The following is a 115343-nucleotide window of genomic DNA, read 5'->3' as shown; positions in this document are numbered from 1 at the left end:
ACCACCGAACCCGGTCGCCGGGCCCTTCTGTGGCCACCGGCCGCCGCTGCCCACCACCATCAACCGGGTGGACGCGTTCTTGCCGTCCGGGCAGCTCAGCCGGACCCGGTAGGTGTCCGCCCTGGTCGTCTCCGGCACGGTCGCCACGGCGGTCAGGAACCCGGCCTGGGGGTGCACGGTGACGCTGCCGAACGCGGACGACTCGACGGTCGCGGGCTGGGTGTTGACCCGGCAGCTGGCCTTGATCCCGACCATGAATCCGGCCTCCACGGTGCTCGGGTTCACCTGCACGAAGACGTCGGCGGCCCGGGCCGGGGCGGCGCCGAGGAGGACCCCGGCGAGGACGACCGGCCCGGCGAGCAGCAGGGCACGGCGGCGGCTGGACACGGCTTCCCCCTCCCGGACGTCGTGGGCAGGGCCGGGCTGGTCGGCCGCCGGCCCGCCGTACGGGGAAATCCTCTCACCTTGTGGCGCCGGACACTCCCAGATGGGGGTTATCCATCACGATCGACGGTTTCCCTGGGTCGTCGCGTAGGCTCACTGTCCCGTGACCCTCGCCCGCCAGCACCGCCGTTCCGGACCCGGGTCGGGGTCTCCGGCCCCGGTCTCGCCGGCCGACACGATCCCGGTCGAGGGGCACCCGGCCCGGATCCGCACCTTCCACCCGCGTCGGGGTCGCCTCGGCGCCCGGCACCTCGACGCGCTCAACCGGCTCTGGCCGCGGTACGGGCTGACCATTCCGGGGACCCCGCCCGGACCGGAGGGCACCGACGCCGACCCCGCCCCGGGGGCCGCCGGACCCGGACCGGAGGGCGCCGGGCGCGACGCGGAACCGGCGACGATCGCCGGATCCGGCGACGCGACGGCCGGGGTCACCGGGGACGCGGCAGGACTCGACGGCCCCGACGCGCCGATCGTCCCGCTCGACCTGGCCGCGCTGTTCGGCCGCCAGGCTCCGGTGGTGCTCGAGATCGGCTTCGGGATGGGCGACGCGACGGCCGCGATGGCCGCCGCCGACCCCGGACGGGACTACCTCGCCGTCGAGGTCCACACCCCGGGCATCGCCAACCTGCTCTCGCTGGTGGAACGGCTCGGGTTGACGAATGTCCGGATCGCCCGGGGCGACGCCCTCGACCTGCTCCGGCATCTGCTCCCGCCGGACCGGCTCGCCGCCGTACACGTCTTCTTCCCCGATCCGTGGCCCAAGGCCCGCCACCACAAGCGTCGGCTCATCCAGCCCGCGCACGTCGCGCTGCTCCGCTCCCGACTCGCCCCGGGCGGCGTCCTGCACTGCGCCACCGACTGGGCCGAGTACGCCGAGTCGATGCTCGCCGTCCTGAGCGCCGACCCCGGCCTGGTCAACACCTACCCGGGATACGCGCCCCGACCGGCGTACCGCCCGGTGACGAAGTTCGAGCGCCGCGCGCGCCGGGCCGGCCGCCCCGCCTTCGATCTCATCTTCCGCCGCCGCTGAGCGCCCAGGCCGCCACGCGAGCCGGCCCGCCGTGCGCACCTCCGGCCGCCGTGGCCGACCACCGTTCGGACCCGCGCCCGGTTGGCCGCCGCACAGACCCGCACCCGGCGGACCGCCACCCGCGCCCGCCGCCGGGTCGGTCGTCACACAGACCCGCGCCCGGCCACGCATCGCCGACCCGGGCTGGTCGGGCCCGGGGGGCGAATTGGCGTCGCCGCGGGCGGGCAGGCACCATGGACCACCTATGACGCTCACCGACCGGCTGCCGGGCACCGCCGACCCTGACGTCCTGTTCGACACGTTCTCGGGGTGGGCGCAGGAACGAGGGTTCAGCCTCTACCCCCACCAGGAGGAGGCGCTGATCGAGATCGTCTCGGGCGCCAACCTGATCCTGAGCACCCCGACCGGCTCCGGCAAGAGCCTGGTCGCCACCGGCGCCCACTTCGCCGCCCTGGCCGACGACCGGGTGAGCTTCTACACGGCGCCGATCAAGGCCCTCGTCTCGGAGAAGTTCTTCGCCCTCTGCGAGATCTTCGGCGCCGACAACGTCGGGATGCTGACCGGGGACGCCAGCGTCAACGAGGACGCCCCGATCATCTGCTGCACCGCCGAGATCCTCGCGAACATCGCGCTGCGGGACGGCGCGCAGGCCGACGTCGGCCTGGTGATCATGGACGAGTTCCACTTCTACTCGGAGCCGGACCGCGGGTGGGCCTGGCAGGTGCCGCTGATCGAGCTGCCGCAGGCGCAGTTCCTCCTGATGTCCGCCACGCTGGGCGACGTCACCCGGTTCGTCGACGACCTGACCCGGCGTACCGGCCGGCCCACCGCCGTGGTCAAGAACGCGGAGCGGCCGGTGCCGCTGATGTTCTCGTACGCGATGACGCCGCTGCACGAGACGCTGGAGGAACTGCTCGAGACGAAGCAGGCGCCGATCTACGTCGTGCACTTCACCCAGGCCGCCGCCCTGGAGCGCGCCCAGGCGCTGGTGAGCGTCAACGTCGCCACCCGCGCCGAGAAGGACAAGATCGCCGAGGCCGTCGGCAACTTCCGGTTCACCGCCGGCTTCGGACGTACGCTCTCCCGGCTGGTCCGCCACGGCATCGGCGTACACCACGCCGGGATGCTGCCGAAGTACCGACGTCTCGTCGAGACCCTGGCCCAGGCCGGGCTTCTCAAGGTCATCTGCGGCACCGACACCCTCGGGGTCGGCATCAACGTGCCGATCCGCACCGTCCTCTTCACCGGCCTGTCGAAGTTCGACGGCGTCCGGACCCGGCTGCTCAAGGCGCGCGAGTTCCACCAGATCGCCGGTCGGGCCGGTCGGGCCGGGTTCGACACCATCGGCCGGGTGGTGGTGCAGGCGCCGGAGCACGTGATCGAGAACGAGCGGGCGCTGGCCAAGGCGGGCGACGACCCGCGCAAGCGCCGGAAGGTGGTCAAGAAGAAGCCGCCGGAGGGTTCGATCGGCTGGGGCAAGCCGACCTTCGAGCGGCTGGTCGAGGCCGAGCCGGAGCCGTTGACCTCCAGCTTCACCGTCAGCCACGCGATGCTGCTCAACGTCATCGCCCGACCCGGCGACGCGTTCGCCGCGATGCGGCACCTGCTCACCGACAACCACGAGGATCGGGCCGCGCAGCGGCGGCACATCCGCCGTGCGATCGCGATCTACCGGGCTCTGCTGGCCGGGGGCGTCATCGAACGGCTGGACGAGCCGGACGAGACCGGCCGGCGCGTACGCCTCACCGTCGACCTCCAGCTCGACTTCGCGCTCAACCAGCCGCTGTCGCCGTTCGCGCTGGCCGCGATCGAGCTGCTGGACCCGGAGTCCCCCACCTACGCGCTCGACGTCCTGTCGGTGATCGAGTCCACCCTGGACGACCCCCGTCCGGTGCTGTCGGCGCAGCAGTTCAAGGCCCGGGGCGAGGCGGTCGCCGCGATGAAGGCCGAGGGAATCGAGTACGAGGCCCGGATGGAGCTGCTGGAGGAGGTGACCCACCCGAAGCCGCTGGCCGAGCTGCTGGACGCCGCGTACGAGATGTACCGGCGCGGCCACCCGTGGGTCGCCGACTACGAGCTACGGCCGAAGTCCGTGGTCCGGGACATGTACGAGCGGGCCATGACCTTCACCGAGTACATCAGCTTCTACGGTCTGTCCCGCTCCGAGGGGCTGGTGCTGCGCTACCTCGCGGACGCGTACCGCGCGCTGCGGCAGACCGTTCCCGAGGACGCCAAGACCGAGGAGCTGATCGACCTGATCGAGTGGCTCGGCGAGCTGGTCCGGCAGGTCGACTCCAGCCTGATCGACGAGTGGGAGCGGCTGCGCAATCCCACCGAGGTGGCCGAGACGGCGCTGGACGAGCGGCCGCCGGCGGTCACCGGGAACGTGCGGGCGTTCCGGGTGCTGGTTCGCAACGCGCTGTTCCGCCGGGTCGAGCTGGCGGCGTTGCGCCGCTGGGACGAGCTCGGGGAACTCGACGGTGCCGACGGTTGGGACGCCGACGCCTGGGCCGACGCGCTGGAGCCGTACTTCGCGACGTACGACGAGATCGGCACCGGTCCGGCCGCGCGCGGGCCCGCGATGCTGATGATCGACCAGGGCCGGGACCGGTGGACGGTCCGGCAGATCTTCGACGACCCCGAGGGCGATCACGACTGGGGGATCAGCGCCGAGGTGGATCTGGCCGCCTCCGACGCCGCCGGCACGGCGGTCCTGCGGATCACCGACGTGGGCCAGCTCTGACGGCGAGGATCCGGGCACCCGTTTCCCGACCGCCGCGGCGCGCTCGGGTGGTGGGTCGATCCCGGCGCCGGAGGCGTCGGACGCCACACTCCCCGATCTGTCGACGTTCATCAATTGCTTGCGTTGTCGCCGCCCCGGCGGGGCCAGCCCACGAACAGCCAGGTTGGACACCCGCGGGGACGGGCCAGAGGCTGGGCGAAGTCGCGTTCCTCGATTAGAATGTATGTACGAAAAACGGCTCTGACCTGGGAGGACAGCCGTGACCGAGCCCGTCTCCACCGCCTCCGCCTCCACCCCCGCGCCGCCGCCCTACGCCACCCTGCTCTCCTTCACCCGATACGTCGACCGGACCGGACCGGCCAAGGCCAGCTTCGTGGGCGGGCTCCGCAGGCAGCGGGCGAGCCGGTCCGGGTTCAACCCGCACGGCCAGCTCGTCAAGGCACTCAAGGCCGACATCGCGTTCCGCACCGGCGGCCGACACCTCGCCGAGATCGCCGGTACGGTGAAGCCGCGCTGGCGTCCGCTGTACGAGGCTCTGGTCCCCGGCGCGATCAGCTACCTACACTCGCTCGGCGACCTGTCGGCGGTCGACCTCGCCCAGACCCACGACGCGCTCGGCATGATCGGTGAGCTCCCCGTGAAGATCAATCCGCATCTCGGCCTGCGCTACGACGACGGCCGGCGTGAGGCGGTCCGGCTGCACTTCGACGAACAGCCGCCGAGCCAGGAGGCGCTGCTGGCCACGCTGCACCTGATGAACCGACAGATGGACCAGCTGCTGCCAGGCGCCGAGCCGGTGCTGGTCGACGTCCGTCGGGGGGTCGCCCACCACCGTGACCCGGCGGTGCGGAGCGAGCAGGTCGAGCGGTGGCTGGCCGGCGAGGCCGCCGCCTTCACCGCCCTCTGGTCCACCGCCGCCTGACCGCCGGCCCACCGCCGCCGCTGGGCTCCGCAGCGTGGGGGTGCCTGACCCGCGTCCTTGTCCGCCCGGAGATCGCGCCCCCACCCCGAGGCGGCACGGCCCCGGCGTCGCGGCGCCGGCTCGCGCCGCCTCCCCGCCGCGGGGCGGGCGGCAGCGACGCGCGGGGGCCGCGCGTCGGGGCCGGCGACACCCGGACCGGAGGCGCCCCGGGCTGGCAGGCTGGGAGGATGGGGGTCGACATCGTCTTTGAGACGTCCGCGGTGACCACCGACGACGAGGCGGGCGTCGCCACCGGGTGGCTGCCCGGCACCCTCTCCGAGCGCGGGCGTCGGTGCGCCCGCGAGCTGGGCGAACGCCGTGCCGACGGCCTGAACGCCATCTTCTGCTCCGACCTGGCCCGCGCGGTCGAGACCGTGCGGATCGCGTTCCCGAACCGCGAGTTTCCGGTGCACTGGGACACCCGACTGCGACAGTGCAACTACGGGGTGCTCAACGGGGCGCCGCTGACCGAGGTCGCCGACCGGCGGCTCCGACACCTCGACGAGCCCTTCCCCGGCGGGCAGAGCTACCGCGAGGTGGTCGAGCAGGTCCGGGGCTTCCTCCGGGACCTCGCCGGCGCCTGGGACGGGGCACGGGTGCTGGTCGTCGCGCACTCGGCGAACCGGTGGGCGCTGGAGCACCTGCTGAACGGCGCCGACCTGGCCGAGTTGGTCGGCGCGCCCACCGAGTGGCGGCCGGGCTGGTCATACCGGCTCCCGGCGGACTGGGGTCGGCGCCATCCCCGGCCGGCCCGGGCCCAGCCGGGGCGGCCCGCCGACCACTCGGGATAGTCCGGCGGACGCGACACCGGTCCCGCCGGCAGCGCCGCACCGCTGCCGGGGCGCCGCAGCGGGAACGCCGAGCCAACCCGACCGCCGCCGCGGGAGCCGGCCCCCGTCGACGATGACCGCGTGGTCGAGGCCGACACGAGCCCACGACCCAGTGTGATCAGCGCAAACTGCCACGAACCTTGCCCGCCGCCCGCCGCCGTGTTAGCACTCTTAGGGGACAAGTGCTAACTGGCTGGGCCGAATGTGCTCCGCCTGTGATCCCGCATGGCCGCGTGGGGCGGAGCAGGCCGACGACGTCCGGGTTCGGCCCGGCGAGTGACGACGCCGCGGGAGGGATGCGTGAACGTTGTGACTCTGGAGGCCAGGACCAGCGCCGGCGACCAGCCGGCGCCGCATCCGGTTCCGGATGCGGCGCCCGCCCCCACCGACCGTCCGCTGCGCATCGCGATGGTCGTCCCGCCGTACTTCGAGGTGCCGCCGCGCGCGTACGGCGGCGTGGAGTCGGTGGTCGCCGACCTGACCGACGCGCTGATGGCACGCGGGCACGAGGTGACGCTGATCGGCGCGGGCGAGCAGCGGACGGGCACCCGGTTCGTCCCGGTGTGGCCGCGCCCCGTCCCCGAGCGGCTGGGAGAGCCGTTCCCCGAGGTCGTCCACGCCGCGCTGGTCCGCCGGGTCATCCAGCGGCTGGCCGCACGATCCGGGTTGGACATCGTTCACGATCACACCCTCGCCGGTCCGCTCAACGCCCCCGCGTACGCGGCGTTGGGCCTGCCCACCGTGGTGACCATGCACGGACCGGTCAACCAGGACCTGCACCAGCTCTACTCGGCCCTCCGCGACGACATCCACCTCGTGGCGATCAGCGAGCGGCAGCGGCAGCTCGCCCCGGAGCTGAACTGGGCGGGCATGGTGCACAACGCCGTCCGGGTGGAGACCTTCCCGTTCCGGGCGGACAAGGGCGACCACGCGCTCTTCCTCGGCCGGTTCCACCCCGAGAAGGCACCGCACCTGGCGCTGGAGGCGGCGCACGCGGTCGGGATGCCGCTGATACTCGCCGGCAAGTGCGCCGAGCCGATCGAGAAGGAGTACTTCGAACGGGAGGTCCGGCCCCGGCTGACCGACCAGGACGTGGTCTTCGGCGTCGCGGACGCCGAGGCCAAGCGCCGGCTGTTGGCCGAGGCGCGCTGCCTGCTCTTCCCGGTTCGCTGGGAGGAACCGTTCGGCATGGTGATGATCGAGGCGATGGCCTGCGGCACGCCGGTCGTGGCGCTGCGGGGCGGCGCGGTGCCGGAGGTCGTCGTCGACGGCGTCACCGGGTACGTCTGCGACGAGCCGGACCAGCTGCCGGACGCCCTGCGCCGGCTGTCCGCCATCGACCCGGCCGCCTGCCGACAGCGGGTCGTCGAGCACTTCGACGTGGGCCGGCTCGGTGCGGGCTACGAGGCGGCGTACCGGAAGGTCCTGGCCCGGGCCGACGCGGGCACCGACTCGCTGCGGCGGCTCCGGCGCGAGTACGGCGAACTCGACGCGGCGCTGGACCGCCGGTACAGCCGGACCCGCCGCCGGCACAGCGGCGCCACTCACTCGCGCACGGCGGCCGACCGGACGAGCGGTCTCGACCGGGTCAGCGGGGCCGACCGGACCGCCGGGAAGGCGGCGAAGGCGGGCAGCGCATGACGGCCGTGGCCTCCGGCGCCGGGCTCACGGGGGACCGGCGATCCGGGCAGTCCGTCCTGGTCGGCGCCGCGGGCCCCGGGGGGCCCGCGCGCTCCGCAGACGTGGACCAGAGCGGCGTACCGCAGGTACTCAACAGCGGCGAGCCGGTCCTCACCGGCCCGGCCGGAGAGGTGGTGACCCTGGTCGATGGCTCGACCTTCTGCCTCTCCGACGGGGCCGGCGACGTCATCCCCGGGACCGCCCAGGGGCTCTTCGTCCGGGACGCCCGGGTGCTGTCGCGCTGGGAACTACGGCTCGACGGGCACCGGCCGCAGCCGCTGACCGTCCGCGCTCCGGACGCGTACGCGGCCCGGTTCGTGCTCCGGCGCCCGCCGCTGCCCGGATTGGCCGACAGCACCCTGCTGCTGGTCCGGGAGCGGCTGGTCGGCGAGGGTCTCCGGGAGACGATCATGGTACGCAACCTGGGTGCCGAGGCCACGACCTGCGTGCTGACGCTCTTCGCCGAGGCGGACTTCGCCGACCTCTTCACGGTGAAGGAGGGGCGCGGGACCGGCGGCGGCGCGGAGATCGTGGTGACCGGGCACGAGATGCAGCTCACCTCCCGGGGCGACGCCGGGCGTCGGCTGCGGATCACCGCCTCCGCCGACCCGCTGGTCACCCCGGGCTGCCTGAGCTGGCGAATCGTCATCTCCGCGAAGGGGCAGTGGTCGACCGAGGTGGTGATGGAGCCGATGGCGGCCGGCCGGTGGATCGCCCCCGGCTTCCGCCGCGGCGAGCACCTGGACAGCAGCGCGGCGGCCCGGAAGCTGCGCGCGTGGCGCCAGGCCAGCACCGGCGTCGAGGTGACGGACCCGGCCCTCGCGGCGGTGCTGGAACGGACCGAGATCGACCTCGGCGCCCTGCAGATTCCGGACCCGCACACCGGCCGCCCCTTCGTGGCCGCCGGGGCGCCGTGGTTCATGACCCTGTTCGGCCGGGACAGCCTGCTCACGGCCTGGATGGTCCTCCCCCTGGACCTCACCCTCGCGATCGGGACGCTCCAGACCCTGGCCGCCGCCCAGGGTCGGACGGTCAACCCGGTCACCGAGGAGGAGCCGGGGCGGATCCTGCACGAGCTGCGGCGCGGCCCGGACAGCGACCGGGCACTGGGCGGCAGCTACTACTACGGCAGCGTGGACGCCACCCCGCTCTTCGTCATGCTCACCGCCGAGGCGTGGCGCTGGGGTGCCGACGAGACGACCGTGCGGCAGCTGCTGCCGGCGGTCGACGCGGCGCTGGACTGGCTGGACCGGTACGGCGACCGGGACGGTGACGGCTTCGTCGAGTACCAGCGGGCCACCGACCGCGGGCTCGCCAACCAGGGCTGGAAGGACAGCTTCGACGCGATCACCTTCGCCGACGGCACCCCGGCCCGTACCCCGATGGCGCTCTGCGAGGTGCAGGGGTACGCGTACGCCGCCTGGCTGGCCCGCGCCGAGCTGGCCGAGGCGTTCCACGACCCGGAGCGGGCGGCGCGGTGCCGGGAACGGGCCCGCCGGCTGCGCGAGGCGTTCGCCGAACGCTTCTGGCTACCCGACCGGGGCTGGTACGCGCTGGCGCTGGACGGCGCGAAACGGCCGGTCGACGCGCTGGCCAGCAACAGCGCCCACGCGCTCTGGACCGGGATCGCGCTCGACGAGCACGCCGCGGTCCTGATCGAGCGGCTCGCCGACCCGAGCATGGACAGCGGTTACGGCCTGCGGACCCTGTCGGCCGGGATGGCGGCGTTCAACCCGATGAGCTACCACAATGGGTCGGTCTGGCCGCACGACACCGCGATCGCGGTGGCTGGACTGCTGCGCTACGCGCACCTGCCCGGTGCGATCGAGCTGGCGCACCGGCTCGCGGTGGGACTGATCGACGCCGCCGCCACCTTCGGTGGTCGACTGCCCGAGCTGTTCTGTGGATTCGGTCGCGACGAGTTCACCCCGCCCGTGCCGTACCCGACGTCCTGCTCGCCGCAGGCGTGGGCGGCCGCGGCGCCGCTGCTGTTGGTGCGGGCCGCACTGGGGCTCGACCCGCACGTACCGCGCCGTACGGTGCGGCTGGCTCCGCACCTGCCCGCGCAGTGGGGCCGGCTCACCCTGTCGGACCTGCGCCTGGGCCCGGCCACGGTCCGGATCACGGCGGCGGGCGACCAGGCCGAGGTGACGGGGATGCCGGTGGGCTGGACAACCGACGGGCCGGGGTCGGCACCGGAGCCGGCGACGGGCCGAACGTCCGGACCCGGGTCGACGACGCGGTGGCCGGCCGGGGCGGAGCCGGGCGGCGCGCCGCCGGTACCGACCGCCCGGGACGCGGCCGCCCCGGCCGAGCCCGGCGGCCCGGACGCCCTCGCCGACCGCGGCCGGTAGCCGGCGGAGGGCTCGGGGCGGGGCGGTCACCGGCGGTTCGCCGTGGGATCGCCCCGTCCGACGTAACTGGGGGGCGGGGCCGGAGTTGGCCTGCCTATTCTTGGCGGCGACATGCAGACGCCATCGCCCGCCCCAGCCGTGCCCGCCGCCGACCTCACCGACCTACGGGCCCGGCTGCCGGAGCTGATGTTCCGTGACCAGCGCCGCATCCAGCGCCGGATCGACGGCCTGGCCCGGCTCCGCGACCCACGGCGCCGCGAACCGATCCTCGCCGAGATCGCCGCCGAGGTCGCCCGCGCCGAGGAACGGCTGGCCCGGCGTCGCGCCGCGGTGCCGGTGATCACCTATCCGGACGACCTGCCGGTGAGCGAGCGGAAGGACGACCTGCTCGCCGCGATCCGGGACCACCAGGTGGTGATCGTGGCCGGCGAGACCGGCTCCGGGAAGACCACCCAGCTGCCCAAGATCTGCCTGGAGCTGGGCCGGGGCGTCCGAGGCCTGATCGGGCACACCCAGCCACGGCGGCTCGCGGCGCGGACGGTCGCGAACCGGATCGCCGAGGAGCTCGGCACCGAACTCGGCGGCGTGGTGGGCTACAAGGTCCGCTTCACGGACCAGGTCGGCGACTCGACGCTGGTCAAGCTGATGACCGACGGCATCCTCCTGGCCGAACTCCAGCAGGACCGGATGCTCCGCCAGTACGACACCCTGATCATCGACGAGGCCCACGAGCGGAGCCTCAACATCGACTTCATCCTCGGGTACCTGAAGCAGCTCCTCCCCCGCCGTCCCGACCTGAAGGTGATCATCACCTCGGCGACCATCGACCCCGAGCGCTTCGCGCGGCACTTCGCGACACCCCCGACTCCCGGTGCCGAGCCCCGGCCGGCGCCGGTGCTGGAGGTCTCGGGCCGGACGTACCCGGTCGAGGTCCGGTATCGGCCGCTCATCGAGGCGGCGGCCGAGGAGGACGACCCCGACGTCGTCCGGGACCAGATTCAGGCGATCGGCGACGCGGTGGAGGAACTCGCCGCCGAGGGACCGGGCGACATCCTGGTCTTCCTCAGCGGCGAGCGGGAGATCCGGGACACCGCGGACGCGCTCGGCAGGCTCGTCCGCGACCGACCCGCCCTGCGGGACACCGAGATCCTGCCGCTCTACGCCCGGCTCTCCGCCGCCGAGCAGCACCGTGTGTTCCAGCCGCACCGGGGTCGGCGGATCGTCCTGGCCACCAACGTCGCCGAGACCTCGCTCACCGTCCCCGGCATCACGTACGTCGTCGACCCCGGCACCGCCCGGATCTCCCGGTACAGCCACCGGCTGAAGGTGCAGCGGCTGCCGATCGAGCCGATCTCGCAGGCCTCGGCCAACCAGCGAAAGGGCCGGTGCGGGCGTACCTCTCCCGGCATCTGTATCCGGCTCTACGACGAACAGGACTTCCTGGCCCGTCCCGAGTTCACCGACCCGGAGATCCTGCGGACCAACCTCGCCTCGGTCATTCTCCAGATGACCGCGATCGGGCTGGGCGACATCGCCGCCTTCCCGTTCATCGATCCACCGGACCGACGCAACATCGCCGACGGGATCAACCTCCTGCACGAGCTGGGCGCTCTGGAGGTGGTCGGCGGCGACGGCGACCGCCGGCTCACCCCGCTGGGACGCCGGCTGGCCCAGCTCCCGGTCGATCCGCGGCTGGCCCGGATGGTGCTGGAGGGCGAACGCAACGGCTGCGCCGACGAGGTGGCGGTGATCGCCGCCGCGCTCTCCATCCAGGACCCGCGGGAGCGTCCGGCGGAGAGGCAGGCCCAGGCCGACCAGGCGCACGCCCGGTTCACCGACAAGGAGTCGGACTTCGTAACCCTGCTGAATCTCTGGCGCTACCTGCAGGAGCAGCAGCGAACCCTCTCCTCCAGCGCGTTCCGGCGGATGTGCAAGGCCGAGTACCTCAACTACCTGCGGGTCCGCGAGTGGCAGGACATCTACAGCCAGCTCCGGCAGGTGCTGCGGACCATGGCCGACGACGCCGGACAGCCCGGTACCGGCGCCCAACCGGGCGACGGCCCCGGTCGAAGGGACCGACGCGCCGCCGGCGGACGCGGTACCGGTCGAGCCCTCCCCCTGGACCACCCCGGGCGCAGCGCGCGCGACGCGGTCGGCCGGCGTGACGCCGACCGGGTGACGGACAGCGACGCGCCGGTGGACGACGACGCGCCGGTGGGCCAGGTCGACACCGATCGGATCCACCAGTCCCTGCTGGCCGGGCTCCTCTCCCACGTCGGGCTCAGGGACCCGCAGAAGAACGAGTACCTCGGCGCCCGGGGCGCCCGCTTCGCGCTCTTCCCCGGATCGGCGCTGTTCCGGAAACCGCCGCGCTGGGTGATGGCCGCCGAACTGGTCGAGACCTCCCGGCTCTGGGGCCGGGTCGCCGCCCGGGTGGAGCCGGAGTGGGTCGAGGCGCTCGCCCCGCACCTGGTGAAACGCAGCTACAGCGAACCGCACTGGGAGAAGAGGCAGGCCGCGGTGCTGGCGTACGAGCGGGTGACGCTGTACGGCATCCCGCTGGTCACCGGACGCAAGGTCAACTTTGGCCGCATCGACCCGGTGCTGAGCCGCGAGCTGTTCATCCGGCACGCGCTGGTGGAGGGCGACTGGCAGACCCACCACCAGTTCTTCCACGACAACCGGAAACTCCTCGACGAGGTCGAGGAGCTGGAGCACCGGGCCCGGCGCCGTGACATCCTCGTCGACGACGAGACCCTGTACGCCTTCTACGACGCCCGGATTCCGGCCGAGGTGGTCTCCGGCCGTCACTTCGACGCCTGGTGGAAGCGGGTTCGTCGTCAACAGCCCGACCTGCTCACCTTCGACCGGCAGATGCTGGTCAACGAGGGGAAGGGCGGCATCGACCCGGCCGACTACCCCGACGAGTGGCACTCCGCCGGGGTGGCGCTGCCGCTCACGTACCGCTTCGAGCCGGGAAGCGCGACCGACGGGGTGACCGTCGACATCCCGCTGCCGGTGCTGAACCAGGTCGACCCGGAGAGCTTCGACTGGCAGGTGCCAGGGCTGCGCGAGGAGCTGGTGGTCGCCCTGATCCGGTCGCTGCCGAAGGCGATCCGCCGCAACTTCGTGCCGGCACCGGACTACGCCCGGGCGGTGCTGGCCGCGATCACGCCCGGGCAGGAGCCGCTGCTCGACGCGGTGAGCCGACAGTTGCGCCGGATGACCGGGGTGAGCGTGCCCCGGGACGCCTGGGACCTGACGAAGGTGCCGGCGCACCTGCGCCCGACCTTCCGGATCGTCGACGACGAGCGGATCGTCGCCGAGGGCAAGGACCTGCCGGCACTGCAACGCCAGCTCACCACCGAGGTACGGCAGATGGTGGCGGCCGCCGCCCCGGACGTGGAACGAACCGGGCTACGGGAGTGGAGCATCGGCGCCCTGCCCCGCTCGATCGACCAGGTTCGGGGCGGGTACCGGGTGACGGCGTACCCGGCGCTGACGGACGAGGGCGACAGCGTCGCGGTCCGGGTCTACGAGACCGAGGCCGAGCAACATCGCCGGATGTGGGCCGGAACCCGCCGCCTGCTCCGCCTCACCCTCGGCTCACCGGCGAGGTTTCTCCAGGGCCGGCTGACGAACGAGGCCAAGCTGACGCTGAGTCGCAACCCGCACCGCAGCGTGCTCGACCTGCTCGACGACGTGGCCGACGCGGCGGTGGACAAGCTGATCGCCGACGCCGGCGGCCCGGCCTGGGACGCCGACGGCTTCGCCGCGCTGCGCGACCGGGTCCGGGCCGAGCTGGTCGACACCGTGGTCGAGGTGGTCGAGCGGGTCCGCCGCGTCCTGGCCGCGGCGTACGTGGTGGAGCAGCGGCTCGCCCGGACGACCAACCTCGCGCTGGTGCCGGCGCTGACCGACATCCGGAACCAGCTCTCCGGGCTCGTCTACCGGGGCTTCGTCACCGGGACCGGATACGCCCGGCTCGCCGACCTGCCCCGGTATCTCGCGGCGATCGAGCGGCGGCTGGACCGGCTGGTCAGCAACCCGCAGCGTGACCGGGAACAGCAGGCCCGGATCGAGCAGGTGCAGCGGGAGTACCAGGAGATGCTGGCCGCCCTCCCCCCGGCCCGACGCGACGACGACGACGTCCGGCAGATCCGCTGGATGATCGAGGAGCTGCGGGTGAACGTCTTCGCCCAGGCGCTCGGTACGCCGTACCCGGTATCGGAGCAGCGGATCTACCGCGCGATGGACCTGGCCGAGGGGTAGAGCCGCCGGCCGCACGCACCGTCGGTGAGGTCGTACCGCCTCGTCGCCGCCATGGCGGCGAGGCCTCCGATCTCCGGTCGTCCAGTTTCCAGTCGTCCGGGTTCCGGTCGTCCGGATTCCGGTCTTCCTGGTCGACGAACCACCTACCGGAGACCTCGCCGCCTCTCGATCACCGACACCGCCGGGCTGATCACGTCCGACCGGTCAGCTCCTGTTCACGCCTCGGGCGTGGCCCGGTAGCCGAGACACCGGTCGGCGTCACGGCGCCGGTCGACGTCACGGCCGGTCGCGCGACGACGACGGTCGAGCCGTCGCGATCGGGGGTTGCCACCCGTCGCGGTACTCGACCGGGGGTCGGCCGCCGCGCCGCAGCCGGACCTGTTCGTGCCAGCCGTCCGGAATCGGTTCGGTCTCGAGGACGGCAGGTCGGTCGACCATGACACACACCCGCTCGCCCGGCCACCACCAACCGCAGGACCGGGCGAGGGTTGCCCAGTCGTCAAGCTGGTCGTTGTCGGACGGACGGTAGCGGGCGAGCCCCAGACGGCGCAGCGCGTCGTAGTAGGCGATCCAGTGCGCCTCCTGTTGGCCGTACCAGGCGACCGGCAGCGGCCCGTGCCCGGCCAGCGCGGCGCGGACAGGCAGGTAGAACCCGTCGGCGAGGCTGGTCCGTAGGGCGTCTCTGACCCCCTGGCGGAGCACCTCCCGTAACGGAACGCCCTTGGCGAGCGCCTCCAGCGGCGGCAGTACCGGCCAGGGCTGTCCGTTCCTGCGGACGAGCCGCGGTGCGCCGGTATCGAGGTCGGAGATGCACGCGTCCAACGCACTGCGCAACCGGGAGAGTCCGGCCGCGATGTCGCTGGCCAACGGCGGCGGGCCGGGCGGGCGCCGGGCCATCACCCAGCGTTGCAGGATCTCGTGGGTGGGCAGGCCGTCCAGCAGGGGAAGCGCCTGACGCGGCGACGCCACCCAGTGGACGTGGGGTCGATGCCGGGAGTGCCGGGCGTAGATGCCGGCCACGATCTCCTCGGCGACGGTTCGGTCAGCCGGTCTGGTCGACAGTCCGTGTTCCAGCCACTCCCGTCGGATCTCGACGGCGTGTCGCCAGTACTCGGCGACCAGCTCGGACAGGCTGTGGGGAGGAAGAGATTCGCGGGCGGCCCGAGGCCGCGCGGGCGCGGTCACCGCGCCAGGGCGAACACGCCCTTCCGGTCAGTAGCAATCATGGCGACCATGATGACCGCCCCGTCCCCAGCCCGCAAGCAAGGAAGGGCCCCTTCCTATCGATTTCTGTTGTAAAAGGGGCCCTTCCTTTCACCTCCAGGGCGTGGCGAGGCACACAGCCGTTTGGGCGGTCGCCCAGGTGGTACGCCTGGTCACTGGTTGAGTAAGCTGAGCCCGGCCATCCAGAGCGACCGAGAGACCTGGCTCGTTGACGTCGCAGCAACCCCCCGCGACGGGTGCGGGTGCTACCGCCAGGATCGATGGAGGAGCTGAAGTGCGTACGTCCCGGCCCGAGCGGGCAAGTCGACTCCACGTCACCTGGCACCGGTGGCGTCGTCACGTTGACCTCTGCCGCACCAGCACCATGCTCTGTCGCGGCCGCGGCTGACCACCACCGCCGGTCGGCGCTGCTCCGGCCGTTCTCCGACCTGTTTCCCGACCACCCCTGCGCGGCCAGGCCATCGCTCCGGGCGCTCCGTGCCCTGGGCGGAGCACGCGCCTAGACCGCCGGATAAATCACGGAGTTTCCACACATGCGCATCACATCCACCGCCGTACGCCTGCTCTCCGGGATCGCCGCCGTCGCGGTGCTCGGTGCGGCCGCCGCGTGCGGCGGCTCCCCGGCGGACGACGCCGCCGACAACCCGTACCACCTGCTCCAGCCCGGGACACTGCGGGTCGGCACCCTGACCGACGCTCCGCCGAACGTCTACCTGAAGGACGGCAGGTTCACCGGCTTCGACAACGACCTGATGGCCGCCATGGCGGAGAAGCTCGGGCTGAAGGTCGAGTTCGTCGGCACCGAGTTCTCGGCGCTGCTCGCCCAGGTGAACAATCGCAAGTTCGACGCCGGCAGCTCGTCCATCACCATCACCGAGGAGCGGAAGAAGACGGTCGACTTCACGAACGGGTACGACTTCGGTTACTTCGGACTCGACGTGCCGGCCGGGTCGCCGATCAGGAGCTTCGCCGACCTGAAGGGCAAGCGGGTCGTCGTGGTGCAGGGCACCGTCCAGGATGACTACGCCACGAAGGAGGGGCTCGACCCGGTCCGGGTGCCGGACTACAACGGCGCGATCAACCAGCTCAAGGCGAAGACCGCGGACGCGTGGATCGCGCCGGCCGAGATCGGCGAGAAGTCCGCCCAGGACAGTGGCGGCAAGATCGTCCTGGTCGAGAAGCAGCTCAGCCCCGCGCCGACCGCGTTCGCGGTGGCGAAGGGGAACGACGCGCTGCGCGAGGCGCTGAACAGGGCACTCGACCAGGTGATCCAGGACGGCACCTGGACCCGGCTCCAGGAGCAGTACTACCCCGGACGGCCGATCCCGGAGACCTTCCGGCCGGGCAGCGGCACCGTGACGTTCCCGCCGGTCAGGGTGCAGCCCTCCGGCACGCCGACGGCGTGACCGGCGAGGCGGCCGGGTGACGGATCGGGTCCGAGACAGGTGAGGCGATGGAAACCCTGAGGACGCTGTGGGAGACGTTCTTCGACCTGGAGTCGATGCGGGAGGCCCTGCCCGAGATGCTCACGGTCGGCCTCCGCAACACGCTGCTACTGGCGCTCGTCTCCGCCGTCCTGGGGACGGCGCTCGGCATGCTGCTGGCCGTCGCCGGTCTGGCCCGGACCCGGTGGCTGCGCTGGCCGGCCCGGATCTACACGGACGTGCTGCGGGGCCTGCCGGCCGCCGTCACCATCCTGCTGATCGGGGTCGGGTTGGCGCCCCTCGGACTCGCCTGGTGGGGTCCCAACCCGTACCCGCTCGGCATCCTCGCGCTGTCGCTGATCGCGGCGGCGTACATCGGGGAGATCTTCCGGTCCGGCATCCAGAGTGTGGAGGCCACCCAGCTGGAGGCGACCCGGGCGCTGGGCCTGTCCCACGCCGCCGCGATGCGTTTGGTGATCATCCCGCAGGGGATACGCCGGGTCCTGCCCGCCTGGGTCAACCAGCTCATCGCGTTGATCAAGGATTCGAGCCTGGTCTACTTCCTCGGGCTCGTCGCCAGCCAGCGGGAGCTGTTCCGCATCGGCCAGGACTACGCCGCGAACACCGGCAACGAGTCGGCCCTGCTCCTCGCCGGGCTGTTCTACCTGGCGATCACGGTGCCGCTCACCCACCTGGTGAACTGGGTGGACCGCCGGCTCCGCGACGGCGGCCCCGCCTCGGAGCCCGAGGACGATCCGGCGGAGGAGGCCGACGAGGTCTCGTCGGCCTCCGACGAGCCTCCGCCGGCGGCCCTCGGCCGGGCGCCACGACCCACCCCCGACAAGACCCTGCCGGCCTCGAACGAAGCCCCGCCGGCCTCGACGGACGCCCTGCCGGCCCCGGACGAGGCGCTGTCAGCCACGACCACGGGAGGAGCAACGGATGCCGGACACTAACCGACCGGGTGGGTCGACCGCCCCGCCGGCCGCGCCGCGGTACGCGTCGGTCAGCGTGGCGACCCGCGACGTGCACCTGTCCTTCGGCAGGCACCAGGTGCTACGCGGCGTCGACCTGGACGTCGGGCGCGGCGAGACCGCGTGCGTGATCGGCCCCTCCGGGTCTGGCAAGTCCACGCTGCTCCGGACGATCAACCGGCTGGTGGAGGTCGACCGCGGCGACATCCTGCTGGACGGGCAGAGCGTCCGCGACCGGGATCCCGACCGGTTGCGGCAGGACGTCGGCATGGTGTTCCAGCAGTTCAACCTGTTTCCACACCTCAGCGTGCTGCGGAACGTGACCCTCGCCCTGCGACACCTCAAGCGACTCTCCCGGGACGAGGCGGAGGAGGTGGCGCTGCGGCACCTCGACCTGGTCGGATTACGGCACAAGGCCGACGTACGCCCCGGCCGGCTCTCGGGTGGACAGCAGCAGCGGGTGGCGATCGCCCGGGCGCTGGCGATGTCCCCCCGGGTGATGCTCTTCGACGAGGCGACCTCGGCGCTCGATCCGGAACTCGTCAAGGGGGTGCTGGGGTTGATGGCGGACCTGGCCAGCCAGGGAATGACGATGGTGGTCGTCACCCACGAGATGGGGTTCGCTCGGCAGGTCGCCGACCGGGTCGTCTTCCTGGACCGCGGCCGGGTGGTCGAGGCCGGCCCGCCCGACCAGATCTTCGAGGCGCCGCGCAGCCCTCGCCTCCAGCGGTTCCTCGCCCAGGTGGGGTGAGCCGGCGCCGACCTTCCGTTCCCGGTCGACCTCACGGCGCCGCGGACCACGCCACCCACCCGTGGACGACGTGATTCCCGAACCCGGAATCGCCCCCGGCACGGCTCGTGCCGGGGGCGATACGCCGGTCCCACGCCGACTGTTCCGGGTGGTCGACCGCCGGTGACCGGTGAATCGGGTGGCTAACCGCCGGTGATCGTGAAGGTCGATCCCGGTTGGACGACGATGTCGCCGGCCGCCGAGTTGGTGATGGTCACGTTGCTCAGGGTCGCGCTGCCCCGGGCCCCGTTCATCGCGAGTATGCCGGCGCCGTTGTTGGACCTGTCGATCCGGACGTTGGCGATCACCACCCCCGGCATGGCGCCGCCACCCGACTTGAACTGGATCCCGTCGTACGTGGAGTCGTGAATCTCGGTATCCCGGATCGTCACCCCGGTGATGTCGCGGGAGGCCGGGAACAGCGTGATCGCGCCGAACCTCTGCTGCTCGCCCCAGAACGCGCCGCCGGTACGGTAGAGCCCGTTGTTGGCGATCAGCGTCTGGCCGGAGAACGGCTGCGGGTCGTGGTCGGTCGCCAGCATGATGCCCGGGTAGGTCATCGTGTCGTAGATCAGGTTGTTCTCGATCGTGTTGCCGTAGCCGCCGTAGATCGCGATGCCGTTCGCCCGCCAGGGCAGCTGGACCGTGTTGTTGACGAAGTGGTTGTCGTGGCCGATGTCGGTTGCCTGGTCCCGGACGTACCGGCTGGCCCAGACCGCGAGCGCGTCGTCGCCGGTGTTGCGGAACGAGGAGTTGAACACCCGGGAGTTGCGGGTGCTGTTGGCGAAGTTGATCCCGTCGGCGTACGTGTTGCGGATCCGCATGCCCGTGAACTCGACCCCGTCCCCCGGGTTCCAGTAGGCGGGCGTGTCGCTGTAGTCGCGCCCGACCCAGGCACCGACGTTGACGTGCTCGATCCAGACGTTGCTGATCCTCGTGTTCCTGCCCAGCCGACCGTTGATGCCGTGCCCCCGGTTGGCCCGGTTGGTGGTCATCCCGAAGATCGCGAGGTCGGAGATCTGGGCGTTGTCGTCGATGTCGAAGCCGACGTTGCCCTCGTGCGGGTGGTTGATGTTGCCCACCACGTTCTGCGGCTCGGTGGTGGTGTAGAGCCGGGTGTGCCACATGCCGGCGCCGCGGATGACGACGTTGCGGATGCCCTTCTGGTTGTAGCCGGTGCGGGTGGGGTCCGGCGAGAGGATCTTCTGCTCCTGCCGCCACTGCCCGGCGGGAATCCAGACGCAGTTGATGACGCCGTTCTCGTCGTCGGCGACGGCCCGCTGGATGGCCGCGGTGTCGTCCAGCCCGTCGTTCGGCACCGCGCCGTACGAGGTGATCGAGGCTGCCCTCGGCCCGGAGCGCGGCCGACGCGGGGGGCGGCAGGTCGGGACGGCGGGCCGCACCCGCGGCCGGGACCGCCCCGACGGTGGTGGCGACGACAGCCGCGACGACCGCCGCGACCCCGGGGAGCAGATGTCTTCGTCTCATCGCTGTCCTTTCCGCTGCGGGACGGTTCGGTGGTGGCGGGAGAGGGCGCGCCGTGGACGAGCGGTCACCTCAGACGAGGCGAGGAGCAAAATTGCGGCTACAAGTCGATAATGAAGCGCACTCTTGTCGCATTCTTTCATTGAGTTGTGCAGATGTTACCGGCGACTGTCCGGTCCGTCAACGCATCCGACGAGATCGATGCGAGTGGGGCGGATCCGGGCGGGTAACACCGCCGCCCCGACCCGGGCGTCCGGGGTGGCCGCCACCGTGGCCGGGCGTCCCGGGCGCCAGGCCACCACCGAGCGTCGGGGCTTTCGCCACCGCGACCGGGCCGGGCCGGGGATGATGGCCGCATGGGGCAGGCGTACACGGTCGGGTTGGTCATCCACCCGTCCAGGCCGGTCCTCGACTCGGCGGACCTCATCCAGCGGTTCGTCCGCCGGCACGGCGGTCGGGTCCTCGTCCGGGAGGCCGACGCTCCCCGGGTCGGACCGGGGATCGAGGCGGTGGCGGCCGACGCGTTCGTCGACCGCCTCGACGCACTGGTGAGCCTGGGTGGCGACGGCACCATGCTCGGCGCCATGCGCCTGGTCGTCGGGCGGGCGACGCCGGTCCTCGGCGTCAACCACGGCAACGTCGGCTTCCTCGTGGAGGTCTCCCCCGAGGGGTTGGAGACCGCGTTGCACCGGATGGTGGCCGGCGAGTACACCCTGGAACCGCACTGCTGCCTCCACGTGCTGACCGACCACCTGAACTGCGTCGCCTTCAACGACGTCGTGGTGACGGCCTCCGAGCCGCTGCGAAGCCTGACGGTCGACCTGGTCGTGAACGGCTCGCGGCACGGCTACTACCGGGGCGACGCGGTGATCGCCTGCACACCGACCGGCTCGACGGCCTACAACTACGCGGCCGGCGGGCCGGTCATCTCACCCTCCACGCCGTCGATCGCCCTGACCCCGGTCGCGCCCATGTCCGGGATCAGCCGTTCCGTCGTGCTCGGCGGCGACGACGCCATCGAGCTGCACAACCCACCCGACGGGCTGTCGCTCCGGCTGACGACCGACGGGGCGCCCGTCGGCGTGCTCGGCCCGGACGGTGGCCTGCGGCTACGACTCGGCCACGACGCGGTCAACGTCGTACGGTTCGACCCCCACCGGTACGAGCAGCGCAAACGGGTCAAGCTGAGCCTGCTCGACCTGCCGCTCCGTCCCGACCAGCTGCTCGATCTGGTGCCGCCCCGGCTGCGGGAACGGGCCGCGCAACTCCGGACCGAACCGTAGGCGGCGCCCGTCCGCCGACCCTGGCTCCGGCCGCCCCCGGGTGCCGTCAGCGTTCCCGGGGGGGCGTGGCGGGGCCGGCCCGGATGCCGTCGACGTCCCCCACGTGCGGCGGGGCCGGCCCGGCGGGGGTCGGGTGCCCGGACCCGGTCAGTACGGGGTCACCCCTGGGGGCAGGGTCGCGTTCTCGGCGGCGGCGCGGATGTGGTCGAGCAGGACTCGTCGGAAGGCCCGGGCGGCGTGGGTCGGCTCCGCCTCACGCCGTCCGGCCAGGGCGATCGTCCGCTGCACCCCGGGCGGGGCGAGCGGGGTGACCCACAGCCGCGGCCGGCGGGCGACCACGATGCCGGGTACCAGGGCAACGCCGAGCCCCGCCTCGACGAAGCTCAGCACGGCGTCCATCTCCCCGCCGTCGACCGCGAACGACGGTTCGAAGCCCGCCTCGCGGCAGGCCCGCAGGGTGACGTCGCGGAGGTCGTAGCCCTGGCGGAACATCACCATCGGCTGGTCGCGCAGTTCGCCGAGGTGGACGGTGCTGCCCGGCTCGACCATCGGCAACGGGTTGAGCGAGGCGACCACCAGGCTGTCCCGCAGCACCGGCTCGGTCCGCAGCGCCGGATCGGCCCCCTGGGCGGGCAGGATGATCAACGCCAGGTCGAGTTCGCCGCGGAGCAGGTCGCGGACCAGGTCCTGCGAGCCGCTCTCCTCGACCCGCACCTCCACGTTCGGATAGGCGTCGCGGAACCGGCGCAGCACCGCCGGGGCGAGCGAGGTGACCAGGCTCGGGGTCGCGCCGAGCCGGATCCGGCCCCGGCGCAGCCCGACGAGTTCCTGGACCTCCCGACGGGCGGTGTCGACGTCGGCGAGGATCCGTTTGGCGATCGGCAGCAGGACCTCACCGGCGGCGGTCAGCGCGATGTTGCCCCGGACCCGTTCGAAGAGCGGGGCGCCGAGGTCGTCCTCCAACGCGTGAATCTGCTTACTCAGCGAGGGCTGGGTGATGCCGACATTGTCCGCGGCGTGGGTGAAATGCCGGGTTTCGGCAACGGCCACGAAGTACCGGAGCTGATGCAGCTGCACCCCCATAGCCTACGGCTATCGAGACTGCGGGTTCGATGCATTGGACGACTAATCCGAGGTTACCTAGCGTTTGGTGGGTGACAGCAGTGTCGACGCGCTCACCGATCCGATCCAACGTGGGTCTGAAGGCCGTCATGGCGGTGACGGGCATTCTCCTGGTGCTCTTCCTGATCGCCCACATGATCGGCAACCTCAAGATCTTCTTCGGGCCGGCGGACTTCGACCACTACGCGCACTGGCTGCGGACCATCGGCGCGCCGGTACTGCCCGAGGACTGGTACCTGTGGGGACAACGGGTCCTCCTCGGCGCCGCCCTGGTCGCGCACATCTGGGCCGCCGCCGTGCTGGCCCGGCGGGCCCGGGCCGCCCGCCCGGTCCGGTACGTGCACCGGCCGAAGGTGCAGGTCAGCTACGCGGCCCGGACGATGCGCTGGGGCGGGGTGATCATCGCGCTCTTCGTCGTCTACCACCTGCTCGACCTGACCACCGGTGACCTCAACCCGGTCGCCGACCAGCGCCGACCGTACGCGAACGTGGTCGCCGACTTCGCCCCCGAACGGTGGTGGGTGACCCTGATCTACGTCATCGGGATCGTCACCCTCGGCTTCCACCTGCGGCACGGGATGTTCAGCGCACTGCGCAGCCTGGGCCAGCAGACGCCCCGCGGCGAGCGCCGGGCTCGCTCCGCCGCCCTCGTCTTCGCCGTGGCGCTCTGCGCCGGCTACCTCGTCGTGCCGTTCGCCGTCCTCGCCGGCCTGGTGGGGTGACCGCGATGACCTCTCGAGCCGACGAACCGACAAACCCCCGGACCGGCGGGCCGGCCGGCCGTGACGGCGCCGAGCCGGTAAACCGGCTACGCGCGGCGGTGACGAACCTGCTCGGCCGGCGTCCCCGAGTCACCGAGGTGGGACAGAGTTCCATGGAGTACACCAACCAGGACAACATCGGCACCGAGACCGGTACCGCGCCGGAGAGCCCGGACGGCACCCTCTTCACGTACGGCGACCCGATCGTCGACCGGGCCGCTCCGGACGGGCCGATCGAGACACGGTGGCAGCGGCGCCGGTTCGCCGCCAAGCTGGTCAACCCGGCCAACCGCCGCCGACTGACCGTGATCGTCGTCGGCACCGGGCTGGCCGGCGCATCGGCCGGGGCGACCCTCGCCGAGCTGGGCTACCGGGTCAAGTCCTACTGCTACCAGGACAGTCCACGACGGGCGCACTCGATCGCCGCCCAGGGCGGGATCAACGCGGCCAAGAACTACCGCAACGACGGCGACTCGATCCAGCGGCTCTTCTACGACACCGTCAAGGGCGGGGACTTCCGGTCCCGCGAGTCGAACGTCCGCCGGCTCGCCGAGATCTCGGTGGAGATCATCGACCAGGCGGTGGCCCAGGGCGTCCCCTTCGCCCGGGAGTACGGTGGCCTGCTCGACACCCGCTCCTTCGGCGGCGCCCAGGTCCAGCGGACCTTCTACGCCCGGGGCCAGACCGGGCAGCAGTTGCTGCTCGGGGCGTACCAGGCGCTGGAGCGGCAGATCGGGCTGGGTCGGGTGGAGATGCACAGCCGGCACGAGATGCTCGAACTCATCGTGGTCGACGGCCGGGCCCGCGGCATCGTGGTCCGCGACCTGGTCACCGGCGAGATCTCCACCGAGTACGCCGACGCGGTGGTGCTGGCCACCGGCGGCTACGGCAACGTCTTCTACCTCTCCACCAACGCCAAGGGCTGCAACGTCACCGCCACCTGGCGGGCGCACCGCAAGGGCGCGTACTTCGCCAACCCCTGCTTCACCCAGATCCACCCGACCTGCATCCCGGTCTCCGGGGAGCACCAGTCGAAGCTGACCCTGATGAGCGAGTCGCTGCGCAACGACGGCCGGGTCTGGGTGCCGAAGGCGGTCGGTGACAACCGTCCGCCCCGGGAGATCCCCGAGGACGAGCGGGACTACTACCTGGAGCGGATGTACCCGTCCTACGGCAACCTCGTCCCCCGGGACATCGCCTCCCGGGCCGCCAAGAACGTCTGCGACTCCGGCCGGGGCGTCGGCCCGACCGGGCTCGGCGTCTACCTCGACTTCGCCGACGCGATCGCGCGGCTGGGCCGGCACACCATCGCCGACCGGTACGGAAACCTCTTCGAGATGTACCAGCGGATCACCGGCGAGGACCCGTACGAGGTGCCGATGCGGATCTACCCCGCGGTGCACTACACGATGGGCGGGCTCTGGGTCGACTACGACCTCCAGTCGACCATTCCCGGGCTCTTCGTCATCGGCGAGGCGAACTTCTCCGACCACGGCGCCAACCGGCTCGGCGCCTCCGCGCTGATGCAGGGCCTGGCGGACGGCTACTTCGTGCTGCCCACCACCATCGCGAACTACCTGGCCGCCGGGCCGTTCGAGAAGCTGACCGACGACCACCCGGAGGTGGTGGCGGCTCGGGCGGACGTCGAGGACCGGCTGCGCCGGCTGCTCGCGGTCAAGGGTGACCGGACCGTCGACTCGTTCCACCGCGAGTTGGGCCAGATCATGTGGGACCACTGCGGGATGGAGCGCAGCGACGCCGGGCTGCGCAAGGCCCTGGCCGAGGTACGCGCGCTGCGTGACCAGTTCTGGCAGCGGGTCCGGGTCCCGGGCGACGGCGAGGGCCTCAACCAGGCGTTGGAGAAGGCCGGCCGGGTCGCGGACTTCTTCGAACTGGCCGAGCTGATGTGCATCGACGCGCTGCACCGGACCGAGTCCTGTGGCGGACACTTCCGGGTTGAGAGCCAGACCCCGGACGGCGAGGCGCAACGCGACGACGAGCACTTCGCGTACGTCGCCGCCTGGGAGTTCACCGGGGCCGACCGTCCGCCGGTGCTGCACAAGGAAGACCTGCACTTCGAGTACGTCCACCCCACCCAGCGGAGCTACAAGTGAACCTGACCCTGCGGATCTGGCGCCAGAAGGGACCGGACGACCCCGGCCGGATGGTGACCTATCCCGTCACCGACGTCTCGCCGGACATGTCGTTCCTCGAGATGCTGGACGTCCTCAACGAGCAGCTGACCCTGGCCGGCGACGACCCGGTCGCGTTCGACCACGACTGCCGTGAGGGTATCTGCGGCGCCTGCGGCATGGTGATCAACGGGGTGGCGCACGGCCCGGAGAAGGCCACCACGGTCTGCCAGCTCCACATGCGACACTTCTCCGACGGCGACACCATCGACATCGAGCCGTGGCGGGCGAAGGCGTTCCCGGTCATCAAGGACCTGGTGGTGGACCGCGGCGCCCTCGACAGGATCATCGCGGCCGGTGGGTACATCACCGCGCCGACCGGCAGCGCGCCCGAGGCGCACTCGCAGCTCGTCCGCAAGGCCGACGCCGACGCCGCCTTCGAGTCCGCCGCCTGCATCGGCTGCGGTGCCTGCGTCGCGGCCTGCCCCAACGGCTCGGCGACGCTGTTCCTGGCGGCGAAGGTGACCCACCTGAGCCTGCTGCCGCAGGGTCAGCCGGAGCGGATGACCCGGGTGGTCGGGATGGTGGACGCCCACGACGCGGCGGGGTTCGGCGGCTGCACCAACATCGGCGAGTGCTCGGCGGTCTGTCCCAAGGAGATCCCGCTCTCGACGATCGGCCGGCTCAACCGCGACTACCTACGGGCGACCCGCGAGCGGAGCGGCACCCCGGGCACCTGACGGTGTCGGATGAGCCGGCGGCGGCGGACCTCGCTCGACTCCCCGGAGTCGGCGGCCGGCCGGGCGTACCCTGCGGGACGGGGGTGACGCCGGATGCGGGCGAGACCGGGACAGCGCGGGGCGGCACCGGCCGCCGGCCGGACCCGCCGTCGGCGGTGGGCCCGGACGACGCTCGCGCTCGCCGCGCTCGCCGCGGCGGCGTGGGCGGTCCGGGACGTCCCGGCCGCCCTGGGCCGGGGTCCCCGGGGCGCCCGTGCCGACCGGGTCCAGCGCTCCCCGCACTTCGACGGCCGGACGTTCCGGAACCCGGTCACCACCCGCACCCTGCTCCCCGCTCCCGGCGGCGACGCGCTCCGCGAGCTGTTCCTCGGCGGCCGGGCCCGCCGGCCCGCCGGAGCCGTCCCGCTGGTCGTCCCGGATTCCGCCGCGCCCACGTCGGCCACCGCTGACGAACTCGCCGTCGTCTGGTACGGCCACGCCTCCGCCCTGATCGAGGTCGAGGGCCGCCGGGTCCTCGTCGACCCGGTCTGGAGCGAGCGGTGTTCCCCGTCGGCCCGGATCGGACCCCGGCGGCTGCACCCGGTGCCGGTGCCGCTGGAGCGTCTCCCGCGGCTCGACGCGGTCCTGATCTCGCACGACCACTACGACCACCTGGACATGGCGACGGTCCGGGCCCTGCGCCGGGACCAGACCGCGCCCTTCCTGGTGCCGCTCGGCGTCGGCGCCCACCTGGAGCACTGGGGAGTGCCGGCGGAGCGGATCGTCGAGCTGGACTGGGGGGACGCGGTCACCGTCGCCGGCCTGGAGATCGTCGCCACCCCGGCCCGGCACTTCTCCGGACGCGCGTTCCGCCGCGACCGCACCCTCTGGAGCTCCTGGGTGGTCGCCGGTCGGACCCGCCGGGTCTTCTGCTCGGGCGACTCCGGCTACTTCGACGGGTACGCCCGGATCGGCGACCGCCACGGGCCGTTCGACGTCACGCTGATGCAGGTGGGCGCCTACTCCGCCGCCTGGCCGAACGTGCACATGCTCCCCGAGGAGGCGATCACCGCCCACCGCGACCTCCGGGGCGACCTGCTCCTTCCGGTGCACTGGGCGACCTTCACCCTCGCCCCGCACGGCTGGGCCGACCCGGTCGACCGGCTCTGTCGGGCGGCGCGGGACCGGGGCGTCCGGCTGGTGGTTCCCCGCCCCGGCGAGCGGGTGGTGGTCGACCACCCGCCGCCGGTGGACGGTTGGTGGCGGGCGCTCGGCTGAGCACGCCCGTCCCGGTCAGCGGACCAGCGCCAGCGCCGGGTCGTCGGTGGGAAGCGGCTCGGCCGGACCCCGACCGACGGCGGCGTACACGGCCGGGCGGGTGGCGCGGAGCACCAGTCCCCAGCCGAACCCGACCGCCCCGGCGAGCACGCTGACCCCCGGCAGCAGCCAGGCCAGGTAGTCCGGGTTCTCCGGGGCCAGCAGCGCGTCGAAGTTGACCACCAGGACGGCCAGCACACCGAAGAGCAGCACCGTGGCGAGCCCCGGGGCGATCGCGCGCTGCCAGCGACTGACCCCGGGCTCCGGCCGCTTCCGGAAGAACCCGACCACCGCGGCCGAGGTCAGGGTCATCAGCAGCACCACCCCCACCGCGGCGACCCCGCTGAGCCAGGTGAAGAGGTCGAGCACCGGATCGCGGCCGGTGAGAACGAAGGCGAGCACCACCCCGACGGCCAGCACCGTCTGGGTCAGCGAGCCGGCCACCGGAGCACCCGTGCGGATCCCGGTCCGGCTCAGGTACGCCGGCAGCACCCGTTCCCGGCCCAGGGCGAAGAGGTAGCGGGCGACCCCGTTGTGGAAGGAGAGCAGGGCGGCGAGGACCGAGGTGACGAAGAGGAGGTACGCCACGTCGGCGATGGTGGCGTTGGCGTACTTGGTGAGGGTGTCGAAGACGACGCCGGGGCCGGCCTCGGCCGAGGCGGCCTGGGCGTTGTCCGGACCGGTGACGACGGTGAGAGCCCAGGCGGAGAGGGCGTAGAAGCCGCCGGTAAAGGCCACCGCGACGTAGGTGGCCCGGGCCACGGTACGACGGGGGTCCCGGACCTCCTCGCTGTAGATCGCCCCGGACTCGAAGCCGGTGAAGGAGGCGATGCCCAGCGCCAGCACGGCGCCCAGCCCGGCCCCGAAGAGGTTGCCGGGGTCCAGTCCGGCGAGGCTGATCGTGCCGCCGGCCGGATTACCGAGCGAGACCAGGTCGAAGACGACGACGGCGAGGCACTCCAGCACGAGCAGGACCGCCAACACCGTGGCGTTGAGATCGACCTGCAGCACCCCGAGCACCGCGACCAGGATCAGCCCGAGCAGCGCCCAGACCCACCAGGGCTGCGTCACGCCGAACTTGTCGGCGAGGAAGTCTCCGACGATCGAGCCGAAGAGACCGTACAGACCGATCTGGATCGCGTTGTACGCCGCCAGCGCCATGAACGAGCCGGCGACCCCGCCCGCCCGGCCGAGACCGTTGGCGATGTACGAGTAGAAGGCGCCGGCGTTGGAAACGAAGCGGCTCATCGCCGCGTAGCCGACGGCGAAGACGGCCAGCACCGCCGCGAGGAGCACATAGGACAGCGCCCCGCCGACGTTGCCGCTGACGGCGTACATGGTGGTGACGCCGCCGCCGAGCACGGTCAGGGGCGCGGACGCGGCGACCGTGAAGAACACGAGGTGCACGGTGCCCAGGCGGCCCTGACGTAGGCGAGATTCCACAGGGGAACTGGATGACATGGTCGATCTCTCTCGGTATGAGGGGACGAGAAAGGTATTGCGCTGGTGCCGTCCGGCCGATGGCCGGGTTTGCCCATTCACGGACAAACACCGGAGAGATTAGGGGTGATCACCGGCTGCGACAAGAGATCGACCACTCATGATCTTGAGTGACCCAGGGCACGTGCGGGTTGAACGGAATGTGCCCATGGCGTACCGTCCACCCTCGACAATGCACGCCGACCGACCCGGCACGTCAGCCGGCCGGCCAAGGATGATGGATGACCAGATATCCCGGCCAACCAACGGAGCGGTTGGCCGACGAGCTCTTTCTGATTGCGCACGACGACTACAGCGGAAAGGCCCTCGCCGCCGCCGTCCTGGTGGATTCCGCCCTGGCGGGCGCCGTCATCGGCGAACTCCTCTTCGACCGGCGGATCACACTGGTCCGCTCCCAGTTGTACGTCGCCGACGACCGGGCCTGGCAGGAGCCGGTGACCGACCGCGCGCTCGGGGAGATGGTGCGGCGCGGTGATGGCCATCCGGTACGTTCCTGGCTGGAGTTCCTCGCCCCTCGGATCCGTGATTACGTCGGCGACCGACTGGCCAGCGCGGGCGCGGTCCGCCGGACGACGGTCCGCGGCCTCAACCTGCGCACCAGCGTGCGCTGGCCCGGGCTCGATCCCAACCGGGTCGCCCGGCCCCGGGTGCGGCTCAACGCCATCCTGGAACGCTCCGACCAGCCGTTGGACCCCCGGACCGCGACGCTCGCCGGGCTGGTCCAGTCCGCGGGGCTGCTGCGGGCGTTGACCCCGACCAACCGGTCGGCGATGGCCAGCCGGATCGACGCCGCCCGCCGGCTGCTCCCCCCGGAACTCCGCGACCTGCTCAACGCCGTCGACTCGGCCGTGGCGGCCAGCACGGTGACGGTACGCCGGTAGCGGCCCTCCCCCGCCCGCCAGGGAAGGGCCGCACCGCGTACGTCAGTGGCAGCCGCCCGGGTCGGCGTGGGGATCGCCGTCGCCCGACGCGCAGTGCGCCGCCGTGCCCGCCGGCACGTCGAGCGTGGGGTTGCGGTCGAAGAAGCCGTCCGGGCGCAGCGTGAAGCCGCAGCGGTCCACCGGCATCACCGGCCACTCCTCCGGGCGGGGGAAGTGCGTGGTGCCGAAGGTGTGCCAGAGGACGATGTCCTCACCGTCGATCGGCCGGTCGGCCGCCGCGTACGCCGGCAGCCCGGCACCACCCGGATGCTGGTTGACCAGGTCGCCCGCCGGGTACCGCTCGGCCGGGTCGTACCGGGTGACCCAGAGGCTGTGCGTCGCGAAGCCGGCCCGGCGGGCCACGGACGAGTGGGGATCGGCCAGCAGCACCGTCGATCCCTCCGGCCGCAGCAGGTAGCCGACCGGCCGGCCGAGCCGGTTGCGCCGCTCCGGATTGGAGATCCGCCACACCCGACCGACCCGGGCGTCGGCGTCGCGTGCCCCCTCGGACTCCCGGGTCAACCGGGTCGCCACCCGGGTGAAGGCGTTGCCGTACGGGTTCTCCGGGCCGATCGGCAGCGCCCGGACGTCGAGTTCGTCCACGGCGTTGCGGACCCCGTCCACCGTCATGTCCAGCCGGACGCTGAACAGGTGCTGGTGGTACGGCGCACCGAGCCCCGGGGCGACCTCGGCGGCGTAGGCGCTGTCCTGCCGGTACGCCGAGGTGAAGAGGACCCCGGTCAGCTTCACCTCCAGCTCGATGGTGCCGTCGAGGTAGAGGTACCAGTAGAAGCCGTAGTCGTAGTTGCCGACGGTGACGAACGAGGAGACGACCAACCGCCGCTGCCGGCGGGTCTCGGCGGCCTCGGTGAAGAGGTCGGTGTGCTTCCAGAGCACGCCGTAGTCCTCCTCGTGCATGCAGATCGCGTTGCGGACCTCGCGCGGCTGGCCGTCGCCGTCAGCGAGCACCGCGTCGAAGTAGTAGATCTCCCCAAGACAGTCGCAGCCGAGCACCAGGGAGTTCACCTGGTTCCCGAGGAGGTACTCCCCGGCGTCGAAGTAGTTCTGCCAGTAGCGGACCGGGCTCGGGTCGGCGTACGGCACCACCATCTCGGCGATCGACGCCCGGTAGACCACCGGCCGTTCCCGATCGCCGTCGCGGATGGTGAGCTGGTACAGCACCAGCCCCTCGCGCGGGTCGAACCCGATCCGAAAACTCCAGTTCTCCCAGCGCACGACGTCGCCGTCGACAGAGAAGCTGGGCCCCTCGGGCTGGGTGATCGCGATCGGCTTCAGGCTGGTCCGGGCCGGTCCGACGTACGCCGGGTCGTCGAAGTTGCCCTCCTCGCGCGGCACCGGGAGCAGTTCGTGGTCGATCAGCTCGGTGACCCGGCGCTCGATGAGGTCGACGTACGCGACCACGCCGTCGATGGGATGCGCCCAGCAGTGGTCCTCGGGCCGGTGGGCCAGGAAGGAGAGAACCCGCAGCAGCCGCCGCCCCCGCTCACCGGGGAGGTCGAAGTTTCCGGCCGAGAGCGGGCAGGGCCGGACCAGGTCCAGGTCGGTGATGCCGCGGCGTTCCATCGCCGCCCGCCAGCCCGGGTCGGCCTTGACGATCTCGTCGACCGCCGCGAACTCCTCCAGCATCACCGGCGGCTGCCCGTCGCGGCCGGGATCGTGGCGTACCACCGAGCGGATCTCGCCGTGGGTCAGCGAGGCGACCACGGTCCGGGCCTCCCCGGTGGCGACGTCGAGCAGCACCGCGCGTACCTGGCGGTCCACCTCGTCGCCCGGGGTGTACGCCAGCACCACCTCCTTCGGCGGCTCCTCCAGGGCCAGCAGGGCGAACCGAACGGTCGGTCCGAGCAGGTCGTGCCGGTCGAGCAGCGCCCGGGCGGCCCGGATCTCGTCGGCGGTCAGTCGGGCCAGCGGGTGTACGGCGGCAGCGCCCGCACCGGAGCCGGCAGGCCGGTCGTCGGCCAGAAGCGTCATGATGTCCTCGTCGCGTCACAGAACGGTCTCAGGTCGGTCGGTCGATGGACCGGATGGGTCGGACTCGATCCGTCGAGCCGATGCCGACCTAACCCGAATCACTCTCGGTTGTCCAGAGCCGACGGCGGGTATATCCGCTCTGCCCGGCCACCGTCCCGGGGCGACGCCGGGGCGTGCGGCACAATGCTCGGCGGAACGACCAGTGGGAGAAGGCGGATCAGGACCGTGACAACCTCTGTACAGCCCCGCCCGGTACACGAGCGGATCGCCGACGAACTCGGCGTCCACGAGCGGCAGGTACGGGCCGCCATCGAACTGCTCGACGGCGGGGCGACCGTGCCGTTCATCGCCCGGTACCGCAAGGAGGTGACCGGCTCCCTCGACGACGCACAGCTGCGTACCCTGGAGGAGCGGCTCCGCTACCTGCGGGAACTGGACGAACGGCGGGCCGCGATCCTGGAGTCGATCCGCGCCCAGGGCAAGCTCGACGAGGCTCTGGAAGCGCAGATCATGGCGGCCGACACGAAGGCCCGGCTGGAGGACATCTACCTGCCCTACAAGCCGAAGCGGCGAACCAAGGCGCAGATCGCCCGGGAGGCGGGGCTGGAGCCGCTGGCCGACACGCTGCTCGCCGACCCGACCCAGGACCCGCGGACCGTCGCCGCCGGCTTCGTGAACCCGGACGCCGGGGTGGCGGACGCGACCGCCGCGCTGGACGGGGCCCGGGCCATCCTGGTCGAGCGCTTCGCCGAGGACGCCGACCTGATCGGCGCGCTGCGGGAGCAGATGTGGTCGCGGGGCCGGCTGGTCTCGAAGGTCCGCGAGGGGCAGGAGGAGGCCGGAGCCAAGTTCGCCGACTACTTCGACTTCGCCGAGCCGTTCACCCGGATGCCCTCGCACCGGATCCTGGCGATGTTCCGGGGCGAGAAGGAGGGGGTCCTCGACCTCACCCTCGACCCGGAGGATGCGCCGGCGCCGGAGGGCGTACCGGTTGGACCGTCCCAGTACGAGCTGCAGATCGCTGCCCGGTTCGGCATCGCCGACCAGGGCCGGCCGGCTGACCGCTGGCTCGCCGACACGGTCCGCTGGGCCTGGCGGACCCGGATCCTCATCCACCTCGGCGCGGACCTGCGGATGCGGCTCTGGCAGGCGGCCGAGGACGAGGCGGTCCGGGTCTTCGCGGCCAACCTGCGGGACCTGCTGCTCGCCGCCCCGGCCGGGAGCCGGCCGACGATGGGGCTGGACCCCGGGCTGCGGACCGGGGTGAAGGTGGCGGTGGTCGACGGCACCGGCAAGGTGGTGGCGACCGACACGATCTATCCGCACGAGCCGCGCCGGCAGTGGGACACGTCGATCGCGACGCTGGCGGCGCTGGCACGGGCGCACCGGGTCGAGCTCATCGCGATCGGCAACGGTACGGCGAGCCGGGAGACCGACCGGCTCGCCGCCGACCTGATCCGCCGGCATCCCGAGCTGAACCTGACCAAGGTGATGGTCTCCGAGGCCGGGGCCTCGGTCTACTCCGCGAGCGAGTACGCCTCGCAGGAGCTACCCGACCTGGACGTCTCGCTGCGGGGCGCCGTCTCGATCGCCCGCCGACTCCAGGACCCGCTCGCCGAACTGGTCAAGATCGACCCGCGCTCCATCGGTGTCGGCCAGTACCAGCACGACCTCTCCGAGGTGAAGCTCTCCCGCTCACTCGACGCCGTCGTCGAGGACTGTGTGAACGCCGTCGGCGTGGACGTCAACACCGCCTCCGCGCCGCTGCTGAGCCGGGTCTCCGGGATCAGCGCCGGCCTCGCCGAGAACATCGTGCTGCACCGGAACGCCAACGGTCCGTTCCGGAACCGGCAGCAGCTCAAGCAGGTCCCCCGGCTCGGTCCGAAGGCGTTCGAGCAGTGCGCCGGCTTCCTGCGGATCCGGGACGGGGACGACCCGCTGGACGCCTCCAGCGTGCACCCCGAGGCGTACCCGGTGGTCCACCGGATCCTCGCCGCCACCGGGAGCGACATCTCGTCGCTGATCGGCAAGACGGCGGTGCTGCGCAAGCTGAGGCCCGCCGACTTCGTCGACGACACCTTCGGGCTGCCGACCGTCACCGACATCCTCCGGGAGCTGGAGAAGCCGGGTCGGGACCCGCGTCCGGCGTTCCGGACCGCCGCCTTCGCGGACGGGGTCGAAACACTCGCCGACCTCAAGCCGGGGATGCTGCTGGAGGGCGTGGTCACCAACGTGGCGGCGTTCGGGGCGTTCGTCGACGTCGGGGTGCACCAGGACGGCCTGGTGCACGTCTCGGCGATGTCCCGGACCTTCGTCAAGGACCCACGCGACGTGGTGAAGCCGGGCGACGTCGTCCGGGTGAAGGTGCTCGACGTGGACGTGCCGCGCAAGCGGATCTCGCTCACCCTGCGGCTGGAGGACGAGGTCGGGAGCGGGCAACGCCCGTCCGGCGGCGGGTCGGACCGGGGTACGCGCGGCGGCCAGCCCCGGCCGGGACGCGGCGGCCAGCCGTTCCGGCAGGGGGGTCGGAACGGCGCGGGCAGCTCCATCGGGGGCGGCGCGATGGCCGACGCCCTGCGCCGCGCCGGTCTGGTCTGAGCGACCCATCCCGCGCTCCCGTCGGCGGACGTCCGGCCGTACCGGCCCGAGCCGGTCGGACGTCCGCCGGCGGTTGCCGGCCGGCGGCAGCAGCGTCCGCGACCGCGCCCACGGTGGCGGCGTCCGCGATCGCACCACACCGTCCGTATGTACGTTTTCGCGAAACGTGTCGGCGACCGGCGGTGTCTGACGGCTTCTCCACGCCTCCTTCATCACTTCTTCACGACCGCACCGCTTCAATCGAGGCGGCCGGGAGCGGGCAGAATGGGGAAACGTGAGCGCGCGGATACTGGTCGCCGAGGACGACCCGAAACAGGCGAACCTGGTTCGGGTCTACCTCGAACGGGAGGGCCACAGTGTCCTGGTGGTCGGCGACGGCCGGTCCGCGCTGGAGCAGTGCCGGTCCCGCCGACCCGACCTGGCGATCCTCGACGTGATGATGCCGGTCGTGGACGGGCTCGACGTCTGCCGGATCCTGCGCGCCGAGTCCACCCTGCCGATCCTGCTGCTGACCGCCCGGACCACCGAGGACGACGTCCTGCTCGGGCTGGACATCGGCGCCGACGACTACGTGACCAAGCCGTACAGCCCACGCGAGCTCGCCGCCCGGGTACGGGCGCTGCTCCGCCGCGCCGGGGTGTTGAGCGCCGACAACCAGGCCGTGCTCCGGGTGGGTGACCTGGAGGTCGATCCCGGCCGGTTCGAGGTCCGGGTGGGCGGGCGCCCGGTCACCCTCACCGCGAAGGAGTTCGGCATCCTCGAGGTCCTGGCCCGCGAGCCGGGCCGCGTCTTCACCCGGGGCCAGATCATCGACCGCGCCTTCGGTTTCGACCACTACGTCCTGGAACGCACGGTCGACGCGCACGTGATGAACCTGCGCCGCAAGATCGAGGACGATCCGGCCGCGCCGCGGTACGTCCAGACCGTCTTCGGCCGCGGCTACCGGCTGGCGGAGCCGGCGGCCGACGCCCGCACCTCCACCGGGGCGGGTCCATCGCCGTGAGTTTCCGGTTCCGGGTGCTCGCCCTGGTGATGCTCGTCGCGGTCAGCGCGACCGCCGCCACCGCCTGGCTGATCCTGCGGGGCGCCGCCCAGCAGATCAACGCGCCGGACGACGCCGCCTCGGCACAGCTCGACCTGATCACCACCGAGCTCACCGACTACGCTCGCCGCCACGGCACGTGGGAGCGGGTCACCGGCCTGGTGGTCCAGTTGGGCCGGCGGACGGGCCAGCGGATCCACCTGGTCGCGGAGTCGGGCGCGGTGATCGTCGACACCGACACCGAGTCGGACCCGGATCGGCCGGTACGGCCGATCGGCGAGGTGAGCGCCCTGGTCAACCCGCGCCCGTCGCTGGACCTGACCGGCGCGGGCCGGAACGCGGCCACGGTCACGCTGAGGGCGATCAAGGACTACCGCGCGGGAGTACGCTTCGCCGCCTGCCTGACCCGCAACGGTGTGGAGGTCACCGCCGCGCCGGGGGCGTACGGGGTCCCGACGTTCACGGTCGCCGAAGAGGCGAGGGTGCCCCAGCCGACGCTCGACACCTGCGACGGCTATCTGCGCGAGCCGCCGGACGCGCTCGACGAGGACCGCCGGCGCGTGAAGGCCTGCCTCGCCTACACCGCCGAGCCGGACCGCGCCTGCCTGGCCCAGGCGTTCGCCGACCGGATCGACGGGGTGGCGCCGCCCCGGGCACGGGTCTTCGTCGGCGTCGGCGGGCGATCGCTGGTCCTCGGCCCGCTGCTGGCCGCCGCGGCCGGGGTCGCCGGGGTGGCGATCCTCGCGACGGCGGTGCTCAGCCACCGGGTGCTCCAGCCGATCAGCACCCTGACCGCCGCCTCCCAGCGCCTGGGCCGGGGCGACCTGACCAGCCGGGTGCCGGTGGAGGGGAATGACGAGCTGGCCATGCTGGCCCGCGCGTTCAACCGGATGGCCGATTCGCTGCAACGCGGGGAGGAACGGCAACGGCGCCTCATCGCCGACGTGGCACACGAGCTGCGGACGCCGCTGGCCAACCTGCGCGGCTACCTGGAGGCGCTCTCCGACGGGGTGATCAAGCCCGACCCGGACCTGTTCGCCTCCCTGTACGAGGAGGCGGTCCTGCAGCAACGCATCGTCGACGACCTCCAGGATCTCGCCCTGGCCGAGGCGGGGAGCCTGGCGTACCACCGGACCACGGTCGACCTCGCGGAGCTGCTGGAGACCTGCCACACGGCCCACCGGGCGGGCGCCGACGCCGCCGGCGTGTCGCTGACCGTCACCGCCGAGCCCGTGCTGGTGTACGCCGACCCGGACCGGATGCGGCAGGTGATCGGCAACCTGATCACGAACGCGCTCCGCGCCACCGGCCGGGGTGGCCGGATCACCCTCACCGCGGAACACACCGACGGCTCGGCCCTGGTCCGGGTCGAGGACACCGGTTCGGGCATCGCCCCCGAGGCGTTGCCGTACGTCTTCGACCGGTTCTGGCGGGCCGACTCGGCCCGGGGCCGGACGACCGGCGGGAGCGGGCTCGGCCTCGCCATCGTCCGGCAGATCGTCACCGACCACGGTGGGACGATCCGGGTCGCCAGCGCGCTCGGCGTCGGCACGACGTTCACCATCACCCTGCCGGTTGCCGGGCCGGGCCGAGACGGGCGAGCCACGCCCGACCCAGGTAACCCGACAGCGTAACCGGCGGTACGCGACCGCTGCCCGAATATCGCGACAACTCCGCGACCTGTCCGAATTCTCGCCGAACTCCCGGTAGAACCCTCTGGAGAGTCGTTAGAGCGGTAGTTGTCCCCGCTAGACGCTTTCATCCATATTTGAGAGTTTTTGTCGTGGAGGCGCTCCGTGAGTTCCCATCGGATCCAGCCCGTCCCGCTCCGCCCGGCGGGTGTGTCGACCCGATGACCGGCCCCGTACTGTTGTCGCCCCCGGACGTCGGGGCGCTCGAGGAGTCGTACGTCCTGCGGGCCCTCCGCTCGGGCTGGGTCGCGCCGGCCGGTCCGGAACTCGCCGAGTTCGAACGCGAGGTCGCCGCGCGGGTCGGCACCGGGCACGCGGTGGCGGTGAGCTCGGGGACCGCCGCGCTGCACCTCGCGCTGCTGGCGCTCGGCACCGGGCCCGGCGACGTGGTGCTGGTGCCCACCCTGACCTTCGCCGCGACCGCGAACGCGGTACGGTACACCGGCGCGGAGCCGGTCTTCGTCGACTGCGACCCGGCCACCGGCAACGTCGACGTGGCGCTGCTGGCCGACCTGCTCGACCGGCTCACCGCCGACGGCGAACGGGTCGCCGCCGTTATCCCGGTGGACCTGTTCGGCACGTGTGTCGACTACGCGAGTCTGCTGCCCCGCTGTGAGGCGGCGGGGGTGCCGGTGGTGGAGGACGCGGCGGAGGCGCTCGGGGCGACCTACCGGGGCCGGCCCGCCGGCTCCTTCGGCCGGGCCGCCGCCCTCTCGTTCAACGGAAACAAGATCATAACCACCTCGGGTGGCGGCATGCTGGTCTCCGACGACGCGGACCTGGTCGACCGGTGCCGGTACCTGGCGACCCAGGCCCGCCAGCCGGTGCTGCACTACGAGCACACCGAGATCGGCTACAACTACCGGCTCAGCAACGTGCTCGCCGCCCTCGGTCGGGCCCAGCTCTGCCGGCTGGACGCGATGATGGCCCGCCGGCGGGAGCTGCGCGAACGGTACGCCAAGCTGTTCGCCGCGGTTGGCGGCGTACGCCTGCTCGGCGACCACGATCCCGGGTCGAACTGCTGGCTCACCGTCGTCGTCGTCGACCCGGTCGAGGCCGGGTGGGACGTCATCGACCTCGCCGCCCACCTCCGGGCACGGCAGATCGAGACCCGACCGGTCTGGAAGCCCATGCACCTGCAACCGGTCTTCGCCTCGGCCCGGGCCGCGCTGACCGGCGCCGCCGCGCGGCTGTTCGCGCGGGGGCTCACCCTGCCCAGCGGCTCGGCCCTGACCGAGCCACAGATCAGCCGGGTCCTGGAGACGATCTCGGAGTTCCTGGAGGCCCGGCGGTGACGATCCAGCAGGAGACCGACGATCCCCGGCTGCGTCACCCCGGCCCGGCCCCGTCCAGGCCCGCCGACCGGGCCGGGTACGAGCGCAGCAAACGCCTCCTCGACCTGGTCATCGCCGTCGTGCTGCTGCTGCTCGCCGCGCCGGTGATGGCGGTGGTCGCCGTCGCGATCGCGGCGACGCTGGGCCGGCCGGTGCTGTTCCGGCAGGTCCGGCCCGGCCGGTACGGCGAGCTGTTCGAGCTGGTCAAGTTCCGGACCATGCGCCCGGTCGACCTCGCTGCCGGTGTGGTGAGCGACCGCGACCGTCTCTCCCGGCTCGGCCGCTGGCTCCGCTCCACCAGTCTCGACGAGCTGCCCACGCTCTGGAACGTGGTCCGCGGCGAGATGAGCCTGGTCGGTCCCCGCCCGCTGCTGGTCGAGTACCTGGACCGCTACACCCCGACCGAGGCCCGCCGACACGAGGTGCGCCCGGGCATCACCGGGTTGGCCCAGGTCCGGGGCCGCAACGAGTTGTCCTTCACCGAGCGGTTCCGCCACGACGTGTGGTACGTCGACAACCGGAGCCTCGCCCTGGACCTTCGCATCCTCGTCGAGACCGTCAGCGCCGTACTCCGCCGCCGGGGCATCACCGCACCGGGCTGCACCACCAGCCCGACGTTCACCGGCAGCGCCGTCGTGGCCGGGTACCCGGGCGGCGGCGACGGCGTCCCGATCGGTCCCGACGGCCGCGAGATCCGCATCGGTCCCGACGGCCGCGCCCACCCGCCGGCGGATCGGCTTTCCCGATGACCCTGGATCTCGTCATCGTGGGCTGTGGCGGGCACGGCCGGGAACTGCTGGACATCGCCCGCGCCGGCAACGCGACGGAGACCGGACCGCGGTGGCGGGTGCTCGGCTTCGTCGACGACCGGCCCTCGGAGCTGAACCGGAAGCGGCTGCACCGACTGGAGGTGCCGTTCCTCGGCACGATCGAGTGGCTACGGGAGGCGCCGCCGGAGACCCACGTCGCGCTCGGAATCGGCGATCCCCGGGTCCGGCGCGCCGTCGGGCAGCGGATCGACGGGTACGGCCTGCCGGTGGCGACCCTGGTGCATCCCGACGCGACGGTCGGGCCGGACCTCGTCGCCGGGGACGGCCTCGTGGTCTTCGCCGGCGCCCGGGTCACCACGAACGTCACGCTCGGCCGGCACGTGCACCTGAACCAGAACTCGACCGTCGCGCACGACTGCGTGCTGGGGGACTACGTCTCGGTCAACCCCCTCGCCGCCGTCTCCGGGGACTGCCGGCTGGAGTCGGGAGTGCTGATCGGCGCCGGCGCGGTGGTGCTCCAGGGCCGGCGGGTCGGCGCCGACGCGACCGTCGGCGCCAGCGCCTGTGTTGTCCGTGACGTACCGGCCGGTGCCGTCGTGAAGGGCGTGCCGGCCCGGTGACCCGGAGCCGGCCCTCGGTGTTGGGCAAGGCCGGCCGCGGGATGGCCGGACGGAGCAGATTGGCAGGTGGGTAGCGATGGCCGGGCTTCGGGTCTGCGTGTTGTTGAAGACCAACAGCGGCGGGCTGTGGATCATCCCGCAGGTGGAGGAGCTCCGCCGCCGCGGCCACGGGGTGACCGTGGTGCTCCCACCCGGTCCCGGGCGGCTCACCACCGAGCTGACCCGACGGGGCATCGAGGTCGTCGAGTCGCCCTTCGATTTCCGGTTCCGGCCCGGCCCCGGGACGGTGCGCGGGCTGTGGCGGCTACGCCGGCTCCTTCGCCAGCTGCGGCCGGACGTCCTCAACTACCACCTGTACGCGTCGGCGCTGGCCGCCCGTCTCGCCAGCGTGGGGATGTTGGTGGGCAGGGCACACATGGTGGCGGGTCCGCTGTACCTGGAGTCCCCGGTCATCCGGCCCGTCGAACGCCTGCTGTGGCGCATGGACGACGTGACGATCAGCTGTACCCGGCACATATCGCAGCTCTACGGTAAGCTCGGCTGCCCGGCCGAGCGCCGCCCGGTGATCCAGTACGGCATCGACACCGAGTACTTCGCCCCGAGCTGGGCCGCGGTGGAGCCGACCCGACGCGCCGCCGTGCACGCCGAGGCACGGGCGAAGGCCCGGGCGGAAATCGGCATCGACGAGCGGGATTTCCTGGTCGTCATGGTCGGGTACGTCTACCCGCCGAAGCGGCTCGCGCACAACGGACGCGGCATCAAGGGGCACGACACCCTGCTGGCCGCCTGGCAGACGTTCCACGCCCGGCATCCCCGAACACACCTGCTGCTGGTCGGCGAGGGATTCACCGACGCCGGCAAGCGGTACCGGGCCGAGCTTGTCCAGCGGTTCGGGGTGGACGCCGATCCGAGCGTCACCTGGCTGGGCTGGGTGCCGGACCTGCGCCCGTACTTCACCGCCGCCGACCTCAGTGTCACGCCCTCGCTGTCCGAGGGCAGCAACGGCGTGGTCCGGGAGGCCTCGGCGATGGGTGTGCCGAGCATCGTCAGCGACGCCGGTGGGCTGCCAGAGGCGGTCGACGAGCGCCAGGGCTGGGTGGTGCCGAGGGGCGACGTGGCGGCGCTGGCCGCGGCGCTCGAAGCGGCGTACCGCGAGTTCGGCACCGGCCAGCTCCGACACCGCGGCGAGTACGCCCGGCAGCGGGCGGTAGGGCTCTTCGACCGGGGGCCGGCCGCCGCCGAGGTGGCCGACGTCATCGAACGCCTCGGTGCCGGCGCCGCCGAGCGCCGCCGCCGAGGCGTCGAGAGCTGAACCACCCGGCGGGCGGTGATCGCCAGGTTGCCGTTGCCGTCTGGCCGCCGGTGCCGGGGGTACCGCGCCTTCTCAGGCCGGCGGGCACGGTGGCCGGCAACGCCAGCGGGGTCAGCGCCGGATACCCGCCCAGTCATGGTGGCGGCGGACGGTGGACAGGATGAAATCGACCACCCGACGGGAGGTGTCTGGGACGCGGTAGTCCGCGGGACAGGGAACGCCGGAGGCGCGTACCTGCTCTACCGCGACCGAGACCGCCTCGACAACGCCCCACGGATCCAGACCCGTCATGATGATGCCGCCGGCATCCAGCGCCTCGGGCCGCTCGATCGACTCGCGGAGGGTCACCGCCGGGAAGCCGAGAATCGCGGCCTCCTCACTGATCGTGCCGCTGTCCGAGAGCGTGCAGCGGGCCCGGGTCTGCAGATGTACGTAGTCGAAGAGCCCGAACGGCTCGTGAAACGCGACCCCGTCGAGCGCGATGGCGTCCCCGGTCAGCGCCTCCAACCGCTTGCGGGTGCGAGGATGGGTGGAGACCAGGACCGGTAGCTGCCAGGTGTCCCGCACCGCGCGGAGGCACTCCAGCAGCCGCCGCAGCCGATCCGGGTGGTCGACGTTCTCCTCCCGGTGCGCGCTGACCACGAAGTAGCCGTCCGGCTCCAGTTCGAGCTGGTCCAGGATGGTTGACCTGGCGATGTCGGCGCGGTAGTGCTCCAACACCTCCCGCATCGGCGAGCCGGTGTGCAGGATCCGGCGCGGATGCAGCCCTTCGGCGAGCAGGTTGCGCCGGGCGTGCTCGGTGTAGACCAGGTTGAAGTCGGAGACGTGGTCCACCAACCGCCGGTTCGTCTCCTCCGGCACGTTGAGGTCGAAACAGCGGTTGCCGGCCTCCATGTGGTAAACCGGGATCCGCATCCGCCGGGCCATCAGGGCGGCGATACAGCTGTTGGTGTCACCGAGCACCAGCAGCGCGTCCGGACGCAGCTCGTCGATGGCCTCCTCCACTCCGGTCAACACCCCCGCGAGTACCCGGCCGAGCGAGGAGGTGTCGACCCGAAGGAAGCGGTCGGGCTCGCGAAGCCGCAGCTCGGTGAAGAAGACCTCCGAAAGCTGCGGGTCCCAGTTCTGCCCGGTGTGCACGAGTATGTGATCGACGGTGCGGTCGAGCCGGTCCAGTACCCGCGACAGTCGGATGATCTCCGGTCGGGTGCCGACCACGGTCATCACCCGCGTCCCGGCCCGGCGGCCCGGCGCGACGCCGCTCATCCGAGCACCGCCGGAACCCGCACGTCGTCGGCCACCGGCTCCGGATAGGTGTCCGGGCGGGCCGGGTCGAAGAGTTCGTTGCTCCAGAACACCGTGATGAGTTCGCCGGTACCGGTGTTCGTGATGTTGTGCGCCCACATCGTCGGCATGTCCACCACCGCAGGCTCGTCGCCGGTGACCGCGAACCGGATCACCTCGGGGTACCCCACCCGGCGCAGCCTGATCTCGGCGGTGCCACGCAGCACCATGAACCGTTCCACCTTCGCCAGGTGGAAATGCTCGCCCCGGACGACCCCCGGGTGGCTGCTGGAGCAGAAGGTCTGCCCGCCGCCACCGTGCGTCCGGACCGCTTCGACCAGTTCACCGCGCCGGTCGGCGTGCCGGCTCACCGGCATCGGGTAGTGCGTGGGAAAACAGTGCGAGCGATAGGTATTGAAGAGCCGCACGGTGTGCCGATCCGTCAACGCCGGGATCTCGCCCGACCGGTACGTCTCCGCGATGTCGCGGAGCCGGTCCGCGAGCGCGCCCACGCCGATCCGCAGCCGGGGCATCTCGGGATCCCAGGCACCTTCCGCGGGGACGTCGAGCAGGCGGGCCGCGGCGTCGCCGACATGCACCAGGTCGAGTTCGCGGTCACGGTCGTGGACCTCGGGAACCCCGTTCTCGGCCAGGACGCGGCAGAACGTGGCGACCACCGAGTTGTAGTGCGGGCGGCCGTGCTCGCCAAAGAGGTTCGGCAGGCGCAGGTCGACGAAATCCGAGCCGAGCTGCGCGGTCGCCGCAGCCAGCGTCTCCGCCGCGACGGCCTTGGAGTCGCCGTACGGGGTGCCGTTCCCGGCCTGCACCGAATTGGCGTAGGCGACGGTCCGGGGCGGACGGTCGCACCGGCGCAGCGCCCGGGCCAGTGCCGCGGCCGCCTCCACGTTGCCGGTCGCCACGTCCGCCGGGTCACCCCGGTTGACCCCGGCCAGGTGCAGCACCCGCTGCACACCGTCGAGCTTCGCGGCGCTCGCCGCCGGATCGGTCAGCTCGGCGCGGCTCAGCCTGACCGGATCGGGCCAGCCGAGTGCCTTCACCAGGACCCTGACGTGCCAGCCGAGAAAGCCGCCGGCACCGGTCAGTGCCAGCCTCATGGCGCGAACGCGGGGTCGCGGGCGGACAGCTCGGCACGTACCTCGGGGAGGGTGAGCAGCAGCTCCACGATCTCCGGAACGCCGAGCCGGGGCGCGTTGGCCGAGGTGAAGTCGTCCCCGTCCAGCCCGTCCGGGTCCCCCTGGGAGACGTACAGGGCGTAGTTGAGATCACGGTCGTCGACCGGCACCCGGAAGAAGTCCCCGAAGTCCTCCGCCCGGCTCAGCTCCTCGCGGCTGGCCAGTGTCTCGTGCAGCTTCTCACCGTGCCGTACCCCGATCAGGTCGAGCTTGGCCGGTACGTCGAAGAGCTGACATAGCGCCGCGGCAAGGTCCCCGACGGTGCAGGCGCTGGCCTTGCGAACGAAGATGTCGCCTGGCCGGGCGTGCTGGAACGCGTGCTCGACCAGCTCGACCGATTCCGCCAGCGACATCAGGAACCGAGTCATCATCGGGTTGGTGACCGTCGGCGCTCGACCGGCCTTGATCTGTTCGATGAAGAGCGGGATCACCGAACCACGGGAGAACATCACGTTGCCGTACCGGACGCTGCAGACGACGGTGCCGCTGTCCCGGTTGCTCCGGGCGTGCGCCTGGGCGACCTTTTCCATCAGCGCCTTCGTCATGCCCATGGCGTTGACCGGGTACACGGCCTTGTCGGTACCGAGCATGACCACCGAGGTGACCCCGTTACGCTCGGCGGCCTCGACCACGTTGGCACTGCCCAGGACGTTGGTCGAGACGGCTTCCAGGGGAAAGAACTCACAGGACGGGACCTGCTTGAGCGCGGCCGCGTGGAAGACAAGGTTCACGCCCCGGGTCGCCCGCAGCACGGTGTCCCGGTCGCGTACGTCACCGACGTAGTAGCGGATCCGGTCGTCGCAGAGCAGCCGTCGCATGGCGTCCTGTTTGGCCTCGTCACGGCTGAGCACCCGGACCTCGGACACGTCACGGTCGAGCAGCCGACGGACCATCGTCTGGCCGAAGGAACCGGTCCCCCCGGTGACAAGGACCCGCTGGCCAGCAAGATGAAAAGTCAACGTCGCTCCTCCTCGTCACTTGGTGGTGGTGGCCGGCGTTCACTCCGGTGAGGCGTCCCACCCGGGTGAGGCGTCCGACGACCACACCACGGGCAACGAGCCGGGATCGTCACGGCAACGCGGGACAAGGAAGGGATACCCGACGGCACGGCTCAGATCGGGCTAACAGTCCAGATTCTGCTGCTGTTTCGCGAAACACCGGGTAGCGCTATCAGTCGGCTGATATAACCCACCCAGCCGCCGTGCCGACATCGCACCGGATCCACCCACGTCCTGACCCGACGGACCAGCTGGAGGCACAGCGTGACCACCGACAGCCGACTGAACGACGCGCACCGGCACCCGCTCCGATCCGGCGCGCTGCCCCGGCCGGCCGGACGGGCCGGACGGGAAGACCGCCGATGAGCCGCGGACGGAGCCCGGATCCGACCCGGGTGGTACACGTCATCGGCAGCCTGGACCGGGGTGGCGCCGAGACCGTCTCCCTGGACCTCTGCCGCGCGGTGCCGCCGGAGGAGGTCGAACAGATCTTCCTCACCCTGGCCGGACGGGAGGGTCGGCTGGCCGACGAGTTCCGGGCCGCCGGAGCCAAGGTACGACAGTGCCCGCTGGCGCCGGCCCGCTCCTTTGCGCCGCGGCTGCTTCGGTGCCTGCGTACGCTCCGGCCGGACGTGGTCGTCTCGCACGTCAGCCTGGCCAGCGCGGTCGTCCTGCTGGTGGCCCTGGTCGCCCGGGTGCCGGTACGGGTGGCGCGGATCTGGAGCGAGAACGACGGACGCCCGGACGGCGTGGCGCAGCGGGTCCGACGCGCGTTCCTCAGACATCTGCTCCGACACACCGCCACCGACGTCGTCGGGGTGACCGCCGCCGCGCTGCGCCTCGCCGCTCCCCCGGCCGGCGACGCCCGGTACCGGGTGCTCCACAACTGTGTCTCCCCTGATCGCGTCACCGGCTGGGACCGCCGATCCGCACGCTCTCGGTGGGAGCTGCCACCCGACGCACCGGTCCTGCTCCACATCGGGCGGGCCGCACCGGTGAAGAACCGGCCGTTCCTGGTGGAGGTCCACCGCGCCGTACGCCGGGTGTGGCCGGAGACCCGGCTCCTCGTCGTCGGTCCGGGCGGGACAGACGACCTGACCTCGGCCCACCCGCGGCTTCGGGACGACCCGTACGTCCGGCTCGCTGGCGAGACCGAGGAGATCGCCTCGGCGCTGGCCGCGGCGGACGTTCTGTTGCTTCCCTCCCGGTGGGAAGGGCTGCCTGGCGTCGTCCTGGAAGCCCTGGCCGTCGGCGTTCCGGTGGTGGCGACCGACCTGCCGTGCCTGCGTGAGCTGGCCGGATACGTGCCCGGACTGCACCTGCTGCCGCTGTCGGCCGGAGCGGACCGCTGGGCCGACGCCGCGCGGCGGCAGGCCGGGACGACGACGGAGCAGCGCGGGCGGATCCGCCAGGCCCTCCGGGCGTCACCGTTCCTCCTCGACCATGCCGTGGCCCAGTGGCGGGTTCTGTGGAGTCGCAGGCGTGGCGAACCGCCCAGAGCCGGCCAGTCCCCGCCGGTCCACGACCATCGGCAGCTCGGGGAGCCGGTCCCAATCGGGACACCGGAGCGCGAGAGGGCGTTGGACTGAATGGGCGCCCCGGCCATCCTGCACCGGGCCGCCGAGGAGGTGCGTCCGGAGAACGTCCCGACCAGGCAGCGGTCGAGGGACGACGCGATCAGTCTCGGCCTGGCATATCTCCTCGTCACGTCGGCCAGCGCGATACTGGCGCTCGTCGACCCCCGGCTCCGCCACTGGTTCCTGCTTCCGGTGTCCGCGTGCGGCGTGCTCGTCGGCATCGACGCGATCGACTGGCTGCGGCGTCGCCGGGACATCTTCGACCCGCAGGCGGTGCTGGGCCTGTTCGGCGTCCACTTCTTCTATCTGGCGCCGATCCTCAACGTCATGCTCGACCACTGGCCCCGCTATGTCATCGGCCCGGGCGACTGGCGGGAGGCGCTCGGCACCATGGGGATGCTGAACGTCGTCGGGCTCTGTGTCTACCGGCTCATCCTGCTCGCTCCCGACCGGCGTCGGGTCGCACGCCGGGCCCGGCAGCTCAACCTCGCCGCCTTCTACCGGCTCGGCCTGTTCGCCGCCGGGGTGAGCATCCTGGCGTTCTGCGGGGAGGTCGCTCTCTTCGGCGGGCTTTCCGGCTACCTGAACGCCATGACGGGAGCTGTCGACCGCTCCCGCCTGAATGGACTGGGTTGGCTGCTCGTCCTCGCCGAAACCTTCCCGATGCTGGTCTTCGCACTCGTCGTCGTACGGTGGCGGACCGCACTGGCGCGGCGCCCGGCGGTCATCGTCGTGCTGCTGATCGGCCTCGCGGGCACGCAGTTCTTCGTGGCCGGGCTCCGCGGTAGCCGAAGCAACACCATCTGGCCGGTCCTGATCGCGCTGACCCTGGTCCACCTGCTGGTGGTCAGGATCTCCCGGAAGCAGCTCTGCGTGTTCGTCATGATCGTCTCCGTCTTCATGTACGTCTACGGCCTCTACAAGTCGGCCGGACTGGAGGTGCTGGAGGCCGCCCGGGGTACCCGCAGCGTCGAGGAACTGTCCGCCGAGACCGGTCGCGACGTACCCGCCCTCCTGCTGGGCGACCTCTCCCGGGCCGACATCCAGGCACTACTGCTCGACCGCCAGCTCCGGGGCGACGCCGAACTCGCGTACGGGGTCAGCTACGTCGGCGACGTCTCGTTCCTGGTCCCCAACTCGATCCTCCCGGAGCGGCCGCGGGACAAGGTCGCGGTCGGCACCGACGTGCTCTTCGGCCCGGGGGCGTTCGAGTCGGGCATCCGGTCGAGCCGGGTCTACGGCCTCGCCGGTGAGGCGGTCATGAACTTCGGGCCTCTCGGCGGCGTTGCCTCGTTCGCCGTCCTGGGGCTGGTCGTGGTGTTCAGCCGGCGGTACTACGCCCGGGCGCGGCAGGAAGCGGCGTTGGGCCCGAAGCTGCTGGCCCCGATGCTCTGGGCAGGTGCGTTCCTCCCCACCGCCGACCTCGACAACAACCTGTGGTTTCTGATCAAGCTCGTCCTCCCCCTCGCCGGGGTGGTGTGGCTGGCGTCGCGGATCGGACCGACCCGGCCGGCACCCGCGACGGGACGGCACCGGGCACCGGCGCCGTGACCCCGACGAGCGGAACGACGGACGCGGGGGGTGGGGTGGAGGGAGCGCAGAGCTGGGACCGTGTGAGGAATGAGGGCCGGACAAGCCGAGCCGCCAAGGCGCGACCTCCCCGCAGAGAGATCGCGCCCTGGCGGCGGGCTGCTTCCGCACCCGTCCCCTCGCGCGGTTCGTTCCGCTCAGCTACTCCGGCTCCCCCGCCGCTCGACGGCGAGGCGGGTGTCGTCGCGGACGGCGGCGGGGTCGGCTCCGTCATGGTTGCCGGCACGCGGCTGGACGGATCGGCCGGCCGTCCCGGCGTGCCACTCCCGATACCAGTCGACGGTACGGCGGACCCCCTCGTCCAGTGGCACCGCTGGCTCGAAGCCGGTCAGCCGGCGCAGCGTGCCGAGGTCGGGGCAGCGACGTCGGACCGAACCGGGCGGGGCCGGCAGCGGCTGCAGGGCCGGGCTCACCCCGACCGTCCGGAGCACCAACCTCGCCAGATCGGCGATGCTGGTCGGGGCCACGTCGTTACCGATGTGCACGATCCGACCCACCGCCTCCGGACAGTCCATCAGCCGCAGCATCGCCTCCACCGCGTCGTCCACGTAGCAGAAGGCGCGGTACTGGTCGAAGCCCCACACCCGGAGCGGGTTCTCGCCGGCCAGTGCCCGCAGCGCCATCTCCGGTACGACGTGGTCGGTGCCCATCCGCGGGCCGTACACGTTGTGGAACCGCCCGACGACCGCGGGAACGCCCCGGGCCGCTGCGGCGTGCACGAACGCCGCCTCGCCCAGCAGCTTGCTGATCGCGTACGCGAACCGTGGCGCGGTCACATCCGCCACCATGACCGGGACGTCCTCGCTGGTCGGCACCGGCACGATCCCGGCGTCAACCCCGCCGGCGTACACCTCGCTCGTGGAGCTGAAGAAGACCCGCTCCCCGGGCGTGACCCAGTCCAGCAGGTGGAGCGCGGTGAGGCTGTTGACCCGAATCACCCGCACCGGGTCGGCCTCCACGTTGCGGACCCCCACCACTGCGGCCAACAGATAGATCTGGTCCCAGCCGTGCGGCAGCGCCGCCCAGGCGGCGTGGTCGGTCAGGTCGGCGGAGACCACCTCCACCGCCGGGTGGGCGCGCAACGCGGCGAGCTGCCGGTCGTCACGCCCTCGGGAGAAGTCGTCGACCACGGTCACCCGGTGCCCCTCGTTGACCAGACGCTCGGCCAGATGCGCGCCGATGAACCCGGCGCCGCCGAGGACGAGCACCCGCATCAGCCCAGCACCGCCGATCCGTCCCGGGCCGGCCCGGCCGCCGGCAGGTAACCGATGCCGGCGTACCGGATCCCGGCGGCCGTCACCGCCCGTTCGTCCAGGATCCGCCACGAGTCGTACACCAGCTTCAGCCGGCCCGTACCGAGCACGGACCCGAGCTCGATCGCCCGGTAGTCCGGGTGGTCGTTGACCACCAGCACCGCGTCGGCCTCGGTGAAGGCCTTGTCCAGACTGGTCGGCTCGCCGCCGTACGCGCGGATGACGTCCTCGCGAACCATCGGGTCGTGCCCGAGTACGACCAGCCCGGCCTCCCGGAACACCGGCATCATCGCGGCGATCGGGGTCCCCCGCATGTCATCGGTGGGCGGCCACCCCTTGTACGCCCAGCCCAGCACGGCCAGCCGGGCGCCCGCGGTCGCCCCGTGTTCCTGCCGCAGCAGCTCCACCACACGGTTGGCGACGTGCACCGGCAGGTACTCGTTGAGCCGTCGGGCCGCGCCGACCAGGAACGGTGCACGCTCCCCGGCACTGGCGATCATGATGTACGGGTCCTTGGAGAGGCATCCGCCGCCCACGTAGCCGGGCCGGCTGAGGTCCGGACGTGGGTAGTCGAGGTTCGCCGCGCCGATCACCTCCAGCGGATCGAGCCGGTGCCGCTCCGCAATCAGCGCCAACTCGTTGCCGAACGAGTAGATGAGGTCGGTGTGGCAGTTGTTCGCCAGCTTCACCAGTTCGGCCGCCTCCAGGCTGGAGACCGGCACCACGCGGCTGGCGAGCTGGCCGAAGAACGCCGCCCCGGCGTCCCGGCTCTCCTCGTTCAACCCGCCGACGACCTGTGGCAGTTCGACCAGCTCCCGCAACGCCTGTCCCTGGATCGTCCGCTCCGGCGCCATCACCAGGCGGGCCCTCCCCCAGGCCGCCACCAGCGGCGGCAGCACCACCGCGCGGCTGGTCCCGACCGGGACCGTGCTGCGGACGACCACCAGGGTTTCCGGGCCGCACCACCGTGCCACCTGCTCGGCAGCGGCGGTGAGGTTGGCGAGGTCTGGCTGCCCCCGGCCGTCGACCGGGGTCGAGACGCAGAGCACCGCGACGTCGACGTCCCGGGGCAACGCCTCACCGACGAACAGGGAGCGACCCAGACAGTCGGCGAAGACCTCGTCGATGCCGGGCTCGTAGATGTGGACCCGACCCGACCGCAACGACTCCAGCACCCTGGGCTGGGCCTCCGCCCCGTACACCTGGAAGCCCTTCCGGGCGAGCGCGGCGGCAAGGGTCAGGCCGACGTAGCCGAGCCCGACGACTCCGATTCTGCGGTACAAGCTGCTGCCTCCTTGAGATTGGGTGCCGCCTCACTCGGCGGAGCCGGACCAGATCGCCTTGACCGATCCGGCGAGGTCGTACTCCGGGGCCCAGGCGAGAAGCCGACCGGCCCGACGGATGTCGCCGCAGATCCAGGGCACCGCAGCGGAACGCTCGGGTGCCGCGCCGTCCTCCCGGATCTCGCCGGTGAAACCAGCCGCCTCGGCGAGCAGGCGCACCGCGTCCCGGGTCGAGACCGCCCGGCCGCTGGCGACGTTGAAGACACGCTCGGCGAGTGGCCTGACGGTGGCCGCGGCGACGACCGCCGACGCCACGTCACGGACGTCCACGAAGTCCCGGTACGCGTCGAGCGGACCCAGCGCGAGGGACCCCGGCCCGCCGGCCACCGTTCCCCGGCGTAGCTGCGCCGCGGCCCTGCCGAGCAGGGACTCCTCGGGCAGCCCCGGACCGATGGGGTTGAAGACCCGCAGCACCACTCCGTCCACCCGACCGGCGGCACTGGCCAGCTCGACCAGCCGGGTCGCGGTGAGCTGGCTGAGACCGTACTCGCTGACCGGGGAGGTCCGGTCCCGCTCGGTGACCGCGTGTCCCGGCGGGACCGGGCCGTACTCGGCCGCGGAGCCCAGCCGGACCAGCCGCGCCCCGGGCGCCTCCGCCGCCACCGCTTCGATGAGCTTCGCCGTCACCATCGTGTTGGCCCGGATCAGGTCGTAGCCGCCGCCGGTCAGCCGCCCGGCACAGTTGATCACCACGTCCGGCCGGGTGGCGCGGAGCAGCGCGGCCAGTTCGGCCACCTCACAGCCCACCAGGTCGAGCTCGTTCCGGCCCGGGCAGTGCAGTGTGCCGGTGGGGGCCAGCGCCCGACGCACGTGGCGGCCGATGAAACCCGACGCGCCGAAGATCAGGACGACCGTCATACCGGCTCCGGCACCAGGTTCGGCAGCAGAGTCGGCTTCAGCGCCTCGAATCGCCGGTTGGCCTCGTCATAGTCCTCCGGGCGTCCGATGTCGAGCCAGTAGCCGGTGAAGTCGTAGCTGGCCGGCAGTTCGCCCCGGTCCAGCAGGTCCAGCATCAGCTGGTCGAACCCGAACGCGAGTCCTTCCGGGTAGGCCGCGATGGTGCGCGAGGAGAGGGCGTAGACCCCCATGCTGACCTGGTAGTCGAGGCTGGGCTTCTCGCTGAACCGGACGATCCGGCCGTCGTCGACGGCGAGCACCCCGAAGTCCACGTGTACCGTGCGGCGGCAGGTCGCCACGGTAAGCGGCGCCCCCGAGCAGACATGGGTGTGCAGCAGGTCCGCGTAGTCGAGATCGGTGAGGACGTCCCCGTTCATCACCAGGAAGTGCTCCGGCAACCGGTCCCGGATCCCGAACAGCGGGCCGATCGTCGAGAGCGGTACGCGCTCCTCGACGTAGTCCACCCGCAGCCCGAAACGCGAACCGTCCCCGACGAATGCCCGGATCAGGGAACCGAGATGGTTGATCGCCAGGGTGACATCGGTGAAACCCCGCGCCGCCAACTGACGAAGGACGATCTCCAGAATCGCGTGGCTGTCCCCGATGGGCATCAACGGCTTCGGCAACGCCGTCGTGTACGGCCGCAACCGGGTACCCTTCCCACCGGCCATTATCACTACATGCATCTCATCGTCCGATCTATCGCCGCAGTCGTCACGCCGCATTCGACAGGCTGGCGAACGGGCTTCCCTACAACATCTAGTCAACGACGCGATAAGTCGAAGGACACGCAATTTGCCGATCGACACCCGCGGAACGACCCGAAATACGATACCTCCCGGGCCCGACTCTGATAGATATCTGGGCTGAAATGTTCGCCTGGCGATAGGGCGTCCGCCGTGAATATCTCTCAATCCCCCGCGGGTTTCCCCCAATCTTCTCCAGCGACCGTCGTGGTGACCGTCGAGGCGAGGTTCAGCCGTACGCCGGACGGCGTGGTCTGGACCCGGGGCGGGCCGGCGTACCGGTTCTTCACCCGGTATCTCTCCGCTTTCGAGCGGGTCCGGGTGGTTGCCCGGGTGGCCGACGTACCGAGCCCGGAGGAGGGCGCCACGCGGGTCGACGGTGACGCCGTGCAGGTGTGGCCCGTGCCCTGGTACGTCGGGCCGCGGCAGTACCTGGCCCGCCGGTCCGCGGTCGTCCGGGCGGTACGCGCCGCGGCGGGCCCCGGAGACGCGGTCGTCCTGCGGGTACCCTCCCCGATCGGTGCGCTCCTCGCGCGCGAACGGGAACGGACGGGCCGGCCGTACGCGGTCGAGGTGGTCGGCGACCCGTACGACGTCTTCGCCCCGGGCGTCGTCGACCATCCGGCGCGCCCGTTCCTCCGCTGGCGGGAGACCGCGAGGCTACGACGGCAGTGCCGGAACGCGGTCGCCGCAGCGTACGTGACCGAGCGATATCTCCAGGCGCGCTACCCGGCCCGGGCCGGAGCGGTCACCGCGGCGTACTCCAGCATCGACCTGCCGCCGGAGGCGTACCTGCCCCGACCCCGCCGGGCCGACCGGGTACCCGAGGTGCCGACGCTGGTGTCGGTTGGCACGTTGGAGCAGCTGTACAAGGGGGTGGACGTCCTGGTGGCGGCGCTCGCCCGGCTCGCGGCGACCGGGCTAGCGCTCCGACTCGTGCACCTCGGTGACGGCCGGTGCCGCCCCCAGATCGAGAGCCTGGCGGCCCGGTGGGGGGTGGCGGACCGGGTGACCCTCACCGGCACGCTTCCCGCCGGCGACGCGGTGTGGCGGCAGCTCGACGCTGCGGACCTCTTCGTCATGCCGTCCCGGACCGAGGGTCTGCCGAAGGCGCTGATCGAGGCGATGGCACGCGGGCTTCCCGCCGTCGGCTCCGCGGTGGGCGGGATACCCGAGTTGCTGGCGCCGGAGGACCTCGTGCCGCCGGACGACGTCACCGCCCTTGCCGACGCGATCCGGCGGCTCGTCACGGATCCCGCCCGGATGACGGCCGCGTCGGCCCGCAACCTGGCCCGCGCCGCCGACTTCGCGGAGACGGCGTTGGCGCCCCGCCGGGACGCCTTCTACCGGGCCGTCCGCGCGGCCACCCGGGACATCGTGCCCGGACACGACCGGGCTGCGGCGCCCCGGTAACCACGGCTGGGCGACGACGTTCCGGCAACCGCGCGGCTGGCGGCATCGGGCGGACGCGGGTGGGCGGGCTACCGGCGGAGGGCGTCGAAGAAGGCACCGACCGGCTCCGCGTACACCCGGAAGTCGAACGCGGCGCGCGCCCGCCGACGCGCCGCCTCCCGCATCAGCTTCCGCTCGGCGACGGTCAGCCCCAACGCGGTCCGCAACGCGCTGGTCAGGCCCGCCACCGAGTGGTCGGCACAGACCAGTCCCTCGTGCCGGTCGCGCAGGTAACGGCCCAGGTCGCTGGTGAGGTTGGCGATGACCGGCGTGCCGTTGGCCAGGCTCTCACAGAACTTCGTGGGGAATCCGGCGTGGATGAACCGGGCCGGTTGACGGAGCAGGACGCTGAAGTCCGCCTCCTGCCACACGCGCGGAATCTCCGGCTGCGGCAGCCGCCCCAGCACCCGGACGCCCCGGGGCAGCGCTTCGCCGTCGAGAAGCCGCGTGACCTGCTCCAGGGTGGGCCCGAAGATCCGCAGCTCCAGATGTGCCCCCTCGGGATCAACCCGACCCACCGCGCGGACGATGGTGGCGACCAGATCCTTCCGTCCCGGCGAACCCGCGTACACGAGGCGGAGGCCGGGAACGTCGGCGTCGACCCGGCGGGGATACACCGGCAGGTTCTCGACGTCCAGGGTCGGCGGAACGCGCAGCACCGGCGTCCCCCGGCCCCGGTAGTACTCCTCGAGGAAGGAACTCACCACGATGATGCCGTCGCACCGCGGGTAGTGGTAGCGCAGGGCCGCCTGGGCGCTGAGGTACGGGGGCCCGAGGACGCCGCCGCGGAGCTGGCGAGGGCTGTACCAGTCGACGACATCGGCGAGCAGCGGGACCCGGCTCCGCCGGCACCACCGCCGCAGATGCACCATGTATGGCGCGTCACCACCGGAGACCAGGACGTGCGACGGCTTCGTCGGCTGGGCGTCCAGCCAGCGAACCGTCCGCTCACCCCAGCGGAGGAACCACCGCACGGACCGGGCGAGCCGACCGGCCTGGGCCGGGGGGATCTCGCCCAGTCCCAGGTAGTCGACCGTTCCGGGTCCGTCGATCCCGTCCAGCCGGGTCGCCGTCGCCGGCCCATCCTCGCCGCCCGCCACCACCACGTCGTACCCGCAGGCGGCGAGCGAGCCGGCGAGGCCGTAGACCCGCCGAGAGCCGGCCTGTCCCCACGGGAACCGGAAGGGACCGACGATCGCCACCCAGGCGTCGCGTCGGGTCGGCTGCGTCACGAACATGGTGCACGCCCTTCTGTCGAACGGATCGCCGGCGGCTGGTGGGCGAGAGACGATTGGTCAGGCGGTGGCGAGCCAGGCGTTGAAGTCCCGGCTGAATACCGACGTGCAGAGCCGGGTGCTCATCCCCGGCTTGAACCCCCAGAAGTCGAGCCGGCCGAGGCCCCGGTCCGCGAGCGCGGTCTGCGCCGGTAGCGACGCGGCGTTGTCGGTGTCGTCAAGGACCACCAGGCCGGTGGCGGTGAGATGATCGGCGGCGACCCGGGCACACGTGTTCCGCCCCATCCCGTCGATGACCACAACGTCCCAGGGCGCCCCGTCCGCGATCGCCCGCACGTACGGTGCGTCGTCGTCGGTCTCCCACCACGTACCCGTACACGGAACGTGGACGATCCGACCGTTCGGCGGCTGTGGGAGCCGGGCGAACCACCCCGGGTCATGCTCGACCGAGACGATCTCCCTCACCCGGCCGGGCCGGGCGAACCAGGAGGTCGAGGAGCCGGCGCCGTACTCGAAGACCCGGGTCGCCGGGGTCAGCGCCCTCTCGAGCCAGGCCACCGCCGGATAGGTCAGCCACGGTCGGGGCGCGCCATCGGCGTCGACCGGCCCTCCCCCGCTCAGCGAGCGATGCCAACCCTCGGCCCGGAGGGAGGACAACACGTGGAGGGACGCCAGCACCTCCTTGCGGGAACGCGGAACGCCCGGCATCAACGCCCGCACCCGAGTCATCGCCGACCTTCTGTTCATCGTTCACCAATCCTGATCCTGTCGGTTCCGGGGATGGAAACTCCACAGCCGCGCGCCGCCAGTCGCGCTCGTCCCGCCGCTATCCGCTCAGTCCTTCTGCCAGCCGGGTCGGGACGTCACCGCCCCTTGCCGCCGCGGTGGGAGACGCCGGCGAGGCGTTCACCGCCAGCGCCCGTCGGTAGCCGTACAACGTGCAGGGAACCACCGTCAGTCCGTATCCGACGACCGACACGTACGGGACGGCGGCCACGCCGTACCATTTCGCGGCGTACCACTTCCCGACCGTGGACAGCACGAGATAGCACGACACGCCGAGCAGTTGTGGCCGGACAACACCGGCCGCGTTCTGCACCATGGCCCACGGCGACGTCGCGGCCAGCGCCACCATCCACAGTCCCAGGCCGGCCAGCAGCCAGCCGTCCACGCCGATCGGGACCGGGAGCCAGTGCGCGAAGAGGCCGTCCCCGGCGAGCACCAGCACCACGGCCGGAACCAGCGCGGCGAACGCCGAGAAGAGGGTCATCCGCCGGGTGGTCCGGCGTACCCAGCCCAGGTGGCCCCGGGCCAGCGCGTCGCCGTTCGCGGACCAGAGCGGGAGGTTCACCAGGGTGACCAGGAAGCCGAGCAGGTTGAAGACCCGGGCCGGGACGGCATACGTGGTCACCGCCTCCAACCCGAGGGCGTGCGCGACGACCAGGCTGTCCGCGTTGAGCGCCACCGACCAGACGATGGTCAGGACGAAGAAGAGGCCACTCAGCCGCAGCAGTTCCCGGGCGAGCGCCGGGTCGACGGCCCCGAGCCGGGGAGCGATGGGCCGCATCTCGCGGAGGTACATCCAGCCGGTGTTGAGCAGGTTGACCAGCAGCGGGCCGAGAATCGTGGCCGCGATGACCGTGACCGGCGGCAGTTCGGCGTGTACCGCGCCCAGTGCGAGCGGGAGCGCCGCCAGACTCCCCGCCGCCTGCCAGATGTTGCTCCTGCCGACCTGCTGGTACGCGTACTGGACGCGGATCACCAGCGAGAGGGGGATGTTCAGCACGAACCCGGTCAGGCAGACCAGGGCGACCGCCCGGGCGTCCGCGGGATCGGCGGTCGCGGTGGCGTTGAGCAGCGACGCCCAGGGAACCACGGTGGAGACGAGCCACAGCAGGACGCAGATCCCCAGGGAGACCGTCACCAAGACCAGGTACGCACTGGAGATGTAGCGGCGGGCCTTCTCCGTGTCCCCGCTCGCGTAGCAGGGAGCGAGCTTCGTCATCAGCCCGTTGCCGAGACCCAGGTCGGCGAAGGCGACCATGCCGGTGAGCGCGGTCACCGCCATCCAGAGGCCGTAGAGATCCGCGCCGAGATACGACAGGGTGACCGGGACCAGGACGAGCGGGATCAGCACTCCGGTTCCCCGGCTCAGCACCGCCGTGACGATTCCCGAGGCGAGGCGACGGCTACGGTCCGGGACGACACGTCCGTCGGCCCCGCCCGGCAGCGTCCGGGCCGGCGGATCATCGGTCGGGGACGTCCGCCGCTCGACGGTCTCCTGCCCTGAACCACGCATGTCGCGGGCGTTACCGTCCGGCGGGGACGCGGGCAGACATCCAGGCGACGGTCGCCTCCAGACCCACCCGCAGCGGGTAGGGACTCACCGTGGGGAACAGCGTCCGCAGCCGCGTGCAGTCCGCCTGCGAGTCCCGGACATCGCCTGGCCGGGGCGCCTCGTGGACGACCTCGACGGAACGGCCGAGGACGGCCTCGAGTTTAGCGATGAGGCCCAGCAGGGAGGTTCGGGTGCCGAAGGCGAGGTTCACGGCGTCCGGCGCCGACACCCGTCGCCGGACGGCCTCGACGAGCACCGAGGCGACGCTCCCGACATAGGTGAAGTCCCGGGTCTGCCGGCCGTCGCCGAAGACCCGCAACGGACGCCCGTCCAGCGCCGCCGAGACGAATGCCGGGACCACCGCGGCGTAGGCGTGATTCGCCGCCTGCCCGGGCCCGAAGACGTTGAAGAACCGGAACGGCAGCACCGCCATGCCGTAGCAGGAGGCGTACGCCACCGCGTACGCCTCGGTCGCCAGCTTCGACACCGCGTACGGGCTCAGCGGCATCGGACGCAGGCTCTCCCGCTTGGGCAGGGCGGGATTGGCGCCGTACACCGATGACGAGGAGGCGAGGATGACCTGCGGCACCCGATGCCGTCGGGCGGCCTCCAGCACGGTAAGGGTGCCGGTGGCGTTGGCCTGGTGGGTTCGGACCGGATCCTCGATGGAGCGCGGGACGGAGGGCACCGCGGCCAGATGGACGACACTCGCGGCGCCGGCGAACGCGTCGTCGAGGAGCGCGGATTCGAGAATCGAACCGCAGACGAAACGGGTCGGCAGGCCGGCCACATTGTCAAGCCTTCCGGTCGAGAGGTCGTCAATGACGACGATATCGCTGACCTCCGGCATTTCCACGAGCGCCCGCACGACATTGGAGCCGATAAATCCGGCCCCTCCCGTTACGACGATCTTCAATTTTCCTCCTCACCCCGTTGGTCCGCCCGCTATGCAAACGACATCGGCGGCGTCAGGTCACGCGCGGGAAATCGCGACGTGGAAAAGGTGAAACCTGCCCGGCGACCGGCCCCCATCGGATAGGTGTTGTGACCGGACGTTCCCACACCACTCGACGGCCTGCGGTCCGCACATCGCACGAGGGAGCAGCAGATGCCACGTACCGAAGAGGCGCCAGGCCGCACCGAAGCACCCAGCGGCAGCCACCCCGTACGCCGACGCGCGGACTCGCGTCGGCGTACGGCGTTGTTGCTCGCCGCCGACGTCGCGGCCTGGATCGGTGGCTTCCTCACCGCGGCGTGGGCCCGGTACGAGTTCGCCCTCACCACGGATCGTGTCCTGTCCGTGGCCGGCGCGGGCCTGGTGGCGGCGGCCCTGCACTGTGGCGTGACCACGCTCGTCCACCTCCACCAGGGGCGACACCCGTTGGGCAGTCTGGAGGAGGCCCGCACCCTGGCCAGCACCGTCGGCTGCACCGCCGCGCTCATGCTCGGCGTCGTGCTCTCCACGGCGGACCGGCCGGTGCCCGCCAGTACCCCGGTCGTCGGCGGCGCGCTGACCCTGTTGCTGATGCTGTCCGTCCGCGCGGCCTACCGGTACCAGCGCGACCGATCCCTGCGCCCCACCATCCACTCCGCCACCCCGGTCCTGCTCTTCGGCCTGGGCTCGGCCGGACAGGCGCTGCTCCAGGCCATGATGAGCGACCCGCGGGGTCGCTACCTGCCGGTCGGGCTGCTCGACGACGACCCGGCGAAGCGGCACCTCCGGTTCAACGGCGTCCGGATGCTCGGCGGCCGGGGCGACATCGCCGAGGCGGTCGCCCGGACCGGGGCCACCACGGTCATCTTCTCCGTCGCCAACGCGGACGCCGAACTGATCCGCGAGGTACGGAGCGCCAGCCTGGCCGCCGGGGCCGCCTTCAAGGTGCTCCCCCCGGTCCGGGAGCTGGTCGACCACCGGATCAGCGTCGCCGACGTCCGCGACGTGGAGATCAACGACCTGCTCGGCCGCCGCCACGTGGCGGCGAACCTGAAGACGGCCGACAAGGAACTCACCGGCCGACGGATTCTGGTGACCGGTGCGGGCGGCTCGATCGGCTCGGAGCTGTGCCGGCAGATCGCCCGGGCCAACCCCGCCGAGCTGATGATGCTCGACCGGGACGAGTCCGCGCTGCACAGCCTCCAACTGTCCCTCTCCGGCCGGGCACTGCTGGACAGCTCCGAGCTGATCCTCGCCGACGTCCGCGACGCGGAGCGGCTCGCCCGGATCATGACCGAACGCCGGCCGGACATCGTCTTCCACGCCGCCGCGCTCAAGCACCTGCCGCTGCTCCAGCGGCACCCGGGCGAGGCGGTGCAGACCAACGTCTGGGGCACCCTCGCGGTCCTGGAGGCCTGCCGCGGGGTGGCGAAGTTCGTCAACATCTCCACCGACAAGGCCGCGAATCCGGTCAGTGTGCTCGGCTACTCCAAGCGGATCACCGAACGGCTCACCGCGTACGCCGCCGCCACCTACCCCGGCACGTTCCTCAGCGTCCGCTTCGGGAACGTCCTCGGCAGCCGCGGCTCGGTGGTGACCGCGTTCCGGGCGCAGATCGAGGCGGGTCTGCCGATCACGGTCACCCATCCCGAGGTCACCCGCTACCTGATGACCGTGCAGGAGGCGGTGCACCTGGTGCTCCAGGCCGCGGCGATCGGCCGGGACGGTGAGGCGCTGGTGCTGGACATGGGCAAGCCGGTCCGGATCGACGACGTCGCCCGGCAGCTCGCGGCCCAGGCGCCGGGACCGGCCCGGATCGTCTACACCGGGCTCCGGCCCGGCGAGAAGCTCCACGAGGAGCTTTTCGGCACCGGTGAAATCGACGCGCGCCCGCTGCACCCGCTGATCTCCCACGTCCCGGTGCCCGCGCTGAATCCGGCCGAGGTGACCGCCCTGGACCCGTTCGACGACCCGGAGAAACTGATTGAGCACCTCGCCTGGCTCTGCGGTCAACCGGAGCACGAACAGCGGCCCGGCGCACTGGTGCCGAACACCCGGAACAGCCAGCCGTCGTCGTCCCGGTCGTCCTGAGCAAACCGTCCAAATGGCTCAGGAAACCCGGTCGGGGCCGCCCCGGGAACTGTCCCGGCGGGTCCGGACAGGTCGGGAACTGGACAGCCCGCTGGCGAGTCGCGCAGATTGCGTAGCAGGATTCCGGTGACGTGACGCAGGAACAGCGGCGACAACTGCCGCCGACATATTCGCCGGACGGACGACGAATCGGCCTCGCATTTCGGCGGAATCCTCGTGTCCGTCGGCGGGAACAGCCCTCGTCGGCACCTCCACAATAGCCGACCATCCCGGTTCGCGGAGATTTCTCGCGACGCGAACCTCGATCTGCTGGGAGACGACATCGTGACCTCGAAGATCGGCCTGATCGGCTTTGGTTACTGGGGCACCAACCTCGCCCGGAATCTCGCCCGGCTCGCCGGACCGCGCTGGCGTTACCTGGTCGACGCCAGCCCGGAGCGCCGCCGGGCCGCGACAAAACGCTATCCCGACGTCGTGGTCACCGACGATCTGGACGCACTGCTCGGCGATGACGAGGTGGGCGCCGTACTGATCGCCACCCCGGCGCCGAGCCACGCGCCGTTGGCCCGGCGGGCACTGGCGGCGGGCCGGCACGTCTTCGTCGAGAAGCCGCTGGCGATGTCGCTCGCCGACGCGGTCGCCCTGGCCGACACCGCGGACCGGTCAGGGTTGGTGCTGATGGTCGGCCACACCTTCGAGTACGTCCCCGCGGTGGAGTGGATGCGTGAGTACATCCGGGCCGGCGAGCTCGGCGACGTCCTCTACCTGCACTCGCAGCGACTCAATCTGGGCCGGATCCAGAGCGACCTGCACTCGTTCTGGTCGATCGGGCCGCACGACGTCTCGATCGCGAACCACCTGCTCGGCACCGACGCGCGGTGGGTCGCCGCCCAGGGCGGACGATACCTGCACGACGGCGTCGAGGACGTCATGTTCGTCACCGTGGGCTACCCCGGGGACGTCGTCGCGCACATGCACGTCAGCTGGCTGGATCCGGCGAAGACGCGCCGGACCACCGTGGTCGGCACCCGCCGGATGCTCGTCTACGACGACCTGAGGCCCGAGGCACGCGTGACCGTCTTCGACAAGGGGGCCGAGCCGGTGGAGCCGGACGGGACCGGCGTCCGACGGTACCGGCTGCGTGACGGCGCGGTGCACGTGCCGGAACTCTCCACGGCCGAGCCGCTCGCTCTGGAGCTCGCCCACTTCCTCGACTGTGTCCGCACCGGCACCCGGCCCCGCACCGACGGCTGGAACGGCGCCCGGGTCGTGGCGGTGCTGGAGGCGGCCGACGCCTCGCTGCGGGCCGGCGGCGCCGCGGTCGCCGTGCCGCGGGTCGAGATCCCGGGGTCCGCCCGGACCCGCACCGACGACGCGTCCCTCGACCTGACGGCCGCCGCCTCCTGAGCCCGCCGGGTCCGCCGGATCCGACCCACCGTCCCCACCGAACAGGAGCCCGCGATGCCCCGAATCCCCCTGGTCGACCTGGCCGCCTCGTACGCCCGGCACCGCGACGCGATCGATGCGGCCATCCGGCGGGTCCTGGCGGAGACCCGGTTCATCCTCGGTCCGGAGGTTGGCGAGTTCGAGTCGGCGTTCGCCGCCTTCTGCGGCACCCGGCACGCCGTCGGCGTCGCCTCGGGTACCGCCGCCATTCACCTGAGCCTGGCCGCCCTCGGAGTCGGACCCGGGGACGAGGTGGCGCTGCCGGCGCACACCTTCGCCGCCACGGCGGAGCCGGTGACCTGGCTCGGTGCCCGGCCACGCTTCGTCGAGGTCGACGCCGAGACCGGCGGCATGGATCCGGACGCGCTCAAGGCGGTCATCGACCGGGTCCGGGCCGTCGTCCCGGTCCACCTGTACGGCCTCCCGGTCGACCTGGACGCGATCGGGGCCCTCGCCACGGCCGCCGGGGTCCCGCTGATCGAGGACGCCGCGCAGGCGCACGGTGCCGAGTTCGTCCGGGCCGACGGATCGGTCGTCCGGGCCGGCGCGTACGGCCGGGTTGGCTGCTTCTCCTTCTACCCGGGCAAGAACCTGGGGGCGTTCGGCGACGCGGGGGCGGTCACCACCGCGGATCCGGCGCTCGCCGACACGATCCGCCGGCTGGCCGACCACGGGCGTGCCACCAAGTACGAGCACCTGGTCGTCGGGTACGCGGCGCGACTCGACACCCTCCAGGCGGCCGTCCTCACGGCGAAACTCACCACCCTTCGGGAGAGCAACCAGCGGCGGCGGGAGCTGGCGGCCGCGTACCGGTCCAGGCTGGACGGTGTCGGTGACCTGGTCCTGCCGGTCGAGCCGGCGAACCGGCGCGGCGTGTACCACCTGTTCGTGGTCCGGACCCGGCACCGGGACGGACTGCTGGCGTACCTGCGGGAGGCCGGCATCGGTGCGGGGGTGCACTATCCGGTCCCGCTGCACCTCCAGCCGGCGTACGCGGCGCTCGGATACCGGGCGGGCGACCTGCCGGTGACCGAGGCGTGGGCGCGGGAGTGCCTCTCCCTGCCGATCTACCCGGAGCTGACCGAGGAGCAGCTGGAGACGGTGGTGTCGCGGGTCCGCGCCTACTTCGAACGGGTGTGAGCGGCGCCGGCCGACCGGCGTTCCCACCCTGACGGGCAACGAGTTCGGACAGCAATCATGTGACCCCCGTCCGCTACAATGAGCGACGTTGATGTCCGCTGACACGTGGGGAGGGGTGGGGATGAGCCAGGTCGACCCACGGGTCGCCGCGGCAGCCGCGGTCGCCGCCTCGGTGGGCGGCAACCTCGGCGCGGTGGCCGGCGCCGTGGCCGGCGCGCTGATGAACCAGATCACCGTGGAGATCGATGGCCTCGCCAAGGCAGCCGCGGTGATGCGCGAGGAGCTGCGGCAGGGCTACCGCACCCAGGTGCCGCCCGTGCACGACGCCATGGAGCGGGGGGCGACGATCGGCACCGGCATTCTGGGTGCCGAGTGGGACCACCTCCGGGACCGGTACGACGAGTGCATCCAGGCGACGCTCGACTCGCTCTACAACCTCGACCGGGGAACCCAGGCGATGGCCAGTGCCGCCGAGCAGATAGCCCGGAACTACCGCACCACCGACGACCTGGCCCGGGCCACGGTCACCGACGTCTACGACGCGCTGGGACCGACCCAGCCCCCGGCCCCGTCCGCCCCGCCGGCTCCGTCGGGAGGTACCGCCGGTGTCTGAGCGTCCCGCCACTCTCACCGTCGTCCAGCTCTGGCAGATGGTGGATACGGCTTACCGCCAGCTCCAACCGAGCCGCGACCAGGTCGCCGCCTGGAACCGGGCCTCCAGCATGCTCGACGGGCACGTCCGGACGCTGCGGAGCTGCCGCGCGCAGCTCGCCGCCCTGTGGCCCCCGGAGAGCAACGCCGCCTCCGCGGCCTACCTGGGCGAACTGGACCGGCTCATCACCGCCGCGGAGCAGACCTCGACCGTCGCCGCGAACAACGCCACCCAGATCAACCACGTGGCGAACGCGATCGAGCTGACCCGCGCGAAGCTGAAGCCGATCTACGAGGAGTACGTCAGCAACCAGCAGAGGCTCGCGGACTACCAGAAGCAGATCGAACAGGCCGGCGTGATCGGCGGGGCGATCGGCCAGTCGTACGCCGGAGAGCTGGGACGTACGGTCGGCGACCGGGTGGGCGAGGGCCTCTTCGAAGCCTTCACCTCGCCGCCCGTCGAGGACGGTCGGCAGGAGGCGCTCAACCGGCAGGCCCACGCGTTGATGGCGCAGTTGGACGGCGCCGCCCGCGACGGTGGGCAACGGGTGAAGCCGCCCCCGGAGTACCTTCCGCCGCGGACCGAACGTGACGACGGACGGGAGATTGGCGACGGCTCGGACGACCGGGCGATCCCACCCCCACAGGTGGACCCGCCGTCCCACCGCCGGGTGTCCGACGACGCCGGTCCCGGACAGATCGAGGGCGACGTCGGCCCCGGGCAGATCGAGGGGGACGTCGGCCCCGGGCCGGTCACCGTCCTCCCCCACCAGCCCGCGTCGCCGCCGTACCCCACCGACGACGGCCCGAGTCTGTCCACCGTGCTTCCCCCGACCGCTCCGACGCCGGGTCCGACGCCGGGTTCGCCCCCGGTCTCGCCGCCGGTGACTCCGCAGCCGACGGCGTCCGGCCCCGGACTCGGTGCCCCGCCGATCATCTCGGCGGTACCGCCGATCGGTGGTGGGGGCGGCGGGGGTGTCGGTGCCGGCCGTGTTCCCCCCGCTCCACCGGTGCCGGGCGGCGTCGGCCGTCCCGGCTCGCTCGGCTCCGGTGGCGTTCTGCCCCCCGGGGGCGTGATCGGCGGACGGCCCGGGACCGGCGTCGGCGGTGTTCCGCCGACGCCGGTGGGCGGCGGGACCCCCCGGGTGAATCCGGTCGGCGGGGTCATCGGACCGCCCGGTGCGGCGGGAACGGGCCGCGCCGGGGCCGCCGGCGCGGTCGGCGGTGCCGCCCCGGTGGGCGGCCGCCGGGGCCGGTCGGACGGCGGCGAGCGGGATCACCGGCGCTGGGACCCCGACAACCCGTGGGAGGTCGAGGAGGGGGTCGCGCCCTCGATCGAGCCGAACCGGCGCGTCAGCCGGCACGACACCGGAGGCGGAGTCATCGGGCAGGACCGGTGAGGGGACGGCTGGGACGCTGGTCCGCGGCGGTCGCGGTCGGGGTGCTCGCCGCTGGTCTGGGGGCACCCGGCCCGGCGCTCGCGGACGAGATACGTGATCGACAGTGGCATCTGCGAGCACTCGACATCGCCGCGGCACACAAGGTCAGCCGGGGCGAGGGTGTGATCGTCGGGGTGATCGACAGCGGGGTGCGTGCCGACCACCGCGACCTGGTCGGTAACGTCCTGCCCGGCGTGGACCTGACCGGCGCGGACACCCGGGGGCAGCAGGACACCAACGGGCACGGGACCGCGATGGCCGGCCTGATCGCCGCACACGGCCACGGACCGGGCAACGCCGACGGCGCGCTCGGCATCGCGCCCGAGGCCAGGATCCTGCCGATCCGCGACTCGCAGTCCAAGGTCGGCCACGCCGGGAATCTGCCGGATGCCATCGCCGAGGGGGTCCGACGTGGCGCCAGGGTCCTGTCGCTGTCACTGGTCGCCGGCTCGTCGGCCGCGCTGCGCAAGGCGGTGCAGGACGCGTTGGCCGCCGACGTCGTCGTGGTGGCCGGGGTGGGGAACCGCCCCGACGACGAGTTCATCGGCTACCCCGCCCGGTATCCGGGCGTGGTGGCGGTCGGCGCCACCGGACGGGACGGCCGGATCGCGTCGGTGAGCGTGACCGGCGCGGAGATGGTGCTGACCGCACCCGGGGTCGACATCGCCTCCACCAGCAACACCGGGGGCTACCGCGCCGGCACCGGCACCAGCGACGCCACCGCGATCGTGGCCGGAGCGGCGGCGCTGGTCCGGGCGAGGTACCCGGACCTGTCGGCGACCGAGGTCGTCCACCGGCTCACCGCCACCGCGGACGACAGGGGCGCGCCCGGCCGCGACCCCGAGTACGGCTACGGCGTCCTCGACATCGTCGAGGCGCTCACCGCGGACGTCGAACCCGCCGAGGCGCCACCGACGGCCGAGGCGAGCCCGCCCGCGGGCGACGCCGCCACTCCCCCCGCGGCGGCGCTGCCCGGCGCCGACCAGCCGACCGACATCACCCTCAGCCCGCTGGCCTTCGTCGTCGGAGGGCTCTGCCTCCTGGCCCTGCTCGGCGGGGTGGGCGTCCTCGGCTGGCTCCTCGTCCGCGGCCGACGCCGCCGGACGCACCCGCCGCCACCGGTCGTGGTCGGTCACCCGTATCCGGGTGCGGCGCCCACCCCACCCGGTCACCGCGTCCCGGGCGGGTATCCGGGGCCGCCCGGATACGGCACCGGCGGATATCGGCACCCGCCGGCACCGCCCGATCCGCCACCCCGCTAGCCCGGGGTGGCGGCGGACCGGGTCGCCTCGGGCCGGCCGGTGCTCCGGGGGTGGGGCGCCCCGGAGCAGCCCGACCGCCGGCCGGCTAGGCGCCCTTGAGCACGTCGGTGACGAGGGCCTGGGCCTCCTCCTGCACCCGGCTCAGGTGCTCCGGGCCCTGGAACGACTCGGCGTAGATCTTGTAGACGTCCTCGGTCCCGGAGGGCCGGGCGGCGAACCAGCCGGACTCGGTACTGACCTTCAGGCCGCCGATGGGGGCACCGTTGCCCGGGGCGGTGGTCAGGATCCCGGTGATCGGCTCGCCGGCCAGCTCGGTGGCGGTGACCTGCTCCGGCGAGAGCCGGCCGAGCACCGCCTTCTCCTCCCGGGTCGCGGGGGCGTCGATCCGGGCGTACGCCGGCTCGCCGAAGCGGGCGACCAGGTCGGCGTAGTGCTCGCTCGGCGACCGGTCCGTCACCGCGACGATCTCGGCGGCGAGCAGGCTGAGCAGGATGCCGTCCTTGTCGGTGGTCCAGACCCGGCCGTCGCGGGCCAGGAACGAGGCGCCGGCGCTCTCCTCGCCGCCGAAGCCGACCGAGCCGTCGAGCAGCCCCGGCACGAACCACTTGAAGCCCACCGGCACCTCCAGCAGCCTCCGGCCGAGATCGGCGGCGACCCGGTCGATCATCGAGGACGACACCAGGGTCTTGCCGACCGCGGCGTCGGCGGCCCACTCGGGGCGGTGGCGGAACAGGTACGCGATCGCGACTGCCAGGTAGTGGTTGGGGTTCAGCAACCCGCCGTCGGGGGTGACGACACCGTGCCGGTCGGCGTCCGCGTCGTTGCCGGTGGCGACCCGGTAGTCCGTCCGGCGCGCGATGAGCGAGGCCATCGCGTGCGGAGAGGAGCAGTCCATCCGGATCTTGCCGTCCCAGTCCAGGGTCATGAAGCGCCAGGTCGGGTCGATCAGCGGGTTCACCACGGTCAGGTCGAGCCCGTGCCGCTCGGCGATCTCGCCCCAGTACGCCACGCTGGCCCCACCGAGCGGGTCGGCGCCGATCCGCACCCCGGCTGCCCGGATCGCCGCGATGTCGACCGCGGCGGGAAGGTCGGCGACGTAGGCGGCGAGGAAGTCGTACCGGCCGGTCGTCTCGGCCGCCCGGGCCCGGGCGTACGGGATCCGGCGCACCCCACGAAGGCCATCGGCCAGCAGCTCGTTGGCTCGGTCCTGGATCCACCGGGTGGCGTCGGTGTCCGCCGGGCCGCCGTGGGTGGGGTTGTACTTGAACCCGCCGTCGGTGGGCGGGTTGTGGGACGGGGTGATCACCACACCGTCGGCGAGTCCGCTGCTCCGCCCGGCGTTGTGGCTGAGGATCGCGCGCGACAGTGCCGGAGTCGGGGTGTAGCCGTCCCGGCTGTCGACGAGCACGGTCACCTCGTTCGCGGCGAGCACCTCCAGCGCGCTCACCGCGGCCGGCTCGGAGAGCGCGTGGGTGTCCCGGCCCAGGAACAACGGCCCATCGATCCCGTGCTGTCGCCGGTAGTCGCAGGTCGCCTGGGTGATGGCGAGGATGTGGTCCTCGTTGAACGCGCACCGCAGGCTGGACCCTCGGTGACCCGAGGTGCCGAACGTGACCTGCTGCCCGGGGTCGGCCGGGTCCGGGTGCTCGGCGTAGTACGCGGTGACGAGTCGTGCCACGTCGACCAGATCCTCGGGCTGGGCAGGCTGGCCGGCACGGGCGTGGACCGACATCGAACCTCCTTCTCCTCGCATGGGAACGGGCCCGCGGGACGGGCCCCGGGCCGCGTCCTCGCCGCGCGGGGCGGGCGCGCTCACGGACGCGGGCTGCGGGTCGACCGGTGGAACGTCCGGCCGGCCCACGGTGGCCGGTCCGGCTCAGGGTTCACTCCGTCGTCCCTTGCCGACCACCACGATCCCATGCTCGACGACCGTGAACCGCTCACGGTCCCGCTCCGGATCGACACCGGTCGTGACGCCCTCCGGTACCACCACGTTCCTGTCGATGGCGTGGTTCCCTTTGAGGACGGCGTTGCGGACACCGATGCCCCGGCTGATCTCCACGTCCTCCACCAGCACCGAGCCCTCCCCGTGGGCGCCGGAGTGCACCCGGGCGTTCGGCGGAACCACCGCCCGTGTCGTGGCCGGCGGGTCTGGGACGCGCGGCCGTCGGCCAGGTCGGACAACACAGAGTCGAGCATGCGGTACATGCCGCCGAACGGGACGGTGGGCGTGACCCGGTCCGCGGTGCGCGGCATCGGCCGCCTGCCCTCTCCCCCGGCGGGCACGATTGCGAGGACCCTGGCAGACATGACCTGACGGTAACGGAGGCGGCAAACCCGCGTACGCGGCTTGCGTCGTTCGTCCCCGTCCCGATCCGCCGGCCGGGACGCGTCGCCGACCGGGCCGGACCGGCGCGCCCGCCGTCGCCGGAGGGCGGGGGCACCCCCGGTTTTTCCGACAGAGTGTCGGGATGTTATCAACAGCGCGTCCGACGAAACGAAGGCGAGGACCCGCCATGATGGCTGGACTGGGCCGGTTGGTCGCCGGCTCGCGCCCGCGAGCGCTGCTCGTCGTGGCGCTGTGGATCGTGCTGGCCGGAGCGCTGCCCCGGTTGACCCCCAGCGTGGACGAGGTCACCGAGCCGGGCAGTGCCAACGCTCCGGTCGCCGGTGCCGAGTCCGCCGCCGCCCGCGACCTGCTGCTGGAGAGGTTCCCCGACCAACAGGGGATTCCGGCGCTGATCGTCATCCGTAACCCCAACGGCCTGCGGGCCGCCGACGACGCCGAGGTGGCCCGGATCAGCCAGACGCTGACCGGACCGGAAGCACCCGAGGGCGTCACCACGGTGCTCTCCACCGTCACCGTGCCGCAGATGCGGGACAGTCTGGTGTCGCCCGACGGCACCACCACCATGATCCTGGTGCCGATCCGGGGCATCGCCGGCACCGACGAGCGCTTCTCGCAGACCGTACGCGAGATCCGCGCCATCGCCGGCACCGGCGAGGGTGACCGGGAGATCCGGGTCACCGGCCCCGCCGGCATCGTCACCGACACCGTCGAGGTCTTCCGCAACGCCGACCTGGTCCTGCTGGCGATGACCGTCGCGCTGGTGCTCGTCCTGCTGCTGCTCATCTACCGATCACCGGTGTTGGCCCTGATCCCGCTCCTCGGCGTGGGGATCGCGATGCAGGTCACCAACGCGGTGGGCGCGGCGCTCGCGGAGGCGGACATCATCCGGATCGACTCCTCCTCGACCTCGATCATGACGGTGCTGCTGTTTGGCGCGGGCACCGACTACGCCCTGTTCATCCTGATGCGGTTCCGCGAGGAACTGGCTACGACCGACGACCGGTACGCCGGGATGCGCGCGGCCGTCCGCAAGGTGGGCGAGCCCATCGTCTCCAGCGGCTGCACCGTCGTCCTCGCGTTGCTCACCCTGCTGCTGGCCACGGTCCCCGCCACCCGGGAGTTCGGTCCGTTCCTCGCCCTGGGCGTCGCGATGATCCTGCTGGTCACACTCACCTTCGTGCCGGCCTCGGTGGTGCTGCTCGGACGGGTCGCCTTCTGGCCGATGCGGCAGGTGGCACGGGACCCGGGCGAGCGCTCGTTCTGGGGCCGCGTCGCCCACCTGGTGTTGGGCCGTCCGGTCGCCGTCGCCGTGGCGAGCCTTGCCGTCCTCGGTGCCCTCGCCCTGGGGGTGCTCGGCTACACCCCGAACGCCAACCTGATCAGCGACTTCCGGGCCGACAGCGACTCCCTGCGCGGGCAGCGTCTGCTGGCGTCCGCCTTCCCCGCCGGGCAACTCGCGCCGACCACCGTGCTGGTACGCAGCGACACGCCCGCACAGGACGCGGCCACGGTGGCCGCCGCGCTGCGCGGGATGGACGGGATCAGCCAGGTGAGCCCGCCGATCCCCTCCGCCGACGGTCAGGTCGCCCGGCTGGAGGTGGTCTACGGCGACGACCCGTACGGCCCGGCCGCCCTGGACCGCACCGAGCGGGTCCGGGAACGCGCCCGCCAGGCTGTGCCCGACGGCGAGGTGCTCGTCGGCGGTGAGAGCGCCAACGCGCTGGACAACCGCACCCACGACTGGCGTGACTTCTGGGTGGTGGCCGGCGCCATGGGCGTGCTGATCCTGGTGATCCTGGTGCTCCTGCTCCGGGCCCTAATCGCCCCGCTGGTGCTGCTGGCCACCACGGCGCTGTCGCTGTTGTCCGCGCTCGGCGTGACGATCCTGACCTGGGTCGTACTCGGCGACCACGTCGGCACGAACAGCCGGGTGCTGCTCTACTCGCTGATCTTCCTGGTCGCGCTCGGGGTCGACTACAACATCCTGCTGGCGAGCCGGGTGCGGGAGGAGAGCGCCCGGCATGGTTTCCCGGAGGGCATCCGGGTGGCGTTGACCCGCACCGGTGGGGTGATCACCTCGGCCGGGTTGATCCTCGCCGGAACCTTCGCCGTCCTGACCACCCAGCCGCTGAACTCCCTGCTCCAGTTCGGCTTCGCCATGGCGGTCGGCATCCTGCTGGACACCTTCGTCATCCGGGGCGCACTGGTGCCGGCGCTGTTCCGGCTGATCGGACCCGCGGTCTGGTATCCCGGCCGGCTCAGCCGAACGGCGAGGAGCGGGGCGTCGACGGACTAGCATCCGGTTGATGCCGAAGATCAACGCAGCGACGGTGACGGAGCACCACGCCCTCCGGCGTGGTGCTCTGCTCGCCGCCGCGGCTGACCTGCTGCTCTCCGGCGGCTATCCGGCCCTGACCTTCGGCGCGCTCGCCGAGCGCACCGGGTTGGCCCGCCCCACCATCTACTCGTACTTCCGGACCAGGGACGAGGTGGCGGTGGCGCTGTGTGAGGAGGCGCTGCCGCAGGTCGCGGCCAGGGTCGAGCGGGCCGTCGCCCGCGAGCGCACTCCCCGCGGCCGGCTGGTCGCCTTCGTCCGGGCGCAACTGGCCGCCGCCCGGGACACCCGGCACCGGCTGGCCCACGCCATCGCCGAGGCGCCGCTGTCGGCCGCCGCCCGGCAGCGCATCGGGGAGCTGCACCAGGAGCTGATGCCCAGCGCGGTACCGATCCTCACCACGCTGGGCCACCCGCAGCCGGAGCTGGCCGCCCGGCTGCTCCAGGGGGTGATCAACGCGGCGGTCATCGCCCTGGACTCCGGGGAACCGGTCCACCGGACCGTGCGGGTCACCGTGGCCGCCGTGCTCGACGGCTTCGCGTCCGCCCCAGACTGACCGGGCACGCGCGCACCCGCGGCGACGACCGGCCGGGCTACCGCTCCAGGGACGCGGCGGCCGCGGAGCCGGCGAACCGCACAGCCCTGCACCGGGCGCGCCTCGGAGGTGACCGCGGCCATCACCGTGCCCGGGCGGGCTCCGCCGCGTGTCCAAGCGCGGCGGGACCCGGGCCGACCGGTCCGACGCCGGGCGGGCCGTGGCGGCCGCACCGGGTCAGGCCTCGACCCGGTGCCCCTTGTCGATCACCACGATCCCATGGTCGGAGACCGCGACGCGCTCGCGGTCCCGCGTCGGCTCGACGCCGATCGCCGTACCCTCCGGTACCCCGCACGTTCCTGCCGAGGATGGCGTTGCGGACGACGTGTGCCGGCCGATCTCCACCCCTTTCGGCACCGAGCCGCGCACCTTCGCCCCGGGGTGCACCCGGGCGTTCGGCGGTCCACCGCCGGCGTCGCCCGTGACCTCCGACGCACTCGATTGATCTCAAGTTCTCTTGAGATCCTACGGTCGGCGCATGTCCACTGTTGCGGAAAATCCACGCGGACGCTGGCGTGACCTGCTCGGTCCTGGACACGTCGGCATCGCCACCGTCCTGGCCGGCGGGGTCGGGTTGCACGCGATCAACGTCTTCCTCACCACGAGCCTGCTGCCGACGGCCACCGAGGACATCGGAGGGGAGCGGCTCTATGCCTGGAGCACCTCGGTATTCATGATCGCCTCGGTGATCTCCTCCATGCTGGTCAGCCGGTTGCTCGGTGGGCGCGGGCCGGCCGGGGCGTACCTGATCGCGCTGGCGCCCTTCGTCATCGGCACCGTCGTGTGCGCGGTGAGCCCCACGATGGTGGTGCTGTTGTGCGGCCGCGCGCTGCAGGGCGTGGGTGGCGGGATCCTGGCCGGCCTCGGCTACGCGGTGGTGCAGGCCGTGCTGCCGGAACGGCTCTGGGCCACGGCGACCGCCCTGGTCTCGGCGATGTGGGGCGTCGGGACGCTCGCCGGTCCCGCCATCGGAGGCGTCTTCGCCCAGTTCTCCGCCTGGCGACTCGCGTTCGTGGTGCTCGCCGTGGTGGGCGCGTTCGTCGCCGTCGTCGCGTCGCGGGTGCTGCCGCGTCCGGAACGGGCGACGGCCGGCGAACCGATGCCGGTGGTCTCGCTGGCGCTACTGACCGCGACCACGGCCGTCATCAGCGTCGCGAGCCTGCTGGAGCAGCCGTGGCAGCTGGCCGGCGCCGGGGTGGTGGCCGCGGTGCTGCTGACGGGATTCGTGGCGTGGGAGCGCCGCGCCGCCGTACGGGTCCTGCCGGCGATGACGTACTCGGCGGCGAATCCGTTGATGTGGCTGTACCTGACCATCGCCGTCCTCGCGGCCGGCACCGCCACCGAGGCGTTCACCCCGCTGTTCGGCCAGCGGCTGGCAGGGCTGGAGCCGCTGGTGGCCGGCTTTCTGGGCGCCGCCGTGTCGCTGGGCTGGTCGACGAGCATGGTGTTCAGCGCCAACGCCTCCGACCCGCGGACGATCCGGCGGCTGTGCGCGCTGGGGCCCGCCGTGCTCGCCGCCGGTCTGACGCTGGCCGGGCTGACCCAGTGGGAGCACGCGGGACTCCTCGCGGTCGGGGCCTGGTTTGTCGGTCTCATGGCCGCGGGCGCCGGAATCGGCATCGCGTTTCCCCACCTGGTCGTGGCCACCATGGGCGTGTCCGACGACCCGGCCGAGGCGGGCAAGGCGTCGGCCGGCGCGAACACCGTCGAGCTGATCGCGCTCGCCTTCAGCTCCGCCCTGGGCGGGGTGCTGGTGAACCTCGGCGCGCCCTCGACGACCCGCTCCGCGCAGCTGCTGTTCTTCGGCTTCGCGGTGGTCGCGGTTCTCGGTTGCCTGACCGCGGCCAACGCGAGTCGCACCGGCACGTTCGCGACGCGGCCCGATGCGGGCGAGCGGGTCACCGTCTGACGAACCGTCGCGCCCCCCGGACGTCGAGGGACGGGTCGCGCCACCCCGGGACGAGGGGAGCCGGGATGGCCCGGAAGGCCCGGTGACGGACACGGGGCGGCCGGGGCCGGAGGGGTCGGGCTACCGCTCCAGGGACGCGGCGGCCGCGGCGGCGACGGCGTCGGCCAGCGCCGTGAGGAGCCGGGAGTCGAGCCGCCACTGCTGCCAGTACAGCGGTACGTCGAGGACCGCGTCGGGGTCGATGGGGACGATCGCGCCGGAGTCCTGGTAGCGCGCGATCTGCTGGCCCGGCAGCATCCCCCAGCCGAGCCCGAGCCGGATGGCCTCCGGGAAGTCCCCGGAGGAGGGCAGGTAGCTGCGGGGCGGGTCCAGCGGCTGACGAGTCCGCTGGCGCAGGTAGCGGTGTTGCAGGTCGTCCTTCCGGTCGAAGACCAGCATCGGCGCCCGGGCCAGGTTGGCGACCGTCGGACCGTCGGGCAGCCAGGTCCGGACGAACTCCGGGCTGGCCATCGGACGGTACCGCATCCGGCCGAGCCGGCGAACCGCACAGCCCTGCACCGGGCGCGCCTCCGAGGTGACCGCGGCCATCACCGTGCCCCGCCGCAGGAGTTCCACGGAGTGGTCCTGGTCCTCCCGGTAGACGTCCACGCAGATCCCGGCCCGGACCGCGGCGGCGAGCGCGGGCAGCACCCAGGTGTTCAGCGAGTCGCCGTTGACCACGATCGGGATCCGGGTGAACCCGGCCGCCGTGGCGGTGGAGTCGTCGCCGAGCTGGTCCAGGACGTCGCGCTCCAACAGCGCGACCTGGCGGGCCAGCCGCAGCACGACCTCGCCGGAGGGGGTGGGCCGGGCCGGTTTGCCGCGCTCGACGAGCACCCGGCCGATCGCGGTCTCCAGCGCCTTCATCCGCTGGCTGACCGCGGAGGGGGTGACGTGCAACTGGCGGGCGGCGGCCTCGAACGAGCCCTGGTCGATCACCGCGACGAAGGTACGAAGCTGCTCGAACTGCACGTCCACATAAGCAACCCTAATCTTAGGTAAGAATCATTAGCTGGAGTGGCCCCCGCTCCGATCCTTAGGGTCGGCCCGTGACCGCTTCCGCCAACCTTCCGCTTCCCGCCGGGCTCCTCTCCGGCCTGGTCGCCGGATTCGGTGTCGGGCTCTCCCTGATCGTGGCGATCGGCGCCCAGAACGCCTTCGTGCTCCGGCAGGGCATCCGGGCTCAGCACGTCCTGCCGATCGTCGCCGTCTGTGCCGCCTCGGACGCGGTCCTCATCCTGGCCGGCATCACCGGGATCGGCCTGATCGTCGCGCGCGCCCCGGTGGTGCTCACCGCCGTACGCTGGGCCGGCGCCGCGTTTCTCGTCGGCTACGGGCTGCTGGCGGCCCGGCGGGCGTTTCGTCGCCAGGCGCTGACCCCGGCCGACGACGGTGGAGCGTCACTGCGTACCGCGGTGCTGACCGTGCTGGCGCTGACCTGGCTCAACCCGCACGTCTACCTCGACACCGTCCTGCTGCTCGGCTCGCTCGCCAACACCCGTGACCCGGTCGGGCGCTGGTGGTTCGGCGCCGGCGCGGCGCTGGCCAGCCTGGTCTGGTTCACCGCGTTGGGGTACGGCGCCCGCCTGCTCGGCCGGATCTTCGCCCGTCCGCTGGCCTGGCGGGTCCTCGACAGCCTGATCGCGATCACCATGATCACGATAGGTATCAACCTGATCATCGAGCGCTGAGACCAACCCACCGCGCCGGCCAGGGACTCTCCCAGCCCGGGCCGGGGTTTCGCCCTGGTCGTGCCGGAGTTCGCCCGGCCCGGGTTGGAGTTCGCGTGCGTCCGGGGGGCGCCGGCTCGCGATGCCGCCGCCGAACCAGCCACCCACCGGCCGGGTCGTAGACGCGCTGGCTCGACAAGACATCGATATGTATTGCGGCGCGCGACATCCGCGGTTGTCCGGCTCGGGTCCGGGCCCGCCCAGGTGGCCGGCCGGCCCGCCCGGGGCCGCCACCCCACAAACCGTCCGAGAGGGAAAGCTCATGCCGCGATCGATTCGCCGGGCGGCAACCGTCGTCGCCGCCGCGCTGCTCGCCGCCGGTGCCGCCCCGTCCGACCCCGGGTTCGCCGCCGAGGCGACCACCCGCGCGTCCGTCGTCCGCTTCGCCGCCGACTCGGGCGACGGCTGTCCGTACGGCCAGACCGAGGGCCTGCTCGACTGGCGCCCGATCACCGCGCCACCGGGCCAGGCCGACGTCCTGCTCACCGGGTACCTGATCGACCGCCCGTCCCGGGACGACCCGAGCCGGATCTGCCTCGACGACCTGCGGTTCAGCTACGCGACGTACTCGGCGTACAGCAAGGACGTCCTGGTCGACGAGGTGGTGCACCGGGTCGACAACACCCAGATCGCGATCGAGGTGGCGCTGCGGGCCGACCTGGCGCGCGGCCCCATCGACTCGGTCGTCGTCCAGGTCTGCCGGGCCTCGCTGCTCTCGGACAGCCCGCGCCCCGACTACTGCGGCCCGGCCCAGCGGTACACCCCGAATGACGCGGGAGCGTCGCACCTCGGGTGACGCGCGCGGCGGGTCGGGCGCCGCACCGTTCGTGCGCCTCCGGGCGGCCAGCCGGCCCGGGTCAGGATGATCGGCGGGCGGGGCCGTCCGGGAATCGGGGGCGCCGGCGGACGTGGCGCGGGCCGGCGGCGGATCGGCAGCCGCTCGACCGGATTTCCCTATATAAGTACGCGCTGAGAAAATGGCGTCCGTGCACGCGTTCGACGTACTCGGCGACCCGGTCCGGCGACGGATCCTGGAGCTGCTGGCCGACGGCGAGCGGCCCGCCGGCGAGGTCAGCGCGGTCATCCAGGAGGAGTTCGGGATCTCGCAGCCGGGCGTCTCGCAGCACCTGCGGGTGCTCCGGGAGAACGGCTTCGCCACGGTCCGCGCCGAGGGGACCCGGCGGCTCTACGCGGTCGACCCCACCCCGCTGCGGGAGATCGACCGCTGGCTGGAGCGGTACCGAGGGTTCTGGAGCCAGCGGCTGGACGCCCTCGGCACCGAGCTCGCCCGGGGCCGCCGAGACCGCCGCCGGGCGGCGGAGGCCGCGGCTGACGGCGACGCGTCGGCGTAGCGCGCGCACCGCCGAGGCGGCGACGCGCCGACGCTCCCGAACCCGGCCGGATCAGACCAACTCGGCCTCACGGAGCAGCCGCCACAGCCCGGCCCCGTCGGGGGCGGTCAGCCACCGCTCGCCCAGCGCCCCGGCGGCCGTACCGCCGTCCGGGCTGTCCGCCGGGGCGGGGAACGTCCCCGCCAGCACCGCCTGGGTCGGCGAGAGCCGGCGGATCAGCACGCCGACGACGTTGTCCGGGTACTTCGCGGCGAACTCGGCGTAGATCTCCTGGTCGTGCTGGCCGTCGTCGCCGATCAACAGCCACCGGATCTGCGGGAACTCCCGGGCCAGCCGAACCAGCGTCGTCCGCTTGTGCTCCCGTCCGCTGCGGAACCATCTGTCGTGCGTCGGTCCCCAGTTCGTCAACAGCAACGGTCCGGCCGGATAGAGGTGTCGGGAGAGGAAACGGGTCAGGGTCGGGGCGACGTTCCAGGCACCGGTGGAGAGATAGAGCACCGGTGCCCCCGGGTGGGCGTTGACCAACCGTTCGAAGAGGACCGCCATTCCCGGAACCGCCATCCGGGCGTGTTCGTCGAGGACGAAGGTGTTCCAGGCGGCGAGCAGTGGCCGGGGCAGGGCGGTGACCATCACCGTGTCGTCGATGTCCGAGACGATGCCGAACCGCAGCGTCGGGTCGACGATCCGGACCGGCGCGTCGACCGGCTCGGCCCCGGGGCTGGTCAGCCGTACGCTCTGCCAGCCCGGGTCCAGTTCGGCGTCGACGACGAGGTCGACGAAGCCGCTCCGGTCGGCCCGGGCCTCGTGTCGGGTGCCGCCCGCCTCGATCACGACCGGGGCGTGCTGCACCGGCAACGTGGCAAAGCTCCGCCAGCCCCGCAGCTTCTCGGGCCGCCGGCGGGGTCGGCGGCGCAGCCGGGTCAGCAGCACCCGGCCCAGCACCCGGACCCAGCCGGGCGCGCCGTAGCCGGCGTACGGGACGAGCGTGACGTCCCAGCCGCCCTGCCCGAGTCGACGTGCGAGGAACTGGTGTACCGCATCTTCGATCCGGGCCGCTCGGTGCAGCCGCGGCGCGGGCGCCGGACCGGCGGGAATCAGCGACACCATGACACCCTGCCACAGCGCCGCCGGCCCGGTCACGACAGATCCACTTCTCGCTCGTGACCAGCCGATACGCCGGCGGACTGCGCCGATCCAGGCCGCGAGCCGGGTCGGCTGTGACAGACTCCGAGGCGGGGCGACGACGGGGGCGTTGGTCGTGTCGGTGGCGATGCCGCGCGGGGGTCGGCGGGTCCGGTCGCTCGACCGGCCCGGCCAGGTGGCGCTCGGTCTCGGGGTGCTCGGGGTCGCCTACCGCCTGGTGCTGATCCTGCTCACCGTGCCGGGATCGAACAGCGACGAGGCAACGTTCGGCCTCGCCGCGATGCACATCGCCGCCGGCCGGGAGTTTCCGATCTTTCTCTACGGTCAGCACTACATGGGCACGGTGGAGAGCTACCTCGCCGCGCCGCTCTTCGCCCTGTTCACCCCGAGCTGGCCCCTGCTCCGGCTGCCGTTGCTCGCGCTCCACGCGGTCTTCGTCTACCTGAGCTACCGGCTCACCCGGCGCCTCTACTCCCCCTGGCTGGCCACCGCCACCGTCGGCCTGCTCGCGCTCGGCTCCGAGCGGGTGGTGCGGGACCAGATCACCACCGTCGGGGGGCGTCCCGAGATCAAGCCCGCCGTGCTCGGCCTGCTGCTGATCGCCCTCGCCCTCGGGCAGCACTCCACCCGACACCGGTGGTGGGGGTTCGCCCTCTTCGGCCTGCTGGCCGGGCTGTGTGTCTGGGACGACTGGCTGGTGCTGCCGTACCTGATCGCCGCAGTCGGGCTGCTGCTGGCCGGCACCTGGCGGGACCTGCTCGGCCGGGCCGGGCCGCTGGTCGTCGGTGGGTTTCTGGTCGGGGTCACCCCGCTGATCGTGGACAACCTGACCGCGCCGGCCGGGCAGGACTCCGTGTCGGTGCTGCGTCAGGTCAGTGACGGGGCGGCCGTGGTCACCACGGCCACCGACCGCCTGTACGGGGCGGTGCTGGTCGGGATTCCGCTCGCCACCGGCCTCTGCCCACCGGACGGCTGCGCCCCGGAGCAGATGTGGTGGGGCGGACTCTATCCGGCCCTGGTACTCGCCGCGGTGGCGCTGGCCGTACGCGGTATGCTCCGCCCCGACCCCACGGCGGCCGGATCGCCGTCACGGACGCCCGAGGCGACGCGCCCCCGAGGGGCGACGGGGACACCCGAGGCGACGCGACCACCGACGGCGGCCCCGGTACGGCCGGACGGCGACGCCGCGGTCGGGGAGGCGCGCGACGGTCCCGCCGTCTCCCGGGCGGCAGCCCGGCTCCGGTACGTCGGGCAGCTCGCCCTCCTCGTCGGGGGGGTGCTGGCCCTCGCGGCGTACGCCCGCAGTGCGCTCGCCGCCACCGCGCCGCTCGCCAGCGCGCGGTACCTGTCGATCCTGCAGATCTCGCTTCCTGCGGTGCTCTGGCCGCTCTGGCTGGTCGCCCGGTGGACCGGTCGCGCCGCGGCCCGGACCGCCGCCCGGCTGGGCGGGCTCCTCGCCGTGGCGGTACTCGCCCTCCTCGTGGCGCTGATGCTCGCCGCAACCGGACAGCTGATCGGCCAGATCGGCACGATCCGCACCGAGGAACGGCAGGCCCGCGAGCTCGCCGACGCGCTGCGCCGGGCGGGCCTGACCCGGGTCTACGGCGAGTACTGGACCTGCAACCGGCTCGTCTTCAACGCCCGGGAACGGGTCGTCTGCGCCGTCCTCGACGACCGGCTGCGGCCGGGGCAGGACCGCTACCGGCCGTACGCCCGGCAGATCCGGGAGGCCGGGCACCCGGCCTTCGTCCTCGCCGCCGGCGGTCCCGCGGAGGCGTCGCTCCAGCGCCTGCTGCGCGACCGGAAGGTGGCGGCGACGGTGACCGAGATCGCCACCTTCCGGATCTACCGGCCGGAGGTCCCGCTCCACCCACCCGGGTGAGGACACCTCCCGGACACGTGCCGGCCACCGATCCGACACCGACCCGCCGCCGACTCGTCGCCGTTTCGACCGGTCACCGGGGCGTCCGGGCCGGCTATGCTTCGCCCGAGCCGCGACGCCGGTCGCGCTCCGTACGCGGCGCCGGGCGACATCGTCCGTGCCGCCGCCCTGACCGGCCCGGGTGCCGCGGTACGCCCGGGCGCCTCCCGTCGACCCGTGAATCGAGCGATGACCGAGAACCCCTCCCTGCCCGACACCGTCTTCGTCCACCCGTCGGCCGAGGTCGACGCGGGTGCCCAGATCGGTGCGGGCACCAAGATCTGGCACCTCGCCCACATCCGCTCCACCGCCCGGATCGGTGCCGGCTGCGTGATCGGCCGGAACGTCTACGTGGACGCGAACGCGGTGATCGGCGACCTGGTGAAGATCCAGAACAACGTCTCCGTCTACCAGGGGGTGACGATCGAGGACGAGGTCTTCGTCGGCCCGTCCGCGGTCTTCACCAACGACCTGCGGCCCCGGGCGCAGAACCCGGACTGGCAGATCACCCCGACCGTGGTACGTCGGGGCGCGTCGATCGGCGCGAACGCGACCATCGTCTGCGGCGTCGAGATCGGTGAGTACGCGATGGTCGCCGCCGGCTCGGTGGTCACCCGGGACGTGGCGCCGTACCAGCTCGTCGCCGGCAACCCCGCCCGGCCGAGGGGCTGGGTCGACGCCCGGGGCGAGGTGGTCTCACGGGACCCGGAGCGGCCGCCCGCCGTCGACGCCGGGAGGTGCTGAGTCCGGCCGGCGCCGCCTCGCGGGCCGGGCGGGACGTCACCCGGCCCGCACCCGGCTCGGCACGGGACGCGTGCGGTGACGCCCGGTCCGTGACGCGGGACGACGCACCACCGGCCCGGGATGCCCGGGGACCGCGGTGGCCGGAGCGCGCCGCCGGCTCAGCCGCCGATGAGCACCCGGCGTACGCCGGGCCAGCGCGCCGGGTCGGTCACCCGTCGACCGTCCACCAACACCCGTACGGTCGGCAGGTCCGCCGAGCCGAGGGTCCGGTACTCGGCGTGGTCGGCCTGGACCACCGCCGCGGTCACCGGCTCGTCGGCGTACGCGGGGAGGCCGAGCGCGGTCAACTCGCCGGCCGTGTACATCGGATCCGAGACGTACGGCGTGGCGCCCCGGCGCCGAAGCGCGTCGACGGTCGGGAAGACCCCGGAGAACGCCGTCTCCTTGACCCCACCCCGGTACGCCGCGCCGAGCACCAGCACCCCGACCCCGGTCAGGTCGCCGACCGCCGCGGCGAGGAGGTCCACGGCGTACTCCGGCATCGCCGCGTTCGCCTCCCGGGCCGCCCGCACCACGGTTGCCGCCGGGTCGTTCCAGAGGTACATCCGGGGATAGACCGGGATGCAGTGTCCGCCGACCGCGATCCCCGGCTGGTGGATGTGGCTGTACGGCTGGGTGTTGCACGCCTCGATGACCGCGGTGATGTCCACGCCGACGGTGTCGGCGTACCGGGCGAACTGGTTCGCCAGCCCGATGTTGACGTCCCGGTACGTCGTCTCGGCGAGCTTGGCCAGCTCGGACGCCTCGGCCGAGCCGAGGTCCCAGACCCCGTTGGGCCGGGCGAGGTCCGGCCGCTCGTCGAAGTCCAGCACCGCCGTGTAGAACTCGACACCGCGCCGCGCCGAGGCCTCGTCCACCCCGCCGACGAGCTTCGGGTAGCGACGCAGGTCGGCGAAGACCCGACCGGTCAGTACCCGCTCCGGGCTGAACACCAGGAAGAGGTCGCGCCCGACGGTGAGGCCGGAGCCCTCCTCCAGCATGGGGGCCCACCGGTTGCGGGTGGTCCCGACCGGCAGCGTGGTCTCGTAGCTGACCAGCGTGCCCGGTCGGAGGCCGGCCGCGATGGCCCGGGTGGCGTCGTCCATCCCGCCGAAGTCGGGCACCCCGTCCGCATCCACGACGAGCGGCACCACCACGACCACGGCCTCGGACTCGGCGACCGCCGCGGTCGTGTCGGTGGTGGCCCGCAGCCGCCCGGCCGCCACCGCCGCCTTGAGCCTGACGTCCAGGTCGGTCTCGCCCGGGAACGGTACGGCGCCGTCGTTGACCAGCTGCACAACCCGCTCGGACACGTCGGCACCCAGCACGGTGTGCCCCTTGTCAGCGAACTGTACCGCGAGTGGCAGGCCGATCTTTCCGAGCGCGACGACGCAAATCCTCATGCCGCCACTCTGCTCCCTACGGTCGCTTCCTCCGTAACCTCTGGATGACGCGCCGGGGAGTAACAGGTGTAATCGCGATGACGAACTGGCCGCGGTGGTTCACCGTCGGTGTGACCACGTAGAACCGCGCCCCCCGACGGGCCATCAGCCGGGAGACCGGCGGCCGGATCGGCGCCCGCAGCGGCGCGCTGCCGACGGAGCCGAAGGCGGTCAGCTGGGAGCGGATCGGATAGAGCCGTCCGCCGGCCGGGACGCCCTCGAGAAACGGCCCGATCCGGAACTGGACGCGCAGGTTGGTGCCGCCCTTGTCGCGGTTGGTTTCCAGGGTGGTACCGACGATGTCGCCGGCGGTGAGTCCGATCGGCCCGGAGGCGAGCTCGATCAGGTCCCGGCGGGGTGTCCGGGCGATGACCGTCAGCGCCCGCTCGCCGTCGGGGCAGGTGTTCCAGGTCGCCACGATCGCCTCCAGCCGGGCGAGCCAGTCCGCCGCGCACTCCGAGACGTCGAACCACTCGTCCGGCATGGCGAGCCGGGGGTCCCGGAATCCGGGGTAGCCCGCGTACCAGCGGACCCCGTCGATGATGGTGGGCGGCACGCCGTGCTCGGCGTCCTGCCGGATCACCGCGATGACGTCCTCGACCGTGCCGCGCTGCGCGGTGGAGATCCGCAACCGTGCCTCGATCTCCAGCTGGGCTCGGATGTGGTCGGTGAGGTAGCGGTCGGCCAGGGTACGGATCCCGGCCACCACCTCCTCCTGGACGGGACGGTCGAGCCGGAGAAAGTCGTCCTCGACGAGCCGGGCGACCTCCCAGCTGAAGTGTCGCAGCAGGACGTGGTCCCGCTCCTTGCCCGGCTCCACCAACCGGGCCACCACATTCATGATCGACTCGACGCTGCGGAGTCGGTCCAGGTGCCCGGCCTGCTGCCCGTTCCGGACCCGGCGGGTCGCGTAGTAGAACTCGTAGTCGGCCAGCACCGAGATCCGGCCCGCCCGCAGGCACGCCTCGAAGGTGAACGGCTGGTCGCCGGCGACCACCAGGTCCTCGGGGAAGCGCAGACGGTGACGCTCGATGAGGCTGCGCCGGAAGAGCTTGGTGTTCGACAGCGACCAGGGCAACGCCGAGTCGAAGAGCCCAATCTGGATCTCGTTGCCGGCGAAGACGGACTGGTCGATGTGCCGGCCGTCCAGGCCCACCACCCGCCCGAGCACCACGTCCGAGCCGTACGCGTCGGCCGCCGTCACGAGCCGTTCCAGCGCCTCCCGCCCGAGGTGGTCGGTGGCGCCGACGAAGAAGACGTACCGTCCGGTGGCCTGCTCCAGGGCGCGGTTGCTCGGCGCGCCCAGCCCGCCGCCGGAGTAGGGCTGGTGGATCACCCGGACGGTCTCCGGGTACAGCCGGGCGAACCAGTCCAGCTCCCGGCCGCTGGTGTCGGTGGAGCCGTCGTCCACCGCGATGATCTCCAGTCGGTGCCGACCGATGCTCTGCCGGACGAGGGAGTTCAGGCACCTGGTGAGATCGGGCATGGCGTTGTGGACGACCACCACCACGCTGACGTCCGGCGTGCTCACGCGGACATCCCCGCGCCTCCGCCACCCATCGCCGGTCTGACCGGCCGGACTACGTCCATGATCTGTGCCGCTGCCTTTACTCACGGGCCGCCTCACGCGAGAACCCCGGCGAGTGTACGGCACGGCGCGGCCGTCGTACCGAATCGTGCAGTTCGGTTCGCACCGATACGTGCTACCCGCGGGTCTCCCCGGTCCCCAGCTCCGGATCGAGCGCCGAGGTGGCGATCGCCGTCGGGTGTCGCCGCGCCAGCCGTACGCCGAGAACCACCGAGTCCAGGTCCGCGGCGACGATCGCGGCCGGTACGCCGAGCTCGCGCCACGGCACGGTCCGGAGCGCCCGCCGCGCCAGCGCCAGTGCCCGGAGCTGGCCGTAGCACATCGCCGCGACCCGGTGCAGCGGTGCCACGAGACGCGGGTGCGCACGGCGCGGCACCTCGCCACCGGCGGGCCGGGGCGGGGCGAACGTCCGCTCCAGGAGGTGCAGTGTGCTCCGCCGTCCGGCGGGGAGCAGGGACGCGACCCGGACCCGTGGGTCGAGTTCCGCACCGGGCCGCCGCTGGTCGTCCACCACGACCAACACGACGTTCCGTCCTCGCTCGGCAAGCTGTCCGGCGTACCCGACGACCCGCTCCCCCACCCGGGGTGCGAGCGCCAGCAGCACGATGGTCCGGGACCGCGGGTCCCGTCCGTCGCCGCCCATACGTACCTCCGTACCCGCTACGTCCGTCGGTCGCCGGAGACCAGGGCGCGAAGCCGCGCCTCCAGTGGGGAGAGCACGAGCTCCCGGGCGTACCGGTCGGCGTGTCGACGCGCCGCCGCGCGCTGCTCGGGCTCGAGCTCCCGGGCGGCCCGGGCGGCGGCCACCATCGACCGGGCCACCGCGGCCGGGTCCAGGCTCCGGGCCGTGAACCACAACGGATAGCCGGCGAGGACCTCCTCCGCCGCGATCCCCGGCGCGTGCACGGAAACGATCGGGCGACCGCTCGCCAGGTATTCGAAGATCTTGCCGGAGGTGACGTACCGCGATCCACCAGCGAGGAAGATCAGGACGTCCGTCTCCGCGTACACCGTGTGGACCTCGGTCTTCGCCACCGGGCCGAGGTAGCGGACTCCGGTGTCCCCGGTCAGTCCGAGCCGGCTCACCAGCTCCGCGGAGCCGGCCGGGGAGAAGCCGAGGTGGCCGTGGATCCGCAGCTCCGCGTCGGTCAGGTCACCGTGCGCGCGGACGAGCTGGAACGCCGCGACCAGTTCCTCCAGCGGCTGGACCCGGGTGACCGTACCGAGGTAGCCGAAGCGCAGGCCCGGGGCGGCGTCCGCGCCCCCCGCCGCGGTGCCCGGTCCACCGATCTGCGGGGAGTCCACCGGCGCGGCGATGAGCTCGGGATCCCAGCCGTTCGGCACCACCAGCATGCGGTCCGCGACGGCCGGATAGCGTTCCGCGTGCCAGTCCCGCAGCGCCTGGTTGACGAAGACCACCCCGGACGCCCGGGCCAGCACCCGGCGTTCCCAACGCCAGGCCGGGTGCCCGGGTGGAAAGGCGGGCTCGTTGGTGAACAGGTCGAGGGTCCAGGAATCCCGGTAGTCGAGGACGTACGGTACGCCGGTCAGCCGGTGGAACAGCCAGGCCGCGCCGAACGAGGCGAACGGGTTGCCCGTCGCCAGCACGACGTCGAACCTCCGTCGACGATGCAGCCGAAGCCCTCGCGCCACCGCGGCGAGACCCCAGGACGCGTAGTGTTCCGGGAAGCCCAGTCGTTGGCTCAGCTGGTAGAGCTTCTGCGCGGAACGCGGGAACGTCCGACGGAACCTCCCGTACCGGCGCAGGTCCTTCTCCCACGCGAACCGGTGCAGGGGCGGACGCTCCACCCGGATGCGGGGATCCACGGTGGCGGCCAGGTCGGTGTCGAGCGAACCGAGCACGTCGCGCAGGAAGTCGAGTGGCGCGGCGAGGGCGGTGACGTCCCAGCCGCGGATCGCGAGGTGGTTCGCGGTGGCCCGGGCCCGGTAGACACCGCTCGCCCGGGAGGGCGGAAAGTAGAAGGAGAGGTAGAGCAGCCGCGGTCGGCGGGCCGGCTCGGCCTCCCGGTGCGGGGACGCGTGCGAGCCGGTCACGGTTACCCGGAGTCCCGCAAGCTCAGAAGGTGGTCGATGCCGAACGCCAGGCGGGGCGGTCTCGTACCGGCGCTCCGGTAGCCCGCCACCAGTCCTGCCGCGTACGGCATCGAGGCCGGATCCAGGACCACGATCGCGTCCAGGTCCCCTCCCTTCGCCAGGTACCGACGGAGCACCGGACACGTCCCCTCGCCCCACCGTGGCCGGATCATCGGCAGGACCACCTGACGGTGCAGCCGCTCGGCCACGCGGGTCTCGTACCTGGCGGAGACGCGGCGAGCCGGTTGACGCAGCGGGCCACGGCCGACCACCCGGAACAGTCGGCGTGGGACCGTGAACAGCACCGCCCGTTCCAGCCGGACCGGCATCCGCGTCGACTCCAGCGTGGACAGCTCGACGACCTCGACCGCGGGGTCGAAGCTCATCCGTCGCCAGGGCCGGAGAGTGTCGACGAGCACCACCGGGCGGCCGCCGACGGCGACCACCTGCGCCGACTCCTCCACCGCGGCCCGTGCCCGGTTGCCGCCGAGCGCGAGGAACAACACCCGCACGGTCACTCCCCCACATCGCCGGTGCCGAGCCCCGCCCGCACCGTCGCCACCGTATCGCTGGCATCGGGAAACCAGATCCGCCGATGAGCCGCCGCCACCGCGTCGTACCCGTACCGGTCAGCGAGCACCGCACGGGCGTACGCCAGGTCGACGCCGTCGGGGAAGCGGTCCCGGAGCCGCCGGTAGCCGGCGGCGATGGTCTCCGGGTCGTCGTCGACGTCGATCAGCCCACCGGCGGCGTCCTCGATCCCGGCCAGCGTCTCCTCCGGCCCGCCGCACCGGGTCACCAGCACCGGCATGCCGGCGGCGACCGCCTCCACCACGGTCATCCCGAAGGTCTCCAGCCGGCTGGGATGGATCAGAAGGTCGTGCTCCCGCATCAGCTCCAGCGCCCGGTCGGGCATGACCGAGCCGACGAAGGTGACCGCCTCCGCCACGCCCAGCGCGTCTGCCCGCGCCGCCAACGTGGCCCGCAGCCTCCCCTCGCCCACGAATGTCAGCGTGAGGTCGGGCTCGTCGGCCCGGCACCGGGCGAACGCGTCGAGAAGCAGGGCCACGCCCTTGCGGTCGCTGAGCGAGCCCACGAAGAGCCAGCGGCGTAGCCGGGTGACCGGGTCGGACCGCACGGGGCCGAAGTCCACCGGATTCGGCATGATCCCGATGCGGTCGGCGTGGTGCGGAAACGCCGAGACCAGGATGGCGCGCAACGTCTCGCCCACCACGAAGAAGCCGGTGGCCCGGTGGATCACCTCGTCGTACATCGCCCGGGAGTCGGGTTCGGCGAGGACGCTGGGCAGGAAGGTCGAGTGTTCCGTCACGAAGACCCGGGCGTCGGGGCGCGCGTTCTGCAGTGCCGTCCAGCCACCCCGCAGGCCCACGTGCGCGTGCACCACCGGCGCGTCGATGCGCCGGCCGTCCAGCGCGACGTGCAGGGCCTCCGCGTACCGGGTCGCCAACTCGGCGAAGGAGATGCCGACCCGCACCGGCACCGGGACGTAGCACAGCCGTGCTCCCGTCACCGTGGTGGTCTCCCGGAGGGCGTGGGTCAGCAGCGACCGGTGCGCCCGGGCGATGGCGTGATCCTGCCGCGGACCGACGTGCGCACCCCAGCCGTCAACGTGGTACACGGTGGCCCGATCGCGCGCCGAGGCGGTCGCCGCCACCATGGCCCGTACGAACGCGCCACCGAACGGCGTCTGCCGGGTCGGGTACCAGGGCGTGATGACCGCCACATCCCGACGAGGGGGCATCCGAGTCTCCTTGTCCGTGCTCGTCCTGTGGTCGTCAGGGCTGCCGGCCGGCGGCGCGACGGCACGTCCGGCCGGGTGACGATCCCGGGTCACGCCCCGGTCGCCGCCATCGCCGGACCGGACACGGCGCTCCCCGGGTCCCCGACCCCGGGGTGCTGCCGGGGCGGGGCCTGCGGCAGCAGACGGGCGTACAGCCGGTCGAGGATCTCGGCCTGGGCCTCCCAGCTCCACTCCTCGAGCAGGCCGGGCCGGTCGTACGCGGCCCGGTACCGTTCCGGATCGGCGAGCACGAGCTTCACCGCCCGGACGAAGTCAGCCAGGTCCTGGGCCCGGAACACCTCGCCCTGCCCCGTCGACCGCACGACCTCCGACATGGTCCGGACATCACTGACCACCAGCGGCAGCCGGGCGTGGGAGTACTCGAAGAACTTGTTGCTCAACGCGATCTCGTGGTTCGGCAGGTGGTGCAGCGGGCTCACCGCCGCGTCAGCCGCCGCCAACACCCTCGACACCTGCCAGTGCGGTACGTACGGCAGCAGGTGGACCCGGTCCGCGACGCCGAGCCGCTCGGCCCGCTCGTACAACTCGTCCGCGGGCTTGTTCCTGCCGGACGGATGCAGCGACAGCATCGCCACGTGCACCCCCGGCAGGCTGGGAAGCGCCTCGACGACCAGGTCGACACCCCGGACCGGATTGATCCCGCCCGAGTACGCCAGCAGGGGGGTGTCCCGGTCGATCCCACACAACGCCCGCAGGTCCGGAACCGGCGCGGCCAGCTCCTCCTCGGACAGTCTCGTCACCGGCGCGTTCATCACCACCGTCGGCTGTTCGGGCAACTTGTGGTCGGCGCGGAGCAGGTCGGCCAGGGCGGTCGAGACGGTGACCACCGCGTCGGCGTACCGGGCGTACTCGCGTTCGTGGGCGACCTGGGCCGGCAGCCACCACGCCGCGAGGGGCCGCAGCCCGGGCACGTACTCGTGGGCGTCCCAGACGAACCGCACCGGCCGGCCCCTGGCCCGAGCCCGCAGCGCGGCCCGGGCGCCGACACCGATCATCTTGACGTCGTGTGCGTGGATGAGGTCGGGCTCCAGCTGGTCGATGACCCTGCCGTAGGCCAGCTCCCAACTCCAGAGCGAGGGGTCGAGCCGGCGCCAGCTACGGTCGCCCATCACGGTGGTCCAGAAGGCGACGGGTATCCGGTTGAGCAGGCTGTCCGGGCTCTGCCGCACCTCACGCAGCCGGCGGGTCTCGCGGGCCCGGAACCGTACCCACTTGTCCAGCAGCGTCGCGGCGGCCCGGCCGACGGCGATCCGCCCCCGCCCGACCAGCCCGGCCAGACCACCGGTCGACCCGGTCCGGAGCGCGGCGGACCGCGCCACCAGGTCCGCGCGCCAGGCCTGCACCGAGGCCAGCCGGTAGTTGAGGTGCCGGCTACCCGCCGGGTACGCGAGCGGCCGGCGCAGGGAGCGTCGCCGGAACAGCGACGGGTAGTTGACGTCGGTCGGGACGGGAAGCAACCGCACCTCGGCGTCGCCGAGCCGGAAGGAGCTCTCGGCCGGGTCCGTCTGCCTGCCGAGCAGGATCACCTCCCAGCCGGCCTCGGCAGCGGAGCGGGCGGTCTTCTGCACCCGGGAGTCGCCCCGGACGCCGTTGTCGACCAGCATGACGATCCGGCCCCGAGCGCGCCGCGTCGCGGCGGCACCGTTCACGTCCATGATGGCTGTTACTGCCTCTCCCCTAGGCGACTCCGGCGAAGACCCGGCGAGTTTACGGTAACCACCGATGCCATCAAGGCAGTTCGGCCACAATTCCTTCGCAATTACATGACAGTTCTCTCATTGTTTGACTTCTGTTCCACGGCCGGCCACCAACACCCTCGACCACGATGACATACAGCAAAGGAACAGGCAGTATAGACATCTGTCGGTATAGGGAAAATGGAACAAACGGGCCCGGAAGAAAAGACCCGGCACCCACCGACCCGCCCCGGCATGACGTATTGTGTTGCCGCCAGGAAAGGATCTGGGCGGCATGACGAACGCGCGCGATTCTGCCCTCATTCCGCCGCCACGAGTCACGACACTCCGGGAGCCAGCACAGTGAAGGTAGTCAGCGTCGTCGGAGCACGCCCCCAGCTGGTCAAGCTCGCACCGGTCGCGGCGGCGTTCGCCCGAACCGATCACCGGCACGTGATCGTGCACACCGGCCAGCACTACGACGTCAACCTGTCCGACGTGTTCTTCTCCGGGCTGGGCATCCCCGACCCCGACGTCCACCTCGGGGTCGGCTCCGGCAGCCACGGCGTGCAGACCGGCCGCATCCTCGCGGCGATCGATCCGGTGTTCGAGGCCGAGCGACCGGACTGGGTGCTGGTGTACGGCGACACGAACTCGACGCTGGCCGGCGCCGTCGCCGCGGTCAAGCAGCACATCCGGGTGGCGCACCTGGAAGCCGGACTACGCTCGTTCAACCGACGCATGCCGGAGGAGCACAACCGGGTGCTCACCGACCACGCCGCGGACCTGTTGCTCGCGCCGACCGAGGACGCGCTGCGGCACCTCACCCGGGAGGGGCTCGCCGACCGGGCCGTCGTGACGGGCGACGTGATGGTCGACGTCTGCCTCCGCGTCCGCGACGGCGTGCTCGCGGGCGCGCATCCGCGTCCCGACCTGCCCAGCGGCGTCGACCCCGACCAGCCGTACCTGCTCGCGACGCTGCACCGGGCCGAGAACACCGACGACCCCGAGCGGCTGGCGTCGCTCGTCGAGGCCCTCGCCGCCCTTCCGCTCCCGGTGGCCCTCCTCGCGCACCCCCGGCTGCTGGCGCGCGCCGAGGCGCAGGGCCTGAAGCTCGCCCAGGGGGCCGTGCACGTCGGACGCCCGGTCGGCTACGCCGCCATGGTCGCCGCGGTCCTCGGCTCGGTGGGCGTGGTGACCGACTCCGGTGGCCTCCAGAAGGAGGCGTACCTGCTTGGACGGCCCTGCACCACCCTTCGGTCGGAGACGGAGTGGTCGGAGACCCTGGACGGCGGATGGAACCGGCTGGTTCCCGATCCGGCTCGGCTGGGTGCGGCGGAGTGGGTCGCCACCGCCACCCGGGCCGCACCCCAGACCCCGACCAGCACCCCCTTCGGCGACGGCCGGGCGGCCGAACGCGTCGTCGAGACCCTCGAGCGCTGGCTCACGGTCCCCCGCCGCGACTGACCGGCTCGGGGAGGAGAGCCGTGCGCCCCCGCCGCCCGCCCCGGGTGCTCTACCTGTCGTTCTACTTCCCTCCGTCCCGCGCCAGCGGCGTCTACCGGGCCCGGGCCACCGCCAACCACCTGGTAGCCCGCGGCTGGGACGTCACCGTCTTCGCCGCCCCGCCGCGGTTCCTGCAGGAGGTCGCGGGATCGGCGGACGACGCCCTGCTCGACACCGTGGACCCACGGATCCGGGTCGAGCGGCCGCGGCTGAGCACCTTTCGGTGGGAACGGGACATCCGCCGGTTCAGTCGGTTCCGCCGCACGATGCCCGTCCTCGCCGCACGGCTCTACGACGCCGGACAACGGATCTTCCCGGAGCACTACTCCTCGTGGGGACTCGACGCCGTCGGCCGGGCGCTGCGGCTCCACGCACGACGCCGCTTCGACGTCGTCCTCGCCACCGGCAACCCCTTCTCCGCCTTCGCGGCCGCCTGGCTGTTCCACCGGCTGACCGGCGTACCGTACGTCGTCGACTACCGGGACTCCTGGACGCTGGACCTGTTCGCGGAGCGGCCCGCCTACCCGCCCGACCATCCCGCGTGGACCTGGGAACGCCGGGTCCTGGGCGACGCCGCCGCGGCGGTCTTCGTCAACGAGGCGCTGCGCGGCTGGCACGCCGAGCGGTACCCGGACGTGGCCGACCGGATGCTGGTCGTGCCGAACGGCTGGGACCCGGACCTGCTGACCGAGGCCGACCCGGTCCCGACCACCCCGGCCCTCCGGTTCAGCTACGTCGGCACCGTCACCGCCGCCCAGCCGGTGGAGACGATGGTCGAGGCGTTCCGGATCGCCCGAGGCCATCCCGAGCTGGCCGACGCGGAGCTGCACATCCACGGCCATCTGGGGTTCTCCCGGGGGGCCGAGGGGATCCTGCGACGCCGGCTCGGCCTCGACGCCGACCCGTCCGCACCGGCCGTCGACCCGGGACTGCGGTATCGCGGCCCGGTGGCGAAGACCGACGTCTCCCGGGCCTACGCCGAGAGCGATGTCCTGGTCTTCCTGGCGGGCGGCGCCCGATACGTGACCTCCGGAAAGATCTTCGAGTACATGGCGACCGGGCGTCCCATCGTCTCGGTGCACGCCCCGGGGATCGCCGCCGCCGAGGTCCTGCGCGGATATCCCCTCTGGTGCAACCCGGACAGCCTGGACCCGGAGCGGATCGCCCGGTCGATGATGGCCGCCGGGAAGCTGGCCCGCGCTCGGGACCCCGAGCTGCGGGCGGCGGCGCGGCGGCATGCCGAGGCGTACACCCGACACACCGTCCTGGAGCCGCTCGAGGCGACGCTGCGGACGCTGGTCGGGCGGCGTCGCTCCACACGCGGGGCCGGCGCGCCCCGCTGACCCGTCCCGGCCCGCTGGTGGAGGGTGACAGCCCTTGACAACACAGACAGATGGTCGTGGAACCCCGTCGCAGCGCCGTTCCGCAACGCCGGCCGGACCAGCGGGGACGATCCTGGTGTCGATGAAGGCTCGGCCCTCGGAACGCGTGGTGGCGTTGGCCCGACGTCTCTGCGCCGACGGCGCCGAGCTGCACCTCTTCGTGCTGGCCAGCGACGTCTGGCGCGACCTGGACCTCAGCCCTCCACCGCGCATCCACCACCCGCGTCGTCCGGAGGACCGGCATCCCGCGTACCGGCTCCAGCGGCTGCTCGCCTTCCGGCTCCCCGGCGCGGTCTCCGCCCTGGTGAGGGCGGCAACCGGCGGACGATCGGACCGGCCCGCCGGACGGGTGGTCTCCGCGGTCACCTCCGGTCAACAGCGGTTCTCCGAGCTCCTGTACGGGCGGATCCTCCACCCCGCCTACCGGATGGTCCGTCCCCTCCTCCTGGCCGGGATGTTCCGTCCGGAGGTACGTGCGCTCGACCAGTGCCCGATCAACCGGATCGTCGCCTGCGACCTCGACGCCGTCACGCTCGCCGCGCGGTTGGCCCGCCGCCATCCCACGGCGGTCGCGACCACCTCACTCGATCTCTGAGCGACCCGCGCGCGGGGCTCCGCCGGTCGCCGGTGAAGCCCCGCGCTGGCCGGGGATCAGCCGCGCCGCAGCTCCACCGTGCTGCCCTCGCCCGCCGAGTGCAGCACCGCGGCGGAGACCTCCACCGTCCGCAGGGCCTGTCGCAACGTCACGATGTCGCTCTCCTTGCCCTCGACCGCGTCCCGGAACCGCTCGTGTTCGACCAGCAGCGGCTCCCGCTTCGGGATGGCGTACCGCACCATGTCGCCCTCGGCGACCCCCCGGAAAGTCCGCAGCGCCTCCCACTCGGTGTCGATCGCCCCGTTGGCGTAGAAGGTGAGGTCGGCGGTGAGGGTGTCCGCCACGAAGCAGCCCCGGGCGCCGGTGATCACCGTCGACCGCTCCTTGAGCGGGCTGAGCCAGTTGACCAGGTGGTTGACCATCGTGCCGTCGGCGAGCTGGCCGACCACGGCCACCATGTCCTCGTGCACCCGCCCGCTGCGCGAGACCGTCCGGGCGGCGACGGAGACGTACTCCTGACCGGTCACCCACGCGGTCAGGTCGATGTCGTGGGTGGCGAGATCCATCACCACGCCCACGTCCGCGATCCGGTGCGGGTACGGCCCCTGCCGTCGCGTCACCACCTGGTAGACGTCGCCCAGCTCGCCCGCCTCCAGCCGGGTCCGCAGGCTCTGCAGTGCCGGGTTGTACCGCTCGATGTGTCCGACACCGGCGACCAGCCCGGCCGCCTCGAACGCCTGGACCAGCCGGGTCGCCGCCTCGACGGACGGCGCGAGTGGTTTCTCGATCAGCGCGCAGACCCCGGCTGCCGCCAGTTCCAGCCCGATCTCCTCGTGCAGGGCGGTCGGGCAGGCCACCACCGCGTAGTCGGGCTTCAGGGCCAGCAGCTCGGCAACCGCGCCGAAGACCGGCACCCGGAGGGTGTCGGTGGGGTCGCCGGCCGGGTCGACCACGCCGACCAGTTCGACCCCGTCGAGCTGGGAGAGCACCCGGGCGTGGTTGCGGCCCATCGCGCCCAGGCCGATCAGTCCGGCCCGCAGCCGGGGCGCACCGCCGCTCATCGGGCCACCGCCAGCGCGTTCACGGCCTCGGCGATCCGCTCCAGCTCCGGCTGGGTCAGCAACGGGTGGACCGGCAGCGAGAGCACCTCCCGGGCCGCCCGCTCGGTCTCCGGCAGGTCCCACGGTCCGGGCTGCCCGTCCTCGCCGAGGTACGGCCGGAGCCGGTGGATCGGGGTCGGGTAGTACACCGCGCTCCCCACCCCCTGCTCCCGCAGGCGCCGCTGGGCGGCGTCCCGGTCGCCGGTGACCCGGATCGTGTACTGGTGGTAGACGTGCCGGGCGGCGTCGGCGACCGGCGGGGTGATCGCGCCGGTGATCTGGGCGTCGAGAAACTTGGCGTTCGCCCGCCGCTGCTCGGTCCACTCCGGCAGCCGCCGCAGCTGGACCCGGCCGATCGCCGCCGCCACGTCGGTGAGTCGCATGTTCGCGCCGACGATCTCGTTGGCGTACCGCTGTTCCATGCCCTGGTTGCGCAGCAGCCGCAGGGTCCGGGCGAGTGCGGGATCGCTCGTGCTGATCATGCCGCCCTCCAGGGCGTGCATGTTCTTCGTCGGATAGAAGCTGAAACAGCCGGCGACGCCGAAGGCGCCCACCGGGGTGCCGGCGAGCGCCGCCCCGTGCGCCTGGCAGGCGTCCTCGACGACGGCGAGGCCGTGTCGCTCGGCGACCGGCATCAGCCGGTCCATGGCGGCCGGGTGACCATAGAGGTGAACCGGCATGATCGCGGCGGTCCGGGGCGTGACGGCCGCCGCGACCGCCTCCGGATCCAGGCAGAAGCTACCGGGCTCGATGTCGGCGAAGACCGGTTCGGCGCCGACCAGGCGTACCGCGTTGGCGCTGGCGGCGAAGGAGAACGACGGCACCACCACCTCGTCACCGGGGCCGATGCCCAGGGCCATCAGGGTCAGGTGGAGGGCGGAGGTGCCGGAGTTGACGGCGACGCAGTGCCGCCCGGCGACCAGCTCGGAGAACTCCTCCTCGAACGCCGCCACCTCCGGACCCTGCACCACCCGGCCGCTCCGGAGCACCCGGACGGCAGCGTCGATCTCGGCGTCTCCGATGACGGGTCTCGCAGGCGGAATCAGGTCTGCGTTCGGCCCGGTCATGGGCATCCTCCGTGGCTGAGGGGTCGCTTGGGAGCAAGCGACGCTAGCCCGGTCAGGTTGCTAGTTGGTGGGTCCCGGCCGAACATGCGGTGCTGGCGAGGTGACAACCGCCGAACGGCCAGGGGACCGGCCGAGGCGGGAGAGATGCGCCGGGCCGTCCGTCAGCGGGGCGTGGGAAGGGTGGCGGCGCCGTCGGCGGCGGCCGACCTGCCGGGGCCGGTGGGCGGGCCCGCGCCGAGTGCGCTCGCGACGCTCGCCGCCATTCTGGGCAGGTGGTCGTCCGGGAGGGGCGTACGGGCGACCGCCAGCCGCCAGTAGATCGGACCGACGATGAGGTCGACCGCGGCGTCGGGATCCGTCCCGGGCGGCAGCTCGCCCCGGTCGACCGCGCGGCCGATCACCTGGTTGCCGACGTCGCGCTGGTTCACCCGTAGGGACTCCTGGAGGGTCTGCGCGATCCGCGGGTTGCGAGCCGCCTCGGCGAGCAGATCAGGGATGATCTGCGAGGCCAACGGGTGGCGAAGCGCCCGCGCCACGATGCGGAGGAGTATTTCGAGGTCTCCCTGTAGGGTGCCGGTGTCCGGTAACGGTAGGCTTTGCCCGGCGACCCGGGAGACGATCTCCAGGACCATCTCCAGCTTCGAACTCCACCGCCGATAGATCGCGGTCTTGCCGACCCCGGCCCGGCGCGCGACGGCTTCGATCGACAGCCGTCCGTAGCCCACCGCGGCGAGTTCCTGCATCACGGCCTGGCGGATGGCGTCGGTGATCTCTCCTCGGAGCACCGCCGCCCCCGCTGGAACCCGCCGGTTGTCGGTCGCCACGGGGGCCAATATAGCGCGACGACGGTACGGTTGCGTCCCGACGTACGATGGACTACGTTGCCACGGAGCGATAACCGACTGGTGCGCCACGGCTCCCCCCGGCCACCCGGTCGCCGTAGTCGCGCGCACCTTCCCGCCCGCACAGATCGGAGCGCCTTGCTATGGCCACCTCGGCGGTAGCCGACCCCGATTCCGGACTGACCGGCGCCCAACTCGCCGCCCGGTACGGTCTCACCTCGGCCGGAGCGAGACCCAGCCTCCCCAGTTACGTTCGACAGCTCTGGTCCTACCGGCACTTCATCTCGGCCTACGCCAACGCCAAGCTGGTGGCCTCGTTCAGCAACGCCCGGCTCGGCCGCCTGTGGCAGGTGCTGACCCCGCTGACCAACGCCGCGGTCTACTACCTGATCTTCGGCATCATCCTGAACACCCAGGACGGCGTCAGCAACTTCATCGCCTATCTCTGCACCGGACTCTTCGTCTTCACCTTCACCCAGGCGGTGGTCAGCGGCGGAGTCCAGGCGATCAGCGGCAACCTCGGGCTGATCCGGGCGCTGCACTTCCCCCGGGCCAGCCTGCCGATCGCGGTCACCCTGACCCAGTTCCAGCACCTGCTCGCCTCGATCGTGGTGCTCGCCGGCATCGTGCTGCTCGACGGGGAGCCGCTCACCATCGAGTGGCTGCTGGTCATCCCGGCCATCGTGCTCCAGGCGATCTTCAACGCCGGGCTCGCCATGGCGCTGGCCCGGCTCGGTTCAAAGGCCACAGACCTGAAGCAGGTCGTCCCGTTCGTGATGCGGACCTGGATGTACGCGTCCGGCGTGCTCTACAGCGTCGACAACTTCGAGAAGCATCTGCCGGACTGGGCGGCCCAACTCGTACAGCTGAACCCCCTGCTGGTCTACATCGAGCTGATGCGGCACGCCCTCATGGAGAGCGCCCCGGTGACCGCCCCGGCGACCGAGTCCTGGCTCCTCGGCCTGGGCTGGGCGCTGCTGGTCGGCGTCGTCGGGTTCGTCTACTTCTGGCGCGGCGAGAAGGAGTACGGACGTGGCTGAGCTGATCACCGCCGGCACCGCTGCCTCGGCGACCACCGCCGCCAACGGGGCCCGGATCCCCACGGTCATCGTGGATGACGTGCACATCGTCTACCGGGTGCACAAGGGCGCCGCCGCCGGCACCAACAGCCCGGTCGCCGCACTGCGGCGGCTGCTGCTCGGCGCCAAGCCGCCGACGGTCCGCGAGGTGCACGCGGTCAAGGGCGTGAGCTTCACCGCGTACCGGGGAGAGGCGATCGGCCTGCTGGGCAGCAACGGCTCCGGCAAGTCCACCCTGCTGCGGGCGATCGCCGGACTGCTGCCGGCCACCCGGGGTGCGATCTACACCCAGGGGCAGCCCTCGCTGCTCGGCGTGAACGCGGCGCTGATGAACGACCTCTCCGGCGAGCGGAACGTCGTGCTCGGCTGCCTGGCGATGGGGATGAGCCCGGCCCAGGTGCGCCAGCTCACCCCCGAGATCATCAAGTTCTCCGGGATCAACGACCGGGGCGACTTCAGCTCGCTGCCGATGCGGACGTACTCCTCGGGTATGGCGGCCCGGCTGCGCTTCTCCATCGCGGCGGCCAAGAAGCACGACGTCCTGCTGATCGACGAGGCGCTCGCCACCGGCGACGCCCGGTTCCGGCGCCGCAGCGAGCAGCGGGTCCGCGAGCTGCGGGCCGAGGCCGGCACCGTGTTCCTGGTGAGCCACGCGATCGCGTCGATCCGGGACACCTGCGAACGGTCCATCTGGCTGGAGTCCGGGGTGATCCGGGCGGACGGCCCGACCGACGAGGTGGTCCCGGAGTACGAGAAGTTCATGAACCGGTCCTAGCCCGGAGGGACGCACACGGGCGCCGCCGGCCTCCGGCGGCGCCCGTGCCATGATCTTGCCCGTGACGGTGATCAGGACCAGCCACGACCGAAAGGAACTCGCCGCCCTGCTCGGCCGGGACCCCGAGCTGCACGCGTACGAACTCGGCGACCTCGACGACTTCTACTGGCCGTACACGACCTGGTACCGGCACGGCGAGCGGGTGGCGCTGGTCTACCACGGCGGCGGCACCCCCACGCTGCTGGCGCTGGACCGCTCCCCGCGGGGCCTGACCGACCTGCTGACGGCGCTGGTCCCGCTCCTGCCCCGCGCGTTCGACGCCCACCTCTCGCCGGGTGCCGAGGCGATCCTGGCGGCGCACTTCCCGGTACGCCCGCACGGCGCACACCTGAAGATGGCGCTCACCGACCCCGATCGGCTCGACCGGGTGGTCCCGGCGGGTGAGGTGCTCACCACCGCCGACGTGCCGGCGATGACCGCGCTCTACGAGGCCGCCTATCCCGGTAACTGGTTCGACGAGCGGATGGTCCAGACCGGACAGTACGTCGGGATCCGCCGCGCCGGTGAGCTGCTGGCGGTGGCCGGGGTGCACGTCTGGTCCCCGACCTACGGGGTGTGCGCGCTGGGCAACGTGACCACCCATCCGGCGGTGCGGGGTCAGGGTCTGGCCACCTCGGCGGTGGCGGCGCTCTGCCGACGACTGCTCGGAACCGTCCGCTGGGTGACCCTGAACGTCAGGGCGGACAACGCCCCGGCGATCGCGCTGTACCGACGCCTCGGCTTCACGCCGGTCGCCGAGTACGCCGAGTTCAGCTTCGGCCCGGCCTGACGCCACACCGGCCACTCCGCCCGGCCGAGCGTGTCGACCGGGCGGAGTGGGGCCGGTGGCGGGGAGGTGCCGGGCCGGCCGGCGGGTTGTCGGTGGACCGGGCGTGCCGGTGGACGGGACGTCAGGCGGAGTAGCCCCGGGTGGCGATCCAGTTCGCCAGGTCGATGGTGGTCATCCAGTAGTAGCTGTCCTCGCCCGGGATCGCGGGATCAGCGATCTTGACCGTACGACCGTCGTCGCGGTACCCGACCACGGTCAGGTAGTGACCGCCCGGATAGCTGTGCCAGCCACCGGCGATGTCGGTGGCCGACCCGGCGATGTTCGCCACGACCGCGTACCCGTTGCTGATCGCGTGTACGACGTCCGCCTGCAGCCTGTCCATCTGGGCCCGGGTCGCGGACGGGCCGGGAATCGCGGTGGTCCGGTAGAAGTTCGACCTGGTGACGCTGTTCAGGACCCGGGTGGTGTCCTCGGCCGAGTTCGTGCCGTTGACCGTGGTACCGAGCCGGCTGGCCAGCTCGTCCTGGCTCAGCTGCGCGTCCCGGACCGAGAGCGCGATCCGGGTCGCGGCGGGGCCGCAGTAGTAGTAGGTGGTCTGGGCCTGGAACGTGTAGTCCAGCAGCTTCGACTCCGGCGGCGCCGGCGGCTCCTCGGCCTTCTTCGGGCTCTCCTTCGCCCTCGTCGGGGACGGCGTGGCGGTCGCGGTCCTGGTCGGGGGCGCCGCCGCGGCGGTGCTGGGTGCCGTCGTCTCGGGCGCGGCCGTCGGCGCGCCGCCGCCGGCGCCACCGGCGGTGAGGGACTGGCCGAGCTCCGCCACGGCGACGGTGTCGGCACCACCCGCGGCCTCGGGCTGCTGAGCCACCGACAGGGCGACGCCGCTGCCGGTCGCCGCGGCGGCGAGCACCGCCGCGGCGGCGAGGACGGTCCGGTGCCGCCGGCCGGAGAGGGCATGTCGCAGTCGCTGGTTGATGCCGTGCTTCACGATGATCCTCCAGGGGGGAAATGCGGGTCGTCGGTCCTGGACGCGATTGACGACCCGCTGTTTCTGTCCACGGTCGAGAACGCGTCGATACGCCGCGTTCACGGGCGCGGGAATTGTCGTTCTGATCGACCCTGCCGAGGCGACGCGCACGCGCGGCGGAATTGTCGGCACTCGGCCGCGGCATTCGCGGCGGCGGAAACGTCCGCGGCAGAACCGCGCCCGTTTCGGCTGCCGATCGGGACCCGCGGCGGACGCTAACGGCCCCGGGGCGGATGGTCCGGTGCCCCGCGCTCGCCGCTCCCGGCCGAGCCCGAGTCCCGGGCGGCCCGGGTCGGCGCGTGCTGGTGCCCGCCGGGCGTCAGGACGTCCGCGGTCTCGGGGTCGAGAGCGTCACCCGGACGGGTCGGCCCGGTACGGGCAGGCCGGGCCGGGTTCCGGACGCGGCGTCCTGTGGTGGCTGGGGGGATGGGCCACGGCCCAGGTGGTGCGGCACGAACACGTACTCCTTCCTGCGCCGCCTACCGGGTTAGCTGACGGATTCGGGCGGGAAGGCCGCCCTACCGCGGACGGGTGGCCCGCGGATTCACCCCAGATAACTGTGGGTCCCCGGCTCGTCACAATACGACTCGGCGGGTCTGCTCCGGTGTCACCGCGGTTGGCGACCAGGGGGCCGGACCAGACGGGCCGACACTACTGGCCCACCTCCGCCGTTGCCAACCCCTCTCACCAGGCAAAACAGTGACCAGGACCGCGAATTGGCCGCTCCGGGGGCCGGCCCGGAGCGCGCGCCCGGCGGACCGAATAAACCAGCATGATCATGTACGCGTACGGTATGACGGAAATATTCCGGTTGGTCGGTCACGCCGAGGCCGGTCCGGCGGCGGGACGAGAAACCCAGGGGGTACGTTTCGATGACAACGGTGCACGAAGCGACCTACGAGCTGCTCCGCTCCCTCGGCATGACCACCGTCTTCGGCAACCCCGGCTCGACCGAGGAGCCGTTCCTGAAGGACTTTCCGACCGACTTCACGTACGTCCTCGCCCTCCAGGAGGCCTCCGCGGTGGCGATGGCCGACGGGTACGCCCAGGCGAGCGGGCGGCCGGTGCACGTCAACCTGCACACCGCGCCGGGCACCGGGAACGGGATGGGCAGCCTCGTCACCGCCTGGCACAACAAGACGCCGATGATCGTCACCGCGGGGCAGCAGACCCGGACGATGAGTCTGTTCGAGCCGATGCTCACGAACCTGCGGCCGACCCTCCTGCCGGAGCCGTACGTCAAGTGGAGCCACGAGCCGCTGCGCGCCCAGGACATTCCCGACGCGTTCCTGCGGGCCCACGCGACGGCCGTCCAACCGCCCGCCGGTCCGGTCTATCTCTCCCTCCCGCTCGACGACTGGGACGAGCCGGCCCTGTACACGCCCGCGCCGCGCCGGGTGAGCACCCGGGTCGCGCCCGATCCCGACGCGCTCGCCCGGTTTGCCGGGCTCATCGCGGCCAGCCGGAACCCGATGCTGGTGTGCGGCGCCGGGATCGACCGCAGCGGAAGCTGGGCCGAGGCCGTCGCCCTCGCCGAGCGGCTGTGCGCCCCCGTCTGGCAGCCGCCGTTCGCGGACCGGGTCGGCTTTCCCCAGGACCATCCGCAGTTCCAGGGGCTGCTGCCCCCGGCGATCGGCCCGCTCGCCGAGAAGCTCGTCGGGCACGACCTCGTCCTGGTGGTCGGCGCCCCCGTCTTCCGCTACTACCCGTACGTCCCCGGCGAGCACGGCTATCTGCCCCCCGGCACACGCCTGCTGCACCTCACCGACGACCCGGACGAGGCGGCCCGGGCACCCGTCGGCGACTGCGTGGTCGGTGACGTCGGGCTCGCCTGCGCCGCCCTGACCGCGCAACTGCCGGCGACCGACCGGCAGCCGCCGGCGCCCCGGCCCGCTCCGCCGACCCCCGGCCCCGCCGCCGCGCTCTCCCCGGAGGCCCTCTTCGCCGCCCTCGCCGCCGAATGGCCGGCGGACGGCGTCCTGGTGCCGGAGACCCCCTCAAACCTCAGCGCCCTGCACCGGCAGCTGACCATCACCCGTCCCGCGTCGTACTTCAAGATGGCCAGCGGCGGTCTCGGCTTCGCGCTGCCGGCGGCGGTCGGCATCGCGCTCGCCCAGCGGGACACCGGGCAGCACCGGCCGGTGATCGCCGTGATCGGCGACGGCTCGTTCCAGTACTCCCCCCAGGCGCTCTGGACCGCCGCGCAGCACCGACTGCCGGTGGTCATCGTGGTGCCGGTGAACGAGCAGTACGGGGTGCTCAAGGCCTTCGCCGCCCTGGAGGACACACCCGGGGTGCCCGGCCTGGAGCTGCCGGGCCTGGACGTCGCCACCATCGCCCGTGGCTACGGCTGCACCGCGCACCAGCTCGACTCGCTGGACGACTTCCGCGAGGCCTTCCGGGTCGCGCTGCACGGGGACGGCCCCACCGTGCTGGCCGTCCCCATCACCCGTGACGTCGCCCCCCTGCTCTGAGGAGACACCGGAGCCGGGCGGTACCGTGCAGCCATGTCGAGTACGGCCATCGCGGCGTTGACCTCGGCCGGAGTCCCGCACCAGGTGGTCCGGCACGAACCCGTCCGGAGCCTTCCCGAGGCGGCCCGGGCGCTCGGGATCGCGGTGCCGGACGTGGTGAAGACCATCGTCGTCCGCCGGAGCGCGGACGACTTCGTCTTCGTCCTCGTCCCCGGCGACCGGGTCATCTCCTGGCCCAAGCTGCGCGCGCTGCTCGGCGTCAACCGACTCTCGCTGCCCGACGCCGACGAGGCGAGGTCGGTGACCGGCTACGAACGGGGCACGATCACCCCGTTCGGCGCCCGGACCGCGTGGCCGGTCGTCGCCGACGAGCGGATCCGGAACCGCCGCATCAGCCTCGGCGCGGGCGAACGCGGCGTCGCGATCCTGCTGGACGCCGACGAGGCGGTCCGGGTGCTCGGCGCCACCGTCGCGGACGTCACCGACCCGGAGCGCCCCCGCTGACCGGCCGGGGTGGCCCGGCGATGGCGCCCGGCCGGCCCCGACGGCCACGAGCGGCCGGGACGCGCCCTCACAGCCGATCGATCACCGCCTCGGTGGCCTCCCGGGTGCCGGCGGTGCCACCGAGATCCGGGGTCCGGGTGGCCGGGTCGCGCAGCGCCGACTCGAGCGCCGCCATGACGTCGGCCGCCGCCGCCGGGTGCCCGAGGTGGTCGAGCATCATGGCCGCCGACCAGATCGCGCCGAACGGGTTCGCGATCCCCCGACCCGCGATGTCCGGTGCCGAGCCGTGCACCGGCTCGAACATCGAGGGGAAGGTTCGGGTCGGGTCCAGGTTCGCCGACGGCGCGATGCCGATGCTGCCGGCCACCGCCGCCGCCAGGTCACTGAGGATGTCGCCGAACAGGTTGGAGCCGACGATGACGTCGAACCGCTCGGGTTGGAGCACCAGCTTGGCGGCGAGCGCGTCGATGTGCTCGGCGTCCCAGCGGACGTCGGGGTAGCCGGCGGCCCGCTCCGCGACGACCTCGTCCCAGAACGGCATGGTGTGCACGATCCCGTTCGACTTCGTCGCCGACGTGACGTACGACCGGCGGGTGCGGGCGAGCGCGAAGGCGTAGTCGACGATCCGGCTCACCCCGACGCGCGTGAAGACCGACTCCTGCACCGCCTGCTCCTCCGGGAAGCCCCGGCCGAAGCGCCCACCGATCTCGCTGTACTCCCCCTCGACGTTCTCCCGGACCACCACCAGGTCGACCTCGCCCGGCCGGGCGTCACGCACCGGACTCGGCACGCCCGGGAAGACCCGGATCGGGCGCAGGTTGACGTACTGCCGGAAGGTCCGGCGGATCGGGATGAGCAACCCCCACAGCGAGACGTGGTCGGGCACCCCGGGCCAGCCCACGGCGCCGAGCAGGATGGCGTCCGCCGACCGCAGCCGCGCCAGGCCGTCGGGCGGCATCATCGCGCCCTCGGCCAGGTAGCGCTGGCAGGACCAGTCGTACTCGTCGTAGGCGAGCGCGAGGTGGTGCCGCTCCGCGACCGCGGCCAGGACACGCCGGGCCGCCGCCACCACCTCGACGCCGATCCCGTCGCCGGGAATGACCGCGATCCGCTGGACCATCCCGTCGGTCCCCCGCGTCGTCATCAGCCGCCCAGCCCGACGACGGCGGCCATCAGCGGCAGGAGCAGCAGGATCAGGATCGCGCCCAGGATGTCGAAGGAGAAACCGGAGCGGATCATCCTGGTGATCGGTACGACGCCGGAGCCGTAGACCACCGCGTTCTGCGGAGTCGAGACCGGCAGCATGAATCCGAACGACGCCGCGAACGTCGCCGCGAGCGCGGGTACGAACGGGTTGACCCCGGCGGCGACCGCGACCGGGATGACGATCGGTACGACCACCGCCGCGGCCGCGGTGTTGCTGGTCGTCTCGGAGATGACGATCGCCAGCAGCACGGCGAACGCGGTGATCGCGAAGACGCTGGTCAGGCCGAGCAGGCCCGCGCTGCCGTCGCCGATCGTCTTGGCCAGCCCGCTCGCCTCCAGCAGCGATCCGAAGATGATGCCGGTGCCGAAGAGCAGGACCGTGCCCCAGTCGATCCGGGCGGCGTCGCTCCAGTTCAGCGTGTACTGCCGGGCGCCCCAGTCGGTCGGGAGCAGGAACAGCAGGGAGGCGCCGAGCACGGCCACGATCCCCTCGTTGAGCCGTCCACTGACCCACTCGTACTGGGTGGAGTCGCTGCCCCAGAGCAGCGCCACCACACCGGGGGTGATCCACAGCACCACGGTCACCGTGAACGCGATCAGGGTGTTGCGCTCGGCGCGGGAGAGTGGACCGAGCGCGGCGCGCTCGCCGGCGACGTACTCGGCGACCCCCTCGATGCGCCGGATCTCGGGCTTGTTGAGCAGCAGCAGGACGGCGGCGAGGGCGACGAACATCAGCGCGCAGATCGGGAACGCCACCACCATCCACTCGGCGAAGGAGATCCGCTCGCCGGTCGCCTCGGCGATCAGGTCCCGTCCGATCAGGTTCGGCGGGGTGCCGACCGGGGTGAGCAGCCCGCCGACGCTGGCCCCGTACGCCAGCATCAGCATCAGCGCGACGCCGACCCGCAGCCGGGTCGGGTCGAAGTCGGCGCGGGCGATCCCCCGGTCCTGCATCAGTTTGGCGATCACGGTGAGGATGCCGAGCGCGGTGGGGAGCAGCATCGCCACGGTCGCGGTGTTGGAGACGAAGGCGGAGAGCGCGCACGTGATGAGTCCGAAGGTGACGACCAGCCGTCCGGTCGTCCGGCCCACGCCCGGCAACGACAGCATCCGGAACGCGAACCGCCGGGCAAGCCCGTGCTTGAGCATCGCCTGGGCCAGGATGAAGGCCCCGATGAAGGTGAAGACCGTCGATGATCCGAACGGTCTGAGCACCTCGCCGGCCGGGGCGACACCGAGGATGACGATCGCGGCGACGCCGAGCAGGCCGCCGACCGGGATCGGCACCGGCTCGGTCACCCAGAGCACGATCACGCCGAGCAGGACGCCGGCCAGGGTCTGCTGGTTGCCGGGCATGTCGAGCGGCAGGGCCAGGAAGACGACCGAGACCAGCGGGGCGAGCCAGAGCCCCACCGTCCGGCGTCCCCGTTCGAAACGCTCCTCGGCCGGGGAGAGCCGCTGCTCCCCGAGACTGCGGTACGTGCCGCCGCCGAGCAGCGCCCGCTCCACGTCGGTCTTGGCCGGAGTGCCGCCGGTGTCGCTGGTGATGGCCACGACAACCTCCATCGGTTCCACGGTGCCGGGACAGGCGTCGTAGTGACGCAGCTAACACCGACTCCACCAGCCCCGATGGCCGACGGTCCAAGACGAGATCACGCCGATACTTATAGGCTCCGCCTATCGTTGCTGGTCACGGCGGCGTTCGAGCCGACGTACGCGGCGAGGCTCCGGGCGTCCGTGGCGTCGTCGCCCGCGCCGGTGACCGCCGAGGCCGCGGCGAGGAAGGCCGCGGCGGCCGGCGTCAGCGGAGCCTTCCGGGTCACGAACGCGACCTCCAGGTGCGCCGCGGGTTCCAGGTCCAACACCAGGGCGCCGGAGCGCTGGGCGAGCCGCGACCAGGAGTCGGCGACCACGGCGAGCCCGACACCGCCCAGCACCAGCGGCAGGAACGCCTCCCGGTTCTCCGACTCGACCACGATCGTCACCTCGATCCCGGCCGCCCGGATCTCCTCCACCAGGTCACGCATCCCGGTCCCCGGTTCGCCGACGATCAGGCGGTGGCCGGCGAGCTGCTCGTACCGCACCGGCGTCCCGGCCGGAAAGGGGCCGTTCCCGGGCGTGACCAGCACCAGGCGGTGCCGGCCGGCGGGATACACCGCGACGGTGTCGAGCCGGGGAGCGTCCCGGCTGGCCAGTAGGCCGATCTCGGCGGTCCCGGTCCGGACCATCTCCAGCACCGTGTGCGCCCGGGGCGCCGACCGGATCCGGACCGAGACACCGGGATGCCGGCCGGTGAACCGCCGTACCACGGTGGAGAGCGGCTCGACCGTGGCGGACGGCATCGCCGCGATCTCGACCCGGCCGGACCGGAGGTCCTGCACCGCGGCGACCGTCGCCCGGGCCAGTTCGAGCCCGCGTACGACCTGCCGGGCCGGGGCGATCAGGGCGCGACCGGCACCGGTCAACACCACCCGCCGACCGATCCGGTGGAACAGCTCGCTGCCGAGATCACGTTCGAGGGCGCGGATCGCCTGGGACAGCGACGGCTGGGCCACGAACATCGCCTTGGCGGCCCGGCTGAACCCGCCGTGGTCGACGACCGCGAGAAAGTACTCCAGTTGTCGAGCGTCCATGTCGCCCCACCACCGTCACCGTCGACGTCGCTTGCCCCGCCGACCGGGTGAACCCGGGCGCCGGCCGGAGATGGCGATCGATGGTACTGGGCACGGCGGGTCCCGCACGGCCGACGTGCGGGACCCGCCGGGACGCGGCCCGGGACGGACGGCCCGCGGCGCGGAAACCGGGACCGTCGGCCCCGGGCACCCGGTGCCGTCCGCTCAGTCTCGCTCGAGGAGCCGCCCCACGAAATCAGGCCCGAACATGGCGGCGCCCGACCCGTCGCGGCGCTGGTCCGGGTCGGGAAGCCGCACCGGATCACCCCGCTTGGTCACCCCGACCGGGCGCGGCCCGATCCAGGCGACCACGAGCCGGGACTCACCCTTGAGGAAGCGCTGGGCCCGGACGCCGCCGGTCGCCCGACCCTTCGCCGGATAGAGCGAGAACGGGCTCACCTTCACCCCGCTGCCGGTGGAGGTGACCACCATCGGCTCACCCTGCTCCGGCTCGTCCGCGCGAACCGCCCCAAAGAAGATCACCTCGGCGCCGGCACCGAGGTTGATTCCGGCCATGCCGCCGCCCCGAAGACCCTGCGGCCGGACCAGGGAGGCCGGGAAGCGCAGCAGCGAGGCGGCGGACGAGACGAAGGCCAGGGTCTCGGTGCCGTCGACCAGCCAGGTCGCCCCGACCACCTCGTCGCCGTCCCGGAGGCTGATCACCTCGAACTCGTCGGCCCGGACCGGCCACTCCGGTGCACAGACCTTCACCACGCCCTGCCGGGTGCCCAGGGCCAGGCCGGGCGAACCGGCACCCCGCTCGCCGAACGGCGCCAGACCGACCACCCGCTCCCCCGGTTCCAGCGGCACCAACTCGGCGGTGGCCATCCCGCCGCTGAGCGAGACCGTGCCGGACTGCTCCGGCAGCACCGGCAGCGGCAGCACGTCCGTCTTGAAGGCCCGCCCCGCGCTCGTGATCAGCAGCACCTGCCCGCGTGCGGTGGCCGGAACGACGGCCCGGACCGCGTCGTGCTTGGTCCGGCCGTTGCGCCGACGGCCCTCGGGGGTCTCCTCGGACTCCGCGGCCGTCCGGGCGACCAGCCCGGTCGCGGAGAGGATCACCTCACAGGGATCGTCCGCCACCTCCAACGGGCCGGCCGACGCGGAGGCGGCCAGCACCTCCCTGAGGTCGCCGTCGATCAGGGTGGTCCGGCGTTCCCGGCCGAACTCCCTGGCGACCGCCGCCAGCTCCTCGGAGACCACCTTCCGGAGCACCCGCTCGTCCTCCAGGATCTCGGTCAGCGCGGCGATCTCCTCACGGAGTCGGTCCCGCTCCACCTCCAGTTCCAGCCGGTCGAACTTGGTGAGCCGCCGCAGCGGGGTGTCCAGGATGTAGCCGGCCTGGATCTCGGAGAGCCCGAACTGCGCCATCAGGGCGTCCTTGGCAGCCTGGGCGTTCTCGCTGCCCCGGATCAGCCGGACCACCTCGTCGATGTCGAGCAGCGCCATCAGCAGGCCGTCGACCAGGTGTAGCCGGTCCTGTCGCTTGGTCCGCCGGAACGTCGTCCGGCGGGTCACGACGTCGTACCGGTGCCGGAGGAAGACCTCGAGGAGTTCCTTGAGGCCGAGGGTCTGCGGCTGCCCGTCCACCAGGACCAGGTTGTTGACACCGAACGACTGCTCCAGTGGGGTGAGCCGGTAGAGGTCGGCCAGCAGCGCCTGCGGGTTGACCCCGACCTTGCACTCGATGACCAGCCGGGTGCCGTTCTCCCGGTCGGTGAGGTCCTTGACGTCGGCGATGCCCTGCAGCCGGGCGGGCTGCCGCTGGCCCTTACGCGGACCGGAGGTGATCAGCTTGCCGCGCGCCTCGTCGGTGATCGCCTCGATAACCTTCTCGGCACCGACCCCGTACGGCAGCTCGACCACCGTGATCGCCTGCCGGCCCCGGCTCCCCTCCAGCGGCCCGATCTCGACCCGGGCCCGCATCCGGACCACGCCCCGCCCGGTCTGGTACGCCTTGCGCACCTCGTCGAGGCCGAGCAGCAGGCCGCCGGTTGGCAGGTCCGGGCCGGGAACGAACCGCATCAGCTCGTCCAGCGAGGCGTCCGGGTGGTCGATCAGCCAGCGGGCGGCCTGGACCACCTCGGCGAGGTTGTGCGGGATCATGTTGGTCGCCATCCCGACCGCGATCCCGGAGGTGCCGTTGACGAGCAGGTTCGGGAAGGCCGCCGGCAGCACCGTCGGCTCGGTCAGCGACCCGTCGTAGTTCGGCCGAAAGTCGACCGTCCCCTCGCCGAGCTCCCCGACCAGCAGCATCGCCTCCCGCGACATCCGCGCCTCGGTGTTGTGGTTGACGAAGGCACCGGCCAGGAAGGAATGATCTTCGGACTCCACCCGAACGGAGTACACCTCGGCCGGCTCGGCTGGAACAACCTCGGAGACCGTCTCGAATCGGTACCCCGAATCCATGATCGGCAGAATCGTGGCGAGGACCTCCGGATCCTTCACCCAGTCGATGATCCGCGCCCGTTCCGTCTCCCACCGCTCCATGCGGTCGAAGTTGTGGACGGTGAGCCACTTCCGCCCGCTCCCCCGACGGCCGAACTCAAGCGCACCGCGCACATAGTCGGCGACGAAGGGGACGTGGTCCCGCGAGAGGCGGTGGGGGCGCAGCGGCGCGTGACGCAGCAGTTTCTGCAACACGGCCTGCTTGGTGCGAAGAAACCCGACCCGCTGGGCGTACGCCTTGATGTTACGGAGCCCGGAGATCACCAGGCGGTGTTCGACCGAGCCACCGGGCCGGGTGTACCGGCGCCGGCAGGCGATCACCCCGAACTCGGCCAGCAGCTCCTGGAGTTCCTGGCCCAGCCGCTCACTGTAGGTCGTGTACTGGATGGTGAGGCTGTCGTTGGCGACCCGCACCCCGCCGTCGCCCTCGAAGATGGCCATGAGGAAGGCGCGTTTGACACCCCAGCCCCCCGACCAGACGAACCCCGGAACAAACTTCTCGCGCGCCTGGTGCCCAATCAGTTCCGCCAGCGGACTGGCCCGGAACGCGTCCATCCCTCCGGAGAACTCCTGGACGTCCAGCTCCAGGACGCGCTTCCGGTCACGCCGGGCATGCCGTTCCGATACGGAGCGGGCACCCCCGACGATTTCGTCGTACGCGTGTAAGACCTCGGAGAAGAAGTGTTCGTCGGTGTTGTTGAAGCCGGCCCGGCTGTCGCTCGCCCAACCTCCGGAGACCCAGGCGCCGGCCAGTATCCCAAGGTTGTACTCCCGGGCCGTCGGCACAACCTCGGACCATGCGTTGCGGGCGATGCAGACCACCGTCCCCGGCTGGATCTCGTCAAGCCGCCGCCACTGGAACAGCGGTACGCCCATCGGGTTCTCGAGGCAGAGCACCAGGTGATTCTCGCTACCGCGGAGCGAGTATCCCGACGTCGTGGTGATCCGGATAGTCGGGTGAACGCCGGAGTTGAAGACCCGGTTAACCCGAACCGCTTTGCCGTCCTTGTCCAGAACCTCAAAATCGGCGTCCCGCTCCGCATTGGCGGGCAGGTCGACCAGGTCCGCGATACGAGGGCTGGAGCCATCGGCGAGACGAATCCGGGTGTCACCCACCACGCAGTAGCGCGCGGCCGCCGGCCCGTCGTCCGGGGAGCCGAAGTTACCGTGCCCGTCGATGAGTGGGGCGTTGAGCGAGAAGTTTTGGGCAAGCCGGACCATGGCGTCGTAGATGGCGGCGTCGCCGTGCGGATGGTACTTACCCATCACGTCACCGACGACCCTGGCGGACTTGACGTGCGGACGGTCGGGCCGGTAGCCCTGCTCGCTCATCGAGTAGAGAATGCGCCGGTGCACCGGCTTGAGGCCGTCCCGCGCGTCGGGAAGCGCACGGGAGTGGATCACCGAGAAGGCGTACTCCAGGTAGGAGTCCTCGACCTCGGTGGCCAGCGGGTTGTCGGTGACCCGCGCCCCCGCCCGATCGAAGGCGGAGAGGTCCACCGTCGACCTGTTGCCCGTACGGCGTGCCATGGCTTCGCGCTCTCTTCCCTCGCCTGGCGCCGGGCCCCCGGCGCCGCTGTCGTCCCTGCGACCGACGCGCCTCAGGCGTCGATCGCCTCCTGGTCAACCCGGTTGGCCGATTCGATCAGCCAGTTCTTCCGGGGTTCGACCTTCTCGCCCATCAGAAGCTCGAGGACCGCCTCGGCCGCCTCCGCGTCGCCCAGGGTGATCCGCCGGACCGCCCGGGTGGCCGGGTTCATGGTGGTCTCCCAGAGCTCGTCGGCGTCCATCTCACCGAGGCCCTTGAACCGCGGCACCGGGGTCACCACCTGCTTGCCCGCCTGCTCCAGCCGGGCGACCGTGCTCAGCATCTCCGCCTGGGTGTAGGTGTAGATGGTCTCCGGGTTCTTGCCCCTGGTAGTGATCTTGTGCAGCGGCGGGACGGCCGCGTACAGCCGACCCGCCTCGATCACCGGACGCATGTACTTCGCGAAGAGCGTGATCAGCAGAGTCCGGATGTGGGAGCCGTCGACGTCGGCGTCGGCCATGATCAGGACTCGGCCGTACCGCAGGGCGGACAGGTCGAAGGTGCGCCCCGAACCGGCGCCGAGGACCTGAATGATCGCCGAGCACTCGGCGTTGTCGAGCACCTGCTGCAGGGTGGCCTTCTGCACGTTGAGGATCTTGCCGCGGATCGGCAGCAGGGCCTGGTACTCCGAGGAGCGGGCCAGCCGGGCGGTGCCGAGGGCGCTGTCCCCCTCGACGATGAAGAGTTCGCTGCGGTCGACCCCGGTCGAGCGGCAGTCGACCAACTTCGCCGGCATCGACGCGCCCTCCAGCGCGGTCTTGCGCCGGGCGGCGTCCTTCTGCTGCTTCTGGGTGAGCCGGACCCGGGCCGCGTCGACGACCTTCTGGAGGACCGTCCGGGCCTCGGCCCGGGTCCTGCGGTCCTCCAGCCAGGCCTTCAGGTGCTGCTCGACGAGCGTCTGCACCACCTTGGTCACCGGGGCCGTGGAGAGCTCGTCCTTGGTCTGCGAGGTGAACTGCGGCTCCGGGATCCGCACGTGGACGACGGCGGTGACGCCCTCCAACACGTCGTCGAGAATCGGCAGATCCTCCTTCGGCTTCAGCAGGCCGCGGGCGTTGCGGATGGCGTCGGTCAGGGCGCGGACGACCCCCCGCTCGAAACCCTTCCGGTGGGTGCCGCCGTGCGCGTTACGGATGGTGTTGGTGAAGCACTCGACCGTACGCTCGTAGCCGGTTCCCCAGCGGAACGCGATCTCGACCTCGGCCCGCCGTTCGACGTTGCTGCGCATCACCCCGTTGGCGTCGGCGGCGTTCTCCCGGTAGGTCCCGGTACCGGTGACCAGCAGGGTCCCGGAAACCGGCCGCTCGCCGGCCGGGGCGAGAAAGTCGACCATGTCGACCAGGCCGTTCGGGAAGTGGAACGTCTCGACGCTGATCGACCCGCCGGTGGCGTCCCGCAGCACGTAGGTCACACCGGGGACCAGGAACGCGGTGTGTCGCAGCTTCGTCCGCACCGCCTCGACGTCCAGCGCGGCGCCGGCCTCGAAGTAGCGGGCGTCGTGCCAGTACCGCACGGAGGTGCCGGTGGACTCACCCCGCGTCATCCTGCCCACCCGGCGCAGCCCCGGGTGCGGGGTGAAGGCCGCCTGCGGCCCGGGGCCGTCGAAGATCCCCGGTACGCCGTGCTGGAACGACATCTGGTGGATCGCGCCGTCCCGCCGGACGGTGACGTCGAACCGGCGGGAGAGGGCGTTGACCGCGGAGGCGCCGACCCCGTGCAGGCCCCCGGAGGTCTTGTAGCCGGAGCCGCCGAACTTGCCGCCGGCGTGCAGCCGGGTCAGCACCAGCTCGACCCCGGAGAGCCCGGACCTGGCGTGGACGTCGGTGGGGATCCCCCGACCGTCGTCGTCGACCTGCACCGAGCCGTCGGCGTGCAGGGTGACCTCGATCCGGCTGGCGTGACCGGCGACACCCTCGTCCGTGGCGTTGTCCACGATCTCGTTGAGGAGGTGACCCACGCCACGGCTGTCGGTCGACCCGATGTACATGCCGGGGCGCTTCCGGACCGCGTCCAGCCCCTCGAGGTGGGTGAGGTCGTCGGCGCCGTACAGGATGTCAGGCTGTGCAGTCAACGAGGTGAACTCCCAGGGTTGCCGGTGGTGCGCCGCCGGGTCGGCGCCGCTGGCCGTCGGGCGCCGGGCCCCGCGCCGGTAGCGAGCGTACCCACTCCTGTGATCAGGTCCGGGGAGCGTCCGGCCTGCTCGGGGCGCGTGGCGAGCAACATCACGCGGGGATTCTTGCCCCGGGGTACGACACGGCGGGAGCCACCGGCCGGGCGGGCCGCCGGGGGGGGTGACCGATTCCCCCCGAAGCCCGCCCCGCTCACCCCGCCGCGGCCGGCTGGCGGCGGACCCGATACCGCGCCACGAGACGGTCCATGACGGCGTCGAGGCGGGGCGTCGACCCGCTGCCGGGCCGGGTCGGCGTCGTACCAGGCGACGATCTCTCGGGCACCCTGGTGGAACGGGACGGTCGCCGCGAAGTCCGGGACCAGCCGACGCAGCTTGGCGTTGTCGAAGATCATCGAGTGGGCCTTGTCGCCGAGCAACGCGGCACCCCAGTCGGCATCCTCGGCGGCGATCGCGTCGGAGGGCACGTGCACGATCCGGGCCGTCGTCCCGGCCGCCGCCGCCAGCGTCTCGGCGATCTGGTTCCAGGTCAGCACCTCGTCCGAGGCGATGTGGAAGACGTCGCCGACCGCGGCCGGGTGGCCGAGCAGCGGGATCAGCCCACGGGCGAAGTCGGTGTGGTGGGTGAGGGTCCAGAGCGAGGTGCCGTCGCCGTGCACCACGATCTCCTTTCCCCGCCGCATCCGGTCCACCACGGTCCAGCCGCCGTCGAACGGCACCAGCGTCCGGTCGTACGTGTGCGAGGGGCGGACGATGGTGGCGGGGAAGCTCTCCTCCCGGTACGCCCGGACCAGGAGACGGATCTCGGCGAGCTGCGGCCGGAGCACCTGCTCCCGGTGTTGCGCGGGCGCTCCGTGCCGGAGGCGGTCGAGGGTCATCTGGACCGCGGCAACGTGGCCGCCGCGCGGGAACTGTTGGGCGAGGTCGACCAGGAGCAGTTCGACGCGTTGGAGGCGCAGTGCCTGCGGGCGACCGAGCGGCTGGCGCGGGAACACGTCGCCGTGGTGCAGAAGGCCGAGGCGGCGATCGCCAAGCTCCGTTCGGTGGGGCTGGACGAGGCCGCCCGGGAGCTGCACGGCCGGCTCGACGCCCTGCGCACCGTGCCCCACGAACGCTACGACCTGCGCCGCGGGGCGCTGGCCGAGGTGGTCGCGGACGCCCAGCGGGAGCTGGCCCAATACCGCGAGAAGCTGGTCTTCCGGCTCAACCGGCTGGATCCGACCCCGGCGGACCGGGCGCGCATCCGCACCCTGCTCGACCGCGGCGACGAGGTCACCGCCGAGGAGTTCGTCACGCTGCTGGCGAGCGGGAGCGAGCTGCCGCCCGAGGAGGACGCCCAGCGTAGCGACGACTTCGACGAGTTCTTTCCGGCGGTCGTGGAACGGGCGGCGGCAGCCGCGGCGAACGCCGCCCCCGGGCAGCGGCCCGAACTGGAGGCGCGCTCGCGGCGGTGCTCGCCGCCGCGGAACGAGGCGAGCCGGCCCAGGGCATCCTGCGCGAGGGGCTGGACGCGTGGCGGGCACTGCACCAGCCGCAGCACCAGCGGCGCCGCAACGACGGGGAGTTCCGCCGGGCGCTCGCGGACGTGCTGCGGATGCTGGGACTGGTGCCGACGAGCAACAACGTCCTCGACCAGACCGACGCACCACGTACCCGGATGCTCGTCTACGAGGTACGGGCCCAGCCGTTGGACCGCTCGTACGTGCCGCAGTTCGGCACCCAGGCCAACGGCCGGTACACCGTGATCCTGATGTTCGAGCGGGCGGCCCCGAGCCGCCTGCTGGAGCTCGTCTCGGAACGCCGGCGGGCCCAGGCCAACCTGATCCTCTACTTCGGCACGCTCACCGTGGAGCAGCGCCTGCAGCTGCGGCAGCAGAGCGTGGCCAACCCGGGGAAGGGCTCGGCGGCGCTGGTGATCGACGAGGCGGTCGTCGGCTGGCTGGCGACCCGGGAGGAGCCGGGGTTCCGGCTGACCCAGCGGGTCACGCTGCCGTTCACGGCGGTCAATCCGTACACGCCCTTCGCCGGGGGCGACGTACCGAGCGAGGTGTTCGTCGGTCGGGAGAAGGAGCGGGCCGACGTCGAGTCGCCGACCGGGTCGATGTTCGTCTACGGCGGCCGGCAGTTGGGCAAGTCGGCACTGCTGCGGCGCATCGAGAAACTCTTCACCGACCCGCCGGGCCCGAACCGACAGCGGCACCGGGTGGCGCTGTACCTGGACCTGAAGTCCGAATCGATCGGCGAGGCACGCAGCACCGAGGAGTTGTGGAACGCGCTGATCCGCCCGCTGAAGGAGCTGGGCGTCCTCCCGGACACCTGCCCACCCAACGCGGGACCGGATCGGGTGGTGCGGTTCATCCGCGACTGGCTGATGCGGGACGAGGCCAACCGGTTGCTCCTGCTGCTGGACGAGGCCGACATGTTCCTGACCGCGGACGCGAAGCAGGGGGAGCCCGGGGTCGGCCAGTTCCGGACGTTGCAGCGGCTGAAGAGCCTGATGGAGGCGTCGGATCGACGCTTCAAGCCGGTCTTCGCCGGCCTCCACCAGGTGCAGCGCTTCCACGACTCGCCCAACACGCCGGTGGCGCACGGCGGGGCGGACACCCTGATCGGGCCGCTGCGCCCCGCCGAGGTGCGCAAGCTCGTGGTGGACCCGTTGCGGGCGATGGGGTACGCGTTCGAGTCCGACGAACTCGTGTGGCGGATCGCCGCGCTCACCAACTACCAGGCCAGCCTCGTGCAGATCTTCTGCGAGGCGCTCATCGACCACCTTCGTGGCAGGGTCGTCAAGCGTCCCGGCCGCAGGTTGATCACCAGCGACGACAGACGGGGTGTACGCCGACCGCAAGGTGCGCGAGCTGATCGCACAGCGGTTCCGGTGGACCATCAACCTGGACGCCCGCTACCGCGTCATCGCGCTCGTCGTCGCACTGCTGAGCATCGGCAGCGCGGCCGAGGCCGTGTTCAGCGCCGAGGACCTTCGGGAGTACTGCGGCATCTCGTGGCCGAAGGCGTTCTCGAGCGACGTCCTGATGCTCAAGGAGTTCATGGGCTACCTCGACGAGCTGGTCGGCCTCGGCATCCTGCACCGCAGCGGCGACAGGTACGGGATCCGGTCGCCGAACGTGATCGCGCTCCTCGGCACCAAGAACTCA

General features: G+C 72.3%; 89 protein-coding genes, 3 pseudogenes and 2 riboswitches (2 of these 94 cut by a window edge). Of the genes and pseudogenes, 50 read left to right on the top strand and 42 right to left on the bottom strand.

All coding sequences use genetic code 11. The features are described 5' to 3' along the window. Nucleotides 1-387, bottom strand: partial view of a hypothetical protein gene (locus EF879_RS08855; protein ID WP_233604326.1) — the 5' portion only. Its footprint begins 126 nt before the window's first position; the window shows 387 of its 513 coding nt (coding positions 1-387); it begins with the start codon at nucleotides 385-387; its stop codon lies off the left edge, out of view. 235 nt (nucleotides 388-622) lie between these two features. Between EF879_RS08855 and trmB the strand changes: the two genes are divergently transcribed. The 7 genes from trmB to hrpA all read left to right on the top strand — a co-directional run bounded on the left by trmB (nucleotide 623) and on the right by hrpA (nucleotide 14314). Continuing rightward, nucleotides 623-1474 (top strand): tRNA (guanosine(46)-N7)-methyltransferase TrmB, encoded by an 852-nt coding sequence (trmB, locus tag EF879_RS08845; protein WP_370375467.1) that lies wholly within the window; start codon nucleotides 623-625, stop codon nucleotides 1472-1474. Nucleotides 1475-1718: 244 nt separating this feature from the next. Next, complete coding sequence (locus EF879_RS08840) at nucleotides 1719-4217, top strand: RNA helicase (protein ID WP_123556569.1); 2499 nt, start codon at nucleotides 1719-1721, stop codon at nucleotides 4215-4217. A 259-nt stretch (nucleotides 4218-4476) separates the two neighbouring features. After that, entirely contained in the window at nucleotides 4477-5139 is a 663-nt protein-coding gene (locus EF879_RS08835) for a hypothetical protein (protein ID WP_123556567.1), read from the top strand. Between the two features lie 227 nt (nucleotides 5140-5366). After that, complete coding sequence (locus tag EF879_RS08830; protein WP_123556565.1) at nucleotides 5367-5969, top strand: histidine phosphatase family protein; 603 nt, start codon at nucleotides 5367-5369, stop codon at nucleotides 5967-5969. Nucleotides 5970-6416: 447 nt separating this feature from the next. Further along, nucleotides 6417-7649, top strand: a complete 1233-nt coding sequence (locus EF879_RS08825) for a glycosyltransferase family 4 protein (RefSeq protein WP_123556960.1) — start codon at nucleotides 6417-6419, stop codon at nucleotides 7647-7649. 101 nt (nucleotides 7650-7750) lie between these two features. Then, on the top strand, nucleotides 7751-10042 hold the full coding sequence (locus tag EF879_RS08820) for a glycogen debranching N-terminal domain-containing protein (protein ID WP_233604325.1): 2292 nt from the start codon (nucleotides 7751-7753) through the stop codon (nucleotides 10040-10042). 111 nt (nucleotides 10043-10153) lie between these two features. Then, a complete protein-coding gene (gene hrpA / locus EF879_RS08815; RefSeq protein WP_123556561.1) occupies nucleotides 10154-14314 on the top strand; it encodes an ATP-dependent RNA helicase HrpA in 4161 nt (1386 codons plus the stop codon). 276 nt (nucleotides 14315-14590) lie between these two features. Here the strand turns inward: hrpA and EF879_RS08810 are convergent, their stop codons facing one another. Continuing rightward, nucleotides 14591-15499, bottom strand: a complete 909-nt coding sequence (locus EF879_RS08810) for a DUF6745 domain-containing protein (RefSeq protein ID WP_233604324.1) — start codon at nucleotides 15497-15499, stop codon at nucleotides 14591-14593. 214 nt (nucleotides 15500-15713) lie between these two features. Continuing rightward, a riboswitch (SAM riboswitch) is annotated at nucleotides 15714-15805 on the top strand. 266 nt (nucleotides 15806-16071) lie between these two features. On the opposite strand from EF879_RS08810, the gene EF879_RS08805 reads away from it, so the two are divergent. From EF879_RS08805 to EF879_RS08795, 3 genes are read left to right on the top strand one after another with little or no spacing between them, the layout of a single operon-like run. After that, complete coding sequence (locus tag EF879_RS08805) at nucleotides 16072-16944, top strand: ABC transporter substrate-binding protein (protein ID WP_123556559.1); 873 nt, start codon at nucleotides 16072-16074, stop codon at nucleotides 16942-16944. 47 nt (nucleotides 16945-16991) lie between these two features. Next, entirely contained in the window at nucleotides 16992-17918 is a 927-nt protein-coding gene (locus EF879_RS08800; protein ID WP_233604323.1) for an ABC transporter permease subunit, read from the top strand. Further along, complete coding sequence (locus tag EF879_RS08795) at nucleotides 17905-18687, top strand: amino acid ABC transporter ATP-binding protein (protein ID WP_123556557.1); 783 nt, start codon at nucleotides 17905-17907, stop codon at nucleotides 18685-18687. The genes EF879_RS08800 and EF879_RS08795 overlap by 14 nt, the downstream gene beginning before the upstream one ends. Nucleotides 18688-18869: 182 nt before the next feature. Here EF879_RS08795 and EF879_RS08790 read toward each other — a convergent pair whose 3' ends face one another. Next, nucleotides 18870-20129 carry a right-handed parallel beta-helix repeat-containing protein gene (locus EF879_RS08790; protein WP_255420905.1) on the bottom strand — a complete coding sequence of 420 codons (1260 nt, stop codon included), beginning with the start codon at nucleotides 20127-20129 and terminating at the stop codon, nucleotides 18870-18872. Between the two features lie 438 nt (nucleotides 20130-20567). Between EF879_RS08790 and EF879_RS08785 the strand changes: the two genes are divergently transcribed. Next, nucleotides 20568-21494 carry an NAD(+)/NADH kinase gene (locus tag EF879_RS08785; RefSeq protein ID WP_123556555.1) on the top strand — a complete coding sequence of 309 codons (927 nt, stop codon included), beginning with the start codon at nucleotides 20568-20570 and terminating at the stop codon, nucleotides 21492-21494. Nucleotides 21495-21641: 147 nt separating this feature from the next. Here the strand turns inward: EF879_RS08785 and EF879_RS08780 are convergent, their stop codons facing one another. Then, on the bottom strand, nucleotides 21642-22577 hold the full coding sequence (locus tag EF879_RS08780) for a LysR family transcriptional regulator (RefSeq protein WP_123556554.1): 936 nt from the start codon (nucleotides 22575-22577) through the stop codon (nucleotides 21642-21644). 29 nt (nucleotides 22578-22606) lie between these two features. Between EF879_RS08780 and EF879_RS08775 the strand changes: the two genes are divergently transcribed. The 4 genes from EF879_RS08775 (at nucleotide 22607) to EF879_RS08760 (ending at nucleotide 27506) form a co-directional block, all read left to right on the top strand. Next, entirely contained in the window at nucleotides 22607-23338 is a 732-nt protein-coding gene (locus EF879_RS08775; RefSeq protein WP_123556552.1) for a succinate dehydrogenase cytochrome b subunit, read from the top strand. 5 nt (nucleotides 23339-23343) lie between these two features. Next, entirely contained in the window at nucleotides 23344-25491 is a 2148-nt protein-coding gene (locus EF879_RS08770) for a fumarate reductase/succinate dehydrogenase flavoprotein subunit (protein ID WP_233604321.1), read from the top strand. Then, nucleotides 25488-26249, top strand: a complete 762-nt coding sequence (locus EF879_RS08765; RefSeq protein ID WP_123556550.1) for a succinate dehydrogenase/fumarate reductase iron-sulfur subunit — start codon at nucleotides 25488-25490, stop codon at nucleotides 26247-26249. Before EF879_RS08770 ends, EF879_RS08765 begins: the two co-directional genes overlap by 4 nt. 93 nt (nucleotides 26250-26342) lie before the next feature. Continuing rightward, on the top strand, nucleotides 26343-27506 hold the full coding sequence (locus EF879_RS08760) for an MBL fold metallo-hydrolase (RefSeq protein ID WP_123556548.1): 1164 nt from the start codon (nucleotides 26343-26345) through the stop codon (nucleotides 27504-27506). A gap of 15 nt (nucleotides 27507-27521) precedes the next feature. On the opposite strand, the gene EF879_RS08755 is transcribed toward EF879_RS08760, so the two are convergent. After that, nucleotides 27522-28988: an APC family permease gene (locus EF879_RS08755; RefSeq protein ID WP_233604320.1), complete on the bottom strand. Its 1467-nt coding sequence runs from the start codon at nucleotides 28986-28988 to the stop codon at nucleotides 27522-27524. A gap of 278 nt (nucleotides 28989-29266) precedes the next feature. Here EF879_RS08755 and EF879_RS08750 point away from each other — a divergent pair, with 278 nt between their 5' ends. Beyond that, complete coding sequence (locus EF879_RS08750; protein WP_123556544.1) at nucleotides 29267-29926, top strand: GPP34 family phosphoprotein; 660 nt, start codon at nucleotides 29267-29269, stop codon at nucleotides 29924-29926. Nucleotides 29927-29968: 42 nt separating this feature from the next. Here EF879_RS08750 and EF879_RS08745 read toward each other — a convergent pair whose 3' ends face one another. Continuing rightward, a complete protein-coding gene (locus EF879_RS08745; protein WP_123556542.1) occupies nucleotides 29969-31957 on the bottom strand; it encodes a primary-amine oxidase in 1989 nt (662 codons plus the stop codon). A 183-nt stretch (nucleotides 31958-32140) separates the two neighbouring features. Here EF879_RS08745 and EF879_RS08740 point away from each other — a divergent pair, with 183 nt between their 5' ends. The 7 genes from EF879_RS08740 (at nucleotide 32141) to EF879_RS08710 (ending at nucleotide 41324) form a co-directional block, all read left to right on the top strand. Continuing rightward, complete coding sequence (locus EF879_RS08740) at nucleotides 32141-34555, top strand: Tex family protein (RefSeq protein WP_123556540.1); 2415 nt, start codon at nucleotides 32141-32143, stop codon at nucleotides 34553-34555. Between the two features lie 274 nt (nucleotides 34556-34829). Next, nucleotides 34830-35558, top strand: a complete 729-nt coding sequence (locus EF879_RS08735) for a response regulator transcription factor (protein WP_123556539.1) — start codon at nucleotides 34830-34832, stop codon at nucleotides 35556-35558. Next, nucleotides 35555-37231: a cell wall metabolism sensor histidine kinase WalK gene (locus EF879_RS08730; protein ID WP_123556536.1), complete on the top strand. Its 1677-nt coding sequence runs from the start codon at nucleotides 35555-35557 to the stop codon at nucleotides 37229-37231. Before EF879_RS08735 ends, EF879_RS08730 begins: the two co-directional genes overlap by 4 nt. Before the next feature lie 218 nt (nucleotides 37232-37449). Beyond that, on the top strand, nucleotides 37450-38583 hold the full coding sequence (locus EF879_RS08725; protein WP_123556534.1) for a DegT/DnrJ/EryC1/StrS aminotransferase family protein: 1134 nt from the start codon (nucleotides 37450-37452) through the stop codon (nucleotides 38581-38583). After that, entirely contained in the window at nucleotides 38580-39371 is a 792-nt protein-coding gene (locus EF879_RS08720) for a sugar transferase (RefSeq protein ID WP_305036041.1), read from the top strand. The genes EF879_RS08725 and EF879_RS08720 overlap by 4 nt, the downstream gene beginning before the upstream one ends. Continuing rightward, nucleotides 39368-40012, top strand: a complete 645-nt coding sequence (locus EF879_RS08715; protein WP_123556532.1) for an acetyltransferase — start codon at nucleotides 39368-39370, stop codon at nucleotides 40010-40012. Before EF879_RS08720 ends, EF879_RS08715 begins: the two co-directional genes overlap by 4 nt. A 76-nt stretch (nucleotides 40013-40088) precedes the next feature. Next, the gene (locus EF879_RS08710) at nucleotides 40089-41324 is read left to right on the top strand and encodes a glycosyltransferase (RefSeq protein ID WP_123556530.1); all 1236 of its coding nucleotides are present in this window, start codon (nucleotides 40089-40091) and stop codon (nucleotides 41322-41324) included. Nucleotides 41325-41435: 111 nt separating this feature from the next. Here EF879_RS08710 and wecB (EF879_RS08705) read toward each other — a convergent pair whose 3' ends face one another. From wecB (EF879_RS08705) to EF879_RS08695, 3 genes are read right to left on the bottom strand one after another with little or no spacing between them, the layout of a single operon-like run. Further along, nucleotides 41436-42590: a non-hydrolyzing UDP-N-acetylglucosamine 2-epimerase gene (wecB, locus tag EF879_RS08705; protein ID WP_123556528.1), complete on the bottom strand. Its 1155-nt coding sequence runs from the start codon at nucleotides 42588-42590 to the stop codon at nucleotides 41436-41438. Then, nucleotides 42587-43723: an NAD-dependent epimerase/dehydratase family protein gene (locus tag EF879_RS08700; RefSeq protein ID WP_123556526.1), complete on the bottom strand. Its 1137-nt coding sequence runs from the start codon at nucleotides 43721-43723 to the stop codon at nucleotides 42587-42589. Before EF879_RS08700 ends, wecB (EF879_RS08705) begins: the two co-directional genes overlap by 4 nt. After that, a complete protein-coding gene (locus EF879_RS08695) occupies nucleotides 43720-44760 on the bottom strand; it encodes a polysaccharide biosynthesis protein (protein WP_123556524.1) in 1041 nt (346 codons plus the stop codon). The genes EF879_RS08700 and EF879_RS08695 overlap by 4 nt, the downstream gene beginning before the upstream one ends. A 401-nt stretch (nucleotides 44761-45161) precedes the next feature. On the opposite strand from EF879_RS08695, the gene EF879_RS08690 reads away from it, so the two are divergent. Continuing rightward, entirely contained in the window at nucleotides 45162-46388 is a 1227-nt protein-coding gene (locus EF879_RS08690) for a glycosyltransferase family 4 protein (RefSeq protein WP_123556522.1), read from the top strand. Next, nucleotides 46389-47927, top strand: a complete 1539-nt coding sequence (locus tag EF879_RS08685) for a hypothetical protein (RefSeq protein ID WP_123556520.1) — start codon at nucleotides 46389-46391, stop codon at nucleotides 47925-47927. 176 nt (nucleotides 47928-48103) lie between these two features. Here EF879_RS08685 and EF879_RS08680 read toward each other — a convergent pair whose 3' ends face one another. From EF879_RS08680 to EF879_RS08665, 4 genes are read right to left on the bottom strand one after another with little or no spacing between them, the layout of a single operon-like run. Then, nucleotides 48104-49180: an NAD(P)-dependent oxidoreductase gene (locus EF879_RS08680; RefSeq protein WP_123556518.1), complete on the bottom strand. Its 1077-nt coding sequence runs from the start codon at nucleotides 49178-49180 to the stop codon at nucleotides 48104-48106. Beyond that, nucleotides 49180-50502: a nucleotide sugar dehydrogenase gene (locus EF879_RS08675; protein WP_123556516.1), complete on the bottom strand. Its 1323-nt coding sequence runs from the start codon at nucleotides 50500-50502 to the stop codon at nucleotides 49180-49182. Before EF879_RS08675 ends, EF879_RS08680 begins: the two co-directional genes overlap by 1 nt. 30 nt (nucleotides 50503-50532) lie before the next feature. Further along, nucleotides 50533-51420, bottom strand: a complete 888-nt coding sequence (locus tag EF879_RS08670; RefSeq protein WP_123556514.1) for an NAD(P)-dependent oxidoreductase — start codon at nucleotides 51418-51420, stop codon at nucleotides 50533-50535. Next, complete coding sequence (locus tag EF879_RS08665) at nucleotides 51417-52130, bottom strand: sugar phosphate nucleotidyltransferase (RefSeq protein WP_233604319.1); 714 nt, start codon at nucleotides 52128-52130, stop codon at nucleotides 51417-51419. The genes EF879_RS08670 and EF879_RS08665 overlap by 4 nt, the downstream gene beginning before the upstream one ends. Before the next feature lie 282 nt (nucleotides 52131-52412). Between EF879_RS08665 and EF879_RS28605 the strand changes: the two genes are divergently transcribed. Beyond that, nucleotides 52413-53618, top strand: coding sequence for a glycosyltransferase family 4 protein (locus tag EF879_RS28605; RefSeq protein ID WP_305036040.1), 1206 nt, complete (start codon nucleotides 52413-52415; stop codon nucleotides 53616-53618). 68 nt (nucleotides 53619-53686) lie between these two features. Here EF879_RS28605 and EF879_RS08655 read toward each other — a convergent pair whose 3' ends face one another. The 4 genes from EF879_RS08655 to EF879_RS08640 form a co-directional block, all read right to left on the bottom strand. Next, nucleotides 53687-54895 (bottom strand): glycosyltransferase, encoded by a 1209-nt coding sequence (locus EF879_RS08655; RefSeq protein ID WP_123556512.1) that lies wholly within the window; start codon nucleotides 54893-54895, stop codon nucleotides 53687-53689. A 57-nt stretch (nucleotides 54896-54952) separates the two neighbouring features. Next, nucleotides 54953-55621, bottom strand: coding sequence for a class I SAM-dependent methyltransferase (locus EF879_RS08650; protein WP_148086391.1), 669 nt, complete (start codon nucleotides 55619-55621; stop codon nucleotides 54953-54955). A gap of 97 nt (nucleotides 55622-55718) precedes the next feature. Next, nucleotides 55719-57191 carry a lipopolysaccharide biosynthesis protein gene (locus tag EF879_RS08645; RefSeq protein WP_123556508.1) on the bottom strand — a complete coding sequence of 491 codons (1473 nt, stop codon included), beginning with the start codon at nucleotides 57189-57191 and terminating at the stop codon, nucleotides 55719-55721. A gap of 10 nt (nucleotides 57192-57201) precedes the next feature. Next, a complete protein-coding gene (locus EF879_RS08640; protein ID WP_123556507.1) occupies nucleotides 57202-58146 on the bottom strand; it encodes an NAD-dependent epimerase/dehydratase family protein in 945 nt (314 codons plus the stop codon). Between the two features lie 192 nt (nucleotides 58147-58338). On the opposite strand from EF879_RS08640, the gene EF879_RS08635 reads away from it, so the two are divergent. From EF879_RS08635 to mycP, 6 genes are all read left to right on the top strand, one after another. Continuing rightward, the gene (locus EF879_RS08635) at nucleotides 58339-60255 is read left to right on the top strand and encodes a nucleoside-diphosphate sugar epimerase/dehydratase (RefSeq protein ID WP_123556504.1); all 1917 of its coding nucleotides are present in this window, start codon (nucleotides 58339-58341) and stop codon (nucleotides 60253-60255) included. 324 nt (nucleotides 60256-60579) lie between these two features. Further along, nucleotides 60580-61662 carry a Gfo/Idh/MocA family protein gene (locus tag EF879_RS08630; protein ID WP_158624142.1) on the top strand — a complete coding sequence of 361 codons (1083 nt, stop codon included), beginning with the start codon at nucleotides 60580-60582 and terminating at the stop codon, nucleotides 61660-61662. Between the two features lie 54 nt (nucleotides 61663-61716). Further along, entirely contained in the window at nucleotides 61717-62841 is a 1125-nt protein-coding gene (locus EF879_RS08625; RefSeq protein WP_123556501.1) for a DegT/DnrJ/EryC1/StrS aminotransferase family protein, read from the top strand. A 91-nt stretch (nucleotides 62842-62932) separates the two neighbouring features. Next, on the top strand, nucleotides 62933-63454 hold the full coding sequence (locus tag EF879_RS08620) for a hypothetical protein (protein WP_148086390.1): 522 nt from the start codon (nucleotides 62933-62935) through the stop codon (nucleotides 63452-63454). Next, nucleotides 63447-64892 (top strand): hypothetical protein, encoded by a 1446-nt coding sequence (locus tag EF879_RS08615; RefSeq protein ID WP_148086389.1) that lies wholly within the window; start codon nucleotides 63447-63449, stop codon nucleotides 64890-64892. The genes EF879_RS08620 and EF879_RS08615 overlap by 8 nt, the downstream gene beginning before the upstream one ends. After that, the gene (gene mycP / locus EF879_RS08610) at nucleotides 64889-66193 is read left to right on the top strand and encodes a type VII secretion-associated serine protease mycosin (protein WP_123556495.1); all 1305 of its coding nucleotides are present in this window, start codon (nucleotides 64889-64891) and stop codon (nucleotides 66191-66193) included. Before EF879_RS08615 ends, mycP begins: the two co-directional genes overlap by 4 nt. Before the next feature lie 85 nt (nucleotides 66194-66278). On the opposite strand, the gene pgm is transcribed toward mycP, so the two are convergent. Continuing rightward, nucleotides 66279-67925 (bottom strand): phosphoglucomutase (alpha-D-glucose-1,6-bisphosphate-dependent), encoded by a 1647-nt coding sequence (gene pgm, locus EF879_RS08605; RefSeq protein ID WP_123556493.1) that lies wholly within the window; start codon nucleotides 67923-67925, stop codon nucleotides 66279-66281. 144 nt (nucleotides 67926-68069) lie between these two features. After that, complete coding sequence (locus EF879_RS27190) at nucleotides 68070-68321, bottom strand: hypothetical protein (protein WP_158624141.1); 252 nt, start codon at nucleotides 68319-68321, stop codon at nucleotides 68070-68072. Nucleotides 68322-68709: 388 nt separating this feature from the next. Here EF879_RS27190 and EF879_RS08595 point away from each other — a divergent pair, with 388 nt between their 5' ends. Beyond that, the gene (locus EF879_RS08595) at nucleotides 68710-70839 is read left to right on the top strand and encodes an MMPL family transporter (protein ID WP_158624140.1); all 2130 of its coding nucleotides are present in this window, start codon (nucleotides 68710-68712) and stop codon (nucleotides 70837-70839) included. A 10-nt stretch (nucleotides 70840-70849) separates the two neighbouring features. Further along, on the top strand, nucleotides 70850-71434 hold the full coding sequence (locus tag EF879_RS08590) for a TetR/AcrR family transcriptional regulator (protein WP_123556487.1): 585 nt from the start codon (nucleotides 70850-70852) through the stop codon (nucleotides 71432-71434). Nucleotides 71435-71650: 216 nt separating this feature from the next. Here EF879_RS08590 and EF879_RS26955 read toward each other — a convergent pair whose 3' ends face one another. Next, on the bottom strand, nucleotides 71651-71830 hold the full coding sequence (locus EF879_RS26955) for a hypothetical protein (protein ID WP_148086388.1): 180 nt from the start codon (nucleotides 71828-71830) through the stop codon (nucleotides 71651-71653). 121 nt (nucleotides 71831-71951) lie between these two features. Between EF879_RS26955 and EF879_RS08580 the strand changes: the two genes are divergently transcribed. Next, a complete protein-coding gene (locus EF879_RS08580; protein ID WP_123556483.1) occupies nucleotides 71952-73382 on the top strand; it encodes an MFS transporter in 1431 nt (476 codons plus the stop codon). 120 nt (nucleotides 73383-73502) lie between these two features. On the opposite strand, the gene EF879_RS08575 is transcribed toward EF879_RS08580, so the two are convergent. Beyond that, the gene (locus EF879_RS08575; RefSeq protein ID WP_199736285.1) at nucleotides 73503-74393 is read right to left on the bottom strand and encodes a LysR family transcriptional regulator ArgP; all 891 of its coding nucleotides are present in this window, start codon (nucleotides 74391-74393) and stop codon (nucleotides 73503-73505) included. 77 nt (nucleotides 74394-74470) lie between these two features. Here EF879_RS08575 and EF879_RS08570 point away from each other — a divergent pair, with 77 nt between their 5' ends. The 3 genes from EF879_RS08570 to EF879_RS08560 all read left to right on the top strand — a co-directional run bounded on the left by EF879_RS08570 (nucleotide 74471) and on the right by EF879_RS08560 (nucleotide 76503). Next, nucleotides 74471-75112, top strand: a complete 642-nt coding sequence (locus tag EF879_RS08570) for a LysE/ArgO family amino acid transporter (protein ID WP_123556479.1) — start codon at nucleotides 74471-74473, stop codon at nucleotides 75110-75112. 301 nt (nucleotides 75113-75413) lie between these two features. Beyond that, nucleotides 75414-75947 (top strand): hypothetical protein, encoded by a 534-nt coding sequence (locus EF879_RS08565; protein WP_123556477.1) that lies wholly within the window; start codon nucleotides 75414-75416, stop codon nucleotides 75945-75947. Between the two features lie 190 nt (nucleotides 75948-76137). Beyond that, a complete protein-coding gene (locus EF879_RS08560) occupies nucleotides 76138-76503 on the top strand; it encodes a helix-turn-helix transcriptional regulator (RefSeq protein WP_199736283.1) in 366 nt (121 codons plus the stop codon). A 51-nt stretch (nucleotides 76504-76554) separates the two neighbouring features. Here EF879_RS08560 and EF879_RS08555 read toward each other — a convergent pair whose 3' ends face one another. Next, the gene (locus tag EF879_RS08555) at nucleotides 76555-77610 is read right to left on the bottom strand and encodes an App1 family protein (RefSeq protein WP_123556951.1); all 1056 of its coding nucleotides are present in this window, start codon (nucleotides 77608-77610) and stop codon (nucleotides 76555-76557) included. 163 nt (nucleotides 77611-77773) lie between these two features. Here EF879_RS08555 and EF879_RS08550 point away from each other — a divergent pair, with 163 nt between their 5' ends. Both EF879_RS08550 and EF879_RS08545 read left to right on the top strand, forming a co-directional pair. Continuing rightward, entirely contained in the window at nucleotides 77774-79528 is a 1755-nt protein-coding gene (locus tag EF879_RS08550) for a hypothetical protein (RefSeq protein ID WP_148086387.1), read from the top strand. Nucleotides 79529-79756: 228 nt separating this feature from the next. Continuing rightward, nucleotides 79757-80311, top strand: a complete 555-nt coding sequence (locus EF879_RS08545) for an acyltransferase (protein WP_123556949.1) — start codon at nucleotides 79757-79759, stop codon at nucleotides 80309-80311. Between the two features lie 158 nt (nucleotides 80312-80469). On the opposite strand, the gene EF879_RS08540 is transcribed toward EF879_RS08545, so the two are convergent. The 7 genes from EF879_RS08540 to EF879_RS08510 form a co-directional block, all read right to left on the bottom strand. Next, complete coding sequence (locus EF879_RS08540) at nucleotides 80470-81753, bottom strand: nucleotide sugar dehydrogenase (RefSeq protein WP_123556471.1); 1284 nt, start codon at nucleotides 81751-81753, stop codon at nucleotides 80470-80472. 16 nt (nucleotides 81754-81769) lie between these two features. Further along, the gene (locus tag EF879_RS08535) at nucleotides 81770-83323 is read right to left on the bottom strand and encodes a glycosyltransferase (protein ID WP_123556469.1); all 1554 of its coding nucleotides are present in this window, start codon (nucleotides 83321-83323) and stop codon (nucleotides 81770-81772) included. A 172-nt stretch (nucleotides 83324-83495) separates the two neighbouring features. Then, the gene (locus EF879_RS08530; RefSeq protein WP_123556467.1) at nucleotides 83496-84023 is read right to left on the bottom strand and encodes a hypothetical protein; all 528 of its coding nucleotides are present in this window, start codon (nucleotides 84021-84023) and stop codon (nucleotides 83496-83498) included. A gap of 17 nt (nucleotides 84024-84040) precedes the next feature. Beyond that, the gene (locus tag EF879_RS08525) at nucleotides 84041-85378 is read right to left on the bottom strand and encodes a glycosyltransferase (RefSeq protein ID WP_123556947.1); all 1338 of its coding nucleotides are present in this window, start codon (nucleotides 85376-85378) and stop codon (nucleotides 84041-84043) included. A gap of 59 nt (nucleotides 85379-85437) precedes the next feature. Continuing rightward, nucleotides 85438-85986 (bottom strand): hypothetical protein, encoded by a 549-nt coding sequence (locus tag EF879_RS08520; protein WP_233604317.1) that lies wholly within the window; start codon nucleotides 85984-85986, stop codon nucleotides 85438-85440. A 2-nt stretch (nucleotides 85987-85988) separates the two neighbouring features. Next, nucleotides 85989-87236 carry a glycosyltransferase family 4 protein gene (locus tag EF879_RS08515; protein WP_233604316.1) on the bottom strand — a complete coding sequence of 416 codons (1248 nt, stop codon included), beginning with the start codon at nucleotides 87234-87236 and terminating at the stop codon, nucleotides 85989-85991. Nucleotides 87237-87325: 89 nt separating this feature from the next. Further along, nucleotides 87326-88951 carry a glycosyltransferase family 4 protein gene (locus EF879_RS08510; RefSeq protein ID WP_199736241.1) on the bottom strand — a complete coding sequence of 542 codons (1626 nt, stop codon included), beginning with the start codon at nucleotides 88949-88951 and terminating at the stop codon, nucleotides 87326-87328. A 384-nt stretch (nucleotides 88952-89335) separates the two neighbouring features. Here EF879_RS08510 and wecB (EF879_RS08505) point away from each other — a divergent pair, with 384 nt between their 5' ends. The 3 genes from wecB (EF879_RS08505) to EF879_RS08495 all read left to right on the top strand — a co-directional run bounded on the left by wecB (EF879_RS08505) (nucleotide 89336) and on the right by EF879_RS08495 (nucleotide 92455). Then, nucleotides 89336-90439 carry a non-hydrolyzing UDP-N-acetylglucosamine 2-epimerase gene (wecB, locus tag EF879_RS08505; protein WP_123556464.1) on the top strand — a complete coding sequence of 368 codons (1104 nt, stop codon included), beginning with the start codon at nucleotides 89336-89338 and terminating at the stop codon, nucleotides 90437-90439. 44 nt (nucleotides 90440-90483) lie between these two features. Continuing rightward, nucleotides 90484-91821, top strand: a complete 1338-nt coding sequence (locus EF879_RS08500) for a glycosyltransferase (RefSeq protein WP_123556462.1) — start codon at nucleotides 90484-90486, stop codon at nucleotides 91819-91821. 121 nt (nucleotides 91822-91942) lie between these two features. Next, a complete protein-coding gene (locus EF879_RS08495) occupies nucleotides 91943-92455 on the top strand; it encodes a hypothetical protein (RefSeq protein WP_148086386.1) in 513 nt (170 codons plus the stop codon). Between the two features lie 56 nt (nucleotides 92456-92511). Here the strand turns inward: EF879_RS08495 and EF879_RS08490 are convergent, their stop codons facing one another. From EF879_RS08490 to EF879_RS08480, 3 genes are all read right to left on the bottom strand, one after another. Next, on the bottom strand, nucleotides 92512-93516 hold the full coding sequence (locus EF879_RS08490) for a Gfo/Idh/MocA family protein (protein WP_123556458.1): 1005 nt from the start codon (nucleotides 93514-93516) through the stop codon (nucleotides 92512-92514). Then, a complete protein-coding gene (locus EF879_RS08485) occupies nucleotides 93513-94622 on the bottom strand; it encodes a DegT/DnrJ/EryC1/StrS aminotransferase family protein (protein ID WP_123556456.1) in 1110 nt (369 codons plus the stop codon). Before EF879_RS08485 ends, EF879_RS08490 begins: the two co-directional genes overlap by 4 nt. 161 nt (nucleotides 94623-94783) lie before the next feature. Further along, a complete protein-coding gene (locus EF879_RS08480; RefSeq protein ID WP_123556454.1) occupies nucleotides 94784-95446 on the bottom strand; it encodes a TetR/AcrR family transcriptional regulator in 663 nt (220 codons plus the stop codon). Nucleotides 95447-95607: 161 nt separating this feature from the next. Here EF879_RS08480 and EF879_RS08475 point away from each other — a divergent pair, with 161 nt between their 5' ends. From EF879_RS08475 to EF879_RS08465, 3 genes are all read left to right on the top strand, one after another. Next, on the top strand, nucleotides 95608-96504 hold the full coding sequence (locus tag EF879_RS08475; RefSeq protein WP_123556452.1) for an ABC transporter permease: 897 nt from the start codon (nucleotides 95608-95610) through the stop codon (nucleotides 96502-96504). Beyond that, a complete protein-coding gene (locus EF879_RS08470; RefSeq protein WP_370375458.1) occupies nucleotides 96497-97318 on the top strand; it encodes an ABC transporter ATP-binding protein in 822 nt (273 codons plus the stop codon). Before EF879_RS08475 ends, EF879_RS08470 begins: the two co-directional genes overlap by 8 nt. A 61-nt stretch (nucleotides 97319-97379) precedes the next feature. Beyond that, nucleotides 97380-98147 (top strand): GNAT family N-acetyltransferase, encoded by a 768-nt coding sequence (locus EF879_RS08465; protein WP_233604314.1) that lies wholly within the window; start codon nucleotides 97380-97382, stop codon nucleotides 98145-98147. 121 nt (nucleotides 98148-98268) lie between these two features. Here EF879_RS08465 and EF879_RS08460 read toward each other — a convergent pair whose 3' ends face one another. Beyond that, nucleotides 98269-99129 carry a C39 family peptidase gene (locus EF879_RS08460; protein WP_123556449.1) on the bottom strand — a complete coding sequence of 287 codons (861 nt, stop codon included), beginning with the start codon at nucleotides 99127-99129 and terminating at the stop codon, nucleotides 98269-98271. A 500-nt stretch (nucleotides 99130-99629) separates the two neighbouring features. Beyond that, nucleotides 99630-99771: riboswitch (cyclic di-AMP (ydaO/yuaA leader) on the bottom strand. A gap of 269 nt (nucleotides 99772-100040) precedes the next feature. On the opposite strand from EF879_RS08460, the gene mdlC reads away from it, so the two are divergent. Together mdlC and EF879_RS08450 are read left to right on the top strand one after the other, a co-directional pair. Continuing rightward, the gene (gene mdlC, locus EF879_RS08455; RefSeq protein ID WP_123556447.1) at nucleotides 100041-101642 is read left to right on the top strand and encodes a benzoylformate decarboxylase; all 1602 of its coding nucleotides are present in this window, start codon (nucleotides 100041-100043) and stop codon (nucleotides 101640-101642) included. Between the two features lie 33 nt (nucleotides 101643-101675). Beyond that, on the top strand, nucleotides 101676-102146 hold the full coding sequence (locus tag EF879_RS08450) for an aminoacyl-tRNA deacylase (protein WP_123556446.1): 471 nt from the start codon (nucleotides 101676-101678) through the stop codon (nucleotides 102144-102146). Nucleotides 102147-102213: 67 nt separating this feature from the next. Here the strand turns inward: EF879_RS08450 and EF879_RS08445 are convergent, their stop codons facing one another. The 8 genes and pseudogenes from EF879_RS08445 to EF879_RS27575 all read right to left on the bottom strand — a co-directional run bounded on the left by EF879_RS08445 (nucleotide 102214) and on the right by EF879_RS27575 (nucleotide 113066). Beyond that, nucleotides 102214-103290, bottom strand: a complete 1077-nt coding sequence (locus EF879_RS08445; RefSeq protein ID WP_305036039.1) for a tartrate dehydrogenase — start codon at nucleotides 103288-103290, stop codon at nucleotides 102214-102216. After that, nucleotides 103290-104918, bottom strand: a complete 1629-nt coding sequence (locus EF879_RS08440) for a DASS family sodium-coupled anion symporter (RefSeq protein ID WP_123556444.1) — start codon at nucleotides 104916-104918, stop codon at nucleotides 103290-103292. The genes EF879_RS08445 and EF879_RS08440 overlap by 1 nt, the downstream gene beginning before the upstream one ends. A 98-nt stretch (nucleotides 104919-105016) precedes the next feature. Further along, nucleotides 105017-105985, bottom strand: coding sequence for a LysR family transcriptional regulator (locus EF879_RS08435; RefSeq protein WP_123556442.1), 969 nt, complete (start codon nucleotides 105983-105985; stop codon nucleotides 105017-105019). Nucleotides 105986-106189: 204 nt separating this feature from the next. Then, nucleotides 106190-108307 (bottom strand): annotated as a pseudogene (locus EF879_RS28760) (DNA gyrase subunit A); the annotation flags it as partial. Between the two features lie 393 nt (nucleotides 108308-108700). Next, nucleotides 108701-109588, bottom strand: a pseudogene (locus EF879_RS28755) (LAGLIDADG family homing endonuclease); the annotation flags it as partial. A 6-nt stretch (nucleotides 109589-109594) separates the two neighbouring features. After that, nucleotides 109595-110002: pseudogene (locus EF879_RS28750) on the bottom strand (DNA gyrase subunit A); the annotation flags it as partial. A 71-nt stretch (nucleotides 110003-110073) separates the two neighbouring features. Next, entirely contained in the window at nucleotides 110074-112131 is a 2058-nt protein-coding gene (locus tag EF879_RS08425; RefSeq protein WP_123556438.1) for a type IIA DNA topoisomerase subunit B, read from the bottom strand. After that, nucleotides 112128-113066 (bottom strand): NAD-dependent epimerase/dehydratase family protein, encoded by a 939-nt coding sequence (locus EF879_RS27575; RefSeq protein ID WP_199736239.1) that lies wholly within the window; start codon nucleotides 113064-113066, stop codon nucleotides 112128-112130. The genes EF879_RS08425 and EF879_RS27575 overlap by 4 nt, the downstream gene beginning before the upstream one ends. Here EF879_RS27575 and EF879_RS08415 point away from each other — a divergent pair. Beyond that, nucleotides 113043-113933: a hypothetical protein gene (locus EF879_RS08415; RefSeq protein WP_123556435.1), complete on the top strand. Its 891-nt coding sequence runs from the start codon at nucleotides 113043-113045 to the stop codon at nucleotides 113931-113933. The two genes, EF879_RS27575 and EF879_RS08415, sit on opposite strands and share 24 nt — an antisense overlap. 82 nt (nucleotides 113934-114015) lie before the next feature. Here the strand turns inward: EF879_RS08415 and EF879_RS27185 are convergent, their stop codons facing one another. Beyond that, entirely contained in the window at nucleotides 114016-114186 is a 171-nt protein-coding gene (locus tag EF879_RS27185) for a hypothetical protein (protein ID WP_158624138.1), read from the bottom strand. An 833-nt stretch (nucleotides 114187-115019) separates the two neighbouring features. Between EF879_RS27185 and EF879_RS28050 the strand changes: the two genes are divergently transcribed. Beyond that, on the top strand, nucleotides 115020-115343 hold the 5' portion of the coding sequence (locus EF879_RS28050; RefSeq protein ID WP_233604313.1) for a hypothetical protein. The gene runs 459 nt beyond the window's last position; the window shows 324 of its 783 coding nt (coding positions 1-324); the start codon lies at nucleotides 115020-115022; its stop codon lies off the right edge, out of view.

The sequence above is a fragment of the Micromonospora sp. HM5-17 genome (assembly GCF_003762835.1).
In the GTDB taxonomy this organism is placed as follows: domain Bacteria; phylum Actinomycetota; class Actinomycetes; order Mycobacteriales; family Micromonosporaceae; genus Plantactinospora.
The sequence above is the reverse complement of the archived record's forward strand: the minus strand, read 5'-3'. Positions and strand labels throughout refer to the sequence as shown.

Bases quoted from the DNA above. Each gene is read 5' to 3' on its own strand.
- EF879_RS08830 (WP_123556565.1), top strand. From the start codon at position 5,367: ATGGGGGTCGACATCGTCTTTGAGACGTCCGCGGTGACCACCGACGAC.
- EF879_RS08450 (WP_123556446.1), top strand. From the start codon at position 101,676: ATGTCGAGTACGGCCATCGCGGCGTTGACCTCGGCCGGAGTCCCGCAC.
- EF879_RS08795 (WP_123556557.1), top strand. From the start codon at position 17,905: ATGCCGGACACTAACCGACCGGGTGGGTCGACCGCCCCGCCGGCCGCG.
- EF879_RS08715 (WP_123556532.1), top strand. From the start codon at position 39,368: ATGACCCTGGATCTCGTCATCGTGGGCTGTGGCGGGCACGGCCGGGAA.
- EF879_RS08825 (WP_123556960.1), top strand. From the start codon at position 6,417: ATGGTCGTCCCGCCGTACTTCGAGGTGCCGCCGCGCGCGTACGGCGGC.
- EF879_RS08530 (WP_123556467.1), bottom strand. From the start codon at position 84,023: ATGGGCGGCGACGGACGGGACCCGCGGTCCCGGACCATCGTGCTGCTG.
- EF879_RS08565 (WP_123556477.1), top strand. From the start codon at position 75,414: ATGCCGCGATCGATTCGCCGGGCGGCAACCGTCGTCGCCGCCGCGCTG.
- EF879_RS08665 (WP_233604319.1), bottom strand. From the start codon at position 52,130: ATGGCCGGTGGGAAGGGTACCCGGTTGCGGCCGTACACGACGGCGTTG.
- EF879_RS08770 (WP_233604321.1), top strand. From the start codon at position 23,344: ATGACCTCTCGAGCCGACGAACCGACAAACCCCCGGACCGGCGGGCCG.
- EF879_RS08620 (WP_148086390.1), top strand. From the start codon at position 62,933: ATGTCCGCTGACACGTGGGGAGGGGTGGGGATGAGCCAGGTCGACCCA.
- EF879_RS08805 (WP_123556559.1), top strand. From the start codon at position 16,072: ATGCGCATCACATCCACCGCCGTACGCCTGCTCTCCGGGATCGCCGCC.
- EF879_RS08785 (WP_123556555.1), top strand. From the start codon at position 20,568: ATGGGGCAGGCGTACACGGTCGGGTTGGTCATCCACCCGTCCAGGCCG.
- EF879_RS08840 (WP_123556569.1), top strand. From the start codon at position 1,719: ATGACGCTCACCGACCGGCTGCCGGGCACCGCCGACCCTGACGTCCTG.
- EF879_RS08445 (WP_305036039.1), bottom strand. From the start codon at position 103,290: ATGACGACGCGGGGGACCGACGGGATGGTCCAGCGGATCGCGGTCATT.
- pgm (WP_123556493.1), bottom strand. From the start codon at position 67,925: ATGTCGGTCCACGCCCGTGCCGGCCAGCCTGCCCAGCCCGAGGATCTG.
- EF879_RS08650 (WP_148086391.1), bottom strand. From the start codon at position 55,621: ATGACTCGGGTGCGGGCGTTGATGCCGGGCGTTCCGCGTTCCCGCAAG.
- EF879_RS08555 (WP_123556951.1), bottom strand. From the start codon at position 77,610: ATGGTGTCGCTGATTCCCGCCGGTCCGGCGCCCGCGCCGCGGCTGCAC.
- EF879_RS08745 (WP_123556542.1), bottom strand. From the start codon at position 31,957: ATGACGCTTCTGGCCGACGACCGGCCTGCCGGCTCCGGTGCGGGCGCT.
- EF879_RS08485 (WP_123556456.1), bottom strand. From the start codon at position 94,622: ATGACCGGGCCGAACGCAGACCTGATTCCGCCTGCGAGACCCGTCATC.
- EF879_RS08670 (WP_123556514.1), bottom strand. From the start codon at position 51,420: ATGACGGTCGTCCTGATCTTCGGCGCGTCGGGTTTCATCGGCCGCCAC.
- EF879_RS27575 (WP_199736239.1), bottom strand. From the start codon at position 113,066: ATGACCCTCGACCGCCTCCGGCACGGAGCGCCCGCGCAACACCGGGAG.
- EF879_RS08740 (WP_123556540.1), top strand. From the start codon at position 32,141: ATGCTCGGCGGAACGACCAGTGGGAGAAGGCGGATCAGGACCGTGACA.
- EF879_RS08750 (WP_123556544.1), top strand. From the start codon at position 29,267: ATGACCAGATATCCCGGCCAACCAACGGAGCGGTTGGCCGACGAGCTC.
- EF879_RS08800 (WP_233604323.1), top strand. From the start codon at position 16,992: ATGGAAACCCTGAGGACGCTGTGGGAGACGTTCTTCGACCTGGAGTCG.
- EF879_RS08595 (WP_158624140.1), top strand. From the start codon at position 68,710: ATGATGGCTGGACTGGGCCGGTTGGTCGCCGGCTCGCGCCCGCGAGCG.
- EF879_RS08685 (WP_123556520.1), top strand. From the start codon at position 46,389: ATGGGCGCCCCGGCCATCCTGCACCGGGCCGCCGAGGAGGTGCGTCCG.
- EF879_RS08540 (WP_123556471.1), bottom strand. From the start codon at position 81,753: ATGAGGATTTGCGTCGTCGCGCTCGGAAAGATCGGCCTGCCACTCGCG.
- EF879_RS08760 (WP_123556548.1), top strand. From the start codon at position 26,343: ATGCGGGCGAGACCGGGACAGCGCGGGGCGGCACCGGCCGCCGGCCGG.
- EF879_RS08710 (WP_123556530.1), top strand. From the start codon at position 40,089: ATGGCCGGGCTTCGGGTCTGCGTGTTGTTGAAGACCAACAGCGGCGGG.
- EF879_RS08475 (WP_123556452.1), top strand. From the start codon at position 95,608: ATGGCCACCTCGGCGGTAGCCGACCCCGATTCCGGACTGACCGGCGCC.
- EF879_RS08645 (WP_123556508.1), bottom strand. From the start codon at position 57,191: ATGCGTGGTTCAGGGCAGGAGACCGTCGAGCGGCGGACGTCCCCGACC.
- EF879_RS08550 (WP_148086387.1), top strand. From the start codon at position 77,774: ATGCCGCGCGGGGGTCGGCGGGTCCGGTCGCTCGACCGGCCCGGCCAG.
- EF879_RS08580 (WP_123556483.1), top strand. From the start codon at position 71,952: ATGTCCACTGTTGCGGAAAATCCACGCGGACGCTGGCGTGACCTGCTC.
- EF879_RS08725 (WP_123556534.1), top strand. From the start codon at position 37,450: ATGACCGGCCCCGTACTGTTGTCGCCCCCGGACGTCGGGGCGCTCGAG.
- EF879_RS08590 (WP_123556487.1), top strand. From the start codon at position 70,850: ATGCCGAAGATCAACGCAGCGACGGTGACGGAGCACCACGCCCTCCGG.
- EF879_RS08780 (WP_123556554.1), bottom strand. From the start codon at position 22,577: ATGGGGGTGCAGCTGCATCAGCTCCGGTACTTCGTGGCCGTTGCCGAA.
- EF879_RS08690 (WP_123556522.1), top strand. From the start codon at position 45,162: ATGAGCCGCGGACGGAGCCCGGATCCGACCCGGGTGGTACACGTCATC.
- mdlC (WP_123556447.1), top strand. From the start codon at position 100,041: ATGACAACGGTGCACGAAGCGACCTACGAGCTGCTCCGCTCCCTCGGC.
- EF879_RS08680 (WP_123556518.1), bottom strand. From the start codon at position 49,180: ATGCGGGTGCTCGTCCTCGGCGGCGCCGGGTTCATCGGCGCGCATCTG.
- EF879_RS08625 (WP_123556501.1), top strand. From the start codon at position 61,717: ATGCCCCGAATCCCCCTGGTCGACCTGGCCGCCTCGTACGCCCGGCAC.
- EF879_RS08495 (WP_148086386.1), top strand. From the start codon at position 91,943: ATGAAGGCTCGGCCCTCGGAACGCGTGGTGGCGTTGGCCCGACGTCTC.
- EF879_RS08545 (WP_123556949.1), top strand. From the start codon at position 79,757: ATGACCGAGAACCCCTCCCTGCCCGACACCGTCTTCGTCCACCCGTCG.
- EF879_RS08510 (WP_199736241.1), bottom strand. From the start codon at position 88,951: ATGGACGTGAACGGTGCCGCCGCGACGCGGCGCGCTCGGGGCCGGATC.
- EF879_RS08435 (WP_123556442.1), bottom strand. From the start codon at position 105,985: ATGGACGCTCGACAACTGGAGTACTTTCTCGCGGTCGTCGACCACGGC.
- EF879_RS08635 (WP_123556504.1), top strand. From the start codon at position 58,339: ATGCCACGTACCGAAGAGGCGCCAGGCCGCACCGAAGCACCCAGCGGC.
- EF879_RS08700 (WP_123556526.1), bottom strand. From the start codon at position 43,723: ATGAGGCTGGCACTGACCGGTGCCGGCGGCTTTCTCGGCTGGCACGTC.
- EF879_RS08775 (WP_123556552.1), top strand. From the start codon at position 22,607: ATGCATTGGACGACTAATCCGAGGTTACCTAGCGTTTGGTGGGTGACA.
- hrpA (WP_123556561.1), top strand. From the start codon at position 10,154: ATGCAGACGCCATCGCCCGCCCCAGCCGTGCCCGCCGCCGACCTCACC.
- wecB (WP_123556528.1), bottom strand. From the start codon at position 42,590: ATGAGCGGCGTCGCGCCGGGCCGCCGGGCCGGGACGCGGGTGATGACC.
- EF879_RS08490 (WP_123556458.1), bottom strand. From the start codon at position 93,516: ATGAGCGGCGGTGCGCCCCGGCTGCGGGCCGGACTGATCGGCCTGGGC.
- EF879_RS08655 (WP_123556512.1), bottom strand. From the start codon at position 54,895: ATGTTCGTGACGCAGCCGACCCGACGCGACGCCTGGGTGGCGATCGTC.
- EF879_RS08515 (WP_233604316.1), bottom strand. From the start codon at position 87,236: ATGCCCCCTCGTCGGGATGTGGCGGTCATCACGCCCTGGTACCCGACC.
- EF879_RS08440 (WP_123556444.1), bottom strand. From the start codon at position 104,918: ATGGAGGTTGTCGTGGCCATCACCAGCGACACCGGCGGCACTCCGGCC.